The sequence below is a fragment of the Arthrobacter sp. BF1 genome (assembly GCF_056680215.1).
This window is the reverse complement of record NZ_CM155271.1, coordinates 1,417,915-1,530,893: the sequence shown is the minus strand read 5'-3', so window position 1 is coordinate 1,530,893 and position 112,979 is coordinate 1,417,915. Positions and strand designations below refer to the sequence as shown.

The 112,979-nt window shown below is 65.4% G+C and carries 107 protein-coding genes, 3 tRNA genes, 1 pseudogene and 1 riboswitch (1 of these 112 running past the window's edge); of the genes and pseudogenes, 34 read left to right on the top strand and 77 right to left on the bottom strand.

Annotated elements, in window-relative coordinates:
* Nucleotides 1–38 precede the first annotated feature (38 nt).
* Nucleotides 39–1,574, top strand: coding sequence for an HNH endonuclease signature motif containing protein (locus AC1MCD_RS07190; protein ID WP_498677175.1), 1,536 nt, complete (start codon nt 39–41; stop codon nt 1,572–1,574).
* Nucleotides 1,575–1,641: 67 nt separating this feature from the next.
* Here AC1MCD_RS07190 and AC1MCD_RS07185 read toward each other — a convergent pair whose 3' ends face one another.
* The 7 genes from AC1MCD_RS07185 to AC1MCD_RS07155 all read right to left on the bottom strand — a co-directional run bounded on the left by AC1MCD_RS07185 (nt 1,642) and on the right by AC1MCD_RS07155 (nt 9,817).
* Nucleotides 1,642–2,103 carry a DUF1579 domain-containing protein gene (locus AC1MCD_RS07185; protein WP_498677174.1) on the bottom strand — a complete coding sequence of 154 codons (462 nt, stop codon included), beginning with the start codon at nt 2,101–2,103 and terminating at the stop codon, nt 1,642–1,644.
* A gap of 107 nt (nt 2,104–2,210) precedes the next feature.
* Nucleotides 2,211–3,554, bottom strand: coding sequence for a M16 family metallopeptidase (locus tag AC1MCD_RS07180; protein ID WP_498677172.1), 1,344 nt, complete (start codon nt 3,552–3,554; stop codon nt 2,211–2,213).
* A gap of 128 nt (nt 3,555–3,682) precedes the next feature.
* On the bottom strand, nt 3,683–5,938 hold the full coding sequence (locus AC1MCD_RS07175) for a polyribonucleotide nucleotidyltransferase (RefSeq protein ID WP_498678224.1): 2,256 nt from the start codon (nt 5,936–5,938) through the stop codon (nt 3,683–3,685).
* Between the two features lie 247 nt (nt 5,939–6,185).
* A complete protein-coding gene (rpsO, locus tag AC1MCD_RS07170; protein ID WP_190988665.1) occupies nt 6,186–6,455 on the bottom strand; it encodes a 30S ribosomal protein S15 in 270 nt (89 codons plus the stop codon).
* A gap of 216 nt (nt 6,456–6,671) precedes the next feature.
* Nucleotides 6,672–7,931 (bottom strand): kynureninase, encoded by a 1,260-nt coding sequence (kynU, locus tag AC1MCD_RS07165; RefSeq protein ID WP_498677170.1) that lies wholly within the window; start codon nt 7,929–7,931, stop codon nt 6,672–6,674.
* Nucleotides 7,928–8,782: a tryptophan 2,3-dioxygenase gene (kynA, locus tag AC1MCD_RS07160; protein WP_498678223.1), complete on the bottom strand. Its 855-nt coding sequence runs from the start codon at nt 8,780–8,782 to the stop codon at nt 7,928–7,930. Before kynA ends, kynU begins: the two co-directional genes overlap by 4 nt.
* 51 nt (nt 8,783–8,833) lie before the next feature.
* Nucleotides 8,834–9,817: a bifunctional riboflavin kinase/FAD synthetase gene (locus AC1MCD_RS07155; RefSeq protein WP_498677169.1), complete on the bottom strand. Its 984-nt coding sequence runs from the start codon at nt 9,815–9,817 to the stop codon at nt 8,834–8,836.
* 254 nt (nt 9,818–10,071) lie between these two features.
* Between AC1MCD_RS07155 and AC1MCD_RS07150 the strand changes: the two genes are divergently transcribed.
* Nucleotides 10,072–10,947 (top strand): DUF937 domain-containing protein, encoded by an 876-nt coding sequence (locus AC1MCD_RS07150; protein ID WP_498677168.1) that lies wholly within the window; start codon nt 10,072–10,074, stop codon nt 10,945–10,947.
* Nucleotides 10,948–11,054: 107 nt separating this feature from the next.
* Here the strand turns inward: AC1MCD_RS07150 and AC1MCD_RS07145 are convergent, their stop codons facing one another.
* The 3 genes from AC1MCD_RS07145 to truB are packed head-to-tail and all read right to left on the bottom strand — an operon-like array spanning nt 11,055 to nt 12,917.
* A complete protein-coding gene (locus AC1MCD_RS07145) occupies nt 11,055–11,621 on the bottom strand; it encodes a hypothetical protein (RefSeq protein ID WP_498677167.1) in 567 nt (188 codons plus the stop codon).
* Nucleotide 11,622: 1 nt separating this feature from the next.
* Nucleotides 11,623–11,976: a hypothetical protein gene (locus AC1MCD_RS07140; RefSeq protein WP_498677166.1), complete on the bottom strand. Its 354-nt coding sequence runs from the start codon at nt 11,974–11,976 to the stop codon at nt 11,623–11,625.
* A gap of 2 nt (nt 11,977–11,978) precedes the next feature.
* On the bottom strand, nt 11,979–12,917 hold the full coding sequence (truB, locus tag AC1MCD_RS07135) for a tRNA pseudouridine(55) synthase TruB (protein WP_498677165.1): 939 nt from the start codon (nt 12,915–12,917) through the stop codon (nt 11,979–11,981).
* A 69-nt stretch (nt 12,918–12,986) separates the two neighbouring features.
* On the opposite strand from truB, the gene AC1MCD_RS07130 reads away from it, so the two are divergent.
* Nucleotides 12,987–14,150: a pyridoxal phosphate-dependent aminotransferase gene (locus tag AC1MCD_RS07130; protein WP_498677164.1), complete on the top strand. Its 1,164-nt coding sequence runs from the start codon at nt 12,987–12,989 to the stop codon at nt 14,148–14,150.
* Between the two features lie 62 nt (nt 14,151–14,212).
* On the opposite strand, the gene trxA is transcribed toward AC1MCD_RS07130, so the two are convergent.
* Together trxA and AC1MCD_RS07120 are read right to left on the bottom strand one after the other, a co-directional pair.
* Nucleotides 14,213–14,647, bottom strand: a complete 435-nt coding sequence (trxA, locus tag AC1MCD_RS07125) for a thioredoxin (RefSeq protein ID WP_498677161.1) — start codon at nt 14,645–14,647, stop codon at nt 14,213–14,215.
* 15 nt (nt 14,648–14,662) lie between these two features.
* Nucleotides 14,663–15,148 carry a nucleoside deaminase gene (locus AC1MCD_RS07120; protein ID WP_498677158.1) on the bottom strand — a complete coding sequence of 162 codons (486 nt, stop codon included), beginning with the start codon at nt 15,146–15,148 and terminating at the stop codon, nt 14,663–14,665.
* Between the two features lie 186 nt (nt 15,149–15,334).
* Between AC1MCD_RS07120 and AC1MCD_RS07115 the strand changes: the two genes are divergently transcribed.
* The gene (locus AC1MCD_RS07115; RefSeq protein WP_498677156.1) at nt 15,335–16,450 is read left to right on the top strand and encodes a ScyD/ScyE family protein; all 1,116 of its coding nucleotides are present in this window, start codon (nt 15,335–15,337) and stop codon (nt 16,448–16,450) included.
* An 83-nt stretch (nt 16,451–16,533) separates the two neighbouring features.
* Here the strand turns inward: AC1MCD_RS07115 and rbfA are convergent, their stop codons facing one another.
* From rbfA to rimP, 5 genes are all read right to left on the bottom strand, one after another.
* Nucleotides 16,534–17,043, bottom strand: a complete 510-nt coding sequence (gene rbfA / locus AC1MCD_RS07110) for a 30S ribosome-binding factor RbfA (protein ID WP_498677154.1) — start codon at nt 17,041–17,043, stop codon at nt 16,534–16,536.
* 241 nt (nt 17,044–17,284) lie between these two features.
* Entirely contained in the window at nt 17,285–20,203 is a 2,919-nt protein-coding gene (gene infB, locus AC1MCD_RS07105) for a translation initiation factor IF-2 (RefSeq protein ID WP_498677152.1), read from the bottom strand.
* Nucleotides 20,204–20,355: 152 nt separating this feature from the next.
* Entirely contained in the window at nt 20,356–20,733 is a 378-nt protein-coding gene (locus AC1MCD_RS07100; RefSeq protein ID WP_498678222.1) for a YlxR family protein, read from the bottom strand.
* A gap of 187 nt (nt 20,734–20,920) precedes the next feature.
* On the bottom strand, nt 20,921–21,901 hold the full coding sequence (gene nusA, locus AC1MCD_RS07095) for a transcription termination factor NusA (RefSeq protein ID WP_498677150.1): 981 nt from the start codon (nt 21,899–21,901) through the stop codon (nt 20,921–20,923).
* Complete coding sequence (rimP, locus tag AC1MCD_RS07090) at nt 21,901–22,515, bottom strand: ribosome maturation factor RimP (protein ID WP_498677149.1); 615 nt, start codon at nt 22,513–22,515, stop codon at nt 21,901–21,903. Before rimP ends, nusA begins: the two co-directional genes overlap by 1 nt.
* Nucleotides 22,516–22,621: 106 nt before the next feature.
* Between rimP and AC1MCD_RS07085 the strand changes: the two genes are divergently transcribed.
* The 3 genes from AC1MCD_RS07085 to AC1MCD_RS07075 are packed head-to-tail and all read left to right on the top strand — an operon-like array spanning nt 22,622 to nt 25,639.
* Nucleotides 22,622–23,767, top strand: a complete 1,146-nt coding sequence (locus tag AC1MCD_RS07085; protein WP_498677147.1) for a DUF4439 domain-containing protein — start codon at nt 22,622–22,624, stop codon at nt 23,765–23,767.
* A gap of 52 nt (nt 23,768–23,819) precedes the next feature.
* Nucleotides 23,820–24,548 (top strand): VIT1/CCC1 transporter family protein, encoded by a 729-nt coding sequence (locus AC1MCD_RS07080; protein ID WP_498677145.1) that lies wholly within the window; start codon nt 23,820–23,822, stop codon nt 24,546–24,548.
* On the top strand, nt 24,545–25,639 hold the full coding sequence (locus AC1MCD_RS07075; protein WP_498677144.1) for an aminoglycoside phosphotransferase family protein: 1,095 nt from the start codon (nt 24,545–24,547) through the stop codon (nt 25,637–25,639). Before AC1MCD_RS07080 ends, AC1MCD_RS07075 begins: the two co-directional genes overlap by 4 nt.
* Before the next feature lie 27 nt (nt 25,640–25,666).
* Here AC1MCD_RS07075 and AC1MCD_RS07070 read toward each other — a convergent pair whose 3' ends face one another.
* From AC1MCD_RS07070 to dxr, 11 genes are all read right to left on the bottom strand, one after another.
* The gene (locus tag AC1MCD_RS07070) at nt 25,667–27,061 is read right to left on the bottom strand and encodes a pyridoxal phosphate-dependent decarboxylase family protein (protein ID WP_498677142.1); all 1,395 of its coding nucleotides are present in this window, start codon (nt 27,059–27,061) and stop codon (nt 25,667–25,669) included.
* A gap of 55 nt (nt 27,062–27,116) precedes the next feature.
* Complete coding sequence (locus AC1MCD_RS07065; protein ID WP_498677141.1) at nt 27,117–27,911, bottom strand: sulfite exporter TauE/SafE family protein; 795 nt, start codon at nt 27,909–27,911, stop codon at nt 27,117–27,119.
* A 9-nt stretch (nt 27,912–27,920) separates the two neighbouring features.
* Nucleotides 27,921–29,729 (bottom strand): proline--tRNA ligase, encoded by a 1,809-nt coding sequence (locus AC1MCD_RS07060; protein ID WP_498677139.1) that lies wholly within the window; start codon nt 29,727–29,729, stop codon nt 27,921–27,923.
* Between the two features lie 351 nt (nt 29,730–30,080).
* Entirely contained in the window at nt 30,081–30,971 is an 891-nt protein-coding gene (locus AC1MCD_RS07055) for a GNAT family N-acetyltransferase (RefSeq protein ID WP_498678220.1), read from the bottom strand.
* The gene (gene ispG / locus AC1MCD_RS07050; RefSeq protein ID WP_498677137.1) at nt 30,934–32,100 is read right to left on the bottom strand and encodes a flavodoxin-dependent (E)-4-hydroxy-3-methylbut-2-enyl-diphosphate synthase; all 1,167 of its coding nucleotides are present in this window, start codon (nt 32,098–32,100) and stop codon (nt 30,934–30,936) included. Before ispG ends, AC1MCD_RS07055 begins: the two co-directional genes overlap by 38 nt.
* Nucleotides 32,101–32,146: 46 nt before the next feature.
* Nucleotides 32,147–32,440: a YciI family protein gene (locus tag AC1MCD_RS07045; RefSeq protein WP_498677135.1), complete on the bottom strand. Its 294-nt coding sequence runs from the start codon at nt 32,438–32,440 to the stop codon at nt 32,147–32,149.
* A gap of 64 nt (nt 32,441–32,504) precedes the next feature.
* Nucleotides 32,505–33,074, bottom strand: a complete 570-nt coding sequence (locus AC1MCD_RS07040; RefSeq protein WP_498677133.1) for a hypothetical protein — start codon at nt 33,072–33,074, stop codon at nt 32,505–32,507.
* Nucleotides 33,071–33,757, bottom strand: coding sequence for a MarR family transcriptional regulator (locus AC1MCD_RS07035; RefSeq protein WP_498677132.1), 687 nt, complete (start codon nt 33,755–33,757; stop codon nt 33,071–33,073). The genes AC1MCD_RS07040 and AC1MCD_RS07035 overlap by 4 nt, the downstream gene beginning before the upstream one ends.
* An 87-nt stretch (nt 33,758–33,844) precedes the next feature.
* On the bottom strand, nt 33,845–34,537 hold the full coding sequence (locus AC1MCD_RS07030) for a hypothetical protein (protein WP_498677130.1): 693 nt from the start codon (nt 34,535–34,537) through the stop codon (nt 33,845–33,847).
* Between the two features lie 48 nt (nt 34,538–34,585).
* Nucleotides 34,586–35,917, bottom strand: coding sequence for a M50 family metallopeptidase (locus AC1MCD_RS07025; protein WP_498677129.1), 1,332 nt, complete (start codon nt 35,915–35,917; stop codon nt 34,586–34,588).
* An 18-nt stretch (nt 35,918–35,935) separates the two neighbouring features.
* Entirely contained in the window at nt 35,936–37,120 is a 1,185-nt protein-coding gene (gene dxr, locus AC1MCD_RS07020) for a 1-deoxy-D-xylulose-5-phosphate reductoisomerase (protein WP_498677127.1), read from the bottom strand.
* A 71-nt stretch (nt 37,121–37,191) separates the two neighbouring features.
* On the opposite strand from dxr, the gene AC1MCD_RS07015 reads away from it, so the two are divergent.
* On the top strand, nt 37,192–38,658 hold the full coding sequence (locus AC1MCD_RS07015; protein WP_498677126.1) for a lipase maturation factor family protein: 1,467 nt from the start codon (nt 37,192–37,194) through the stop codon (nt 38,656–38,658).
* 31 nt (nt 38,659–38,689) lie between these two features.
* Here AC1MCD_RS07015 and AC1MCD_RS07010 read toward each other — a convergent pair whose 3' ends face one another.
* The 7 genes from AC1MCD_RS07010 to AC1MCD_RS06980 all read right to left on the bottom strand — a co-directional run bounded on the left by AC1MCD_RS07010 (nt 38,690) and on the right by AC1MCD_RS06980 (nt 46,855).
* Nucleotides 38,690–39,544, bottom strand: coding sequence for an HpcH/HpaI aldolase/citrate lyase family protein (locus AC1MCD_RS07010; RefSeq protein WP_498677124.1), 855 nt, complete (start codon nt 39,542–39,544; stop codon nt 38,690–38,692).
* A complete protein-coding gene (locus tag AC1MCD_RS07005) occupies nt 39,541–40,179 on the bottom strand; it encodes a MaoC family dehydratase (RefSeq protein WP_498677122.1) in 639 nt (212 codons plus the stop codon). The genes AC1MCD_RS07010 and AC1MCD_RS07005 overlap by 4 nt, the downstream gene beginning before the upstream one ends.
* Nucleotides 40,176–40,943: a CoA transferase subunit B gene (locus tag AC1MCD_RS07000; RefSeq protein WP_498677119.1), complete on the bottom strand. Its 768-nt coding sequence runs from the start codon at nt 40,941–40,943 to the stop codon at nt 40,176–40,178. The genes AC1MCD_RS07005 and AC1MCD_RS07000 overlap by 4 nt, the downstream gene beginning before the upstream one ends.
* Nucleotides 40,944–40,945: 2 nt before the next feature.
* Nucleotides 40,946–41,764 (bottom strand): CoA transferase subunit A, encoded by an 819-nt coding sequence (locus tag AC1MCD_RS06995; protein WP_498677117.1) that lies wholly within the window; start codon nt 41,762–41,764, stop codon nt 40,946–40,948.
* 66 nt (nt 41,765–41,830) lie between these two features.
* Nucleotides 41,831–42,994 carry an acyl-CoA dehydrogenase family protein gene (locus AC1MCD_RS06990; RefSeq protein WP_498677115.1) on the bottom strand — a complete coding sequence of 388 codons (1,164 nt, stop codon included), beginning with the start codon at nt 42,992–42,994 and terminating at the stop codon, nt 41,831–41,833.
* Between the two features lie 2 nt (nt 42,995–42,996).
* Nucleotides 42,997–45,240, bottom strand: a complete 2,244-nt coding sequence (locus AC1MCD_RS06985; RefSeq protein ID WP_498677113.1) for an acetyl/propionyl/methylcrotonyl-CoA carboxylase subunit alpha — start codon at nt 45,238–45,240, stop codon at nt 42,997–42,999.
* Nucleotides 45,241–45,247: 7 nt separating this feature from the next.
* On the bottom strand, nt 45,248–46,855 hold the full coding sequence (locus tag AC1MCD_RS06980) for a carboxyl transferase domain-containing protein (RefSeq protein WP_498677111.1): 1,608 nt from the start codon (nt 46,853–46,855) through the stop codon (nt 45,248–45,250).
* Between the two features lie 168 nt (nt 46,856–47,023).
* Between AC1MCD_RS06980 and AC1MCD_RS06975 the strand changes: the two genes are divergently transcribed.
* A complete protein-coding gene (locus AC1MCD_RS06975) occupies nt 47,024–47,677 on the top strand; it encodes an SACE_7040 family transcriptional regulator (RefSeq protein ID WP_498677109.1) in 654 nt (217 codons plus the stop codon).
* 113 nt (nt 47,678–47,790) lie between these two features.
* Here the strand turns inward: AC1MCD_RS06975 and AC1MCD_RS06970 are convergent, their stop codons facing one another.
* The 3 genes from AC1MCD_RS06970 to pdhA are packed head-to-tail and all read right to left on the bottom strand — an operon-like array spanning nt 47,791 to nt 51,370.
* The gene (locus tag AC1MCD_RS06970; RefSeq protein ID WP_498677107.1) at nt 47,791–49,173 is read right to left on the bottom strand and encodes a dihydrolipoamide acetyltransferase family protein; all 1,383 of its coding nucleotides are present in this window, start codon (nt 49,171–49,173) and stop codon (nt 47,791–47,793) included.
* A gap of 8 nt (nt 49,174–49,181) precedes the next feature.
* Nucleotides 49,182–50,192 (bottom strand): alpha-ketoacid dehydrogenase subunit beta, encoded by a 1,011-nt coding sequence (locus tag AC1MCD_RS06965; RefSeq protein ID WP_498677105.1) that lies wholly within the window; start codon nt 50,190–50,192, stop codon nt 49,182–49,184.
* Entirely contained in the window at nt 50,192–51,370 is a 1,179-nt protein-coding gene (pdhA, locus tag AC1MCD_RS06960) for a pyruvate dehydrogenase (acetyl-transferring) E1 component subunit alpha (protein ID WP_498677104.1), read from the bottom strand. The genes AC1MCD_RS06965 and pdhA overlap by 1 nt, the downstream gene beginning before the upstream one ends.
* Nucleotides 51,371–51,565: 195 nt before the next feature.
* Here pdhA and AC1MCD_RS06955 point away from each other — a divergent pair, with 195 nt between their 5' ends.
* Together AC1MCD_RS06955 and AC1MCD_RS06950 are read left to right on the top strand one after the other, a co-directional pair.
* Complete coding sequence (locus AC1MCD_RS06955; protein ID WP_498677103.1) at nt 51,566–52,048, top strand: Lrp/AsnC family transcriptional regulator; 483 nt, start codon at nt 51,566–51,568, stop codon at nt 52,046–52,048.
* A 158-nt stretch (nt 52,049–52,206) separates the two neighbouring features.
* Nucleotides 52,207–52,914 (top strand): hypothetical protein, encoded by a 708-nt coding sequence (locus AC1MCD_RS06950; RefSeq protein ID WP_498677101.1) that lies wholly within the window; start codon nt 52,207–52,209, stop codon nt 52,912–52,914.
* Nucleotides 52,915–53,018: 104 nt separating this feature from the next.
* Here the strand turns inward: AC1MCD_RS06950 and AC1MCD_RS06945 are convergent, their stop codons facing one another.
* Together AC1MCD_RS06945 and AC1MCD_RS06940 are read right to left on the bottom strand one after the other, a co-directional pair.
* A complete protein-coding gene (locus AC1MCD_RS06945) occupies nt 53,019–54,635 on the bottom strand; it encodes a monocarboxylic acid transporter (RefSeq protein WP_498677100.1) in 1,617 nt (538 codons plus the stop codon).
* Entirely contained in the window at nt 54,632–55,012 is a 381-nt protein-coding gene (locus tag AC1MCD_RS06940) for a DUF485 domain-containing protein (protein ID WP_255769630.1), read from the bottom strand. The genes AC1MCD_RS06945 and AC1MCD_RS06940 overlap by 4 nt, the downstream gene beginning before the upstream one ends.
* A gap of 183 nt (nt 55,013–55,195) precedes the next feature.
* Here AC1MCD_RS06940 and AC1MCD_RS06935 point away from each other — a divergent pair, with 183 nt between their 5' ends.
* The 6 genes from AC1MCD_RS06935 (at nt 55,196) to AC1MCD_RS06910 (ending at nt 59,825) form a co-directional block, all read left to right on the top strand.
* Entirely contained in the window at nt 55,196–56,386 is a 1,191-nt protein-coding gene (locus AC1MCD_RS06935; RefSeq protein ID WP_498677097.1) for a sensor histidine kinase, read from the top strand.
* A 74-nt stretch (nt 56,387–56,460) separates the two neighbouring features.
* Nucleotides 56,461–57,180: a LytR/AlgR family response regulator transcription factor gene (locus AC1MCD_RS06930; protein ID WP_498677095.1), complete on the top strand. Its 720-nt coding sequence runs from the start codon at nt 56,461–56,463 to the stop codon at nt 57,178–57,180.
* The gene (locus AC1MCD_RS06925) at nt 57,177–57,527 is read left to right on the top strand and encodes a DUF485 domain-containing protein (RefSeq protein WP_498677093.1); all 351 of its coding nucleotides are present in this window, start codon (nt 57,177–57,179) and stop codon (nt 57,525–57,527) included. The genes AC1MCD_RS06930 and AC1MCD_RS06925 overlap by 4 nt, the downstream gene beginning before the upstream one ends.
* A gap of 7 nt (nt 57,528–57,534) precedes the next feature.
* Nucleotides 57,535–58,998, top strand: coding sequence for a sodium/solute symporter (locus AC1MCD_RS06920; protein ID WP_498677092.1), 1,464 nt, complete (start codon nt 57,535–57,537; stop codon nt 58,996–58,998).
* A gap of 123 nt (nt 58,999–59,121) precedes the next feature.
* Complete coding sequence (locus tag AC1MCD_RS06915) at nt 59,122–59,622, top strand: hypothetical protein (protein WP_498677091.1); 501 nt, start codon at nt 59,122–59,124, stop codon at nt 59,620–59,622.
* Complete coding sequence (locus tag AC1MCD_RS06910) at nt 59,619–59,825, top strand: hypothetical protein (RefSeq protein ID WP_498677090.1); 207 nt, start codon at nt 59,619–59,621, stop codon at nt 59,823–59,825. Before AC1MCD_RS06915 ends, AC1MCD_RS06910 begins: the two co-directional genes overlap by 4 nt.
* Nucleotides 59,826–59,886: 61 nt before the next feature.
* On the opposite strand, the gene AC1MCD_RS06905 is transcribed toward AC1MCD_RS06910, so the two are convergent.
* The 6 genes from AC1MCD_RS06905 to rpsB form a co-directional block, all read right to left on the bottom strand.
* The gene (locus AC1MCD_RS06905; RefSeq protein ID WP_498677089.1) at nt 59,887–60,471 is read right to left on the bottom strand and encodes a DivIVA domain-containing protein; all 585 of its coding nucleotides are present in this window, start codon (nt 60,469–60,471) and stop codon (nt 59,887–59,889) included.
* A gap of 107 nt (nt 60,472–60,578) precedes the next feature.
* Entirely contained in the window at nt 60,579–61,502 is a 924-nt protein-coding gene (locus AC1MCD_RS06900) for a phosphatidate cytidylyltransferase (protein WP_498677087.1), read from the bottom strand.
* A complete protein-coding gene (gene frr, locus AC1MCD_RS06895) occupies nt 61,502–62,059 on the bottom strand; it encodes a ribosome recycling factor (protein ID WP_498677085.1) in 558 nt (185 codons plus the stop codon). The genes AC1MCD_RS06900 and frr overlap by 1 nt, the downstream gene beginning before the upstream one ends.
* Nucleotides 62,060–62,182: 123 nt before the next feature.
* A complete protein-coding gene (pyrH, locus tag AC1MCD_RS06890) occupies nt 62,183–62,920 on the bottom strand; it encodes a UMP kinase (RefSeq protein ID WP_498677084.1) in 738 nt (245 codons plus the stop codon).
* A 127-nt stretch (nt 62,921–63,047) separates the two neighbouring features.
* Nucleotides 63,048–63,884: a translation elongation factor Ts gene (gene tsf, locus AC1MCD_RS06885; protein WP_498677082.1), complete on the bottom strand. Its 837-nt coding sequence runs from the start codon at nt 63,882–63,884 to the stop codon at nt 63,048–63,050.
* A 119-nt stretch (nt 63,885–64,003) separates the two neighbouring features.
* Nucleotides 64,004–64,906 (bottom strand): 30S ribosomal protein S2, encoded by a 903-nt coding sequence (gene rpsB, locus AC1MCD_RS06880; protein ID WP_498677079.1) that lies wholly within the window; start codon nt 64,904–64,906, stop codon nt 64,004–64,006.
* A 402-nt stretch (nt 64,907–65,308) separates the two neighbouring features.
* Here rpsB and AC1MCD_RS06875 point away from each other — a divergent pair, with 402 nt between their 5' ends.
* Entirely contained in the window at nt 65,309–65,875 is a 567-nt protein-coding gene (locus AC1MCD_RS06875) for a M23 family metallopeptidase (protein WP_498677078.1), read from the top strand.
* On the opposite strand, the gene AC1MCD_RS06870 is transcribed toward AC1MCD_RS06875, so the two are convergent.
* From AC1MCD_RS06870 to AC1MCD_RS06845, 6 genes are all read right to left on the bottom strand, one after another.
* On the bottom strand, nt 65,861–67,051 hold the full coding sequence (locus AC1MCD_RS06870) for an acyl-CoA dehydrogenase family protein (protein ID WP_498677077.1): 1,191 nt from the start codon (nt 67,049–67,051) through the stop codon (nt 65,861–65,863). The genes AC1MCD_RS06875 and AC1MCD_RS06870 overlap by 15 nt on opposite strands.
* A gap of 157 nt (nt 67,052–67,208) precedes the next feature.
* Nucleotides 67,209–67,285, bottom strand: a tRNA-Ile gene (locus tag AC1MCD_RS06865).
* Nucleotides 67,286–67,427: 142 nt separating this feature from the next.
* Nucleotides 67,428–68,624, bottom strand: coding sequence for a glycosyltransferase (locus AC1MCD_RS06860; protein WP_498677074.1), 1,197 nt, complete (start codon nt 68,622–68,624; stop codon nt 67,428–67,430).
* Between the two features lie 168 nt (nt 68,625–68,792).
* Nucleotides 68,793–69,701: a DMT family transporter gene (locus tag AC1MCD_RS06855; protein WP_498677072.1), complete on the bottom strand. Its 909-nt coding sequence runs from the start codon at nt 69,699–69,701 to the stop codon at nt 68,793–68,795.
* Entirely contained in the window at nt 69,701–70,384 is a 684-nt protein-coding gene (locus tag AC1MCD_RS06850; protein ID WP_498677071.1) for a CDP-alcohol phosphatidyltransferase family protein, read from the bottom strand. Before AC1MCD_RS06850 ends, AC1MCD_RS06855 begins: the two co-directional genes overlap by 1 nt.
* Nucleotides 70,385–70,453: 69 nt before the next feature.
* The gene (locus tag AC1MCD_RS06845; RefSeq protein WP_498677069.1) at nt 70,454–71,308 is read right to left on the bottom strand and encodes a phage holin family protein; all 855 of its coding nucleotides are present in this window, start codon (nt 71,306–71,308) and stop codon (nt 70,454–70,456) included.
* A 177-nt stretch (nt 71,309–71,485) separates the two neighbouring features.
* Here AC1MCD_RS06845 and AC1MCD_RS06840 point away from each other — a divergent pair, with 177 nt between their 5' ends.
* The 3 genes from AC1MCD_RS06840 (at nt 71,486) to AC1MCD_RS06830 (ending at nt 73,358) form a co-directional block, all read left to right on the top strand.
* The gene (locus AC1MCD_RS06840; RefSeq protein ID WP_498677067.1) at nt 71,486–72,709 is read left to right on the top strand and encodes a multidrug effflux MFS transporter; all 1,224 of its coding nucleotides are present in this window, start codon (nt 71,486–71,488) and stop codon (nt 72,707–72,709) included.
* Entirely contained in the window at nt 72,706–72,885 is a 180-nt protein-coding gene (locus AC1MCD_RS06835) for a hypothetical protein (protein ID WP_498677066.1), read from the top strand. The genes AC1MCD_RS06840 and AC1MCD_RS06835 overlap by 4 nt, the downstream gene beginning before the upstream one ends.
* A gap of 65 nt (nt 72,886–72,950) precedes the next feature.
* Nucleotides 72,951–73,358, top strand: coding sequence for a hypothetical protein (locus AC1MCD_RS06830; protein ID WP_498677064.1), 408 nt, complete (start codon nt 72,951–72,953; stop codon nt 73,356–73,358).
* 52 nt (nt 73,359–73,410) lie between these two features.
* On the opposite strand, the gene AC1MCD_RS06825 is transcribed toward AC1MCD_RS06830, so the two are convergent.
* The 6 genes from AC1MCD_RS06825 to AC1MCD_RS06800 all read right to left on the bottom strand — a co-directional run bounded on the left by AC1MCD_RS06825 (nt 73,411) and on the right by AC1MCD_RS06800 (nt 79,763).
* Nucleotides 73,411–73,483, bottom strand: a tRNA-Asn gene (locus AC1MCD_RS06825).
* Nucleotides 73,484–73,609: 126 nt separating this feature from the next.
* Nucleotides 73,610–73,682 (bottom strand) — tRNA-Asn (locus AC1MCD_RS06820).
* Between the two features lie 76 nt (nt 73,683–73,758).
* Nucleotides 73,759–75,684 (bottom strand): DNA primase, encoded by a 1,926-nt coding sequence (dnaG, locus tag AC1MCD_RS06815; RefSeq protein WP_498677062.1) that lies wholly within the window; start codon nt 75,682–75,684, stop codon nt 73,759–73,761.
* A gap of 16 nt (nt 75,685–75,700) precedes the next feature.
* Nucleotides 75,701–76,999 carry a deoxyguanosinetriphosphate triphosphohydrolase gene (locus AC1MCD_RS06810; protein WP_498677061.1) on the bottom strand — a complete coding sequence of 433 codons (1,299 nt, stop codon included), beginning with the start codon at nt 76,997–76,999 and terminating at the stop codon, nt 75,701–75,703.
* Nucleotides 76,983–78,161 carry a tRNA dihydrouridine synthase DusB gene (dusB, locus tag AC1MCD_RS06805; RefSeq protein ID WP_498677059.1) on the bottom strand — a complete coding sequence of 393 codons (1,179 nt, stop codon included), beginning with the start codon at nt 78,159–78,161 and terminating at the stop codon, nt 76,983–76,985. The genes AC1MCD_RS06810 and dusB overlap by 17 nt, the downstream gene beginning before the upstream one ends.
* Nucleotides 78,162–78,281: 120 nt before the next feature.
* Nucleotides 78,282–79,763 carry a YibE/F family protein gene (locus AC1MCD_RS06800; RefSeq protein ID WP_498677057.1) on the bottom strand — a complete coding sequence of 494 codons (1,482 nt, stop codon included), beginning with the start codon at nt 79,761–79,763 and terminating at the stop codon, nt 78,282–78,284.
* A gap of 81 nt (nt 79,764–79,844) precedes the next feature.
* On the opposite strand from AC1MCD_RS06800, the gene AC1MCD_RS06795 reads away from it, so the two are divergent.
* The 3 genes from AC1MCD_RS06795 (at nt 79,845) to AC1MCD_RS06785 (ending at nt 83,011) form a co-directional block, all read left to right on the top strand.
* Nucleotides 79,845–80,585 (top strand): alpha/beta hydrolase, encoded by a 741-nt coding sequence (locus tag AC1MCD_RS06795; protein WP_498677055.1) that lies wholly within the window; start codon nt 79,845–79,847, stop codon nt 80,583–80,585.
* A complete protein-coding gene (locus AC1MCD_RS06790; protein ID WP_498677053.1) occupies nt 80,582–81,397 on the top strand; it encodes a DUF1295 domain-containing protein in 816 nt (271 codons plus the stop codon). The genes AC1MCD_RS06795 and AC1MCD_RS06790 overlap by 4 nt, the downstream gene beginning before the upstream one ends.
* Before the next feature lie 159 nt (nt 81,398–81,556).
* Nucleotides 81,557–83,011 (top strand): short-chain fatty acid transporter, encoded by a 1,455-nt coding sequence (locus tag AC1MCD_RS06785; RefSeq protein ID WP_498677052.1) that lies wholly within the window; start codon nt 81,557–81,559, stop codon nt 83,009–83,011.
* A 120-nt stretch (nt 83,012–83,131) separates the two neighbouring features.
* On the opposite strand, the gene AC1MCD_RS06780 is transcribed toward AC1MCD_RS06785, so the two are convergent.
* The 3 genes from AC1MCD_RS06780 to AC1MCD_RS06770 all read right to left on the bottom strand — a co-directional run bounded on the left by AC1MCD_RS06780 (nt 83,132) and on the right by AC1MCD_RS06770 (nt 86,684).
* Nucleotides 83,132–84,154, bottom strand: coding sequence for a GNAT family N-acetyltransferase (locus AC1MCD_RS06780; protein WP_498677051.1), 1,023 nt, complete (start codon nt 84,152–84,154; stop codon nt 83,132–83,134).
* Nucleotides 84,155–84,156: 2 nt separating this feature from the next.
* Nucleotides 84,157–85,542 carry a glycine--tRNA ligase gene (locus AC1MCD_RS06775; RefSeq protein WP_498677050.1) on the bottom strand — a complete coding sequence of 462 codons (1,386 nt, stop codon included), beginning with the start codon at nt 85,540–85,542 and terminating at the stop codon, nt 84,157–84,159.
* 176 nt (nt 85,543–85,718) lie between these two features.
* Nucleotides 85,719–86,684 (bottom strand): DMT family transporter, encoded by a 966-nt coding sequence (locus AC1MCD_RS06770; RefSeq protein ID WP_498677048.1) that lies wholly within the window; start codon nt 86,682–86,684, stop codon nt 85,719–85,721.
* A gap of 32 nt (nt 86,685–86,716) precedes the next feature.
* Here AC1MCD_RS06770 and AC1MCD_RS06765 point away from each other — a divergent pair, with 32 nt between their 5' ends.
* Entirely contained in the window at nt 86,717–86,950 is a 234-nt protein-coding gene (locus tag AC1MCD_RS06765; protein ID WP_498677046.1) for an RNA-binding S4 domain-containing protein, read from the top strand.
* 105 nt (nt 86,951–87,055) lie between these two features.
* Here AC1MCD_RS06765 and AC1MCD_RS06760 read toward each other — a convergent pair whose 3' ends face one another.
* Entirely contained in the window at nt 87,056–87,706 is a 651-nt protein-coding gene (locus AC1MCD_RS06760) for an alpha/beta hydrolase (protein WP_498677044.1), read from the bottom strand.
* A gap of 95 nt (nt 87,707–87,801) precedes the next feature.
* On the opposite strand from AC1MCD_RS06760, the gene AC1MCD_RS06755 reads away from it, so the two are divergent.
* The 4 genes from AC1MCD_RS06755 (at nt 87,802) to AC1MCD_RS06740 (ending at nt 90,321) form a co-directional block, all read left to right on the top strand.
* Complete coding sequence (locus AC1MCD_RS06755) at nt 87,802–88,650, top strand: SGNH/GDSL hydrolase family protein (protein ID WP_498678218.1); 849 nt, start codon at nt 87,802–87,804, stop codon at nt 88,648–88,650.
* 66 nt (nt 88,651–88,716) lie between these two features.
* Complete coding sequence (locus AC1MCD_RS06750) at nt 88,717–89,421, top strand: DNA glycosylase AlkZ-like family protein (protein WP_498677042.1); 705 nt, start codon at nt 88,717–88,719, stop codon at nt 89,419–89,421.
* Entirely contained in the window at nt 89,391–89,723 is a 333-nt protein-coding gene (locus tag AC1MCD_RS06745; RefSeq protein WP_498677039.1) for a DNA glycosylase AlkZ-like family protein, read from the top strand. The genes AC1MCD_RS06750 and AC1MCD_RS06745 overlap by 31 nt, the downstream gene beginning before the upstream one ends.
* 49 nt (nt 89,724–89,772) lie before the next feature.
* Nucleotides 89,773–90,321: a hypothetical protein gene (locus tag AC1MCD_RS06740; protein ID WP_498677038.1), complete on the top strand. Its 549-nt coding sequence runs from the start codon at nt 89,773–89,775 to the stop codon at nt 90,319–90,321.
* Between the two features lie 151 nt (nt 90,322–90,472).
* Here the strand turns inward: AC1MCD_RS06740 and metX are convergent, their stop codons facing one another.
* Entirely contained in the window at nt 90,473–91,588 is a 1,116-nt protein-coding gene (metX, locus tag AC1MCD_RS06735; RefSeq protein ID WP_498677037.1) for a homoserine O-acetyltransferase MetX, read from the bottom strand.
* A 13-nt stretch (nt 91,589–91,601) separates the two neighbouring features.
* Nucleotides 91,602–91,716: riboswitch (SAM riboswitch) on the bottom strand.
* An 83-nt stretch (nt 91,717–91,799) separates the two neighbouring features.
* Entirely contained in the window at nt 91,800–93,161 is a 1,362-nt protein-coding gene (locus AC1MCD_RS06730) for a bifunctional o-acetylhomoserine/o-acetylserine sulfhydrylase (protein WP_498677036.1), read from the bottom strand.
* 205 nt (nt 93,162–93,366) lie between these two features.
* Between AC1MCD_RS06730 and AC1MCD_RS06725 the strand changes: the two genes are divergently transcribed.
* Nucleotides 93,367–94,005 carry a VOC family protein gene (locus AC1MCD_RS06725; RefSeq protein ID WP_498677034.1) on the top strand — a complete coding sequence of 213 codons (639 nt, stop codon included), beginning with the start codon at nt 93,367–93,369 and terminating at the stop codon, nt 94,003–94,005.
* Between the two features lie 114 nt (nt 94,006–94,119).
* Here AC1MCD_RS06725 and AC1MCD_RS06720 read toward each other — a convergent pair whose 3' ends face one another.
* A complete protein-coding gene (locus AC1MCD_RS06720) occupies nt 94,120–94,896 on the bottom strand; it encodes a CPBP family intramembrane glutamic endopeptidase (protein WP_498677032.1) in 777 nt (258 codons plus the stop codon).
* A gap of 142 nt (nt 94,897–95,038) precedes the next feature.
* Here AC1MCD_RS06720 and AC1MCD_RS06715 point away from each other — a divergent pair, with 142 nt between their 5' ends.
* Entirely contained in the window at nt 95,039–95,719 is a 681-nt protein-coding gene (locus AC1MCD_RS06715; RefSeq protein ID WP_498677030.1) for a histidine phosphatase family protein, read from the top strand.
* 36 nt (nt 95,720–95,755) lie between these two features.
* Here the strand turns inward: AC1MCD_RS06715 and AC1MCD_RS06710 are convergent, their stop codons facing one another.
* The 5 genes from AC1MCD_RS06710 to tdh all read right to left on the bottom strand — a co-directional run bounded on the left by AC1MCD_RS06710 (nt 95,756) and on the right by tdh (nt 101,366).
* Entirely contained in the window at nt 95,756–96,553 is a 798-nt protein-coding gene (locus AC1MCD_RS06710; RefSeq protein WP_498677028.1) for a DeoR/GlpR family DNA-binding transcription regulator, read from the bottom strand.
* A gap of 156 nt (nt 96,554–96,709) precedes the next feature.
* On the bottom strand, nt 96,710–97,921 hold the full coding sequence (gene hutI, locus AC1MCD_RS06705; protein WP_498677026.1) for an imidazolonepropionase: 1,212 nt from the start codon (nt 97,919–97,921) through the stop codon (nt 96,710–96,712).
* An 11-nt stretch (nt 97,922–97,932) separates the two neighbouring features.
* Complete coding sequence (locus tag AC1MCD_RS06700; protein WP_498677024.1) at nt 97,933–99,069, bottom strand: NAD(P)/FAD-dependent oxidoreductase; 1,137 nt, start codon at nt 99,067–99,069, stop codon at nt 97,933–97,935.
* A 44-nt stretch (nt 99,070–99,113) separates the two neighbouring features.
* On the bottom strand, nt 99,114–100,310 hold the full coding sequence (locus AC1MCD_RS06695; RefSeq protein WP_498677023.1) for a glycine C-acetyltransferase: 1,197 nt from the start codon (nt 100,308–100,310) through the stop codon (nt 99,114–99,116).
* Nucleotides 100,311–100,319: 9 nt separating this feature from the next.
* Nucleotides 100,320–101,366 (bottom strand): L-threonine 3-dehydrogenase, encoded by a 1,047-nt coding sequence (gene tdh / locus AC1MCD_RS06690; RefSeq protein ID WP_498677021.1) that lies wholly within the window; start codon nt 101,364–101,366, stop codon nt 100,320–100,322.
* Between the two features lie 139 nt (nt 101,367–101,505).
* Here tdh and AC1MCD_RS06685 point away from each other — a divergent pair, with 139 nt between their 5' ends.
* A complete protein-coding gene (locus AC1MCD_RS06685; RefSeq protein ID WP_498677018.1) occupies nt 101,506–102,417 on the top strand; it encodes a LysR family transcriptional regulator in 912 nt (303 codons plus the stop codon).
* A 69-nt stretch (nt 102,418–102,486) separates the two neighbouring features.
* Here AC1MCD_RS06685 and AC1MCD_RS06680 read toward each other — a convergent pair whose 3' ends face one another.
* The 5 genes from AC1MCD_RS06680 to AC1MCD_RS06660 all read right to left on the bottom strand — a co-directional run bounded on the left by AC1MCD_RS06680 (nt 102,487) and on the right by AC1MCD_RS06660 (nt 108,385).
* A complete protein-coding gene (locus tag AC1MCD_RS06680; RefSeq protein WP_498677017.1) occupies nt 102,487–103,146 on the bottom strand; it encodes a hypothetical protein in 660 nt (219 codons plus the stop codon).
* A gap of 211 nt (nt 103,147–103,357) precedes the next feature.
* Complete coding sequence (gatB, locus tag AC1MCD_RS06675) at nt 103,358–104,866, bottom strand: Asp-tRNA(Asn)/Glu-tRNA(Gln) amidotransferase subunit GatB (RefSeq protein ID WP_498677015.1); 1,509 nt, start codon at nt 104,864–104,866, stop codon at nt 103,358–103,360.
* On the bottom strand, nt 104,866–106,422 hold the full coding sequence (gene gatA, locus AC1MCD_RS06670) for an Asp-tRNA(Asn)/Glu-tRNA(Gln) amidotransferase subunit GatA (protein WP_498677013.1): 1,557 nt from the start codon (nt 106,420–106,422) through the stop codon (nt 104,866–104,868). Before gatA ends, gatB begins: the two co-directional genes overlap by 1 nt.
* Nucleotides 106,423–106,424: 2 nt before the next feature.
* A complete protein-coding gene (gene gatC, locus AC1MCD_RS06665) occupies nt 106,425–106,721 on the bottom strand; it encodes an Asp-tRNA(Asn)/Glu-tRNA(Gln) amidotransferase subunit GatC (RefSeq protein WP_498677012.1) in 297 nt (98 codons plus the stop codon).
* Nucleotides 106,722–106,867: 146 nt separating this feature from the next.
* A complete protein-coding gene (locus tag AC1MCD_RS06660; RefSeq protein ID WP_498677009.1) occupies nt 106,868–108,385 on the bottom strand; it encodes a CitMHS family transporter in 1,518 nt (505 codons plus the stop codon).
* A gap of 214 nt (nt 108,386–108,599) precedes the next feature.
* On the opposite strand from AC1MCD_RS06660, the gene AC1MCD_RS06655 reads away from it, so the two are divergent.
* Both AC1MCD_RS06655 and AC1MCD_RS06650 read left to right on the top strand, forming a co-directional pair.
* A complete protein-coding gene (locus tag AC1MCD_RS06655) occupies nt 108,600–110,573 on the top strand; it encodes a sensor histidine kinase (protein WP_498677008.1) in 1,974 nt (657 codons plus the stop codon).
* Entirely contained in the window at nt 110,566–111,228 is a 663-nt protein-coding gene (locus tag AC1MCD_RS06650) for a response regulator (RefSeq protein ID WP_498677005.1), read from the top strand. Before AC1MCD_RS06655 ends, AC1MCD_RS06650 begins: the two co-directional genes overlap by 8 nt.
* A gap of 20 nt (nt 111,229–111,248) precedes the next feature.
* Here AC1MCD_RS06650 and AC1MCD_RS06645 read toward each other — a convergent pair.
* Both AC1MCD_RS06645 and AC1MCD_RS06640 read right to left on the bottom strand, forming a co-directional pair.
* Nucleotides 111,249–112,668: pseudogene (locus tag AC1MCD_RS06645) on the bottom strand (HNH endonuclease signature motif containing protein).
* Nucleotides 112,669–112,807: 139 nt separating this feature from the next.
* Nucleotides 112,808–112,979: the final stretch of a RidA family protein gene (locus tag AC1MCD_RS06640; protein ID WP_498677004.1), read on the bottom strand. 212 nt of this gene lie beyond the right edge of the window; the window shows 172 of its 384 coding nt (coding positions 213–384); its start codon lies beyond the right edge, outside the window; the stop codon is at nt 112,808–112,810.

Below are 112,979 nucleotides of genomic sequence, written 5' to 3'. Positions count from 1 at the left end.
CGCGGTTTTTTGTCGGACCCCTCTGTGATGCTTGAGGTATGGAACGCAGAGCGGCGGTGAAGGCGGCAGAGGCTCTAGCTGCCTCTGCCTCCGCATTGGTTGCTTCATTGCGGGCTGAAGAATCGCCCGGCTCCGGTAATGCGGATCCGCTGCGGCAGTCAGCGGATGCTTTCCTGGACGGGCTAGCTCAGACCAGCGGGATTGATGCCCAAGTGGCCGCCGTGCGAATCCATCTGGCTGGCGGGTACGTCGGCGCAGCGGAGGCCTTGTTGGAACCTCCCGTGTCGCCGGAGGACCACACCGGTCAGGAGATGAGTATCGTGGCCGAGGTGGCCTGTGCCCTGACCGTGAGCGAACGGACAGGCAGCGCGCTGCTGGGCGAAGCGCACCGCCTACGCACTGCTCTGCCGCTGACGCTGGCCGCTCTGGAAGCAGGGACCATGTCGTGGCAGCACGCCCGGGTCATGGTCGACGAAACCCTCAACCTCGATCACGCGGGCACGGCAGCCCTGGAAGCCCACTTCCTGGACCCCGCCGCACCCAACCCCGCCCGGGGCCCTGCCGGTGAGCTGACCCCTGGCCGGTTCCGCGCCAAAGCCAGGACCTGGCGCGAACGCCACCACCCCGAAAGCATCGAACAACGCCACACCCGGTCGGCCGCCGACCGCCGCCTCGAGTACACCCCTGACCGCGACGGGATGGCCTGGCTCTCCGCCTACCTCCCGGCCGATCAGGCCGCCGGGATCTGGGACCGCACCACCACCGCCGCCCGTGCCCTCCAAGGCCCCACCGAAACCAGAACCCTCACCCAACTCCGCGCGGACAATGCCGCCGCCTGGCTCCTGGGCGGGCAAGCTGACCTGATCCCGTCACCGAAGGCCCAGGTCCTGGTGACGGTGCCGGTGTTCGCGCTGATGGGCCTGACCGAGGAGCCCGCGATGCTCGACGGTTACGGGCCCATCCCGCCGTCGATGGCCCGGGCCCTTGTCGCTGACGGCGCCGCTTCGTTCCACCGCGTCCTGACCGACCCCCGCGACGGGGCACCGCTGGAGATCGGCCGGGACAGCTACCGGGTCCCCACAGCACTGCGCCAATGGCTGAGGATGCGGGATGGGAAGTGCCCGTTCCCCGGCTGTTCCAACCAGTCGCTGGACAACGAAGCGGATCACCTGCTCGCCTGGGCCAAGGGCGGAGCCACAGGTATCAGCAACCTCGGCCAGCCATGCCGCAAGCACCACCGGCTCAAACACACCACACCCTGGAAACCCACTACCGCAACCAAAGACGAACCACCCGGCTGGATCTCACCCGCCGGCCGCCACTACCAAAGCGAACACCCCGATTGGGAACCACCCCATTGGCCAGACGGAGTCAGTATCAACGGCACTGATGCGATCACAGACAGTGATGCGGACTGTGATGCGCTCAGTGACAGTGGCGCGTCCGGAACTCGTGGGCAGCAACCCGGAAGCCTGCTACAGCTCAGTGACAGTGACGCGGTCAATGGCATCGAGACGGATGATGCACGCCCGCCTAACCAGCATCCCCGGGTGCCTGAAGGATCACGTGCCTGACGGCTCTGGCTCTGGAAAAGGCCTGGCTTTCTGCCTGCAGATGTGGACGCAGCTGTCGACGCAGTGTTCATGCACGGCGACACTCGGCTGTCATGAACGGGACAAAGCTATGGCCCTCGCCGAGGCGCAACTCGGCAGAGTAGGTGAGTACGCCATCGGCAATCCGGAAGGTATGGTGGGCGGTCCCCCGGTCGCTATGGCGCTCCACGCGCAGGACCCCGTCCACCCACGTGCACCGGACCGGCGCTCCGGGGGGCAGGCCCGTGCTGTCGACGTAGTACCAGAGGACATCATGGTGGTCGGGGTCGACAGTGAACACACCATGGCCGTCGAAATGAGTGCCATTTGCTTCAGTGTGCCGGTAGCTCTGGACGACGGCGAACCCTCCCGCCGCCCGCGTGAAACTGATTTCCGCCACTGCTGAGCGCGCAGGGCCCCACGCTGACGGTGCAAGGCGTGTGTTTCCGCGCCAATGCCCTAGGAAGTCTTCCAACACGGCATGCACAGCGCCCGACTGGGGAGCATTCATGGCTTCATTATCGCCGGACAGGAAGGTCCTCGACAGAGTGATCCGGAGAAGGAGGTCCTAGGCTCGATGGCCCGGGTCGGGGAGACCCAGCCCCGGGAACACCCCCGTCAGAGGCCGAAGGTCTCAGTCTCCTCGAAGGGACCCACCACCGTGACGGTCCGTGGCGCGGCCGCCAACTCCCGGGCAAGGTCCTGGACCTCCTGGACCGTGACCGACTTGATGAGCCGCAACGTTTCGTCGATGTCCTGGTATTCGCCGGAGACGAGCTCGGCCCGGCCCAGGCGAGACATCCTGGAACCGGTGTCCTCCAGAGCCAGGACAATGCCGCCGCACAGCTGCCCTACCGCCTTGCGGAGTTCGTCGTCGGAGATCCCGCCTTCGGCGAGCTTATCCAGCTCCCGCCCCAGCAGGTCCAGCACCTGGCGCACTTTGGACGGTGTGCACCCGGCGTACATCCCGAAGTAGCCGGCATCAGCGTAGGAAGATGCGAACGAGTAGGTGGAGTACACGAGGCCACGCTTCTCGCGGATTTCCTGGAACAGCCGTGAGGACATCCCGCCGCCCAGTACGGCGTTGAGAACACTCATGACGTAGCGGCGATCATCCGTGGCCACGATGGTGGGACACCCCATGATGATGTTGGCCTGCTCCACTGCACGCTTGACCACGTGCAGGCCGGCAGTGCCGGCGATCTCGGCACGGGCAGTGGAGCGGCGATCAACAGGGGCGGCGTCCGACTCAAGCGACCAACCGGCAGAGTGGAGGGCCTCCACCACAAGGGTGCAGACGACGTCGTGCTCCAGGCCTCCGGCGGCGGTGATAACCAGCTCGTCCGGGCGGTAGTAACGCCGGTAGTGATCCCAGACGGAGTCCCGGGCCACCGCGCGGATGGCGGCCGGGGTGCCGCCGATGGGCCGGCCCAGTGGATGTGTGCCCAGCACTGCCGCAACAAAGTTTTCGTGCGCCACGTCGGTGGGGTCGTCACTGTCCATGGCGATTTCTTCCAGGATGACGTCGCGCTCTTGCTCCATTTCGGCCGGGTCCAGGACGGCACCCGTGATCATGTCCGCAATTACGTCAATGGCCATGGGCAGATCCGTGTCCAGGACCCGCGCGAAGTAGCAGGTGCTCTCCTTGGCCGTAGCCGCGTTGGACTCGCCGCCCACCTCATCGAAGGCCGAGGCGATTTCCAAGGCCGTGCGGCGCTTGGTTCCCTTGAAGAGGAGGTGCTCCAGGAAATGCGTGGAGCCGTGCTGGCCCGGGGCCTCATCGCGTGAGCCTACCCCTACCCAGAACCCGATGGTTGCCGAGCGCTGACCCGGCATCGCTTCGGTGAGCACCCGCACGCCACCGGGCAGCACTGAACGCCGGACAACGGAGCCGCCGTCGGAGCCGTGGACCAGGGTGTCGCCGGGCTGGTTCTGCTCAAGCGGCAGGGGTACAACAGTCAATTGAAGCCTTTCAGGAGCGGCAGCCGGATCTGGCTGCCATCGTAACAGCGGCGGGGCCGGTGGATCATCCACCGGCCCCGCCGATTCATGCTGTGATGCAGGAGGATGTTCCTCCGCGTCAGTGTGGACTACTCCGCTTCGGCAGCGCCCTCTGCAGCGGAAGCGTCAACGCTGTCGCCAGCGCCTTCCTCTTCAGCCACTACGGGGGAAAGCGACAGCTTGCCACGGTCATCGATCTTGGTGATTTCCACCTGGATCTTCTGGCCGACGGAAACCACGTCATCAACGTTGTCCACGCGCTTGCCATTGGCCAGCTTGCGCAGCTCGGAGATGTGCAGCAGGCCGTCCTTGCCCGGGGTCAGGGAAATGAAGGCACCAAAGGTGGTTGTCTTGACGACCGTGCCCAGGTAGCGCTCGCCGATTTCCGGAATCTGCGGGTTGGCGATGGCGTTGATGGCGGAGCGTGCTGCGTCTGCAGACGGACCGTTGGTTGCGCCAATGTAGACCGTGCCGTCATCCTCGATAGAGATGTCAGCGCCGGTGTCTTCCTGGATCTGGTTGATCATCTTGCCCTTGGGCCCAATGACCTCGCCGATCTTGTCAACCGGGATCTTGACCGCGATGACGCGCGGCGCGAACTCGGAGAGCTCGTCCGGGGTGTCGATTGCGGAGTTGATGACATCCAGGATGTGCAGGCGTGCTTCGCGGGCCTGCTTCAGTGCTGCCGCCAGCACGGAGGCGGGGATGCCGTCGAGCTTGGTGTCCAGCTGGATGGCCGTGACGAACTCGGACGTACCGGCAACCTTGAAGTCCATATCGCCGAAAGCATCTTCGGCGCCCAGGATGTCCGTGAGGGCTGCGTAGCGGGTCTGGCCGTCAACCTGGTCGGAGACCAGACCCATGGCGATACCTGCAACAGCTGCCTTCAGCGGCACGCCAGCGTTGAGCATGGAGAGCGTGGAGGCGCAGACTGAACCCATCGACGTCGAACCGTTGGAGCTGAGAGCCTCAGACACCTGGCGGATGGCGTACGGGAATTCCTCGCGGGACGGCAGCACCGGCACGAGTGCCCGCTCTGCCAGGGCACCGTGGCCGATTTCGCGGCGCTTGGGCGAACCCACGCGGCCGGTCTCACCGGTGGAGTACGGCGGGAAGTTGTAGTTGTGCATGTAGCGCTTGCGCGTGACGGGTGACAGCGAGTCGATCTGCTGTTCCATCTTGAGCATGTTCAGCGTGGTGACGCCCATGATCTGGGTTTCGCCGCGCTCGAAGATAGCCGAGCCGTGTACGCGGGGCAGAACCTCAACCTCGGCGGTGAGCTGGCGGATGTCCGTCAGGCCGCGGCCGTCGATGCGAATCTGGTCCTTGAGGATGCGCTGGCGCACAACCTGCTTGGTGACCGAGCGGAATGCTGCGGACAGTTCCTTGTCGCGGCCTTCGAACTGGCCGGCCAAGGCAGCGGTGGTTTCGTCCTTCAGCGCGTCCGTGGCAACATCGCGGTCCTGCTTGTCGGCGATCTGGAAGACAGCTGCCAGCTTCTCAGCGGCAGCGGCCTCAACAGCTGCGTAGACGTCGTCCTGGTAGTCCAGGAAGACCGGGAACTCAACAGTGGGCTTGGCGGCCCGTGCAGCCAGGTCAGCCTGGGCGTCGCAGAGTGCCTTGATGAACGGCTTGGCAGCCTCAAGGCCCTCGGAAACAACCTCTTCGGTGGGGGCAGTGGCGCCCTGTTCCTTGATGAGGTTCCAGGAGTTGTCGGTCGCTTCGGCTTCGACCATCATGATGGCGACGTCGTCACCGGCGACGCGGCCGGCTACAACCATGTTGAACACGGACTTCTCAAGCTGGGAGTGCTTGGGGAAAGCAACCCACTGCGAGCCGTTTTCGTCGGCGACGAGGGCAACGCGGACGCCGCCGATCGGGCCGGAGAACGGAAGGCCCGAGAGCTGGGTGGACATGGAGGAAGCGTTGATGGCCACCACGTCGTAGAGCTCGTCAGGGTTGATGGCCAGGACGGTCACCACGATCTGGACCTCGTTGCGCAGGCCCTTGACGAAGGCCGGACGCAGCGGGCGGTCCATGAGGCGGCAAGCCAGGATGGCTTCGGTGGACGGGCGGCCTTCACGGCGGAAGAACGAGCCCGGGATACGGCCGGCGGCGTACATGCGCTCTTCAACGTCAACCGTCAGCGGAAAGAAGTCGAAGCCTTCACGCGGGTGCTTGCCGGCGGTGGTGGCGGACAGCAGCGCGGTGTCTTCATCGATGTACACCATCGCTGCGCCGGCGGCCTGCTTAGCAAGACGGCCGGTTTCAAAGCGGATTACACGCTTGCCAAAGCGGCCATTGTCAATGACTGCTTCTGAGAACTGGATTTCGGGACCCTCCAAGAGAGTCACCTCCGTTTCTTGATCAACGGAGCCCAGCCGCATCAACCCAGGCCAGCATCTGTCTACTGGCCTGCACTGCACCCGGTCATCGATCGAGACCCACGGGCCGGGGCTTCCATCGTGGAAGCCGTTCCCGGGAATCACTACCGAGGACCGCGAATGCGTGATGCGGTTGATCCTCCTGTTTAATTTTTGTTTGAAGAAGGCGGCCCGATCCACATGGGAAAGGGCCGCCCCTTAAGCCTGACTAGCGGCGCAGGCCGAGACGCTCAATGAGCGCACGGTAGCGGGTGATGTCAGTGTTCTTGAGGTAACCAAGCATGCGCTTGCGACGACCAACCATGGCCAGCAGACCGCGCTGGGTGTGGTAATCGTGCTTGTGCTCCTTCATGTGCTCAGTCAGATCCTTGATCCGCTGGGTCAGGACTGCAACCTGAACCTCCGGCGAACCGGTATCGCCCTCGGACGTTGCGAAATCCTTGATGATGGACTGCTTTACAGCGGCGTCAAGTGCCACAATAACTCCTAGAGATGTGCCGTGAGGCCCGAATCAGTAATTCACTGCCGGGTCTGCCCGCGCGGAAATTCCCTGAATATCAGGGGCTTTCCATGCATGGCAGGAACCAGCCGCCACGGACTGCAGCCAGATCCAACGTTCAGTTTACCGGCAGCGCGGTGAACTGTCGAAACAGCCGCTCCGCCGCAAGGAAGGGGAGACACGGCTGGCGGGCAGTCACCGCTGCAGGAGATCCCGGATTGCGGCCATTCCCCGGTGCACTTCGGCGAAGCTGGTGCTCAGCGGCGACAGTCCAATCCGGATACCCTGCGGCGCGCGGAAGTCCGGGATGACATCCTGTTCCCACAGCGCCGCGGTCACGTTCCGGAAGGCCGGATGATCCAGGGTGATGTGGCTCCCCCTGCGTTCGGGATCCCGCGGTGACGCCAGCTCCACTCCCAGCGGCGCGAGCCACGGCTCGTAGAGCTCCACGGCGTAGGCGGTAAGTTTCAGCGACTTCTCTCTAATGGCCGCCATGCCGGTTTCCTCGATGAGGTCCAAAGTCCCGCGCATGGCCAGCATCCCGAAAATGGCGGGAGTGCCGCTGAGGAAACCCCGGATGCCGGGCGCCGGTTCGTAGCCGGCGGCCATCTCGAAGGCGTCCTTCCGCCCCATCCAGCCCCAGATCGGTTGCCGGAGGCCTGGCAGGTGGCGGGCGTTGACGTAGGCAAACGCGGGCGAACCCGGTCCCCCGTTGAGGTACTTATACGTGCAGCCGGCGGCAAAATCCACGCCTGCGCCGTCGAGGTCCAGCTCCACGGAACCGGCGGAATGGCAGAGGTCCCACACCACCAGCGCCCCCGCAGTGTGCGCAACTTCGGTGATGCTCCGCAGATCGGCAAGGAACCCCGAGCGGTACGCCACGTGGCTGAGAAGTACGACGGCGGTGGCTGGTCCGGTTGCGTCCCGCACCTGGTCAGGGGTCACCCCCCTTGCCGGATCGGCTTCGATCCAGGTGAGGGTCAGTCCTTCCTCCCGGGCGATTCCCTCGACAAGGTACCGGTCGGTCGGGAAGTTGTCAGTGTCCAGGACAATCTCTGTCCGGGCTGGATCCGCCACGGCGGCCAGGGCCGCGCGGATCAGTTTGTAGAGCACCACGGTGGTTGAGTCGGCAATGACGGCCTGGCCCGGCGCGGCGCCGAGGACCGCACGGCCCAACTGGTCGCCGATGGCCTGCGGGAGGTCCAGCCATTCCTCATCCCAGCCGCGGATCAGCCGCCCGCCCCAGCCGTCCTGGATGAAGGCGCTGATATCGGTCACGGTGCTTTTCAGCGGCCGGCCCAGCGAGTTGCCATCGAGGTAGGACAGGTCCGTGTCCGTGCCAATGAAAAGATCACGGCAGCGCGCCAACGGGTCCATCGCGTCAAGGTGCCCAGCCCGCTCGAGTCCGGTGGCGGCGTCGTGATCTTCCATCTTTGCGTCCGTGGCGCTGCTCATTGGCCGATCTCCGTCCGTACCGCGAAAAGCTCCGGGAAAAAGGTGAGTTCAAGGGCCTTCTGCAGGAACGCGGCACCGCTGGATCCGCCGGTTCCTGATTTCATGCCGATGGTCCGCTGCACGGTGCGAAGGTGCCGGAACCGCCACAACTGGAAGTTGTCTTCAAGATCCACAAGCTCCTCGCACGCCTCGTAGGCTCCCCAGTTGTCCGCCGCGTTTTCATAGATGTGCTTGAACAGCGGCACCAACTCCGGGCAGAACTCGTGGGCGCGGGTGACGTCCCGTTCCAGGACGGTTCGGGGCACATCGTAGCCCTTCCGCGCGAGGTACGAGAGGAACTCATCGTAGATGCTGGGGGCATTCAGTAGCTCCGTCAGCATGTCGTGGGCGGCCGGATCGGATTCGAACACCGGCAGCATCTTGCGGTTCTTGTTGCCGAGGACAAATTCCACCGCGCGGTACTGGCTGGACTGGAAGCCCGAGGAATTGCCCAGGAAGCCGCGGAACTGGGAGTACTCCGTTGGCGTCAGCGTAGCCAGGACCGACCATTGTTCGGTGAGTGTCTTTTGGATGTGTTTGACGCGCGCGATGCCCTTGAGCGCTGAGCCAAGATCGTCGGCACGCAGCCAGGCGGCCGCGCTGCGGAGCTCATGCAGTACCAGCTTCAGCCACAGCTCTGTGGTCTGGTGCTGGATGATGAACAGCATTTCGTCGTGGTGCTCGGGCTGGCTGACCGGCTGCTGGGCGCTGAGAAGAGTGGGCAACTGGAGGTAGGACGCGTAGCTCATCCGGGAACTGAAATCGCGGACGATCCCCTTGTCCAGTTTGCGGGTGTTCTTCTCAACGGTCACTGCGCTGCCTTTCTCCTTCACGATGGCCGCCTTTGGTTACCGGCGGCCCGGTCAGCGCAGTGCCAGGAGATCGTGGGCCTGGATGACGTCCAGCCGCATCTGGTCAACGAGCGCCTCAGGCCCACGGTAGGCCACCATGCCGCGGAGCCGCGCCACAAATTCCACAACTACTGTCTGGCCGTACAGATCGAAGTCCTCCACGTCCTCATGGGGGCGGTCGATCACGTGGGCTTCGACCTGGCGGCTGACGCCGTCGAATGTGGGGTTCGAGCCCACCGAGATTGCGGCGGGCCAGCGTTTGCCGCCCTGGTCAACCAGCCAGCCCGCATAAATGCCGTCTGCCGGGACAAACCCGCTGGCATCGTGGGCGAGGTTGGCGGTGGGGAACCCGAGGGCACGGCCGCGGGCAGCGCCGTGCACCACTTCGCCGCGCATGCGGTGTGGACGGCCCAGTACCTCTGCCGCCGTGGCGACGTCGCCTTCCTGCAGTGCTTCCCGCACCCAGGTGGAGGAACAGCGCCGGTCGGTGCCGCCTTCGCTATGCAGCGGGTAGCCTTCGGAGCCGAACTCGCTGATGACCTGAACGTCGAAGTTGAACTTCTCGCCCAGCTGCTTCATGGTGTCGAGGTCGCCGGAGTTGCCGCGGCCAAACCGGGCGTCGTGGCCGATGACGACGTGGCTGGCGTGGAGGCTGTCCACCAGGACCTGGCCAACGAATTCCTCGGGAGTCAGGCTGGCGAGGTTCAGCGAATACTTCATGACCAGGATGCCGTCCAGGCCCAGCTCCCCCAAGGCCACCAGTTTGTCCTCCAGGCCCATGATCATCTCGGGCGCGGTCTCCGGCCGGTGGATCAGCGCCGGATGCGGATCAAAGGTCACAGCAACGGCTTTGGTCCCGTTGAGGCGGGCGGACCGGATGAGCTCGGAGAGCACTTGTTGGTGGCCGCGATGGACGCCGTCGAAGTTGCCGAAAGTGACAACGGAGGGACCAAAGTCCGCCGGGACCTCGGACGGATCGTTCCAGATGTAGACCATCACCCTCGCCTTTTACTGCCTGCACTGACATCTATCCGAACGCGCCGGCGCCGGAACTCTCTAAGATTACCCGCATTAAGCATGCCTTCCTGACGCGGACCGGTGGCGCGCAGCAGGCGCGAAATCACGCGGCTATCCCCCTAGTAGCAGGCCGGGCGCCGGGACTACGATTCAAGGGCAGTCCTCCTACGACACACTGCGCGTGCCGTAAAAACCCATGTCCGCGACCAGCCGCGGCGCTGAAGGAGTACCTCATGACCGAGATTCACGACCTTCTCAACCAGATTGACGTTAACCAGGTGGCGGCGCTGCTGGGCACCGACCCGGCCACCGCGCAGTCGGCCGTGGAAGCGGCCCTGCCCACCCTGCTGGCGGGCATGCACACCAACGCCCAGGCTCCCGGCGGCGCCGCTTCGCTTCAATCGGCGCTCGGCCAGCACCAGGACGGCCTGCTCGACGGCGGCGTGGACGTGAGCCAGGTGGACACCGCCGACGGCGAAAAAATTGTTGGTCACGTGTTTGGCGGCCAGCAGGACCAGGTGGCCGCGCAACTGGCCGGTACTGCGGGGCTGGGTGGTGTGGGCGGTGACCTCATCCGCAAGGCCTTGCCCATCCTGGCACCCATCGTTATGTCCTACCTCGCCAAGAAGATCTTCGGGCAGGGCGGCCCGGGCAGCGGTCAGGCTTCGCAGCCCGGCAGTGTTGGAGCCGGTGGTGTTGGAGCCGGTGGTGTTGGAGCCGGCGGAGCTGGACAAAGCCAGGCTGGCGGCATCGACCTTGGCGGCATTCTGGGCGGAATCCTTGGAGCCGGCGCGGGAGCAGGTGCCGGAAGAAATGCGGGACCGGGGCAGCAGGGCTCGGTGTTGGACAGCATCCTGGGTGGCCTCGGCGGGCTGCTCGGTGGCGGGACGGGCGCCCGCGCTGGTACAGGCACGCCAGAAGAGTCCCCGGCAGGTCAGCGTCCCGACGCGGCACAGGAGCCCGGGCTCCAGCGCCTGCCCGGGAAGCGCTCCGTTCAGCCCTCGGAGGCCATCCAAGTGGATCTTCCCGGCGAGGAAAAGGCGCCGCCGGAAGATGACAAGTCAGACGGGCTGGGCGGCCTTCTTGGTGGCCTTTTCGGTAAGAAATAGGCGGTAAAGAGTAAATTCGGTAAGAAGTAAAAGCTTCCTGCGGTAAACCGGGGCAGCTGCCCGCATTGCTGGGGGCAGCTGCCTGTGGTTGGAGAAGGCGTTCTTGGCTAGTTCCCAGCGCCGGACAGGCGCTTGCCCGGCCGGCGACGGTACAGCCAGACCAGCCCGAGGATGGGGAGCAGCAGGGGTATGAACGCGTAACCCCGGCCGAAAAGCGACCAGACCGTTTCGTGCGGGAAAGCCACCGGATCGACGACACTCAATGCGCCCACCACCAGAACTCCGACGAGCTCCACCAGAACGGCGACCAGCGACACCTTGAACCAGGTACTGCCTGGCTTGGCCAGCGAAACGGTGGCCACGAGGTACACAACCGCGGCGAAAGCGGACAGCAGGTACGCCAGCGGGGCATCGGAAAACTTGGTCAGGATCTGGTAGCCGGCCCGGGCCGTGGCGGAAATGGCAAACACCGCATAGACGGCAATCAGCAGCCTGCCCGGCCCGGTATTGCGGGTGCTGCGGGCGTCGGTAGTGGCCGTGTCTGCGTGAGGTGTGTCTGTGCTGCCGGTGTCGGCGCCGGCTGAATCGGCGTTGCGGGCGTCCTTGGCGGAGGCCGATCCGTGGTTCGGAGTCGCTTCGGGATGAGGAGCATTCACGTTGCGGGCTTCTTCCATGTCAGTACCAGATCTGGTTCATTCGGGCGGCCATCACGACCGCGGTGACACCGACGGCGGCCAGGACAAAGTTGCTCCACCGGGTCCGTTCGAGGATGGCCCAGTAAACGGCGGCCGGTGGCAGGAGCATTGCCGTGGCCAGGTAGCCCCAGAATTCCCAGGCCTCCCCGGCGATGGGTTCGCCTGCGATCACCCTCACGATGGAACCCACCAAATAGACCACGAGTGCCAGTTCCACGGCTGCGACCGAAAGGATGGTGATGTCGTTGGGTGCCTTCTTGAAAATGCCGGCCACCAGGCAGGTTCCGCTCGAAAGCAGGCCCACCACAAGAATGATGTAGAAAAAGGCGTCCATACCTAGGCGTCCCTGCCGGCTACGTTTGCGGACGAAGCGTTCCCGGGCGCGAACACCAGGACCGGCTTGGCGAAGTTGCCCGCATCGGCCAACAGCGCCACCAGGCTGCCATCGGGCGCAAAAGCCGCCGCGGGGTGTTCGGTGGTGGCTGCCCCGGGGCTGCCGGCGGGCGCCCCTGCCGCGATGCGGCGGCCGAAGGAGATCTCGGTGGTTTCCTCAACAGACAGTTCGCGGTTAGGCATCAATGCCCGTGCCGCCTGGGACATTTCCAGGACAGTAAGCTCTTCGGCCAACTGCTCGAGGGTGCGGGCCTGGTCCAGGGAATAGGGCCCCACGTGGGTCCGGCGGAGAGCCGTGAGGTGCCCGCCTACACCCAGTCCGTCGCCGAGGTCCCGGGCGAGCGCCCTGATGTACGTGCCGGAGGAGCACTCCACGGTGACATCGATGTCTATGAGGTCACCGCCCCGCTCCCGCCGGATGCCGTGGATGTCGAAGCGGTGGATGGTGACCGAGCGCGCCGCGAGCTTCACTTCTTCGCCGGAGCGCACCCTGGCATAGGCGCGTTCACCGTTCACTTTGATGGCGCTCACGCTGCTGGGCACCTGCTGGATCTCGCCCGTAAGGGCTGTCACGCCGTCGTGAATTGCTTCATCGACGACGGCAGCGGCACTGACGGTGGCGATAACGTCGCCTTCGGCGTCGTCCGTGATGGTGGACTCGCCCAGTCGGATGGTGGCCGTATATGTTTTGGAGGTGCCCACGATGTAGGTCAGCAGGCGCGTGGCCTTGTTGATCCCCACCACCAGCACGCCCGTCGCCATGGGGTCCAGGGTCCCGGCATGGCCCACTTTCCGGGTTCCGGCAATGCGCCGCATCCGGCCAACCACATCATGGCTGGTCCATCCCTGCGGTTTGTCCACTATCACCAGTCCAGAAAGCACGCTCCCCAGTATATCGGCGCCGGCACCGCCCCCCGCCCACGTGATGGCGGGCCGGTTAGGATTGCAGGCATGCCTGAGCTTGCCGCGCACGCCCGCGACGTCCCCGTCAACCAGATCCGCGAAATCACTGAAGCTGCCTGGCGGACACCCGGTGCAATAGTGCTCAGTATCGGCGAACCGGGCTTCCCGCTGCCCCGCCATGTCCTGGAGGCCGGCATGGCCTGCCTGGACCGGGACGAGACCAACTACACGCCCAACGCCGGTATCCCTGCACTCCGCGATGCTTTCGCGGCGAGGTTCAGCGAGCGAGCCGGCCTGGACGGGCGCAGGATCGGTGCTGAGCGCGCCTACGTGGTGGACGGCGCCCAGCAGGGCCTGCACTTTGCCATGAGCCTCCTCCTCTCCCCCGGCGACGAGGTGCTGATCCCCAACCCCGGCTACCCCACGTTCGCCATGACCTGCCGGCTTTTGAACGCCGTTCCGGTGAGCTACCCGTTGTATCCGGACCAGGACTTCCAGCCCCGGGTCCAGGACCTTGAGGCGCTCATCACCGACCGGACGCGCGTCCTGATCCTGAACTCGCCGTCCAACCCGCTCGGGGCCGTCCTGGGTGAAGACCTGACCCGGCAGCTCGTGGAATTGGCACGCAGGCATGACCTCTGGGTCATTTCCGACGAGTGCTATGAGGCGTTCACGTACGATGTTCCGCACGTCAGCCCGGCACGGTTCGACAGCGATGTCCCCGGCGAGGCGCGCGTCTTCACCTCACTGACCCTGTCCAAGACGTACGGACTGACTGGCCTGAGGATCGGCGCGCTGATCTGTCCGCCTGGCCTGGAGCGCACCATGAACAACGTGATGGAAGCGATCGTCTCCTGCGTCGCTTCGCCGTCGCAGTATTCAGCTCTGGCGGCCCTGACCGGGCCCCAGGACTACGTACGCGAAGCCCACGCGCACTACCGCGCCAACAGGGACGCGGCCTCCGCAGTGCTGGCGGCCAAAGGCATCCGCTACTTGAGCGCGCAGGGTGCGTTTTACCTCTGGGCCGACGTCTCCCATGCCAGTGGCGGCGACGTCCGCGGCTGGACCCACAGCTTCCTGGCCGACTCCGGCGTGGCACTGGCGCCGGGCACGGCCTTCGGCTCCATCGGCGAGGGCTGGGTCCGGATCGCACTGTGCGGCGACCGGCCGCAGCTCGTTGAAGGCCTCGGCCGGTTGCCGGGACGCAACTAGCACAGGGCGGCTATAAACAGCGCGCCTAGGACGGCCGGCCCGGTTAAGACAAGTCGGCGCGGTTAAGAGTGTCCGGCCAGTGCCGAATCGAGCCAGGAGCGTAAGGCGGCAGCCGGCGCTGCCCCTGCCTGTTTAGCCAGCACCTTGCCCCCGGCCATGACCATCAACGTGGGAATGGCCTGGACGTCGAACCGGTTGGAGAGCCGCGGCGCCCGGTCAACATCGACTTTGACGAGCTTGATGCCGCCGGCCCGCTCAGTGGCCAGCTTATCCAGGACAGGGCTCACCATCCGGCAAGGTCCGCACCAGGCGGCCCAGAAGTCAACGAGCACCGGGACCGGGGACTGCTCCGCAACGAGGGCAAAGTCGTCGTCCCCTGCGGCGGTGATCCATGGCAGTCCCTGCTTGCAGTTTCCACAACGTGGACGGCCGGACGCAGCGGCCGGGACCCGGTTGGTTTTGCCACAACCCGGACAGTTGATCAGTGCAGGTTCCACGAGGTGCCTCCGGACTCAGTATTCCGTGCGTTGCGCATTGGCGCGCCACGCCTCGAACGGGGCGTCCGACGTCGGAATCGCCTCGTGCGCCACCGGCATCAGTTCCGGTCTGGTGCCTGCAAAATAGTCGTAGAACACGGCATCGTCGAAACCGGCGGCCGCCGCACCGTGGCGGTCCGCCGCGAAATAGACACGGTCGATCCGTGCCCACAGGGCGGCTGAGAGGCAGAGCGGGCATGGCTCACAGCTGGTGTAAAGCACTGCGCCGCTGAGATCAAAGTTCGCAGTGGCAGTGGCTGCCGTCCGGATTGCAACAACTTCTGCATGGGCAGTGGGATCGTTATCGCGGGTGACCCGGTTGACGCCCTCGTGGATGCCGCCGTCCGGGGTTACCACCAGTGCACCGAAAGGACCGCCCCCGGCTTCAACGTTCCGGATGGCCAGCTCAATGGCCTGCTGCAGGTACGGGGTGGCATCGTGGTTCGCGCTCGCCTGAGTCATAGCTAGATCCTAGCCATCACCGGGCGCTGCGCGGTCAAAATAGGGGGCACTCGAGGGGAAAAATCAGTCGACGGCGCCGCCCCGGAGGACTAATCTTGCGCCCGGGGGCTGTATAAGTCCATATCAACTTTGGTCTCATTGCCTTGCCCCGTCTGCGGGGTGGCGCACCTCAATCCGGAGGATGCAATGAAGAAGAAGTTTCCCTATGCCGCGTGCCTTGCCGCGGCGGCGTTAGTCATTCCCATAGGACCGGCCGCGGCCGGTTCCTCGCCAGAGCCGGAGCCGGAGACCCTCGCCACGGGGCTGCTCTCGCCCTTGAGCCTCGCGGTCGACAAGACCGACTCTGTGCTTGTCACGCAGAATTTTTCCGGCCGACTGGACCGTGTGCAGGATGACGGCCAACTCGCCAACGTCTACACCAAGGCCGAGTGGGATGTTGCCGGCGTCGAAACCAGGGGCGGAACAACCTATTTCCTGGAGAGCGTGGGGGCCGGCGGCGGTAACCCGGATGCGCTCAAAGGCTTCGTCAAGTCCGTCGACCGGTCGGGCGAAGTGCGTACTATCGCGGACCTCGCCAGCTACGAACGCGCCCACAACCCGGACGCCGACCAACAGTATGGGTTCGGTGACGAGGTTTCTGACGAGTGCCTGAAGGGCTGGCCCCTTTTCCCGCCTGCCCGGTACGAAGGATTGGTTGATTCGCATCCCTATGCCACTGCGGTCAACGGCGACACGCTGTACATCGCCGACGCCGGCGCGAATGCCATCCTGGAAGTCAATGCCGATACCGGTGATATCTCCACCCTCGCCGTGCTGCCGCCCCGGCCCGCCGTCATCCCTGCCGGCACCAGGATCCCGATCGACATGGCGGGAGGGACGGTTGAAGCCCCTGCCTGTGTTGTCGGCCACGAATATGCCTTTGAATCTGTGCCAACGGACGTCGAGATCGGCCCCGACGGCTGGCTCTACGTCTCGTCGCTCCCGGGCGGTCCCGAGGACCCGTCCCTCGGCGCCCGTGGTGCGATCTTCAAGGTGAATCCATGGACGGGCGCAACGCGCCTGTGGGCCGAGGATATCCTGAGCCCCACGGGCATCGCGGTAGCCGACGACGGCGACGTCTATGCGGCATCGATGTTCGGTAACGAGATCGTCAAGATTGACGCGCGGAGCCGTGAGCAGTCGCAGTTCCTGGCTGTGAAAGGCCCTGCAGCGGTGGAACTGCGCGGGGATACCCTCTATGCCACGGCAGGCTTCGGCCCCGGGGCACCGGCTGGAACGGTGATTAAGGCCAGCATCCGTTAGATCCTGCGGGGTGCATGGGCCCGGCAGACGAGAGAAGGCCCGGTCCGCAGTAAGTGCAGACCGGGCCTTCCATGCGTGAGACTTTACTTGTTGCCGTCTTCGTCGAGTTCTTCGGCGTCGGTGAGGTCAAGGTCCTCTTCGTCGAAGTCGTCCTCGTCAATCTCCACATCGGCGGGAATATCGCTCTTGTAGGGATCGGCGTCGCCGGCATGCTTGGCGTTCTCGGCAAGGGCAGCCACTTCGGCGTCGCGCTTCTTGGCCTCCCGAAGGAGTTCCTCAAGATTGGAGGCGACCACAGGAATCTGGTCGGCCACGAATTCCAGGGTGGGGGTCAGCCGAACAGTAACGTTCCGGCCCACTTCCTGGCGGAGCACACCCTTGGCCTTCTCGAGACCTTTGGCGGCATCCAGCTGAACAGCCTGGTCACCGAAAACGGTGTAGTAGATCGTGGCGTGCTGCAGATCATTGGTCACGCGGGCATCAGTAACAGTAATGCCCTCCAGCCGGGGATCTTTAACCTTCCGGCCAAGAGCCTCCGCAATAACAACCTTGATCCGCTGCGCCAACTTGGCAGCCCGTGCGGGATCAGCCATTTCCACTCCTAAAAATTTGGGCTGTACGACGGCACCGGAACGGCACCCGCACAACTGTTGGGTTTTGATGCCACGCACCTAAGGCGAGTCTACGACGGACGCCGGTGGGATTTTTCCGGCGGCCTGGGAGTGGCATCGGGCCTGCCGAAGCTGGGTGGCCGACGTCGTAAGACGTTGGCCACCCAGCGAAGGGGCGGGGCCGCCGGAAAATCCCAGCGGCCCCGCCAGTCAAAGCAACAACTTAGACGCGCGGCTTTTCGCGCATCTCGAAGGTCTCAATGATGTCGCCTTCGGTGATGTCGTTGAACGAACCAAGACCGATACCACACTCGAAGTCCGTGCGGACCTCAGTGGCGTCGTCCTTGAAGCGCTTGAGCGTCTCAACGGTGAGGTTGTCACCGATGATCTTGCCGTCGCGGCTGACGCGGGCCTTCGTGTTGCGTCGGATGATGCCCGAGCGAACGATGGAGCCTGCAATGTTGCCGAACTTGGAGGAACGGAACACTTCGCGGACCTCGGCGGTGCCCAGCTGGACTTCTTCGTACTCCGGCTTGAGCATGCCCTTGAGAGCCATCTCGATGTCGTCGATCGCTCCGTAGATGACGGAGTAGAAGCGCATGTCGACGCCTTCGCGGTCTGCCAGTTCGGCAACACGCTCGGCAGGCTTGACGTTGAAGCCGATGATGACGGCGCTATCGACCGTCGCCAGGTTGACGTCGTTCTGCGTGATGGCACCAACACCGCGGTGGATGACGCGCAGCTGCACGCCTTCGCCGACGTCGATCTTGAGCAGGGCGTCTTCGAGGGCTTCCACGGCACCGGAAACGTCACCCTTGAGGATGAGGTTGAGGGTGTCGATCTTGCCAGCGGCCACGGCCTGGTCGAAGTCTTCGAGGCTGATGCGCTTGCGGCGCTTGGCCAGTGCGGCGTTGCGGTCGGCTGCTTCACGCTTCTCGGCGATCTGGCGGGCGGTGCGCTCGTCAGCAGTCACAAAGAAGGTGTCGCCGGCGCGTGGCACGTTGGACAGACCCAGTACCTGCACGGGGCGGGACGGGCCGGCCTCGGTCAGGGCACTGCCGTCGTCGTCGAACATGGCGCGGACGCGGCCGTGGGCCGTGCCTGCCACGATCGTGTCACCGACACGCAGCGTACCGGACTGCACGAGGACGGTGGCAACTGCACCGCGTCCCTTGTCCAGGTTCGCTTCAATCGCGATACCGCGGGCGTCCTTGTTCGGGTTGGCGCGCATGTCCAGGGCGGCGTCTGCGGTGAGCAGCACAGCCTCAAGCAGCTCGTCAATGTTGAGGTTCTGGCGGGCAGAGACCTCCACGAACATGGTGTCGCCACCGTATTCCTCGGGAACCAGGCCGTACTCGGTCAGCTGGCCACGGACCTTGTCCGGGTTGGCGTCTTCCTTGTCGATCTTGTTCACTGCAACCACGATCGGCACATTCGCTGCCTGTGCGTGGTTGAGGGCTTCAACGGTCTGCGGCATAACGCCGTCGTCCGCGGCAACCACCAGGATGGCGATGTCGGTGACCTTCGCACCACGGGCACGCATGGCGGTGAACGCCTCGTGGCCCGGAGTATCGATGAAGGTGATCTTGCGATCTACGCCTTCGTGGGTGTGGGCGACCTGGTAGGCACCAATGTGCTGCGTAATGCCGCCGTGTTCGCCCGCCACAACGTCGGACTTGCGGATGGCATCGAGCAGTCGGGTTTTACCGTGGTCAACGTGGCCCATGACGGTGACAACCGGAGGACGCGCCTCGAGGTCTTCGTCGCCTTCTGCTTCAAGCTCGGCGTCGAAGTCAATGTCGAAACCGGAGAGCAGCTCGCGCTCCTCGTCCTCCGGCGACACGACCTGAAGCTTGTAACCAAGCTCCTCGCCGAGCAGTGCGAACGTTTCCTCATCCAGTGACTGGGTGGCCGTGGCCATTTCGCCCAGGTGGAACAGGACGGTGACCAGTGCTGCGGGGTTTGCCTCGATCTTGTCGGCAAAGTCCGTGATGGACGAACCGCGGCGGAGCCGCACTACGGTGTTGCCGTCGCCGCGGGGTACGCTCACGCCACCCAGCGACGGGGCACTCATCTGCTCAAGTTCCTGGCGCTTGGCGCGCTTCGACTTGCGCTGCTTGCCACGGCCTGCGCCGCCCTTACCGAAGGCACCCTGGGTGCCACCGCGACCGCGGCCACCCTTGCCGAAGCCGCCGCCGGCCGGAGCGCCGCCACCGGCACCGGGAGCGCCGCCTGTACCGGGAGCGCCACCCGGGCGTCCGGGTCCACGGGCCCCGCCGCCGGGACGTCCTGCACCAGCGGGTGCGGGACGCTCAGTGCGGTTGGGCATCATGCCCGGAGTAGGACGGTTTCCACCGGCACCCGCGGGACGCGGTGCACCCGGGCGGGGTCCACCTGCGCCAGCAGCGGGACGGGGGCCGCCTGCACCGGCCGCGGGACGCGGACCACCCGGACGGGGGCCACCTGCACCGGCTGCGGGACGCGGACCACCGGGGCGTTCGCTGTCGGGACGTCCACCCGCGCGGGGCATGCCCTGCGCGGGAGCGAACGGGTTGTTACCCGGACGCGGAGCACGTTCTCCATCGCCACCGCGGCCGCGGGGCATGCCCTGGGACGTGGCGAACGGATTGTTGCCCGGGCGGGGGCCGCCGGGGCGCGGTGCAGAGCCGCCCTGCGAGCCCGATCCGCCGGAGCGGGTGGGGGCTGACGGGGTTTCGGCCTTGGGTGCGGGCCGGGCACCGGGCTTGGCGCCGGTGCCCGGGGCACTTGCGGCCGGGGCTGCTGCAGCGGGTGCTGCAGGCGCAGCCGGAGCGGCGGCAGCAGGGGCGGCCGGCGCTGAGGGAGCTGCTGCAGCCGGAGCCGCAGCAGCAGGTGCTGCCGGGGCCTTGGGAGCTGCGGGACCCGGAGCAGGTGCTGCGGGACGTGATTCTGCCGACGGGGCAGGCGCCTTGGGCGCGGCTGCCGGAGCTGCGGCCTTGGCCGCGGCGTCGGGGTAGGCGTTGCGGAGCTTCCGCACCACCGGGGCCTCAATAGTTGAAGAGGCGGAGCGAACGAATTCGCCCAGTTCCTGCAGTTTTGTCACTGCATCTTTGGAAGTAATACCGAGCTCTTTAGCGAGCTCGTGTACGCGGACCTTGGCCACATTTCTCCTGTCTCGGTCCGCACCGAGCCAGGCACGAACCGTCTACTTCTTACTGCGGGCCCCAGCCGCGGTTGCAGCTGAAGGGCCCATTGCAGAGCGCAACAAATTTGTCATCGTTGCGCACTCATCGCTGGGAACTCATCGGGTTTCCATCAGTTTTCTGACCCGCTTTCAGGTTGGACGGTTTTTGCTGCAGTGACCGAGGACTTCTGCAGCGGGCCGGCAGCCTGCTTACCTGCCAGGATCCAGCGTTCGACGGCGGTGGCCCCGGTTGCGCCGTTGAGGGCCCTTCCGAATGCTCGCCGTTTGACCGCCAGGGCCAGGCACGTTTCGCTGGGGTGCAGCCATGCACCCCTGCCAGCCATCCGGCGTCGTTCGTCTACCAGCACTGCGGTGGAACCGCTGCCTTCGGCGACGAGCCGGAGTAACTCAGACCGCGGAGCCTTCTTCCGGCATCCGATGCAGGTACGCTGCGGTTGATCCTCGCTGTGCTGAATCGCGCTGTGAAGCACTTCTGCCACGGTGAGCATCTTCCTGACGTTCATAACTGCCGGCCCCGGGGTTCCCGCCGCCGGTTAGCGAACGAAAACACTCAGGGCACACGAATACCGGCCGTTAGGCGCGGTCATTGTCTATTCTAGCCCCTCAGGGCCGTTCTGCCCGAAACCAGTGCATCGGCCGGCATGATCCAGAGCGGGCCGATGCGTTGGAGTCGGTTCAGCTTTGCGTTGGTGCGACGGCGTCCGAAACGATATCGATCCGCCAGCCGGTGAGCTTTGCCGCCAGGCGGGCGTTCTGGCCTTCCTTGCCGATGGCCAGGGAGAGCTGGTAGTCCGGAACCACCACACGTGCGGAGCGGGTTGCTTCGTCGACGATCGTGACCGAATTCACCCGGGACGGGGACAGTGCGCTGGCGATGAACGTTGCGGGGTCCTCGCTGAAGTCGACGATGTCGATCTTTTCGTCGTTCAGTTCCGTCATGACGGCGCGGACACGTGAACCCATTTCACCGATGCATGCACCCTTGGCATTGATGCCGGCGGCGTTGGCCTTGACGGCGATCTTGGTCCGGTGACCGGCCTCGCGGGCAAGGGCGACGATCTCCACGGAGCGGTCCGCGATCTCCGGGACCTCCAGCTCAAACAGCTTCCGTACCAGGCCCGGGTGTGAACGGGACAGCGTGACGGACGGGCCCTTGGTGCCGCGGTGCACATCAATGACCAGGGCGCGGAGCCGGTTGCCGTGGGTGTACTTCTCCCCCGGCACCTGTTCGGGCGGCGGCAGCAGCGCCTCCACCGCGCCCAGGTTGACCTGGATCATGTGCGGATTGTTGCCCTGCTGGATCAGGCCGGCCACCAGTTCACCCTCGCGGCCCTTGAACTCACCGAGGATGTTGTCGTCCTCGACGTCGCGCAGGCGCTGCAGGATGATCTGGCGGGCGGTGCTTGCCGCGATCCGGCCGAAACCGGCAGGCGTGTCCTCGAACTCGCCGATGGGGGCGCCGTCGTCGTCAATCTCCACAGCCCAAATAGTCACGTGACCGCTCTTGCGGTCCAGCTCGGCCCGGGCCTTTTCGAAGGCGCCGGGCGACTTGTGGTACGCCACCAGGAGCGCCTGCTCGATGGTGGGGATCAGAAGGTCCAGCGGGATTTCGCGCTCACGCTCCAGAAGCCTCAGTGCGCTCATGTCAATATCCATCAGGCCTCCTCAGAAGGTCCATTGTGCTCAGGTTCCAGACCAGCTTCTTCAAGGTGGCTGAATTCGATCTCGACTTTTCCGTTACGGATCCTGTCGAAAGGAAGATTCTGGGGCTCGCCCTGCTTGGGCTTCATGCCCTTCTTGACGGCAATTTCCGGGATGATGGTCACGCCGTTTTCGTCTACGGACTGCACCCTGCCGGTGACGTTTTCGCCCTGGATGACGTTGATCTTGACCAGGCGGCCCTTGGCCCTGTGCCAGTGCCTGGGTTCCGTCAGGGGACGCCCGACGCCGGGGGAAGACACCTCGAGATCGTAGGGCCGTCCGTCGTCCGCAGGATCATTGTCCAGGACGTCCGAGAGGACCCTGGAAATGTCCGCAATGACATCAAGATTCACGCCGCCTGTTTCCTCCTGCGGCAGGTCCACCACTACGTGGACCACACGGTGGGAGCCGGGAATGATGGACACGTCCTCCAGGTAGAGGCGGTTGGCCTGGACCGAGGGCTCCAGCAGGGCCCGGAGCCGTGCAGCTTCCGGATTATAGGCGGGCGCAGCTTCAGCCGTACCCGATCCGGTAGGGTCTGATGAAGTCGTGGCTTCTGCATTACTCACGATGCCGGCCGCCTTCCAATAGATGATGTTGTGACTACTAGACTAGCGATTTTCCGGCCGCAGTGGTGCACGTAGATGCCCCCTGCCCGTGACAACATGGTCTGTTGTGAACGACGACACCACGGAATCCGGCCCGCGCAGACGCTATTTCCGGTACGCCGTTTTCGCCTTGGCCGCATTGTTGGTGCTGAGCCTTGGATTTGTGCTGATCCCCCGCGAACCGGCCGCCCCCGCGCCACCGCCGTTTTCGGAGCAGGCCAGGGCTGCAGCGTTCTCGGATGCCGTGGATCTGAGGGCACTTGCCATCGCTGTCGGCGATGCCGCCGAGGCAGCCCGGGAGGAACCCACGGCCTCCGCATCACAGCGCACTGTGACTTTGCTGACTGTGCAGGCGCGGGCGCTGATGCTGCCAACCGACAAGCTGCCGACTGATCCGAAGACGGCCACCGGGTCAGCCGCGGCGCCTTCAGCGCAGGTGCCGCCGTCTTCAGCCGCTGAGCTCGCCGCTGCCCTTCACGCGAGTGGTGCCCAGCGGCTCCGTGACGCTGAAAAGGCCGACGGCGGCATCGTCCGCCTTCTCGCAGGCACCGGCACTGCCCAACTCCTGGCGGCCGAGGAGATGGCGACGGCGACGGGTACCGCGTTGGACTCACTTCCCGGCCCCACCTTGCCCGGGTCCGCCCCTACCTCCCCTGCACTGCCTTCCCCCGCCGGCTCCTCCGCTGCGCCGCTGACTGCAGGCTGCACCGCAACGGCGACCAGCGGCCGTGCCGACCTGGCCTCTTCCTTCACCTCGGTGGCGCGCGCAGAGCTGGAACTCGTGTACGCCTACCAGGCGGCACTGACCCGGCTTCCCCCCGCGTCCGTGGCCCCGGCGTCGGACTTTCTCACCCGGCACGAAGACCTCGGCCGCGAGGCCGAAGCGGCGGCCACGACCCGCTGCGCCGCCCTGCCTCCGACGCCCGCCGGCTACGCCTTGGACGCAGCGTTCCTGGCAGATCCGGCAGCTGCGCTGGGCGTGCTGGAGGCCGGCACGCTCCCGGCATACGGAGACCTGGTCGCCCTCAGCGACGGAGCCGAACGGGCATGGGCGCTCGCAGCGCTTCAATCGACGGCGCGGAGGGCAGCCCATTGGGGTACTTCACCTGGCCCGGTACCGGGCATGGTCCTGAACGAATCCGCACTGCCGCCCCTGCCTGCCGTGGACCAGCGTCCTTCAACAGGCAGCACACCATCCCGCGGCACGCCTTAGCCTAGGCTCAGCACACTGGTCAGCCACGGGCATCAGGTGATTTGCTGAGGTCATGGACAACGCACCTGCAGCAGCTCTTCATGAGAACGAGCCGCACCACAATGACATAGCCCACCGCCTTAACTGGCTCCGTGCCGGTGTGTTGGGCGCCAACGACGGAATCGTCTCGGTCGCCGCCATCGTGGTTGGTGTCGCCGGCGTGACCAACGAGCCGGGTCCGATCCTGGTGGCCGGCGCTGCCGGTGTCGTGGGCGGCGCCATCTCCATGGCACTGGGCGAGTACGTCTCCGTCAGCAGCCAAAAGGACAGCCAGCAGGCCCTGATCGAAAAGGAACGGCGCGAGCTGCTCGAACAGCCCGAAGAGGAGCTCGCGGAACTCGCGGCGATCTATCAGTCCAAGGGGCTCAGCGAGGATACTGCCCTGACCGTTGCGCGGGAGCTCACCGCCCACGACGCCCTGGGCGCCCATCTGTCTGCTGAGCTCAACATCACTGAGACGGACATCGTCAGCCCCTGGCACGCCGCGTTTGCCTCCGCCGTGGCATTCCTGATCGGCGCGGTCCTGCCAATGCTGGCCATCCTCCTGCCGCCTGCGGACGTCAGGATTCCGCTGACCTTCGCTGCCGTCCTGGTGGCGCTCGCGGCTACCGGGGCGTTGGGCGCCTGGATCGGCGGAGGGTCGCAGCTGCGTGCCGCGGTGCGCGTGGTGGTGGGCGGCGCGCTGGCCCTGGTGGCCACGTTCTCCATCGGCAGCCTCCTCGGGGCAAGCGGCGTGATGTGAATCTCAGGACGGAGGTCCCCGTCCCGCCGGCGCTCAGCCTGCGCTACGGACGCACCAGCGCCGGACGGGCTTGGCTTTCCTCGCTGCCGGACCTCATGCACGGACGGCTGGAGCACTGGGAACTGGCTGTGGACCTGCAAACCGGCGCTTTCCCCTGGCATGGACACGGTGGCATGGTGATCCCGGTCCGCAGGAAAGACGGAAGCCTGGCTGCCCTCAAGATCGCCTTTCCTCACGACGAAGCCAAGGCTGAACGGCATGCACTGTCCCTCTGGGGAGGCTCCGGCGCCGTCCGGCTGCTCGAGTCCGACGCCGGAACCTGCGCCATGCTCCTGGAACGGCTGGATCCGGGGTGCTCACTGCAGACCGTCCCCCTCGAGGAAGCGGCGGTTGTGTGGGGTGGGCTCATGCGGCAGTTAAGCCTGACGCCCGGCGATGAGCCCGTATGGCAGGAATTCGACCACATTGCAGGCAAGGCAGAACAGTGGAGCGACGACCTGCCCGCCGACTGGGAACAGCAAGGCAGACCCTTTCCCCGCTGGCTGCTCGAAGCGGCCCTTGAAGTTTGCCAGACCCGCGGTGCCGTGGGCCGGCGCTCGGGCCGGGACGTCCTGGTGCACACTGACTTCCACTTCCTGAATATCTTGGCCCGACCCGAGGCCACGGATGTCGTGGGCGCAGGCGCTCAGGGCGCTGGTGTTCAGGGCGCTGGTGTTCAGGGCGCAGGCGGTACGACCTTCGTCGCCATCGACCCACAGCCCATGATCGGTGAACCCGAGTTCGCTGTCGCCCCGCTGTTATGGAACCGCCTGGGCGACCTACCACGGGGCAATCCGGCCGCGGGGCTGAGGCAGCGCTGCGTGGATTTCAGCACCGCGGCGGGTCTTGACGCCGAAGCCGCACGCCAATGGGCAGTGGTGCGGGAGGTGGAAAACGCGCTCTGGTACGCCGCACGGCCAGGCCATCAGGGCGATCTGGCGAGGTCGCTGTGGGTTGCCAGCACCCTCGCCGGGCAGACCCTCGCTGATCTCCCCGCGGCTCACGACCTGCCCGAACCGGGCGGCTCCAACCCAGGCGAGGCGGACCGCTGAGGAGCTGTGGCCCTGCCGCCAGGCCTGTCAGCCGGCTGCCCGGACCGCCGCAAGAGCGGAGCTGACCGCCTCGACCGCAGTACCGACGTCGTCCGTGTTTGTGCTCCAGTTGCTGACCGAAACCCGCAGGACGTCCCTGCCCTGCCAGCGTGACCCGGACATCCAGACTTTGCCGTCCTCGATCACCCGGGCTGTCACGGCGCGGGTGGTGGCGTCTTCCCCGAAGGCCAGCGAGACCTGGGTGTAGTCGACGTCGTTGAGCACCTCGACGCCGTCAAGGGCCGCGAGGCGCCCGGCCAACTGACCGGCGTGGTGCACAAGCCCACGGACCTGCTGCGCCACTCCGTCCCGGCCAAGTGATCTCAGGGCCGCCCACACCGGCACGCCGCGGGCCCGGCGCGAGAGTTCCGGGACTTTTTCAAGCGGGTCGGCCGCACCGTCAGCGGCCCGGATCAGATAGCTGGCGTGCACGCCCATGGCCGAGCGCAGGGCTGCTGGGTCCCTGACCACTGCAATGCCACAGTCGTAAGGAACATTGAGGGTCTTATGTGCGTCGCTGGCCCAGGAGTCCGCCAAGGCCATCCCGGCGGTAAGCGCGGCAAGTTCAGGCACCGCCGCGGCCCAGAGCCCAAAAGCCCCGTCCACATGGACCCAGGCGCCGTGGGTTTTCGCGACGCCCACAGCCTCCACGAAAGGATCGAAGGCGCCCGAATGCAGGTTCCCGGCCTGCAGGCACACGAGGGCCGGACCGGAACCTGCGGACAGCTGCCGGTCGAGCTCGTCGGTTCGGATTCTGCCCTGCCGGTCCGACGGCACGGCCTCCGGCTGGCCCAGTCCCAGATACCGCAGCGCCAGATCCACCGAATCGTGGCGTTCCTGTCCAACGAGACAGCGAATGCGCGGAGCGCCGAACAGCCCGTCGCGCTCCAGGTCCCAGCCGGTGTCAGCGAGCAGGCTCCAGCGGGCAGCGGCCAATCCGGCAAAGTTAGCCATCGTGGCCCCGGTGACAAAGCCGACGTCGGATTCGTCCGGTAGGCCCAGGAGGTCCACGAGCCAGCGCCCGGCCGCGTCCTCGATGGCCGCCATGGCAGGCGCGGAGACCCGAAGCACCGCGTTCTGGTCCCAGGCACTGACCAGCCAGTCGGCGGCCAGCGCTGCAGGCAACGTCCCGCCGATCACCCAGCCAAAGAAGCGCCCGGAGGGCATGGCCATCAGCCCGGGCTCGGCCTTGTCCGCGAGATATTCAACCACCGCCGCGGCGGGCATCCCTTGGGCTGGAAGAGGTCCGTTGAAGTCAGGCGCGAGATCGTGGGCGCTTTGGGCGGGCCCCACATGCCGGTCCGGCAGGCTCGCCAGCCACTCGGCGGCTCGCCGGGCCGCGACTGCCAATGCTTCCGAATAGTGTTCCCCACCTGCGGACATACCTGCATGGTACGCCCGGGCAGCGCAGGGCTGCGAGCATTCCCCGTAACCCCGTTCAGGCGAAGTTTTCCTGCCAGACGTCGAAGCCGAGCTTGATGATCAGGGCACCGACCACAAGGAGGAACACCACACGGATGAACCTGCTGCCCTGCTTTACGGCAGTCCTGGCCCCCAAGTAGCCCCCGGCCATGTTGGACAGGCCCAGCACCAGGCCGACACCCCACAGGAGCGAGCCGTGGGGCAGGAAGAAGATGAGGGCGCCGGCGTTGGTGGCCATGTTCACGATCTTGGCCTTCGCGCTGGCTTCAAGGAAGGCGTAGCCCATCGCCGATACCAGCGCGATGATGAGGAAGGAACCGGTGCCCGGCCCGATCAGGCCGTCGTAGAAACCGATGACGGCGCCGATGAGGCACGCTACGACATAGTGGGTGCGCCCGTCATGGCGCAGCAGGGTGATGTCGCCGACGCTGGGTTTCAGTGCGGTGAAAAGTGCGACGGCCACCAGTGCCGCTACGATTATCGGTTTGAACACACTCGCCGGCAGGTTAGCGGCCAGTACAGCGCCGCCGAAGCTGCCCGCCAGCGCGATCCCCGCCATGGGGATGGCGGTCCGAAGGTCGGGTTTGACCCGGCTGTAGTACGTCACCGCACTGGTAGTGGTCCCGAAAATCGAGCCCATCTTGTTGGTGGCCAAGGCCTGGACCGGAGTGATTCCCGGAACCAGCAACAGGGCGGGCAGTTGCAGCAGCCCGCCGCCGCCCACCACGGCATCCACCCAGCCGGCGGCAAATCCAGCCACCACAATCAGGATGATCGTGGTGAGCTGGATCGACTCGAAACCAGATATCACCGCCGGAAATCAGCTGCGGACGGCGGTGACCACGTAGTCAACAGCCTTGTCCACGGCCACGTTCTCCGCTACGCCGCTCCGGCGGTCCTTGATCTCGACGACGCCGTCCACCAGTCCCCGGCCAACGGCCAGGATCGTGGGGACACCTACCAGCTCGGCATCACCGAACTTGACGCCCGGGGACACCTTGGGGCGGTCGTCATAGATGACATCCAGGCCGGCGGCTTCCAGGTCCAGCGCCAGTTTCTCGGCGGCCGCGAAGATTTCCTCGCCGCGGCCCACGGCCACCACATGGACATCCGCGGGGGCGACGGCGCGCGGCCACGTCAGGCCCTTGTCGTCGTGGTTGGACTCAGCAAGGGCTGCCACGGCGCGCGTTACGCCTACGCCGTAGGAACCCATGGTGACCACCACCTGCTTGCCGTTCTGGTCCAGGACCTTCAGCTCGAGGGCTTCGGCGTACTTACGGCCAAGCTGGAAGATATGGCCCATCTCGATGCCGCGGGCGATTTCCAGGGGGCCGGAGCCGTCCGGTGCGGGGTCGCCTTCGTGGACGTCGGTGCATTCAATGACGCCGTCCCAGCTGAAGTCGCGTCCGGCCACGAGGCCGAACACATGCTTTCCGGCTTCGTTGGCGCCGGTGATCCAGGCCGTGCCGCTGACAACGCGGGGATCCACGAGATACAGGAGCTTGGTTGAGCTTTCGCTGCCCAGCAGGGGGTCCGCCAGGGTCAGGCCCGGACCAAGGTACCCCTTGACGATGAGGGGCTGCTTCTTGAGGTCGTCGTCGTTGGCTGCTTCCAGGCCGATCTCGCCGCCGATGGGCAGGAAGGAACCTATGTTGGCTTCCACGCGCTTCAGGTCGACGCCGCGGTCGCCGGGCAGCCCGATGACCACCAGTTGGCGTTCCCCGGTGGGCAGGGTGACGGCGAGGACGACGTTCTTGAGTGTGTCAGCGCCAGTCCAGGCGCCGCCGTCGGCCTCTGTACGGGGGGCGAGCACATTGGCGGATGCCACCAGCGTGTCGATGGTGGGGGTGTCCGGCGTGTCCAGGACCGTGGCGGCGGGGGCTTCGCTGAAGTCGACGTCCGCGGGCACCACGGTGGTGACGGCCTCGACGTTGGCTGCGTATCCGCCGGCGGAGCGCACGAAGGTATCTTCGCCGACCTCGGTGGGATGCAGGAACTCCTCGCTCTTGGACCCGCCCATGGCGCCGGCGGTGGCCGCGACCGGGATGACTTCCAGGCCCAGCCGCTCGAAGATGCGGATGTAGGCCGCGCGGTGCGCTGCGTAACTGGCGTCCAGGCCGGCGTCGTCAATGTCGAAGGAGTAGGAATCCTTCATGATGAACTCGCGGCCGCGCAGCAGGCCCGCGCGGGGACGCGCTTCATCGCGGTACTTGTTCTGGATCTGGTAGAGGCTCAGCGGCAGGTCCTTGTACGAGGAGTACAGGTCCTTGACCAGGAGGGTGAACATTTCCTCGTGAGTGGGGGCCAGCAGGTAGTCGGCCCCCTTACGGTCCTGGAGCCGGAACAGGCCTTCGCCATATTCGGTCCAGCGGTTGGTGGCCTCGTAGGGTTCCCGCGGCAGCAGGGCCGGGAAATGCACTTCCTGGGCACCGATCGCCGCCATTTCCTCCCGGATGACCGCTTCAACCTTGCGCAGCACGCTGAGCCCCAGCGGAAGCCAGGTGTAGATGCCTGGTGCGGCGCGTCGGATATAGCCGGCCCGGACCAGGAGACGGTGGCTGGCCACCTCGGCGTCAACGGGATCTTCACGCAGGGTGCGCAGGAAAAGCTGGGACAGTCTTGTGACCACGGGCAGGTATCCGTTTCTGGGGAATGGCTGCTGGAAAGCAGAGCCGGGCAATTCTTCTGGGTACCAATCTACCGGCAAACCACGCCCCGCTTGGCGGCAGGGGTCAAAGGCCACAGAGGGCCGGACGCAATAGAGCCACGCCTGGTAATGCAAAGCCCCTGGCCGTAAACGGCTGGTCATTGCATCCGGGCGTGGCTCTACGGCCGTTGACGCTTAGGTACTGGTGAGGACTGGTGAGACCGCCCACCCACTCCAGCGCAGCTAGATCGAACCTATGGGATAGCGGCCGCGTTGACAAGGGGTTTCTCCATTCGAAGGGGTAGACCACCCTGCCCGGGTCTGCTGCCGGACCTAGAACAGGACCGTAGCGAACGTGCCGACCTGCCGAAAGCCCACCCGCTCGTACGTGGACCGGGCCCGGAGATTAAAGCCGTTGACATACAGGCTGGTTACCGGCGCCAGGGTCCGGGCCTTCTCCACCACGGCTGCCATGTAGCCGGCGCTCAGACCCTGTCCGCGGTAGTCAGGGTTCATCCAGACACCCTGGATCTGTGTGACGTCGGCAGTGACAGCCCCGAGTTCGGCTTTGAAGACCACTTCGCCGGAGTCGTTGACGTGTGCCAGGGAATGGCCTTGCCGGATCAGGCCTTCAACCCGGCGGCTGTAGAACTCCTTGCCGCCCAGGAACGGTGAGTAGCCCACCTCTTCCTCGAACATGGCCGCACAGGCTGGAAGGATGCGGTCGAAATCGGCCAGGCGGCCCAACTCCAGATCGGCGTTCGGCACCACTGCAGGGGGCCCACAAAGGGTCATCAGTGGCTGTTCGTCCCGCACCTCGTGGGCTGCATGCCCCAGTTCCGCCAGCTCGCTGTGGAGGGCGAGGACTGAATCTGCAGGGCCAAAGGCCGAGGCAAAGCGCCGGCCGGACGCGCTGGCCGCTTCGGCCACCAACCCGGCAAACCCGGGGTCCAGCTCCACCGGGACCAGGTTGGCTCCCGCCCAACAGGCACCCAGCAGGACGCCGTCGTCGAAGACTCCCAACACTGCGGCGCCGCCGGTGGTGGGTGCCGCGGACCCTGCTGCCCTGAGGTGCGCGAGCATAAAGACATTCGCCACCGGGTCCTGCAGGGCAAGGCGCCGCAAGGCAGGGGTATCCGCGCCGGAAAGGGCCCGGACACTGGTCCCCTCCGGCGCGGCGCCCTCCTTATGAGACGCTAACCACGGGGCTACCCTGGACAGCATCTTCGCCATCGGCCTCCCCCATCTCCTCGGCAATGCGCATGGCTTCTTCGATTAGTGTCTCAACAATCTCGCTCTCAGGAACAGTCTTGATGACTTGACCCTTCACAAAGATCTGGCCCTTGCCGTTGCCGGAGGCCACGCCGAGATCGGCTTCGCGCGCTTCCCCGGGCCCGTTCACCACACAGCCCATCACGGCGACGCGCAACGGAATCTCCATGCCTTCCAGGCCTGCAGTGACCTGCTCGGCCAGCGTGTAGACGTCCACCTGGGCACGGCCGCAGGAGGGGCACGAAACGATCTCGAGCTTGCGCGGGCGCAGGTTCAGGGACTGGAGGATTTGGTTGCCAACCTTGATTTCCTCCACCGGCGGCGCGGAGAGGGAAACGCGGATGGTGTCGCCGATTCCCTTGGCCAGGAGGGCTCCGAAGGCAGTGGCGGATTTGATGGTGCCCTGGAACGCCGGGCCGGCTTCGGTGACGCCAAGGTGCAGCGGCCAGTCGCCCTTCTCGGCCAGCATCTCGTACGCGGCCACCATGATCACGGGGTCGTTGTGCTTGACGGAGATCTTGAAGTCGTGGAAGCCGTGCTCCTCGAACAGCGACGCCTCCCAGACTGCCGACTCAACGAGTGCTTCGGGCGTGGCCTTGCCGTATTTCTTGAGGATGCCTGGCTCGAGCGAGCCGGCGTTGACACCGATGCGGATGGATGTGCCGTGGTCCTTGGCGGCGCGGGCGATTTCCTTGACCTGGTCATCGAATTTGCGGATGTTGCCCGGGTTCACGCGCACTGCCGCGCACCCGGCCTCAATCGCCGCGAAGACGTACTTGGGCTGGAAATGGATGTCCGCGATGACAGGGATCTGCGACTTGCGCGCGATGATGGGCAGCGCCTCCGCATCATCGGCGGAGGGGCAGGCGACGCGCACAATGTCGCAGCCCGAGGCGGTGAGTTCCGCGATCTGCTGCAGGGTGGCGTTGATGTCCGTGGTGGGGGTTGTGGTCATGGACTGCACGCTTATGGGCGAGTCCGAGCCGACTCCGACCGAGCCCACTTTGATCTGGCGGGTCTTACGGCGGGGGGCGAGGACAGGCGGCGGTGCTGACGGCATTCCCAGGCTGACCGAGGTCACATGGACTCCTTGGGTAGGTGTTACGGAGGGGAAAGTGGTCCGGGAATCAGGACGCGTGCGGAGCGAGGATGCCGATGACGGGCGTCCATTCCGTAGAACGGGTACCGGCGATGGTCCCGGCGGTGGCGAAAGGGTCCCGCTTCAGCAGGTCATTCAACTGGGTTTCGTCCTGGACCTTGAAGATCAGGAGGGCACCTGCCCCGTCACCGTACGGTCCACTGGTCAGCAACTGGCCGTCGTCCGCCAGGCCTGCCAGCCAGGCGCGGTGCGCGGGACGGTGCTCATCACGGGCGGCGGTGGAATCGGCGGCGTACACATACTCAACGGCAAAAACAGTCATGAACACAGCCTATCCCCCGGGGCGGACTGACACCGATCCGTGTGTTCACTTGAGGACCGGCCGCTCACTTCAGGAAGTACACCTTGACGATGGCTGCCGTGCCTGCCGCCCACAGCAACGACGTGAGCGTTCCAATGATGAACCGTTCTGCCGCCACGGGGGTTTCCTTCAACTCGGCAAACCTGCCCAGGCCCTTGATCGCCACGATGTAGGCAATGGCCACCGGCTGTCCTGTGAGGATGGCCACACCAACGCCCAGGCGTTCGAGGACTCCGATGATTGCCCCGCCGCGCAGGATCCGCTGGCCGGGAGAGGCCTGTCCCGCGGCTTCCGGTGCCGGGGTGGAGACGTCCGACGGCGGCCGCCCGCCACCCGCTGTCAGCTCACCGTCCACGCTTTGCCCGCGTTCCTGATGATCCGGCCCCGCCTCCGGGGCGCGTGGCGGGACAGCCGGCAGCGTGTCCACCGTGACATCCGCCGACGGGTCCTGGCCGGAAGCATCCTGGGCTGCTTGAGCCCTCGCTGCGTCCGCTTTGTCATCAATGGTCCTGGCCAGCCGAAACACCAGCGAGGTCACCGGCCAGCCAGCAAATCCGGCCACCAGGAGGGCCACTGCGATCCAGAGTGCGTTCACTGTTCTCCTTTGGCGGGGTTCGAGGGCGCCAGTACCTGGGTGCGGGCGTATTCGAGGAGCATGGCTGCCGCCGGTCTGGCGGCCCATTCTTCCTGCCAGCCGGACCTAAGTACGGCACGGCTCACCGATTGTTCGGATATTCCCAGTTCTTGGGCCACCTGCTTCTGGCTGCCGTGACGGACGTGGCCACCGTCAAGGACGCGCAGCCGGTCTACCACGCGCCACTGCGCCGGCGTGCGCTGCTGGACCACACGCCCGATCAGGCGCAGCACCGCTTGGGCGTTTGCACTGCTCATGGCTCCTTCCCCGGCACCGGGTGGAATGTCCCGGCCACGTCCAATACTGCCGGACACCACTGACAGTGGAACCTGGGTTGCCGCGCCCTTGGCGATTTCCACCGCCTTTCGCGCTGCCACAAAACCGCTCCCGCTTCCCTCCCTCGGGCTTCCACCGGGAGCGAGCTGAACAGCGCCGATCCCGATTCCGACATACCAATGCCCGTCGCGGAGAGCATGGAGGGCGATGTCCACCACGTCCGCAGCCTGCTCGACGACGCCTTGGAGTTCGTCGCCAACGGAGCGCTCAAACGGATCCGGGGTGAGGCTGCGGAGTGCTGCTATCAGGCCCGGAACCCGGTCCATGTCGGTGGTGCTGCCGCGCTGGTCGATGGTCAGTACGTACATGCCTTAACCGTACGGAGGTGATCATTAATAATCAATCGAAAATAGCTGATTATTCAATATCAGCCGAAATAGGCTGATATTGCGGAATCACCTGACACGTCTCTCGACCGTATCCGCTGCCCTCAAGGCCGGCCGCGGCCCGCCCCATGCGATCCAAGCCGCGGCACCGGCCATAAGAAGCGCCCCGGCAGTCTGGGTCGGCAGGCTGCTACCCGTCGTGGCCTGACCCAGGACAACGCCCAAAAGAAAGAACAGCACGGCACCGGCCGCCCACAGTGCCCCGGCCCAACGCGGCAGGACAGCGGAACGCCACACCGCGAGCCCCAGCAGCACGTTGCCGACGACGGCGAGCAGGAGGCCAAGCAGGAACGCCCCGGTCATGGATCCCGGGAATTCCAACTGCATCACGTCCTGGTTTCCGGCCAGGTAGGCCTTTCCAATGGCCGGCGTGGCGAAGGTGGAAATCACGGCCGGCACCAGCAGCAGCGCCGTCCCGGCCACGGCTGTGACCATCGCTGTCAGCGCAAGCCGCACGGTCCGGCTGCCGGCCAGGCAGCAGCCCAGGGCGAACAACCCGAAGATGGCAAGGATGGTGCCCGCCGTGCTGCCGAACAGATGGCGGAACTGGTAGGAGTCGGAACTGACGAAGCGGGCCCAGGCCTCGGGGTCCTTCGTCTGGTCAGGCTGTGGCTCCAGCGTGGAGAAGGCAGTGACGAGCCATGCGACCGCCAGCACCCACAGCCCCGCCCGGATCCAGCGGCTGATCTTCTGTGGGTCCATTTGTGTTCACCTTTCTCCACCTGCGGCATCAGGCTGCGGGAAAACATCTCAGCCGAAGAGGTTTACCGGTTTCACGATGTCGGCGTAGATCAACAGCACGCTCATCCCCATCAGCAGGGCGGCCACCACGTAGGTCACGGGGAGCAGCTTGGCGATGTCGAAGGCTCCCGGGTCCGGTTTCCCGAACAGCTTGGCTACCCGACGCCGGGCCCCCTCGTACAGGGCTCCGGCCACGTGCCCGCCGTCGAGCGGAAGCAGCGGGATCAGGTTGAAGACCGCGAGCGCGAAGTTCAGTCCGGCCAGCAGTCCCACCAGCACGGCCAGCCGGGACTGGACCGGCACTGCTTCCATGGCCGCGACTTCGCCGGCCACGCGTCCAACGCCCACCACGCTGATGGGGCCGTTCGGATCGCGCGGTTCCTCGCTGAAGGCCGCCTTGGCGACGCCCACCACCCTGGCGGGGAGGTTGAGGACAACTCCGGCCACCTGCTTGATGTTCTCCCCCGCCATGGGCAGGACGGACGACGCCGGCTGGGGTACCAGTTCTGTTTGCGCGCCAATGCCGAGGAAGCCCACGTCCTGGTACTGCAAATTGCCGGCGTCGTCCTTGGCCTGCCGTCCGTCGACGCCCACCACCGGGCGGGCGGAAAGTACCGGGGTGACAGTGGTGGTGACCGGGGCGCCGTTGCGCTCCACAGTGATGCTGACTTCCCGGCCGGCGGACGCACGAATCCATTCCGTCAGCTGGTCCCAGCCTGTGACCGCATTCCCGTCGAAGGACGTGACCACGTCATTGGGCAGGAGCCCGGCGGACGCAGCGGGGGTCAGCCGGCAGTCGGCGGAATCGGGGTCCACGGTCTGGCCAGCGGCCACCTGGCATTTCGATACGTCCGAGATAGTGGTGGTGGCCGTGGCGACGCCGAAGCCCATCAGCAGCACGGCGGTCAGCACCACGCCGATCAGCAGGTTCATGGCCGGACCGCCCAGCATCACGATGACTTTCTTCCAGACGGGCAGGCGGTAGAACACCCGGTTTCCGTCCTCCGGGCCCACCTCTTCGTGGGCCATGGAGCGGGCCTCGGTGGCGAGGGTCTGGAACATGCCGGTGCTGGAGGGGCGGACGGTACCGTCGGCCTTGTTGGGCGGGTACATGCCGATCATGGACACGTAGCCGCCCAGCGGGATCGCCTTCACACCGTATTCGGTCTCGCCTTTCCGCTTGGACCACAGAGTGGGGCCGAAGCCGATCATGTACTTGGTGACGCGGACCTTGAACAGCTTGGCGGGTACCAGGTGCCCCACTTCGTGCAACGCGATGGACACGGCAATGCCGATCGCCACAAAGACGACGCCGAGGATAAAAAGGAGGATGGGGCTCATGCGTGGATCTGCTGCTTCCTAGAGACTGCTTACTGCCAAACGTTCGTGGGCGCGTGTTCGTGCCCATTCTTCAGCATCCAGCACTGACTCAAGGGTCAGCTCGGAGGATCCTGGGTGTTCGCTGAGGACAGCATCGATGGTGTCCACGATGTCGGTGAAGCGGATGCGCCCGGCGTGGAAAGCCAGGACGGCCTCTTCGTTGGCCGCGTTGAACACGGCGGGGTACGTGCTCCCCTGATTGGCGGCATCCTTGGCCAGGTCCACAGCGGGGAACGCCACAGTGTCCAGGGGTTCGAAGGTCCAGCTGGTGGCCCGGGTCCAGTCGCACGGGGACGCTGCCTTGGGCACCCGGTCCGGCCAGCCGAGTCCCAGGGCGATGGGCAGGCGCATGTCCGGTGGTGATGCCTGGGCGATGATGGACCCGTCATAGAACTGGACCATGGAATGGACCACCGACTGCGGGTGGACCACAACGTCTATCCGGTCCAGCGGCACGTCGAACAGCAGATGGGCTTCAATGAGCTCAAGCCCCTTGTTGACCAGGGTGGCTGAATTGGTGGTGACCATCAGGCCCATGTCCCAGGTGGGGTGCGCCAGGGCCTCCTGCGGGGAAACGTCGTGGAGCTGCTCCCGCGTGCGGCCGCGGAACGGGCCCCCGGATGCCGTCAGGATGAGTTTCTCCACCTCGGCCGCGGTGCCGGAGCGCAGGCACTGGGCGATGGCTGAGTGCTCGGAATCCACGGGAACGATCTGGCCCTCACGTGCCGCGGCCTTGACCAGCGAGCCTCCGACGATCAGCGATTCCTTGTTGGCCAGCGCCAGCGTTGCCCCGGATTTTAGCGCGGCCAGCGTGGGTGCGAGGCCGATGGAGCCGGTAATGCCATTGAGCACCACATCTGCCTCCACGGCTGCGATGCGCGCGGAGGCATCGGGGCCGGCGATGATTTCCGGGCGATAATCCTGCCGCCCTGCGGTTCGGGCAGCCTCGGCGATCAGGTCCTGCAGCTGCTTGGGATCACCGGATGCAATGCCGACGGCGGCGGCGCCGGTGTGCACCGCCTGGCGGGCGAGGAGCTCGAGGTTCCCGCCGCCCGCGCTGAGCGCCACTACTTCAAAAAGGTGCGGGGCGCCGTCGACGACGTCAATCGCCTGGGTGCCGATGGAACCGGTGGATCCGAGGAGGACGATTCTGCGAGGCTGCATGGCTTAAGTATCCCGCACCTGCGGCGTGGTCCGTCTAGGAGCCGGGACGGGCCAGGCGTAACGTTGATGGCGTGGACTGGGTTTCCTGGTTCGACGCTCCGGACTATGAATTCGCTCGGCTGGTGCTGCAGCGAGGCATTGCAGCGCTGTACTTCGTGGCCTTCCTGTCCACCCTCAACCAGTTCCCGGCGCTGCTTGGTGAACACGGGCTGCTTCCGGTACCCCGTTATCTGGAGGGGTTCAGCGTCCGGCGCCGGCCCACCCTCTTCCGCTGGCGCTACTCAGACAGGCTGCTGCGCTGGGTCTGCACCGCGGGACTGGCCATCTCGGCGACGCTGGTGGCCGGCCTTCCCCAAAGTGGCCCCCCATGGGTGCCGCTGATCGCGTTCCTGGCCCTGTGGCTGCTGTACATGTCCATATCCAACGTTGGCCAGACGTTTTACGGCTTCGGCTGGGAAATGCTCCTGCTGGAGGCCGGGTTCACGGTCGCTTTCCTTGGCTCTGACCAGACGGAACCGCCCCGCACCATCCTGATTTTGGTGGTTTGGCTGGTGTTCCGACTGGAGTTCGGCGCGGGCATGATCAAAATCCGGGGCGGCCGGGAATGGCGTAACCTGACGGCCCTGTACTACCACCACGAGACCCAGCCGATGCCCGGGCCCCTGAGCCGGCAGGCGCATCTGCTGCCGAAGCCTTTTCACCGGCTGGAGGTGCTTGGGAATCAGTTCGCCCAGCTGGTGGTACCGTTTTTCCTCTTTGCCCCGCAGCCCCTGGCCGGCATTGCCGCGGGCGTTGTGATCTTTACGCAGTTGTGGCTTGTGGCCAGCGGCAACTTTGCGTGGCTGAACTGGATGGCCATTGTGCTGGCCTTCGCCGCTGTCAGTGACCCGGTGGCCCATGCCGTGCTACCGTTCCTGCCCCTGGACTGGGCCCCCAAGGCGGGCTCGCGCGGAAATCCGCCGTACTGGCTCGCAATTTTCCTCGCCGCGACCTTGCTGTTGGTAGTCCTGAGTTATTGGCCGCTACGGAACCTCATCTCCAAGGGTCAGCTGATGAACGCCAGCTTCAACCGCTGGCAGCTGGTCAACACCTACGGTGCGTTCGGGACAGTGACCAGGCAGCGCATCGAGATCGTCGTTGAAGGCACCCTGGACGCGGAGCCGGACGACGCCGCGGACTGGCGCGAGTACGGGTTCAAAGGCAAGCCCGGCGACGTCCGCCGCCTGCCGCGGCAGTGGGCGCCTTACCACCTGCGGCTGGACTGGCTGATGTGGTTCCTCCCGCTGCGCACAGTCCACGAGGAATGGTTTTATGCCTTCCTCGGCAAACTCCTCGAGGCTGATTCCCGGACCCTGCGGCTGCTTCGTGAGGACCCGTTCGACGGCGAACCGCCGCATTGGGTGCGCGTCAACAGTTACCTGTACCGTTTCGCTACCCGCGCTGAGTTCCGGGAAAGCGGGGAGCGGTGGGTGCGGACACTGCTCTATGAGGCCATTCCGCCGCTGTCGCTGCGCGGTACCCACGGGCGGCGGCGCTAATCCGGGACGGCAGGGTTCAGGACCGCAGGGTTCAGAAGCCAGTGACCCGCGCGTGTGCCCCGGACCTGCGGAGAGTTGCTTCGGCGTGCTTGAGGATGGGGCCGTCGATCATTTTCCCGTTGTGCTTAAAGACGCCGGACCCGGCCGTGGCAGCGGCCCGCAGCAGTTCCTGGGCGGCCGCAACGTCGACGTCGGAGGGGGCGTAGGCGCCACGGACCACGTTGGCCTGGGTGGGGTGGATGCACGCCTTGGAGCTGAACCCCGACGCCACGGCATCGGCGGCCTCCAACGCGAGCCCGTCAAGGTCGGGGATGTTGACGTAGACGGCGTCCACGGCTTCCTTCCCGAAGGCGCGGGCGGCGAGCAGCACCGTGGATCTGGCCTGCAGCGCCACGGCGCGGTAGCCACCGTCGTCCATTCTGCTCGAGGTCCCGCCCAGCGACGCGAGGAGGTCCTCGGCGCCCCACATCAGGGCCACCACGTTGGGCGCCGCTGCGATGGCAGGCGCGTTGAGGATCCCGGCGGCGGTCTCGCACAGGGCAATGACGTGGAAGTCCTTCAGCGCGGCCAGCTGTTCTGCGCTTTCCGTTTTGGCAAGCATGACCGTGCGGTAGGGGGTGTGCGCCAGGCAGTGCAGATCCCGCGCGAACTCCTCGGTGCCGGCGGGATTGATTCGTACGATGGTCCGGCTGGGGTCCAGCTCGGGCCCGTCCCCGGCGGCTCCGAGCTGGGCAAGGATGGCGCCGCGTGCCCGCTGCTTGTCCGCGGGGGCCACGGCATCTTCCAGGTCCAGGATGACGGCGTCCGCGCGCTCGGAGGCCTTTTGGTAACGCTCCGGGCGGTCGGCGGGGCAGAACAAGAGGGCGGGTCCCATCACAAATGTCATAGGGATATTGTCCCCTTTTCGCTGCCCTGTTGACTCCCCTGTCCGCTGCCTTGTCCACTCGCCTGTTGGCTCCCCTGGTGGGGATCTGCCGGCTGCCCGCTGTGAGCCTCACGCGTCCACATCAGGCAGCTCCGCGTGGCCAGTGCCACCACAACGCCGTCCTGGTTCCTGCCGGTGTGCTGCATGGTCACGATTCCTTGGCCGGGCCGTGACTTCGAGGGCCGCTTCTGCGTAATGACGGTCTCCGTATAGAGCGTGTCCCCGTGGTAGAGCGGATGCGGAAAGGTCACATCCGTCAGGCCCAACTGGGCGATGATGGTGCCCTGGGTCAGCTGCGACACGGACTGTCCCACCACCGTGGACAGCGTGAACATGGAGTTGACCAGGCGCTGGCCGAAGGGCTGGGCCGCGCTCCAGGCGGCGTCCAGATGCAAAGCCTGGGTGTTCATGGTCAGGGTGGTGAACAGGACGTTATCCGCCTCCGTCACGGTGCGTCCGGGCCGGTGCGCGTACACAACGTCCTGCTCGAGCTCGTCGAAGTACAGGCCCCGCTGTTCGATCACCCTGGTGCGGCTGCTTGGGCCTGGCTCCCCGGTGGTTGGGCCTGTTGCCCCGGTGGTTGCGCCGTCCGTCATACGGTGAGCTCCTGGTCCTCTTCGAAGAGCTCGGCGCCCGTGGCCGCCGCGACCTCCTCGACGGACACGTTGGGTGCCAGTTCCCGGAGCACCAGCCGGGACCGCCCGCCCTCGGTGACAACATCGATCACGGCGAGGTCGGTGATGATCCGGTCCACGCAGGCCTTGCCTGTCAGCGGCAGGGTGCAGTTCTCCACGATCTTGGGATGGCCGTTGCGGTCAACGTGTTCCATCATCACAATGACCTTTTTGGCGCCGAACACCAGGTCCATGGCCCCGCCCATACCCTTGACCATCTTGCCGGGGATCATCCAGTTGGCGAGGTCCCCGTTTTGTGCCACCTCCATGGCACCCAGCACGGCCACATCCACGTGGCCGCCGCGGATCATCCCAAACGAGGAGGCCGAATCGAAGAATGCGGCGCCCTTGTTGACGGTGACAGTTTCCTTACCGGCGTTAATCAGGTCCGGATCCACGGCGTCCTCCGCCGGGTAGGGTCCGACGCCCAAAATGCCGTTCTCCGAGTGCAGCACCACTTCCACTCCATCGGGGATGTAGTTGGGGATCAGCGTGGGCATGCCGATGCCCAGGTTGACGTACTGGCCGTTGCGGAGCTCCCGGGCAACCCTGGCGGCCAGCTCGTTGCGGGTCCATCCTTTGGTGTCCGGGTTGGTGCCATCGGGGTGGCCGACGGCGGCACGCCGGTATTCGGGCCGGACGGCTTCCGGGCGGGGAGGCGCTCCCTGCGGGCTGTTGGATTCCATGGCTAGGCTCCTGCCTGTTGGGTGGCTTGCGGCGCGCCGGGTTCAGCGCCGCCCACCGCGTCCGAGGCCGCTGCCAGGGACACGGTCCGCTTTTCGATGCGTTTCTCCCCGTTGGGCGCAACCACCACCCGCTGAACGAAGATGCCAGGCACATGGACGTGCTCGGGATCCAGTTCGCCCGGTTCCACGAGCTCTTCCACTTCGGCAATCGTGATCCTGCCCGCCATGGCGCAAAGCGGGTTGAAGTTCATGGCGGTGGCGTGGAAGACCAGGTTGCCGTGGCGGTCACCCTTCCACGCGTGCACCAGGCCGAAATCGGGTGTTAGTGACTCCTCCAGCACGTAATCAACCCCGTTGAATGTCCGCACCTCCTTGGCGGCAGATGCGATCGCAACCCCGCCGTCGGCGTCGTACTTCTGCGGAAGCCCACCCTCGGACACCTGGGTGCCCACGCCTGCTTTGGTGTAGAAGGCAGGAATCCCGGCGCCGCCGGCACGGAGCTTCTCCGCGAGGGTGCCTTGCGGGGTCAGCACCACTTCCAACTCACCGGAGAGATACTGGCGCGCGAACTCCTTGTTTTCGCCGACGTAGGAGCTGACTGTCCGCCGGATGCGGCCGTCGTGCAGCAGGACGCCCAGTCCCCAGTCGTCCACGCCGCAGTTGTTGCTCACCGTCTCCAGGTCTTTGGTCCCATGCCGGTGCAGGGCATCAATCAGGGCAACGGGAATCCCGCACAGGCCGAACCCGCCGACCGCGAGCGACGCGCCGTCCGGGATGTCGGCTACGGCTTCCTCGGCGCTGGCAATAACCTTGTTGATCATCGTTGGTCCTTTCAAGGGTCTCGACAGGCTCGACCACCGGGTGGCGTTCCCGAACCAGCTGCGTTGCTAAAGTCCGAGTTCGCGGGCTATCAGCATCAGCTGGACCTCCGTGGTGCCCTCCCCCACCTCCAGGATTTTGGAGTCGCGGTAGTGGCGAGCCACGGTGAATTCGTTGATGAAGCCATAGCCGCCGAACACCTGGGTGGCGTCCCGCGCGTTGTCCATGGCTGCCTCACCTGCGACCATCTTAGCGATGGCCGCCTGCGTCTTGAACGGCTTGCCGGCCAGCATTCTGGCGGCGGCATCGTAGTACGCCAGGCGGGCGGTGTGCGCACGCGCCTGCATGCGGGCGATCTTGAACGCGACGGCCTGGTGCTTGCCGATGTTCTGCCCGAAGGCACTGCGTTCCTTCGCGTATTTGACGGACAGGTCCACGCAGCCCTGAGCTGCCCCCGTCCCCAACGCGGCGATGGCGATCCGGCCCTCGTCCAGGATGGACAGGAAGTTTGCGTAACCGCGTCCTTCCTCACCCAGCAGGTTTTCCGCCGGCACGCGGACGTCCTTCAACGTCAGCGGATGCGTGTCCGAGGCGTTCCAGCCCACCTTGTTGTAGGCCTTTTCAGCTTTGAACCCCGCGGTGTCGGTGGGCACCAGGATGGTCGAGATTTCCTTTTTGATGCTGCCGTCCGCGCGCTCTGTCCGGCCGGTGACGGCGGTGACGGTGACCAGGCGGGTGATGTCCGTGCCGGAGTTGGTGATGAACTCCTTGTTACCGTTGATCACCCACTGCCCGCCGTCACGCTCGGCGTGCGTCTTGGTGCCGCCGGCGTCAGAACCGGCTTCCGGTTCCGTGAGGCCAAAGCCGGCGAGCGCCTGGCCCGAGGCCAGCATCGGCAGCCACTCATCTTTCTGCGCCTCGGTGCCGAAGCGGTAGATGGGCATGGCGCCCAGCGAGACGCCTGCCTCCAAGGTGATGGCCACGGACTGGTCCACCCTGCCCAGCTGTTCGAGGGCGAGCGCGAGGGCAAAGTAGTCACCGCCCATGCCGCCGTGTTCCTCCGGGAACGGCAGTCCGAAGAGACCCATGTCTGCCATCTGCTTCACGATTTCATAAGGGAAGCTGTGTTCCTCGTCGTGCTTGGCGGACACCGGCGCCACCACGTTGTCCGCGAAGTCGCGGACGGTGTCACTGAGGTCCTGGTATTCCTCGCTGAGTTCAAAATCCGGCATGGCTAGGCTCCCTCGCCTGTGGTGTTCGGTTCGTTGATTGCAATGTTGGTTAGTGCATGGATGGTGGCCAGTACTTGGTCCGCCTTCACCAGATCGCCCGCTTTGACGCTGGTGTGCACGGTGCCGGCCACCTCCGCCACCAGTTGGTGCTCCATCTTCATGGCTTCCACGGAGAGGAGTACTTGGCCGGCTTCCACGGTGTCACCGTTGCTGACGGCGACCGATACCACCGTTCCGGGCATGGGCGAGCGGACCTCCGGGTCCGCAATACCTTCCTCGCGCTCGATCGCGGCGAGTACCCGGGCAAGCCGCGACTCCCGAGTCAGTACTTCCAGCCGGCAGGACCACCCGCCGTTGCCCACATACACGGTCTGCGGATTGCTCTGGCGCGGGTAGTCGTCCCAGAAACTGCCCAGTGCGTAGCGGACCTCCGCACCGTCGATTTCCAGGTAGACGTTGTCACTGGACAGGCCGATCACCACGACCTTGTGGGCGGGACCGTCATCGACGCTGACAAGCGCGTGGCCCAGATCGATGTTGCTCTGCCAGGTGAGGGCCACGGCGGCAATCCCGCCGCCCGGAACGCCGAAGCTCATCCGCCAGGCCGCCGGTGCGCCGAGGCGCCATCCGCGTGTGGTGTCCCAGGGGGATCCCACCGTGGACGGCCCTTCAGCCAGGACCCAGAACTGCACAGCCGCGGCTATGAGATCGGCGTCTCCGATACGCCGGAAGGTAAAGTCCGGCATCTTGCGCTCGATCAGGCCCGTGTCGAGCCGGCCGGCGCGGACGTCGGCGTCGTTGATCAGCAGGCGCAGGTATTCGACATTGGTGTCGATGCCCAGCGCCGTGTAACGCGAGAGTGCGGTGTCCAGCTTGTCCAGCGCAGCAGTACGGTCCCGGCCCCAGGCAATCACCTTGGACACCATGGGGTCGTAGTCGCTGGAAATTTCGAGACCCTCAAGCAGCGAGGAGTCAATGCGGATTTCCGGATCAGCGGACGCCGGGGTGGAGGAATCGAGGTCGTCCATGCCGGTGAAGATTGAGCCCCGCTCGTCCAGCAGCACAACTTCGCCCGCCGACGGCATAAAGTTCCGTTCCGGGATTTCCGCGTAGACGCGGGCTTCAACGGCGTGCCCGCTAAGTTCGACGTCGGCCTGGCGGACGGTGAGTTCCTCGCCGGCGGCGATCCGCACCTGCCACTCAACGAGGTCAATGCCCGTCACCGTTTCGGTGACGGGGTGCTCCACCTGGAGCCGGGTGTTCATTTCCATAAAAAAGAACTCGTCCGGGGCTTCATCGGAGACCAAGAACTCGACGGTGCCGGCCCCGCTGTAGTGAACGCTGCGTGCCGCCTGGCAGGCAGCCTCGCCGATCCTGGCGCGGGTGGCTCCGCCGTCGTTCAGCCCGTCCAGCAGCGGCGACGGGGCTTCCTCGATGACCTTCTGGTGGCGGCGCTGCAGCGAGCACTCGCGCTCCCCCAGGTGGATCACGTTGCCGTGGTTGTCGGCGAGGATCTGGACCTCGATGTGCCGTGGCGCGCGCACCAGCCGTTCCAGGAAGAGCGTGTCGTCACCGAAGGCGCTGGCAGCCACCCGCCGGGCGGTGGCCAGGGTGGACTCGAGTTCCTCAGGCCGTTCCACGATGTGCATGCCCTTCCCTCCGCCGCCGGCGGAGGGTTTGATCAGTAACGGGAAGCCGACGGCGGCCGCCGCTTCCATCAGCTGCGTGTCCGTCATCCCCGGTTCGGCAATGCCCGGCACCACGGGAACCCCGTAGCCTGCCACGTGGTTCTTGGAGCGGATCTTGTCGCCCATGACGTTTAGTGATTCGACGCCGGGGCCGATGAAGGTAATGCCGGCCTTTTCCAAGGCGCGGGCAAAGTCGACGTTCTCGCTCAGGAAGCCGTAGCCCGGGTGGACGGCCTCTGCGCCGGTGTCGCGGCAGGCCTGGATGATGGCCTCGATTTTCAGGTAGCTCTCCGCGGCGGCGGCCGGGCCGATCCGCACAGCAACGTCGGCATCGCGCACGTGGCGCGCTCCGGCGTCGGCATCGCTGTAGACCGCCACGGAACGGATGCCCAGTGCGCGCAGCGTGCGGATCACGCGGCAGGCGATTTCGCCGCGGTTGGCCACGAGGACTGTGCCGAAGAGGGGCTTTCCCGGCGCCGGGGTGCCGGCCGGTGCGGGGGTGCCGGCAGGTGCGGGGGTGCCGGCAGGTGCGGGAGATGTCCGTGAAGGAATAGTCACAGCTGGCTCACATCCGGAAGAGGCCGAAGGAGGTCTCCGGCAGTGGGGTGCGGGAGACGACGTCGAGCGCCAGTCCCAGGACGGTGCGGGTGTCAGCGGGGTCGATCACGCCGTCGTCCCAGAGGCGGGCGGTGGAGTAGTAAGGGCTGCCCTGGTCCTCGTACTGCTGCTTGATCGGGGCCTTGAAAGCGTCCTCATCCGCGGCTGACCACTCTTCACCCCGGGCCTCGTACTGGTCGCGTTTAACGGTGGCGAGGACGCTCGAGGCCTGGTTCCCGCCCATGACCGAAATCCTGCTGGCCGGCCACATCCAGAGGAAGCGCGGCGAGTAGGCCCGCCCGCACATGGAATAGTTGCCTGCCCCAAAGGATCCGCCGATCACCACGGTCAGCTTGGGCACGCGGGCCGTGGCCACCGCGGTGACCATCTTGGCGCCGTTCTTGGCGATGCCGCCCTGCTCGGAATCCTTGCCCACCATAAATCCGGAGATGTTCTGCAGGAAGATCAGCGGGATGCCGCGCTGATCGCACAGTTCGATGAAGTGCGCTCCCTTCAGCGACGACTCGCTGAACAGGACGCCGTTGTTGGCCACGATCCCCACCGGGTGTCCGTGCAGCCTGGCGAAGCCGGTGACCAGTGTGGTGCCGTACTCCTTCTTGAACTCGTGGAATTTGCTGCCGTCCACCAGCCTGCCAATTACCTCCCGAACGTCATACTGCGCGTTAACGTCCGTGGGCACCGCGCCATAGAGCTCGGCTGGGTCCGCTGCCGGCTCGACGGCGGCAGCCACCTCCCATGCGGGGGCTGCTGGCCTGGGTAGCGTGGCCACGATGTCGCGGATGATCTGCAGGGCGTGTTCATCGTTCTCGGCGAGGTGATCGGTGACCCCGGAAATCCTCGAATGCACGTCGCCGCCACCGAGTTCCTCCGCGGTGACGATTTCGCCGATCGCGGCCTTCACCAGCGGAGGGCCGCCCAGGAAGATGGTGCCCTGGTTCCGGACAATGACCGTCTCGTCACTCATCGCCGGAACGTAGGCGCCACCGGCCGTGCAGGAGCCCATGACCGAGGCGATCTGCGGAATCTTCGCCGCGGAGAGCCTGGCCTGGTTGTAGAAGATCCGGCCGAAGTGCTCCTTGTCCGGGAACACCTCGTCCTGCTTGGGCAGGAACGCTCCCCCGGAGTCCACGAGGTAGATGCAGGGCAGCCTGTTCTCCAGCGCGATTTCCTGGGCCCGGAGGTGCTTCTTGACCGTCATCGGGTAATAGGTGCCGCCCTTGACGGTGGCGTCGTTGGAGATGACCAGCACCTGCCGGCCGTGCACCAGCCCGATGCCGGCGATAACCCCCGCACCAGGCGATTCGTCGTTGTACATGCCGATGGCAGCGAGCGGTGCGATTTCCAGAAACGGGCTGCCGTCATCCAGCAGCCGGTCGATGCGTTCGCGCGGCAGGAGCTTTCCGCGGGCCACATGGCGCTCGCGCGATTTCTCCGGCCCGCCCTGGGCGGCCTCGGCCAGTTTGTCCAGCAGTTCACCGGCGAGGGCGAGCTGCGCTGTCTGGTTGGCCGCAAACGCGTCACTTGCGGCGTCAAGCCGGCTGGTGAGGGTCTCCATCGACGCGGTCCGATCCTGTCCTGTGAGAGCGGCTGCCGCAGGTCCCCCTGCAGGTCCCCGAACATCACTCGGTTAGTGTTATGTAACTGAGATTTAGGTTAGTCTTTATTAACTGTGATGTCCAACACATGGACGCGTTGCTAGAATTTGCGGGTCCGAGGAGGAAACGTGTCCATCAGCCCACCTGCGCAACCGGCCTCCGGCGCCCAACCGGTTCCTGGCACCCAGCGCAGCCAGGCCAAAGAACTCCGACGCCAGGCACTGTTGACTGCCGCAGCATCGCTGTTCGCGGTGAACGGGTTCAACCGCGTGTCGCTGGAGGACCTTGGGGCAGCAGCGGGCGTCAGTGGCCCGGCCGTATACCGCCATTTCCCGGGCAAGCAGGCGGTGCTGGGCGATCTGCTGCTCACGGTCAGCCGGGACCTCCTGGCAGGCGGCCGGCGCGTGGCCGCCGAAACCAGTGATCCGCTCACGGCACTCCGTCAGCTGGTGGGGTTCCAGGTGGATTTTGCCTTGGGCAAGCCGGACGTCATCCGCGTCCAGGACAGGGACTTCAGCAATCTTAAGCTCGAGGACCAGTCGGAGGTCCGGGCGCTGCAGCGGAGCTACGTGGAACTGTGGGTGGAGGTCCTGGCCCGGCTGCACCCCACCGTTGACGCGGCCGAACTGCGGATGCGGGCGCACGCCACCTTCGGCCTGATCAACTCCACACCCCACTCGGTGCGCAGCCATGGCCGCCGGATCGCGCCCAAGACCGCCCGCCCGTTGCTGGAAAGCATGGCACTGGCGGCCCTGACGGTGGACGTCACCCCCGCCTCCTGACCGGCCGGTGGTGCACGCAGCAACGCGGGGTCACTTCCCGCCCAATAGAGTCGAATTATCGGACAGGGAGTGACCCCGCGTTGCTGTAGATCTGCTGCCTGGACTGCCGCTGCCTAAACCATCGTCAGCACCATGCCGGGGTCAGCGAGGATGGCGCCGACGTCGGCAAGGAACCGTGAGCCCTGCTCCCCGTCCACCAGGCGGTGGTCGAAGGAAAGGCTCAAGGTCATCACCTGGCGCAGTGCCACTTCGTCCCGGAATTCCCAGGGCATCTTCCGGACCGCGCCCACGGCCAGGATGGCAGCCTCGCCCGGGTTCAGGATGGGGGTGCCGGCGTCGATCCCGAAGACTCCGATGTTGGTGATGGAGATGGTCCCGTCAGCCAGTTCGGCCGGAGCGGTCTTGCCGGCCCGGGCCGTTTCCGTCAGGGCAGTGAGCGCTTCCGAGAGTTCCAGCAGCGACATGGCTTCGGCGTCCTTGATGTTCGGAACCGTGAGCCCGCGGGGCGTTGCGGCGGCAATGCCAAGGTTCACAAAGTTGAACTGCACAATCTCCTGGTTGGCCTCGTCCCACCGCGAGTTCAGCGACGGGTTCCGCCGGAGCGCGACCAGCACAGCCTTGGCCACCAGGGTCAGCGGAGTCAGCCTGTGGTCCGCAAAAGCCCGGCTTGCTTTCAGCTTGGCGAGCAAATCCATGGTGGGGGTGACATCCACCGTGAGGAACTCCGTGGCATGCGGGGCGGTGAACGCGCTTGCCACCATCGCGGCCGCAGTGAACTTCCGGACGCCCTTGATGGGAGTGCGGATTTCCCGAGCGCCCTGAACAGCGCCCCGATCGGCCGGGGCGGCCGGGGCGGAGGCGTCGGACACGGCAGACAGATGGCGCGCCGCCACAGGAACGTCTCCGCCGCCAACAAAATTGCGGACGTCCTCCCGGGTGATCAGGCCATGGACTCCGGTGCCTTGGACTGATGTCAACTCAACACCGAGGTCCTTGGCAAGCTTCCGTACCGGCGGTGTTGAGCGCGGCCGCTCGAACGAATGAGTTTCAGAGGCCGGGGTTTCAGCCGGCTCAACCACCGGGGAAGCGGCAGCCTGGGTTTCGGCGGTCTTATCCGCCGGAGGTCCGAAGTTGCGCTGCCGCCGGGCCGGACGGCCGGAACTTTCGACGACGGCGCCATACCCCACGAGGTTGGGTTGCCGCTTGGCGGTCTCCCCCTCAGCCGGGGAGGCCACGGCAGGTGACGCGCCGGCGTCGTCCGGTACTTCAAACGAGACGATCGGCTTACCGACTTCCACCACAGTGCCGGGCTGCTCGTGAAGCGCAGTAATCACGCCGGCGAAAGGAGACGGCAACTCCACCACAGCCTTGGCCGTTTCAACCTCGGCAATCACCTGGTTCAGGCTCACGGTGTCCCCCACGGCGACTTTCCAGCTGACGATTTCGGATTCCGTGAGGCCTTCACCAAGGTCCGGGAGCCTGAATTCCTTGATCATGGTGGCGCTCATCCTTCCAGCCCGCTAAGTGAGTTGGGCCGCCCCAGTGCACGGTCCACGCCGTCGAGGATCCTGTCCAGCCCAGGCAGGTGATGCATCTCCACCTTGGAGTAGGGGTAGGGAACATCGAACCCGGTGACGCGGACGGGGGCCGCTTCAAGGTGGTAGAAGCACCGTTCGGTGATGCTGGCAGCAACCTCCGCGCCAACGCCCCCTGACTGGCCGGCCTCGTGGGTGATCACCAGCCGGCCCGTCTTCCGCACGGATGCTTCAACGGTGGCGTAATCCACCGGCGCCAGCGAGCGCAGGTCGATGACCTCAATGGAGATCCCTTCGTCGGCGGCAGCAGTGGCGGCGTCCCGGGCAGTCTTGACCAGCGGTCCGTAAGCCACGAGGGTCACATCGGTGCCTTCGGTAAGCAAACGGGCAGTGTCCATCGGCAGTGCGTTTGATAGGTCCAGGCCCTCGTCCACTTCACCTTTGTCGTGGTAGCGGCGTTTGGGTTCGAAGAACAGGACCGGGTCATCAGACCTGATGGCCTGCTGAATCACCGTGTAGGCATCCTGCGGATTGGAGACTGTTACCACCCTCAGCCCGGACGTGTGGGTGAAGTACGCCTCGGGCGACTCGGAGTGGTGTTCGGGCGAACCGATGCCACCGCCGAAGGGGACGCGGATGGTGATGGGCATCTTCACCGCACCCAGGGTGCGGTAGTGCATCTTGGCCACCTGGCTGACGATCTGGTCGAAGGCAGGATAGATGAAACCGTCGAACTGGATTTCCACCACGGGCCGGTAGCCGCGGTAGGCGAGGCCGACGGCGGTGCCCATGATGGCGGATTCGGCCAGGGGTGTGTCCACCACGCGGTGCGTGCCGAAGTCCTTCTGCAGCCCGTCGGTCACGCGGAACACACCGCCGAGGGTGCCAATGTCCTCGCCCATGAGGAGGACCTTGGGATCATTTTCGAGTGATTTGCGCAGGCCGGAATTGATGGCACGGGCAAAGGTCATCTGGGTCATCAGCGTGCACCTTCCTGTGAAGTGGCTTCTGCGGGGTCACCGAAGGAAGCAAGGTAGCGGGAATAATGGTCCTGCTGCCGGTCAAGCCATGAGTTGGGTGAGCTGTACACGTACTTGAAGACATCCAGCGGCTCAGGCTCGGGCATTCCGATGCAGCCGGCACGCAGTTCGCGGGCAACTTCATCCGCTTTATCCCTGACGTGCTGCTGGAACTGGTCCGTGAACAGGCCCTTCCGGTCCAGGAGGGCTTTGATCCGCTCGATGGGGTCCTTCGCGGCCCAGTCTTCGAGTTCATTGGCGTCGCGGTAGCGGGTGGGATCATCAGCAGTGGTGTGCGGCCCCATGCGGTAGGTAACGGCTTCGATGAACGTGGGTCCGCCGCCGTGCCGGGCACGGTCCAAGGCCACGCGCGTGGCTGCCATCACGGCCAGAACGTCGTTGCCGTCCACCCGGAGGCTCGGAATTCCGAATCCGGCAGCCCTGTCCGCGAGCTGCACGTGGGACTGCAGCCGCACCGGTTCCGAGATGGCCCAGTGGTTGTTTGAACAGAAGAAGACCACCGGCACCTGGAAACTTGCGGCGAAGACCATGGCCTCATTGACGTCGCCTTCACTCGTGGCACCGTCGCCGAAGTAGGTTACCGCCACCGAGTCGGCGCCGTCGTTCTGGATGCCCATGGCATACCCGGTGGCATGCAGGGTCTGTGCACCGATGATGATCTGCGGGGTGGCCATGTTGACGGTGTACGGGTCCCAGCCGGAGGCGGCGTTTCCGCGCCAGACCCGCAAAATGTCCGTCAGGCCCACGCCGCGGCAGTAGGCCACACCGTTTTCCCGGTAGCTGGAGAAAACAAAGTCATCGCTGCGGAGTGCCCGGGCCGACCCGATCTGCGCAGCTTCTTGCCCCAGCAGCGGCGGCCACAGACCGAGCTCCCCCTGGCGCTGGAGCGCGGTTGCCTCGACGTCGATGCGCCGGATGACCGTCAGGTCTTCAAAGAGGGAGCACAGCTGTTCATCCCCGATGTCTTTGACCCAGGGATCGAATTCCGGATGGCTGATCCGTTCCCCGTCCGGGGTGATCAGTTGGATCAGGTTCCTGCCGGATCCACCATGACTTCCTGTACTGCCGGCGGGACCACCCGCCATTGTTCCGCCCTGGCCCGTTTCGTCTGTAGACACGATGGCACGCAACCTTCTCACGTCGTTTGACCGGAGCTTGGAGACTTGTGGTCCCGCCCGCCGTCGGCCGCCCGGGCGCCGTTGCCCCGGATAATTGTGACCCTACTCACAATGTTCAATGGGTACAACTACCGCCGCGAATACTGACCATTGTGCCCTGTATGGGATGGCTTCACCGTGCTAACGTTGCGCATTATGCACACTTTGGATGGCACCGACACCCGGCTGCTCTCAGCCTTGGCCGGCGACCCCCGGCGCACGGTGGTGGCGCTTGCCCAGAAGCTGGGACTGTCCCGGAACACTGTCCAGGCGCGCATGGCCCAACTGGAGAAGAAACACGTCTTCCTGTCCTTCGAGCGCCGGATCAACCCGGCGTCTTTGGGGTACCCGCTGATGGCCTTCATCTCGGTCCACGTCCAGCAGCAGAAGCTGGGGCAGCTGGCCCGTGATCTTGCCGGCATACCGGAGATCCTCGAAGGGTACGGCCTGACGGGGTCCGCCGATCTGCTGCTTCGTGTGGTGGCCTTGGACGCCGAAGACCTCTTCCGGATCAACGGAAAGATCCTGGCGTGCGACGGAGTGGACCGGACCGATACTGCCTTGGCGATGGGCGAGCTCATTCCCTTCCGCATCCAGCCACTTCTGGACCGGGGATCCGGCGACGGTCAGGATAGCTAGGGCGCCCAAAACCTGACGCAAAATTGTGTTTCCGCGAGACTTCGGCCGACGCCCACCCCGCGGACGGGGCTATAGGCTGTTCCCAGGTAGATCCGCGGGTACCGCCCAGCGGCCCCCAGCAAAAAGGCAGTGCCACCGCGTTGCCGGAAAGGCTCCACGTGAGCAACCCTCAGGAACCGCACCAGCCGGTCCAGCCGGCGTCCTGGCCCCAACAGCCGCAGCAACAGCCAGTGGCGGGTCAGCCTGGAACCCCGGGACAGTACGGCACCCCTGGTCAATATCCTGCGCCGGGCCAGTACGCAGCAGTCGGACGGTACGCGGCGCCGGGAGAATACGGCGGTACCGGACATTACGGCGCTCCAGCACAGCATGGCACTCCCGGACAACCCCCTGCCGGCGGGCCGTTCGGGCTCCCCGGTGAACAGCCCCCCGCGCATGGCCGCAGGCGGCTGTGGACCATCCTGGGTGTGGTGGCCGGCGTCCTGCTGCTGGTTATCCTCGGCGTGGTGATCCTGGCAAATGTTGTTGCCGGACCCACCAACCATGCCAAGAGCCTCGCGGACGACTTCACGAAACTCGTGATCGCGGGCGACACGTCCACAGCCTATGACAACTACCTCGACCCGGCCCTCCAGGAGCAGGTATCCAAGGAAGCGTTCATAGCCGGCATCAAGACGCTGGAGATGGACAACTCCTGCAAGCCCACCTACAACGAGGTCCAGGCCAGCACGGACAACGGCGCCAAGGCAGCCGACGTGGTGGGCCTCATCGCGTGCAACGACGGGAAGAACATCGACCTCGTCTACCGCTTCGAGGGCACCGACGAACTCAAGATGATCAACATCAAAATCAAGCCCAAGGCGTAGGGCCCCAAGACATAGGAAAGGCCCGCGGCCCCCGAAGGGGCTGGCGGGCCTTTCCAAAACGTACGACGGCGGCTTCCGGGCCGCCGTCGTTCGTTTGCCTGGTGTCAGTGGTCCACGGCCTTCTCCGCACCGACGCCGGTGAGCGAGCGGACTTCCATTTCGGCCTGCTTGGCGGTGTCTTCGCGCTTTTTGTCCAGCACCGTGCCGAGCCAGCCGAGCAGGAACGCCAGCGGGATGGACACAATGCCCGGGTTGTTGAGCGGGAAGATGGCGAAGTGGGCGTCCTTGATCATGGAGGTCGCTCCGCCGGAGACGACGGGCGAGAAGACGATCAGGAGGATGGCCGAGCCCAGGCCGCCGTACATGCTCCACACCGCGCCCTGGGTGGTGAATCGCCGCCAGAACAGCGAGTAGACGATGGTGGGCAGATTGGCCGACGCTGCAACCGCGAAGGCCAGTGCCACGAGGAACGCTATGTTCTGGCCGTTGGCGAGGATGCCGCCCAGGATGGCGAGGATACCGATGACCACCACGGTGCGCCGCGCAACCTTGACTTCAGTCTCGGCGTCAGCCTTCCCCTTAGCGATGACATTGGCGTAAATGTCGTGGGCGAACGATGCGGCCGCGGTGATGGTGAGACCGGCTACGACGGCAAGGATGGTCGCGAACGCCACAGCTGAAATGAAGCCAAGCAGCAGCGGGCCGCCGAGGTAGAAGGCGAGCAGCGGTGCCGCCGCATTAACCCCACCTGGAGCGGTCTTAATGGTTTCCGCACCAACCAGTGCTGCTGCACCGTAGCCGAGCACCAGGGTGAAGAGGTAGAAGAGCCCGATCAGCCAGATGGACCACACCACGGACTTCCGGGCTTCCTTGGCTGTCGGCACCGTGTAGAAGCGCATCAGCACGTGGGGCAGTGCCGCGGTCCCCAGGACCAGCGCGAGGCCGAGGGACATGAAGTCCAACTTGGACGTCTCCGACTTGCCGTACTGCAGGCCCGGGTTAAGTACCGCCGGGTTGCCGGAGGTTTCAACGGCGGCACCGAGGAGGCTGGAGAGATTGAAGCCGTAGATAGCCAGCACCCAGAGTGTCATCACGGCTGCGCCGGCAATGAGCAGGACCGCCTTGATGATCTGGACCCAGGTGGTGCCCTTCATCCCGCCGATCAGCACGTACATGATCATGAGGGCGCCGACGACGATGATCACCAGGGCCTGGCCACCCCAGTCGCTGATGCCCAGCAGCAGCGAGATCAGGCTGCCGGCTCCGGCCATCTGCGCGAGCAGGTAGAAGAAGCAGACCACCAGGGTGGAAATGGCGGCCGCGATGCGGACCGGCCGCTGCTTGAGCCGGAAGGATAGAACATCGGCCATGGTGAATTTGCCGGTGTTCCGCAGCAGTTCGGCCACGAGCAGCAGAGCCACCAGCCAGGCCACCAGGAAGCCGATGGAGTACATAAAGCCGTCATAGCCGTTGACGGCGATCGCCCCGGTGATGCCCAGGAATGATGCCGCGGACAAGTAGTCGCCGGCAATGGCGGTTCCGTTCTGGGAGCCGGTGAACGAACGGCCGGCCGCGTAGTAGTCCGCGGCCGTCTTGTTGTTCCGGCTGGCCCGAAGCACGATCACCATGGTGACGGCAACAAACAGGCCGAAGATCCCCATGTTGAGGAGCGTGGTTTCCTTGAGCTGGGTGACGTCAACTGACGTGGCAATCCCGATCATTTGTTCACTCCGGTCACGCGATTGCCGTCTTTATCAAATTCATGGCCTTCGATTTCGTGGCGGATCTCCGCCGCAATGGGATCAAGTTTCCGGTTGGAGTAGCTGACGTACCAGCCGGTGATGGCGAACGTGGACACAAACTGCAGGAGGCCCAGGATCAGGCCGATGTTGATATTGCCCCACACCTTTGTGGACATAAAACCGACTGCGTAGTCAGCCAGCAGGACGTACGCGAAGTACCACAGCAGGAAGGCTACGGCCATCGGGAATACAAAGCTGCGGTGACGTTTGCGCAGTTCCTGGAACCGCGCGGTCGACTGGACTTCTTCGAAGTCCACGGACGCCGCCGCGTCCGGAGTCCGGGCATCATTACCCATCGTTCCTCCTCATTGAGAGTTTGACTAGTCCACCAGCCAGCCACTCCTGCATACAGGGGTGCCGCCAATGTGACTGCAATCACTGTGCGCGCGCGCAGGGGTTGCATTCCATAGCGACGGCCTGAACGGTCGCCCAACGGTCACGATGCTGCGCCTAACGGCAGCCGACGCTACGCTGGCAGCATGCCGGACTCCCCCCTCCTGACTGCCGCCGCAGTTGCAGTGATCGCCCTGGCGGTCGCCGTCGTCGTTGGTTTGGGAATCAAGCTGTTGCGGTCTTTCCGCGAGCTGGGCACCGACGCCGAGCAGGCTACCTACAAGACCCTCCACGCAGCGTCCCGGGCGGGGCAGCACCTGCGAACGGGACTCAATCCGGTGGGGGCTGCGAAGGCGAGCAAGCAGCTGCGCGCCCTGCTGGGCTGCGATGCGCTGGCCATCACGGACACGGCGGGCGTGCTCGCCTGGGATGGGGCGGCCGAGGAGCTGAAGCCGCTGCTCATGGGCCTGGCCGCGGACGTCCTGACGGGTGGACGCACCACTGTGCTCCAGGCCCGTGAGCTGGGCGTGGAGCCTGCATCCGGCGCCCTGGCCGCCGTCATCGCACCGGTACGCGCCGGCTCCCGCGTGGTGGGCGCAGTGGCAGCGTTTGCCCCCTCGGCCGGCGCCGGGCTGGTACGTGCCACCAGCGAAGTGGCCGACTGGGTGGCCGTCCAGGTTGAGCTCGCGGAGCTGGACGCGTCCCGGACCTTGCTGATGGAAGCTGAAGTGCGGGCTTTGCGGGCCCAGATCAGCCCGCATTTCATCTACAACTCGCTCAACGCCATCGCGTCGTTCATCAACACGGACCCCGAGCGGGCCCGGGAACTTGTGGTGGAGTTCGCGGACTTCACAAGGTATTCCTTCCGGCGGCACGGCGACTTCACCACCCTCGCCGAAGAACTGCGCTGCATCGACCGGTACCTGCTGCTGGAGCGGGCCCGGTTCGGGGAGCGCGTGCAGGTCAGCCTGCGCATCGCACCTGAAGTGCTGGGCACGGTCATCCCGTTTTTGAGCCTGCAGCCGCTGGTGGAAAACGCGGTTCGGCACGGCCTTGAGGCTAAGGAAGGCGCCGGCCACATCACCATTACCGCCAACGATTCGGGTGCCTTCGCGGAGGTAACCATCGAGGACGACGGCGTGGGGATGGATCCCGCCGAACTCCAGTCCATGCTCGCGGGGCACCGGGACGGGGACCACGTGGGGTTGCGCAACGTGGACGCCAGGCTCCGCCAGGTTTACGGGGACCAGCACGGCCTGGTGATAGAGACCGCACCGGGTGAAGGGACGCTGATCACCCTGCGGGTACCGAAGTCACAGCCCGGCCATGATGCCTGAATCCGGCCCCCTGATCCCAGCCGCCTGCTTCCAGCCGCCTGCTTCGAACCGCCTGCGGCGGCTAATGTAGGACCATGATTAATGTCCTCGTCGCCGACGACGAGCTACCCGCCGTTGAGGAACTGGCCTATCTGCTGGGCAGGGACGACCGCATCGGCACGATTCACCGTGCCTCCTCCGGTTCCGAGGCGCTGCGGGCCCTCACCAGCGAATCCGTGGACGCCGTCTTCCTGGACATCCACATGCCTGCCGTGTCCGGCCTTGATGTTGCCCGCGCCATCTCCCGCAGCGCCAAGAAGCCGGCCGTCGTGTTTGTCACGGCGGACGAGGACTGCGCCCTCGAAGCCTTCGAGCTCGCCGCCGTGGACTACCTGCTCAAGCCCATCCGGGCTGAGCGGCTGGCCCGCTCGGTGGGCAGGATCAGCGAGCTGCTGCGCGACGGCGGCCCCGCGCCTGAGATGATCACCGTTGACCAGGGCGGCACCACCAGGATGATCCGGCGCGACGACGTCACGTACGTCCAGGCGCAAGGAGACTATGCCCGGCTTCACACCGCGGACGCAAGCTACCTGATCCGGGTGCCGCTGGCAGACCTGGAGCAGCAATGGGCGGACGCGGGCTTCATCAGGACACACCGGTCGTACTTGGTGGCCCTGAAGCACGTCTCGTCCATGAAGCTGGCTGCCGACAGGCCCAGCGTCTCGGTGGCCGGCGCCAGCCTTCCCATCAGCCGCCGCCACCTTCCCACGGTCAGGGAAAAGCTGGAAGCCACCCGCATCCGGCCGCAGGCATGACACGCGTCCGCGTTACCGCACCTCGCTCGGTACCCCGCCCGGCCGGCGAAACACGCGAAGCTGCCGAGGAATCAGAGGTGGGACAGGTTTTTGTCCGGTCCCTGATCCGTTCCCAGCTTCGGCTCGCGCTGGTGGTGGCCGTCGGCTTCATGCTGATCCTGGGCGCCTTCCCGGTATTGCTGGCAGCAGTACCCGGCCTTGCCGACACCCGGGTTTGGGGCATCCCCTTCGACTGGCTGCTGCTGGGTGCGGGGATTTACCCGATCATTGGACTCAGCGCGTGGCTCTTTATCCGCACCGCCGCCCGGAATGAGGCCAGGTACCGCGATTTGGCCGGGGACAAGTGATCTCCCGATGAATCCCGCGGTCGGTGTGGTGGCCCTTGTTGTCGTCTCGGTGGCCACTGCCGTGATTGGCTTCTACGGACTCCGGATTTCCCGCACCACCGGCGATTTCTATGTTGCCTCCCGGACGGTCCGGCCGTGGTGGAACGCTTCGGCCATCGGGGGCGAGTACCTGTCCGCGGCCAGCTTCCTGGGTGTGGCCGGATTGATCCTGCTTTCGGGAACGGACGCGCTGTGGTTCCCTGTCGGCTACACCGCCGGGTACCTGATGTTGCTGCTTTTTGTGGCCGCACCGCTGCGCCGGTCCGGGGCGTACACCATCCCTGACTTCACCGAGGCCAGGCTGGATTCCCGGGCCGTGCGGCGGGTTACCAGCCTGGTGGTGGTTGTGGTGGGCTGGCTGTACATCGTGCCGCAGCTCCACGGCGCCGCACTCACTATCCGGATCACCACCGGCTTACCGCCCTGGGTGGGCTCAGCGGCCGTGGTCATCGTGGTCTGCCTGACGGTGGTGGCAGGCGGCATGCGTTCCATTACCTTTGTGCAGGCGTTCCAGTACTGGCTGAAGCTCACTGCCCTGGCTGTTCCGGTCCTGTTTATTGTCTTCACCCTGGCCGGAAACGGGACCGCTGCCGTGGCCCCCGCAGCCGTGAACCCCACCGCAATGGCTCCCGCTGGCGCCTACCAGAACGTCTCACTGCTGGTGGCACTGCTGTTCGGCACCTTGGGACTCCCCCACGTCCTGGTGCGGTTCTACACAAACCCCGACGGCAGTTCGGCGCGGCGAACCACCCTGATCGTGCTCGGCCTGCTGTCGGTGTTCTACCTCTTTCCTACCGCGTACGGGCTGGCGGGCAGGATGTTCGCACCGGAGCTCGCCCGGTCAGGGCAGGCGGACGCGGTGGTTCTGCTCCTGCCGGGACAGCTCATCGGCGGTACTGCCGGCGACCTGCTCTCGGCGTTGGTGGTTGCCGGCGCGTTTGCCGCCTTCCTTTCCACCACGTCGGGGCTGGTGGTTTCACTGGCCGGAGTGATCAGCCAGGACGTGCTCGGCGGCGGCATCCGCGGCTTCCGGCTCGCGGCTGTCGTTTCCGCCATCGTCCCTTTGGGCTTCGCCGTAACCACGGATTCCATGGCTCTCGCCGGCAGCGTGGGGCTCGTGTTCGCGTTCACTGCTTCCACGGTCTGCCCGGTCCTCCTGCTGGGCATCTGGTGGCGCGGACTCACGGACACCGGCGCCATCGCCGGGATGGTCACGGGTGCCGTCCTCTGTGGCGGGGCAATGGTGTGCGGGGCTGTCCTGGGCGCAACGACACCGTTCTGGCTTGCCCAGCCGGCGGCGTGGACCGTGCCAGCCGCGTTCGCCGTGATGGTGTTGGTCTCCCGCCAGACAAAAGACCGGATTCCCAAAACCATGACACGGGTCATGACGCGGCTGCACACGCCGGAACGGCCGCTGGTCACCGAACGGTAGATGCCGGAATGGTGGAAGCGCAGAACGGCTGGGAGAGCAGAACGGCTGGAAGCGGCAGGGCCGCCCTCAGCAGTCCGCCGTCAGGCCCTCGCGCCGGAAGCCGCAAAGGTGGACAATGTCCGCATGTCCCAGCAGGACGGATTAAGCTCAGGCAACGGCGCCCCGGACAGCCCTTCACCTTCAGTCCGGGCGCAACTGCTCGCCACTGAACACTGGAGCTTGCTTGCATCCCGCAGCACAACGCAAGGCGAGGTCCTCACCCGCATCAGCATGTTCCTGACCTTAACCTCCGCAAGCCTGGTGAGCCTTGCCCTGGTGGGCCAAGCCACCAGGTTCTCGGATGTTTTCCTCCTGCTGGCCGGCGTAGTGCTGCTCACGGACCTGGTGGTGGGCCTGCTCACCCAGCTCCGGGTGCTCAACGTCGCCGCCGAAGACATCATGTATGTGCTCGCCATGAACAGGCTCCGGGCGGCCTACCTGGAATTGGACCCCGGCATCGCGAAGTTCATCATGGCTTCCCCCCACGACGACATGGCCGGTTCCGTGCAGACCTACTATTTCCTGGGCCGGCGCAGTTCATGGAGCCACGTTGCAGGCAGCAGCATGGTTTTATCCACACGGTGAACTCTGCCCTCATCGCCATCCTGGCCGGCCTACTGGCGTCCGTTCTGGGTACCGGTACGGGCGTGGCCGCCGTCCTGGCGGCCGTGGCTGGGCTGGCCTTCCTGGCCGGGTCCTCGATCCACGGCTACAGGTCATATGCGACGTTCTGGCGCAGCTACACCCCGGTGTCGCCCACGCCAACCGACCCGGGGACACCCCCGTAAGCCCCCTGATCCGGGAACGGTTGAGTACCGGATACGTCAGGCCGCGCGGGCCGCAGCCTTCTCAGTCGATGGCTGCCATGAGTTCCACTACGCGGTCCAGGAAGGCATCAACCTGGGTTTCCTCGTACCCGTCCTGGCCCGCCGCGGGGCGGAAGACGGCCCGGCGGACGCTGTCGACGCTGAGTGGCTTGTCCTCCTCGAGGTAGCCGATCAGGTCATAGCAAAGGTTGTCTACGTCCAGGATGTTGTAGCTGCGGGCCTTCTTCTTGGCGGGGCGCCGGAAGCGTTCCCCATCCGGCCGGTGGAGGCGGCCACGAAGGATCCCGGACAGGTTGCCGATCTCGCGGAGCCAGGCATCTTCGCCCCGCGCAGCGATCAATTCGTCCCGTTCGCGGCGCGCAAAGGCGTCTTCAAGGCGGTCCAATGCTGCGTCCACGACGGCGGCGGAGTAGCCGCCCTTGACCGGGTCAAAGGAGACGCTGCGGACATCGGAGCTGCTGACGGCATGGAGGGCGGCCTTGGGTGTCTCGAGCGCCACTTTTGCCCGCTGCAGGAACTGGTCCACCTGCCTGGCGTTGTAGCCAAACTCGTTGCCCCGTACGCGCTCAAACGACGCGGGAATTTTCCGTTGAAAATCCAATGCCACTGTTGTTCCTTTGTTGCTTTTCGGCTGGGTCAGGTTGGGCACCAGTCTATTGGTGCCGCCGATGTCCGGCGAGGTGGGCGGGCGTGCTCAGATGGGTGCGGGCTGGCTCAGGTACCCGAGACCGTGGAGAAGAGGACAAACGCCACGGGCGAGGCAAAGACGATGGAGTCCAGCCGGTCCATCACGCCGCCGTGTCCGGGCAGGATGCTGCTCATGTCCTTGATGCCGAGCTCACGTTTGACCATGGACTCGGCGAGGTCTCCCGCGGTGGACGCCGCGACGAGGCCCACGGCGAGGACCACGCCCACCCACCAGGGTTTGTCCAGGATGAAGATACAGGCCAGGACTCCGATCAGCATTGCCCCGGCAATCGAACCGGCAAACCCTTCCCAGGATTTCTTGGGGCTGATCTTCGGCGCCATGGGATGCTTGCCCAGGGAAGCGCCCACGAGATAGCCAAACGTATCGTTCGAGACCACCAGCAGGAGCATGACTGCCACCTGCCACGCTCCCGGAGGAATAATCCCATCAGGCCACAGTCCCACCGGGGTGGCCACACCGGCCGCGTGCAGCGGCAGTGCCGCGAAGCTGATGAAGAACGGCACCCATCCGAGCGTGAAAACCCCGGCGAAGATGCTGTTCGCCGATCCGGCGGGGCTTTCCACCGATCGCCACAGCAACACCGCCACGCAGCTCAGGAGCATGGCAAAGAGGAGGCTTTCCAAACCCCCAAAGTATGCGGCGAACGGCATCGCGATGGTGCCCACCATCACCGGAACGATTGGCATCCGGGTTCCGTTGGCCTCGAGGGCGCGAAAGATCTCCCATACGCCGAAGACAGCGAACCCCGTAGTGACGGCAACGAATCCGAGCGGGAGAAAGAGCAGTCCCCCAAGCACGCCGATGAGCATGGCCAGCCCCACCACAATAGCCGCCGGAAGATTCCGGCCCGCCTTGGGCGTCGGGTTGCTCCGCGGCTGCTTCCTCTTCGTGCGCGCCCTCTGTGCGGGGGCCTGCTCTGCCTGGCTCATCAGACTTCGAGCAGCTCTGCTTCCTTGCGCTTGAGCAGCTCATCGATGCCGTCAACGCGTGACTTGGTCAGGGCATCCAGTTCCTTCTCGGCACGGTTGCCTTCGTCTTCGCCCGCTTCGCCATCCTTGACGAGTTTGTCCAGCGTTTCCTTCGCCTTGCGGCGGATGTTGCGGATGGAGATCTTCGCGTCCTCGCCCTTGGTCTTGACGATCTTCACGTACTCCTTGCGGCGCTCCTGGGTCAGGTCCGGAATGGTGATCCTGATGACGTTGCCGTCGTTGGAGGGGTTGGCGCCCACCTCGGAGTCACTCAGGGCGCGTTCGATGTCGCGCAGCGCGGTCTTGTCGAACGGCGTGATGAGGATGGTGCGGGCATCCGGGATGGCGAAGGACGCGAGCTGCTGCAACGGGGTGGGTGAGCCGTAGTAGTCCACCAGCACCTTGTTGTAGAGGCCGGGATTTGCCCGTCCGGTGCGAATCGAGGCGAAGTCTTCCTTGGCTACCTCGACAGCCTTGTCCATCTTCTCTTCGGCTTCGAGCAAGGTTTCTTCGATCACGGTCTCTCCTCAGAAATCAGTGCAGCACGCATGCCGGCTGCACAATCTTGGTTCAGTGTTCCTGGTTCCATCGCTGGTCCTGCCAGCGGGGATGGAACCGTGCTGAAATCATCCTAGCCGTAGCTAGGGGGTCACCAGCGTACCCAGCTTTTCGCCCCGGATGGCGCGGGTAACGTTCCCTTCACCTTCCATCCCGAAGACCACCATGGACAGGTTGTTGTCCTTGCACATGGTCATCGCGGTTTGGTCCATGACGCGGATGTCGCGGCGCAGGGCGTCGTCGTAGCTCAGAGTGTCCAGGCGCTCCGCATCGGGATCCTTTTTGGGATCCGCGGTGTAGACGGCGTCCACGCCGCTCTTGGCCATCAGGACAACGTCCGCATGAACCTCCAGTGCACGCTGGGCAGCGACGGTGTCTGTGGAGAAGTACGGCAGTCCGGCACCTGCACCGAAGATGACAACGCGGCCTTTTTCCATGTGCCGGATTGCGCGGCGCGGGATGTAGGCCTCGGCAACCTGGCCCATGGTGATGGCGCTCTGGACCCGGGTTTCAACCCCGGCCTGCTCCAGGAAGTCCTGCAGGGCGAGGCAGTTCATGACCGTGCCGAGCATGCCCATGTAGTCTGCGCGCGAGCGGTCCATACCGCTTTGGGACAGTTCGGCTCCGCGGAAGAAGTTTCCGCCGCCAACAACGATGGCGACTTCGACGTCGGGAATTGCTGCGGCGATCTGCTTGGCGACGCCGCGGACAGTGTCAGGATCAACGCCGAGCTTTCCTCCGCCGAAGACCTCACCTGAGAGCTTCAGGAGGACGCGGCGCCGGTTCTTTTCTGGCTGGCTTGAAGTATTGACGGCTTCCATGGGTGCCTTCCCGTTGTTGAACTCTGAAAAAGGTTATCGTGCCGGGCGGCCAAAGGTCTCATTGGCCCTTGCCGGGTGCATGCAAAAGGGGCGGCCACCGAAGTGGCCACCCCTTTAGCGGATTCGACTAGGAGCCGACGCGGAAGCGTGCGAAGGACGTGCCCTTGACGCCGGCCTCTTCGAGGACCTGCGCCACAGACTTCTTGGCGTCCTTGGCGAATGCCTGGTCAACCAGGACCTCGCCCTTGTAGAAGCCTGTGACACGGCCTTCCACAATCTTGGTCATGGCGGCTTCGGGCTTGCCTTCAGCCTTGGCCGTCTCTTCGGCGATGCGACGCTCGGACTCAACCAGGTCGGACGGAACGTCCTCGCGGGTCAGGTAGTTCGGGGACATCGCTGCGATGTGGACAGCAACGTCGTGTGCGGCGGTGGCAGCGGCTTCGCCTTCACCGTCGACAGCGAACAGGACACCGACCTGGGCCGGGAGATCCTTGGAGGTCTTGTGCAGGTAAGCGTCAACAGTGCCGCCCTCAATGCGGGAGATCCTGCGGACAACAACCTTTTCGCCCAGGATTGCGCCTTCTTCGACAACAACCTCGGACAGCGGCTTGCCGTCAACTTCGGTGGCCAGCAGGGTGTCGAGGTCGGCAGCGCCGGACTCTACAGCCACGGCCAGGACCTTGTCTGCCAGCTGGATGAACTTGTCAGCCTTGGCAACGAAGTCGGTCTCACAGTTGACCTCGATCATGACACCAACGCCGTTGCTGACCTTGGCAGCAACCAGGCCTTCAGCGGTGGAGCGGCCTTCGCGCTTGGTAGCGCCCTTGAGGCCCTTGATGCGGATGATCTCGATGGCCTTCTCGGCGTCGCCGTTGGCTTCGTCGAGAGCCTTCTTGACATCCATCATGCCGGCGCCTGTGCGCTCGCGCAGAGCCTTGATATCAGCGGCAGTGTAGTTCGCCATGTGAACCCCTCTGTCTAGAAAATTTATGTGGTGTACGGACCGACAGGACAGCGGCTCACCGGGTGAGCCGCCATCCTGTCAGTGATCCGGCGCTGCGAACAGCGTCGGAGAATCCAGATTTACTTGTCTGACTTGTCCGCGTCGGCGGCCGGAGCCTCGGCAGCGGCCGGGGCTTCCTCTGCAGCCGGAGCAGCAGCTTCTTCTGCTGCCGGAGCAGCTTCTGCTGCTGCCGGAGCTGCGGCAGCAGCTTCGGTCTTGCTGCCTTCGAGGAGCTCGCGCTCCCACTCAGCCAGCGGCTCTTCCGGAGCTTCCGTGGTGCCGGTTGCGCGCTGGTTGCGGGCGATGAGGCCCTCAGCAACGGCGTCCGCAACAACGCGGGTCAGCAGGTTCACGGAGCGGATGGCGTCGTCGTTGCCCGGGATCGGGAAGTCGACTTCGTCAGGATCGCAGTTGGTGTCCAGGATGGCCACAACCGGGATGTTCAGCTTCTTGGCTTCGTCAACAGCCAGGTGTTCCTTCTTGGTGTCCACGATCCAGAGCACGGAAGGTGCCTTGGTCAGGTTGCGGATACCGCCGAGGTTGGTTTCCAGCTTGGTGAGTTCACGGCGAAGGAGCAGCAGTTCCTTCTTGGTGTACGCGGAACCGGCGACGTCGTCGAAGTCGATTTCTTCCAGTTCCTTCATGCGCTGGATGCGCTTGGAGACGGTCTGGAAGTTGGTCAGCATACCGCCGAGCCAGCGCTGGTTCACGTAGGGCTGGCCAACGCGGGTAGCCTGCTCAGCAATTGCTTCCTGGGCCTGCTTCTTGGTGCCGACGAAGAGAACGGTGCCGCCGTGTGCAACGGTGGCCTTCACGAACTCGTAGGCGCGGTCGATGTAGGACAGCGACTGCTGAAGGTCAATGATGTAGATGCCGTTGCGCTCCGTAAAGATGAATCGCTTCATCTTCGGGTTCCAACGGCGGGTCTGGTGTCCAAAGTGGACGCCGCTGTCAAGCAGCTGGCGCATAGTTACGACGGGCATGCCGACGCTCCTTCCGGCAGGTCATTCATGAGAAAGCCTCGCGGCCCTCTTACCCTGCCAATAGTTGACGGTTGATTAGCGTGGCCCAAGGCGGGCCGTGCTCCTGGCATCCATTGCGACTCTCATCAGGACCGGGGCCCTGACCGCAAGAGGCACAATCCTCCTCAAACAAAGCCGGAGCTTTAGAATTGGAGGTCTGGATGCGCGTAGTCAGTTACTGCTCCCCCGCATTCCTGAATGAGGCGTGCCGACGCAAACGCGTTGAGGGCACAGCAAACTGCTCCACCAAGTGTACTACAGGCGCCGATATTCGCTGGACAGTATCCGGTCCGCCTGCGGACGTTTTCCACATGGCAGCAGCGGGCCCTCCCGGTGGCCGATCCGGCGCGGAATGCTGGGCAGATGAAAGCAAATTTTGCGTTTGCCGCCATTCTTCTGCTCCAGGCAGCTGCGGCTCCGCAGGCGGCGGCTCCGCGACCTGACTGGGATTGGCCGCTCTCCCCCAAACCGGCAGTGCTGCGCGCCTTCGACCCGCCGGACAAGCCGTGGATGAGCGGGCATCGTGGCGTAGATCTTGGAGCGGCGCACGACGGCGTCCCGGTCACCTCCCCGGCTTCGGGGACCGTGACCTTCGTGGGCGTGGTGGTTGACCGTCCCGTGATCACCATCGATCACGGCGGCGGGCTCCGCAGCAGCTTTGAGCCTGTTGAGAGCCCACTGACAGCCGGAGCCGCGGTGGCGAAGGGCGAGATCATCGGCACTCTTCAGGCCGGCCACTGCGGCGTCGTGGACTGTGTCCACTGGGGCGTTAGACGAGCGGATGACTACGTCAATCCGTTGGAATTCGTGACGGACCTCCGCCCGTCCATCCTGCTGCCGGTCAGCCGGGCAGGCCCGGTGAGCAATCATTCAGCACGCAGGGCGGACGCCGCCACCGGTAATCATCGGCTCTTTCTAGACGATGGCTGAGATCCCCGTGATGGCACGGCCTGTCACCAGCGTGTTGACTTCGTGGGTTCCCTCGTAAGAGTAGATGGCTTCCGCATCAGCGAAGATCTTCGCCATTTCGAAGTCGGTCACGATCCCGTTGCCGCCGAGGAGGCCGCGGCCGATCGCCACGCTTTCGCGCATCCGGGCCGTGGTGAATGCCTTCGCCAGGGCGGACTGTTCGTCCTTGGCCTGGCCGGCGTCCTCCAACTGGGAAAGCCTGACCATCATGCCCATTGAGCTGACTGCGTTACCCAGGATTTGGACCAGCTGGCTCTGGACAAGCTGGAAGGACGCCAGCGGACGGCCGAACTGGTGGCGCTCCACGGCGTACCTGCGCGCTACATCGAAGGCAGCGAGCTGCTGTCCCACCGCCTGCCAGGCGACAGCCAGCCGGGTGACCTTGAGGACCTTGTTGGTGTCGCGGAAGCTGTTGGCGCCGGCGAGCTTGAAGAAGTCGGGAACCACCACGTTGTCCAGGACAATGTCTGCGTTCTGGACGGTCCGGAGCGAGATCTTGTTTTCAATCTTTGTGGCACGGAAACCGGGAAGCTTCGTGTCCACCATGAAACCCTTGACCTGGTTGTCTGCGATATCCCGGGCGTAGATGACCACCCAGTCAGAAAAGGTCGCGTTGCCGATCCACCGCTTGGCGCCGTTGAGGATCCAGGTGTCGCCATCGCGCAGTGCCGTGGTGCGGGTGCCGCCGGCCACGTCTGAGCCACCAAGGGGCTCGGTGAGGCCGAAAGCGCCGATCTTCCTCAGCGAGTAGATGTCCGGCAACCAGGCTTCCTGCTGTTCCTGGGAGGCAAGGGCCTCGATGGAGCCGGTAAAGAGACCGTCGTGGACGCCCATAAACGTTGCAATGGAGGCGTCGGCGCGGGTGGCCTCGGCGTGGACCAGACCGGCAAACACGTTCGAATAGCCTTGGCGGCGCACAGGGCTTACCAGGTCGATTTCGGCCAGCTTCGGGATGAGGTCCATGGGGAATTCGCCGCGGTTCCAGCAATCCACGGCAATCGGCCGGACCTCGCGGGACAAGAAGCCCCGGATCTCGGCCAGCCGGTCCTGCTCCTTGCCCGTCAGCAACTGCTCAAAGGCGAAGAAGTCACCATCAGCGTACGGCAGGTTGTTGATATCAATAGGCGCTTTTGACATATGGGTTCCCTCGCAACGATCAACAGAAGCAGTAAGTTACTGGTGGGTAACTTACCCCAGATTCTGGCAAAACAAAAGAAACCGCGGCCGACGGTCAACGTCAGCCGCGGTCCGCGGTTGTTTACGTGATGCTCTGGAACTGTCCAGCTTTGTGCATTGGTAGGGCTACTCGGACTTGAACCGAGGACCTTAGGATTATGAGTCCCGCGCTCTAACCAGCTGAGCTATAGCCCCATGCCCGCTGCCTGCCCGGTCCGATGAGGACTTTGGTTTCAGCAGGGCAAAAACACTCTAGCAAACCGGGACGCTTCCTCAGACCACGGCTGATGCCGGTCAGGTCGCGGCGGGCGCCGGGGCGCGGACTTCCTGCCCGACCTCAGACCACTTTGTCTTCGTAGCTTGCACCGCGGTACAGGTCCTCAAAGGTCTGCAGGGTGCCCTCGATGCTGTGCGTTTCCACCAGCCGCCTGCTGGCCTGGCCCATCGCTGCGCGTTCTTCGACGGGCAGTTCGAGGATGCGGGTGATTTTCTTCGCGAGGTCGTCGCTGTCGTTGGGGATGAACAGGTAACCGTTCTCGCCGTCGCGCACCAGGTGCGGGAGTGCCATGGCATCCGCGAGCAGCACGGGCGTCGAGGCGGACATGGCCTCGAGGGTTACCAGGGACTGCAGCTCGGCGGTACCCGGCATGCAGAACAGGTCGGCTTTGATGTACGTCTCCCGGAGGTCTTCGTCACTGGCCAGGCCCAGGAACTTAACCCTGTCCTCCAGGCCCAGCCGTTTGGCCTGAGCTTCGAGGGCCGGGCGGACTTCCCCGCCGCCCACAATCTCCAGATGGACATTCAGCTCTGCCGGGGTCTTGGACACCGCGTTGATCAGGACGTCAACGTGCTTCTCCTCTGCCAACCGGCCCACAAAAACCACTGTCGGGTTGGCATGCGGTTCGATGACTTCACCGGGCTGCAGCTCATAAGCGGCCGAATCAATGCCGTTGGACAGGGGAAGCACCTTGCGGAGGAAGGCATGCTGGTGCATGGCCTTGGCAGCCAGGGGTGTGGGCGTGGTGACGACATCGGCCTGGCCCATAACTTTGCCCATGTCCTTCCAGGAGATCTTGCCGATGATGTCCTTGAACCACTGCGGGAACGGCAGGAACGGGTTCAGGTTCTCCGGCATGAAGTGGTTGGTGGCCACAACCCTGACGCCACGCTTCACAGCTTCGTACAGGACGTGTTCGCCGATCATGTAGTGGCTCTGGATATGCACCACGTCAGGTTTGACCCGGTCGAAAAGGAGGCCGATCTCCTTCTTGATCTCCCACGGGAAACAGATTCGGAAGTACTCGTGCGTGAAGACGCCATGCGAGCGGAGCCGGTGAACGGTGGCCTCGGAACGGAACTCGGTGAAGCTCGCGCCATTGTCCGCGCGGCAGGCCAGCACATTCACGTTATGGCCGCGGCCTGTCATGCCCTTCGCCAGGCGGTAGCTGAACTGGGCGGCGCCGTTGACGTGGGGCGGATAGGTATCCGCGGCTATCAGGATGGTCAGGGGACGCTGGTCGGCGGGCGTTGTCACGTGGGGAGCTCCTGAAGGTCACGGTGCGCAGCTGACGCTGGAAGCACCGGGTGGCCGCCGACGCGGTGGCGCGGGGCCTCTTAGAATCGGCTGGGTGAAAATCGGCTGGGTGGATAGTCGGCGGGTGGAAATGTCTGGTGATGGAAATGGACTCGTTGGGCCAACAGGCTAGTGGGACGCCCTGCCCGCAGCCTTGCGCGCATCTTTCTTGCGCTTGGTGACCTCCGGGTGGTGCCTGGAAAGGGCGATCACCCCCACGATAGCAAGCGAAGCTGCCGTAGCCATCGCAATCGCCATGACGGCGTGGACGTCAGGCCGCAATTCACCCAGGATGACGATGCCAATGGCAATTCCCACGATTGGATCGACAACTGTCAGGCCGGCGATGACCAGGTCCGGCGGCCCGCCCGAGTAGGCGCTCTGGACAAACCAGGAACCAAGGCCGCCCGCTGCCGCAATGGCCACCACCGAGTACCACTGGACATTGAGCAGGAACAACCCGTTGGGATCCAGCAGGTGTTTGCCGATAATGCGTGTCAGGACAGCCACAAAACCGAACAGAACTCCGGCGCCGAGGATATAGACAAACGCGCTCATCCGGTGCCGGAGCATCACCGCCAGTGTGCCGAACACCCCGACTGCCAAGGCAAGCAGCAGCACTATGGTGAGTTCGTCCTCCTGGTTCACATGGTGGTTCTCCTGGGTCACGTTGACGGCGAGGAGGACAAACAGCGCCGAGCCGGCCACGCAGGCTGCAATGGACACCATGGTGGCCCGGTTGATGGTGATGTCCTGGTCGCGCGCATTCACCACGGTGGTGATGACCAGCGCGATGGCTCCGATCGGCTGCACCACGGTCAGCGGCGCGGAAACCAGCGCCACCGCATTCATTCCCATCCCGAGGCACAGGAGGAGCAGACCAAACATCCATCGCGGATTCCGCAGCAGGCGGAGGAAGCCGTTTGAACTCAGCGCCAGACCCCCGGTATCGGCCTTGACCGCACTGCCCTGCTTCTGGGCACCCAAGGCAAGGCAGAACGCGCCAAGCACCGCCAGCAGGACCGCCACCCACACCATCAGGCGGCGCCGCCGTCGTTCTCTTCGCCGCCGTGCCGCGCGCGGTGGTGCCCCGCGGCGTCGTGCCCCGGGATGTCATGATGTGGCTGCATTCTGCCCTTCCGCAGAATGGCCCAAAAGTAGTTGTAGGCGGCAATCCAGTGGCCCACGAGGCCGAGGCCCAGGACAACCCAGGCCGCTACGAACAACGGGCCGCCGAACGGGGAATCCAGCCGCGACAGGACCAGCAGGGGTGTGCCGAGCAGGAGGAGTCCGGTGCGGACTTTGCCGATCCGGCTCACGGGGAGATCCGGATGACCGCGGAAAAAGGAGAGGGTCAGGGCCAGGAGCACGGCGTCGGGAACCAGGAGTGCCACCAGGTAGAGCCAATGTACGACGCCGGCAATCACCAGGGTGACCGCCACCGCGATCAGCGCAAGCCGGTCAGCAAGGGGGTCCATGACACGGCCCAATTTGGACGCCTGGTCGAAGCGGCGTGCGACATAGCCGTCGATCCAGTCAGAGCCCGCCATGACGGCCAGGACAACCACGGCCACGCCGTATTCCTTCTCCGCGAGGACCAGCCAGATGAAGAGCGGCACACCCATGAAGCGCAGCACCGTCAGGGCGTTGGGGACGGTGAAGACGCGGTCGTGGTCGATCTGGGGGCGGTCGGAACGCGCACCAGCGCCGATGAACCTCACTCCGCTCCCCTCCTCCTAAAGCACAGCGTGAACGTGGAACTAAAGCAAAGCGTGGACGTGGCGGTTGCGTTACGGATTCCGGAGCAGCCGGCGCAGCAACACCACGAAGATCGTGGCTGAGGCCGCGAGGGCGGCTAGAGGCTTCCACCGAACGTTGGCACCTTCTGTGGACTCAGACAACGCGGCGAACTTCTGGCCGGCAGCGGCCCTGCCCTGTTCCAAAACGGCTTTGCCTTCTCCGAGCTTGTCCTTGGCGGCGCCAACCAGGAAGTTGACCTGGGGTTTGACGTCCAACTCGGTGTCCAGTTCGTCCCGGACCTCCGCGATGTGCCGCCGCCGCTGTTCCAGTCGGCGGTGAAGCTCGGGCTCGGACGCGTGCGGGAATTCCACCTTCTGCGCTTCGGCTTTGGCTTCCTTCTCCGCCTTGGCCTTCGCAGCGGCCTCATCCTTGGCGGCCTTTGCGGCCTTCGCCTCGGGGCTCGTTGGATCAAGCAGGGCAGCGTTGAAGCCCGTGCCTTCCTTGGCGATCCCCAGATCGTATTTGATGCCCCGGATAGTCTCTTCCGGCATCAGGGGCATGGCCTTCTTAAATTTGCGCACGCCGATCAGGGCCCCGATGAGGGCGATGATCAGGAACACCGCACAAACCAGCAGGGCCGCGAGCCAGGCCGGCATGATGGTGGCAAGGCCCATGATGGCGGCCACGATGAGGCCAACCACCAGGAAGGCCACGAAAAGGAGGGCGACGGCGAGGAACGCCGCTGCTACCCCTACCTGGATGCCCTTGCGCTTGAGCTCCACCTTGGCGAAGGCGATTTCGTCGTTGAGTTGGCGGGGCGCCAGGCGAAAAAGTAGTTTCAGCGTTTTGGGCAGCGCGGTGATGCGCAGTCCCTGGCTGGTGCGCCCGGTGTGTCGTCCGCTCATCGGTTCCCGCCTTACATGTTGGTTGGTCGATTCGGCTTCCGTGTTCTGCGGGAGCGTGCGCCAGCATGGTCCCGCCCCCAAAACTATCATTCAGGCTCAGGCCAAACTTCCGGGTGGCCTCGCGGCGCGCCTGTCACACCGTAAAGACGGGCCGGCCCGGGCCTAGGATTGGTCTCCGTGACCATTCACTCCAATCCGGGCGATGCCCTGAGCCGCCGACGGAAACTGCTGTACATCCTCCTGCTCGGCGCGCTCACCGCTTTGGGACCCTTCACGATCGACCTCTACCTGCCGGCCTTTCCTGCCCTTGAGGCCAGCCTGGGGGTCTCCGAGGCTCAGGTCCAGCTGACATTGGCTGGAACCACCATCGGCTTTGCTCTGGGACAGCTGATAGTGGGACCCTTCAGCGACAAGTTTGGCCGGCGGCTCCCGCTGATCCTGGCCACCGCCGTCCACATCGCTTCCTCCGTTGGGGCGGCGCTATCCACAGACATCGCCACGCTGGGACTCTTTCGTGTCCTGATGGGGGTGGGCGCCGCGGGCGGCGGCGTGGTGGCCATGGCGATGGTGCGGGACCTGTTCTCCGGCTACGCCATGGTGAAGATGTTCTCGCGCATGGCCCTGGTGAATGGACTGGCGCCGATCCTGGCTCCCGTCATCGGATCCCAGCTTCTCCTGGTGATGCCGTGGCCCGGCATCTTTGTGTTCCTCGCCTGCTACGGGGCCCTGGTGATCGTTGCATCGCTCGCACTGGTCCGGGAAACCCTGCCCCCGGAGAAACGCGGCCAGTCCGGCATGACCGCAGGCCAGCGCTACAAGGCTCTCTTCACGGACCGGATATTTGTGGGCCTGCTGGTGGTGGGCGGGATGAACTTCGCCGGCCTCTTCACGTACCTCTCCGCCTCGCCGTTCCTGTTCCAGGACATTTTCGGTTTTTCCGCGCAGGAGTACGGCCTGCTGTTCGGCATCAACTCTCTCGGCATCGTGTCCGGCGTCCAGATCAGCTCCAGGCTCATCAGGCGCGTCCCCCCTCAATGGATCCTTGCCGGCTCGACAGGCTGGATGTTCCTGATGGCTTTGCTGATCGTGATTTTCGACCAGGCCGGTCTGGGCCTCTGGGGCGTCCTGGTGCCGCTTTGGTTCTACATCATGGGCACAGGCTTCACGTTCCCCTGCGTGCAGGTCCTGGCCCTCTCCAGCCACGGCGCACAGGCCGGGACGGCCGCTTCCCTTCTGGGTGCCGCAACTTTTATGACCGCGGGCCTGATCTCGCCCGTGGTGGGCTGGTTGGGAATCACCAGCGCCACGCCCATGGGCGCCGTCCAGGCAGCATGCATCCTGGTGGCGATCGCCGGTCTTTGGCTCATCGTCAGGCCGCGTACCGTCCCGGCGATCCAGTGAGAGGTAAGCCGCACCGCAACCCCCGGGGGCTGTTCCTCGGGGCGGTGCTGGGCGCCGTCGCCGGATACTTCGTTGGGCGGGCATTTGGCAGTGGTGCCCTGGGCATCATCCTTGGCGCGCTGGCGGGCGCTGCCCTGCTGTACCGCGTCAATCCGGGTCCCTGGAACCGGCGGTAACAGCCGTGCCCCCTGCAGGCTGCCGGCACCTGCCGTGGCGCACGCTCCCGCGATAAAATAATTCCGTGCCCAGCTGGCAGTACTCCTCGCCGCTTCCGGCCACATGGCAACGTTGCGATTCCGGCATCCTGCCACTGTGGTGGGACCGGCTGTGCGCGCAGACCGGCCAGCAGTCCGCGGCCCTCTACGCGGCCGGGCTCTTTACTGAGGACCGACGCCGGCCCATCGCCCAGTGGTTCAACCCCGCCTTCAGCGCAGCCCTTTTGGTAGCCCCGGAAACCTCCCCTGAGTGGCCGGTGCAGCGCTTCGGGATCTTCTACGCGCCGCCGGGCGCCGGCTTCGCGCGCGTCCACTCAGCGCCGCACGAATGGCACCCGCGCGAACCGCGCAAGGCCCCCACCGAGCAGGACGCCTTCCTGGCCGCGATCGCGGAGGCCGAACGTTTCCTGCAAGTGGAAATGGACTTCGTCTGAAAAAGCAAAAAAGCCCCGCCCTCACACGGAGGACGGGACTTTTTGGTGTTTGCTCCTCCTGCTGGACTTGAACCAGCAACCCTTCGATTAACAGTCGAATGCTCTGCCAATTGAGCTAAGGAGGAATGAAGCAGGTATGACATTAGCAAAGGATTCCCGACAATGTGAAATCGGCTCCCGGACGAGCTGGAATACCCTCCCCGGGTATGAAAAAAATCCCCGCTCCGGAGAACCGGAACGGGGATTGTGCGCTCCTCCTGCTGGACTTGAACCAGCAACCCTTCGATTAACAGTCGAATGCTCTGCCAATTGAGCTAAGGAGGAATGAAGCGGGTATCAGCCTAGCAAACACCCCGCCTGGAAGCGAAATCAGAAGATCGGGAAAGGGAACGGGCTGAGGCTAGGCGTCGGACCGCAACGCCCGGCGCTCCATTTCCAGCATCATCAGCTCACGGTTGAGCCGCTGGTAGTCGTCGGGATTGGCCGCCGGGTCCAGCCGCTGCAGCTGTCCCATCTTGTCCGCCTTGACGCGGGTGATCTGCAGTTCGAACAGCCGGGCCAGGATGTCCTTGCAGTACTTCTGGACGGCCTCGGCGGTGCTGGCAGGCAGCGGCACCACGGCGAGTTCGGATACCAGCGGACGCAAGGGTTCGGGGACTTCGTTCATGACCTGCTCCACCCAGCGCACCGGCTCGCCGATCAGTCCCGGACCCGAGGCACGCATGGCGTCGTGAACGGCCTGGAATGCGGGCGTCACAAACCGCGCAGCCGAGAAACGCTCCCAGATGCCGCCGCCCAGGAATGCAGGCTCCTGCAGCGCCACCTCCAGCGCCTGCCGCTCCATGGACGCCACCGGGTCGCGTGGATCGGGGCGGTGGTAAGAAGGGACAGCGCCCGACGCCGGTCCGGCAGCAACGCCGGGTCCGCCGGGTTGGGTGCCACGCACCGGACCGGACGCACCGGATGGTGTTGCCGAGGACGCCGCTGCGCCGCTGCCTTCACGCTTCATGGCGACGGCGACTGCCCGGCTGACCTCTTCAACGGCGATGCCAAGCCAGCCGGCCAGTTGGCGGGCGTAGGCAGGCCTGATGGCGGCGTCGCGGATCTGGGCCACCACCGGAGCAGCCTCGCGCAGGGCCGCCACCCGACCCTCCACGGTGTCCAGGTTGTGGCGCTTCAGCGTGGCCTTGATGGCGAATTCAAACAGCGGACGCCGGCTGTTGATCAGGTCGCGGACGGCGGCGTCCCCCTTGGTCTGGCGGAGGTCGCAGGGGTCGGCGCCGGTGGGGTCAACGGCCACATAGTTCTGCGCCACGAAGCGCTGGTCCTCCTCAAAGGCACGCAGCGCGGCCTTTTGCCCGGCGGCGTCGCCGTCGAAGGTGAAGATGACCTCTCCCCCGCTGCCGTCGTCGGACAGCAGCCTGCGGGCGATCTTGATGTGTTCGGTGCCGAACGCGGTGCCGCAGGTGGCCACCGCCGTCGGAATTCCCGCGAGGTGGCAGGCCATCACGTCCGTGTAGCCCTCCACCACCACAAGCTGCCTGTCCTTGGCGACATGACGCTTGGCGAGGTCGATCCCGTAGAGCACCTGCGATTTTTTGTACAGCGTGGTTTCGGGGGTGTTGAGGTACTTGGGGCCCTGGTCGTCCTCGTAGAGTTTCCGGGCACCGAAGCCGATGGTGTCGCCGGCGATGTCGCGGATGGGCCAAATGAGGCGGCCGCGGAACCGATCGTAGATTCCCCGGTTGCCTTCCGAGAACATCCCGGTCAGTTTCAGTTCAGCGTCCGTGAAGCCGCGCCCGCGCAGGTGCTTCAGGAGGGCATCCCAGCCCTGCGGCGCGTAACCCACCCCGAACTGCTCCGAGGCGGCGCGGTCGAAGCCGCGGTTGTACAGGAAGTTCCGGCCCTCGGCGGCGCCCGGCGTCAGCAGCTGGGCGCGGAAGAACTCGTCAGCGATCTTGTGAGCGTCCAGGAGGCGCTGGCGCTTGCCCACCTCTTCACGGCTCGGGCCCGTTCCGCCGTCCTCGTACCGCAGCTCGTAACCGATCCGCGCAGCCAGCTTCTCCACGGCCTCGTGGAAGGACGTATGGTCCTGTTTCTGGACAAACGCGATGACGTCGCCGTCTTCGCCGCAGCCGAAGCAGTGATACCTGCCCACCTGCGGGCGGACGGTGAACGACGGCGAGCGCTCGTCGTGGAAGGGGCATAGTCCTTTGTAGGTTCCCAGCCCGGCACCCTTGAGGGTGACGTAGCCGTCCACCACTTCCTTGATGTCCGTGCGCTGGCGTACTTCGTCAATATCTTCACGTTTGATCAGGCCGGCCACAGAGCCATCCTAGTCCTCACCAAAGCGACGGGAGGCTCCCCACGAGCCGTTCGTACATGGCCAGCGCCGATCCATCGGTCAGCGACGCCACCTGGTCGATAACCACCCTCAGCCGTGCGCCGTCGTCGGCCGCGTCCCGCCAGTCGGCTGCAAACATCGGCTCCAGGTGGCGGTCTCCCGTGGCATTCAGAGCGGTCACCAGGGCGTGCAGGACTTCGCGCTGGCGCTCGTAGATGGGCTGGCGGTGTTCGGTGGTCATCACGAAAGTGGTGGCCAGCCCCTTCATGACTGCGATCTCCATCACCGTCTCGTCCGGGACCATCAGCTCGGCGTTGTACCGGGTGAGGTTTTCGGGCCCGTAGAGGGCACGGGTGGTCTCCAGGGCGCTCTGGCAGAACCTGCCGATCAGCTGGCTGGTCATGTTCTTCAGGGCGCCCATGGATTTGCGGCTGCCGTCGGCTTCGCGGACCCACACGTCGGTGGCTTCGAGCCGGGCCAGGGCCGCGTCGATGGCGGCGGGATCATTGTGCGGGAGGTACCACTGCTTGGCGTAACCCACCACGCGGGCGCGGTGGTCAGGGTTGTCCATCCAGCGCAGCTGGAAGTGGCCTGCCACGATCGCGTCCTCGACGTCGTGCACCGAATAGGAAATGTCATCGGCCAGGTCCATGACCTGCGCCTCCAGGCAGGACCGCCGCGCCGGGGCGCCTTCCCGGATCCAGTTGAAGATGGGGAGGTCGTCCTCGTAGGCACCGAACTTGCTGGTGCGCTGCCCGTGGATCACCGGGGCGTCCAGGGCGGACCAAGGGTATTTCGACGCCGCGTCCAGGCTGGCGCGCGTGAGGTTCAGTCCAGCGGGGCGGCCGTCACTGGCCAGCACCTTGGGCTCAAGGCGGGTCAGCAGGCGGAGTGTCTGGGCGTTCCCTTCGAATCCGCCGATGGCGTGTGCCACCTCGTTGAGGGCGGACTCGCCGTTGTGGCCGAACGGCGGGTGCCCCAGGTCATGGCTCAGGCACGCGGTGTCCACCACATCCGGATCACAGCCCAACGCACGGCCCAGTTCCCGGCCCACCTGCGCCACCTCGAGGCTGTGGGTCAGGCGGGTGCGGACGAAGTCGTCGGTGTCGGGAGCCACCACCTGGGTCTTTGCGCCCAGCCTGCGGAGCGCCGAGGAATGCAGCACGCGGGCGCGGTCACGCTCAAAGTCGGACCGGTAGGTGCTCTTGGGCGGCTCCTCCACCCAGCGGGCGGAGTCCTGGGCCTCGTAGCCGGGCAGGACCGGCGCTGTGGTGCGCGTTTCAGCCACCGGAAACATCCAGCTCCGCGGCGGAGATGTCCTTGGACTGTGCATCGTTCAGGGCCCGGGATTCCAGCCAGTCTTTTGGCAGCGCAGGAGTTTTCGGCGAGCCGGCGCGGCCGCGGGGGCCTTCGGCGTCCACGCCGGGGTACGGCGATGCGGAGTCCAGTTCGTCCAACGCCGCCCGCAGTTCCTCAAGGCTGTTCACCAGCGTCATCCGGGTCCGGAGCTCACCGCCCACCACATAGCCCTTGAAATACCAGGCAATATGCTTGCGTATCTCGCGCAGGGCTTTGCCCTCATCGCCGAAGGTTTCGACCATCAGTTCGGCGTGTCGGTAGACGCTCTCGGAAACCTTGCCCAGATCCGGTTTGTGACGAACGTCGCTTCCTTCGAAAGCAGCCATCAGGTCGCCGAACAGCCACGGCCGTCCCTGGCAGCCGCGGCCCACCACCACGCCATCCACTCCGGTTTCCCGGACCATCCGGACGGCGTCCTCAGCGGACCAGATGTCCCCGTTGCCCAGGACGGGAATGTCTGGGAGGGCTTCGCGCAGGCGGGCGATCGCGGTCCAGTCCGCCTGGCCGGAGTAGAACTGCGCCGCGGTGCGGCCGTGAAGCGCGACGGCGGCGACCCCGGCATCGCGGGCAATTCGGCCTGCGTCGAGGTACGTCAGATGATCATCGTCGATGCCCTTGCGCATCTTGATGGTGAGCGGGACATTGCCCTTGGACGCCTCTTTGACCGCGGTCTGGACGATGGAGGTGAACAGGTCGATCTTCCAGGGTAGGGCGGAGCCGCCGCCGCGCCGGGTCACCTTGGGCACGGGGCAGCCGAAGTTCAGGTCGATGTGGTCTGCCCGGTCCTCGTCCACCAGCATGCGCACCGCCTGGCCGACGGTGACGGGGTCCACGCCGTAGAGCTGGACCGAGCGGACTTTTTCGTCGTCGTCGTGGGAGATGATCCGCAAGGATTCGGGGGTGCGCTCCACCAGGGCACGCGAGGTGACCATCTCCGCTACGTAGAGGCCGCCACCGTATTCACGGCACAAACGACGGAAAGCGGAGTTGGTGATGCCCGCCATCGGAGCCAGGATCACGGGGGTGTCCACCGTGATGTTGCCCAGCTTCAGGGGCGGGAGTTCCAGCTTGGGGGCGGGAGGGGTTGCGGTAACAGTCACCTGTCCATTGTCGCAAAGGCGGGCAAATCGGCGGGAATCGGCCCTCTGCAGGGTCAGCCGGTGGGCGGTGGAGGGCCAGCCACGGTCCCCTGCTGGTGTCGACGACCGCCCTGTGCAGGATCAGTTGCGCTCCGCACGACGGCCCCGGCGGGTTTCCGGCGCCGCGCCGGGCCCTGCATTCTCCGGCCCGCCCGGCCCCGCAACGGCCAGCGTTGCACGGCGGGACCGGCCAGCCTCGGCTGCCGCTGAGAGCGCGCCCGTATCGCCGACGTCGTTCAGGTTGATGTCCGGCACCCGCCTTTCCACGGCATCCCCGGATCCGGCTTCCGACTGGGGTGCCACCGGCCGGACGCCCGTGGCCTTGACCACCAGCACCGCGATCAGGGTGGTCACCGGAATGGCGAGCACCAGCCCGATGGAGCCGACGAGCGTGCGGATGACCTCCTCGGACAGTTCCGCGCTGGTCAGGGTGTCCCCCAGCGGCCGGTTGTAGAGCATCACGATGATGAGGATGGGCAGGGCTGCACCGGCATAGGCGAACGCGATGGTGTAGACGGTGGAAGCGATGTGGTCGCGGCCGATCCGCATGGCGGAGGTGAACAGTTTTCGGGCACTTGTGCCCGGTGCCAACTCGTACAGTTCCCAGACGGCGGACGACTGGGTGATGGTGACGTCATTCAGGACACCCAGGCCCGAGATGATCAGTCCGCACAGGATCACCCCGGAAATGGAAATGTTGGCCGAGGTATTGATCAGGGTGGTGGCGTCATGGCTGCCCACTCCGGCGAGGTTGGCCGCGTCAGTGGCCCAGGCGGCCAGAAGCGCCGTGATGCCCAGCCCGAACATTGTGCCGAGCAGCGCCGTGGACGTCCGGGCAGAGAAGCCATGGGCAAAATACAGGACCCCAATCATAATCACCGTTGACCCCACCAGTGCCAGCAGCAACGGCGGTTTTCCCTCTACCAGCCCGGGCAGCATAAACCCGGCCAGGACGAAGTATGCGCCCACCAATCCCAGGAGTGCCCGCAGCCCTCGCCAGCGAGCCACAACGATGACCACCAAGGCGTAAAGGAGGGCCAGCACCACGATGGGGAGCGTCCGCACGAAGTCAACGAAGATGTACGACGGCGACCCTTGCGACGCCGCGGCGCCCTGGGCGTTGGAAAGGTTGAGGTACCTGATCTGATCCCCGGGCTTCACACCGTGGGACTTTGCCACGTCCGGGTTGATTACCACTTTGACAGGGCTGCCGCCCTGATCGGGCTGGGTGAACGCGAACATGCAGTCCGAACCTTGCGGGGCGGGCTGACCTGTGGGGTTGGCGGGCGCACCCGCCGGGGAGCCCTGCATGCAGCTTTCTTCCACCACGCTCTGGATCTTGCCGGTATCGAAGCTAACTCCGGGCGCTGCTGAATACGGGCTGGCAAGCGAAATCCCCTCCTTGGACCCGGACGGCCAAAGCATGGCCATGCCTGCCAGGGTCAGCAGCGTCAGCGGCACCAGGATGGCGGCAAGTATGCGGTTCGCCTTCCGGCGGGCAGCAATCGCTTCTGCAGTTGGCTCCGAATGACCTGTTGAAGCGTGGGAGTGACCGGATCCCATCAGCAGCTAATCCTCATACCTTGAACTCTACGTCCGGCACCTTAGGGTTGATAATTGGTAAGAAGCGGGAAGGACCCAGGCATGACGGACCGCACCGCCGGACACCCGTCCGGAGCAGTACACACAACGCGGCAGGCTTCGCTTACGGTGCTGGAAGCTGCCGGGCCCACAAGGGGCGTGGCACTGGTGCTGCACGGCGGCAAGGCGCACAGCTTTGAGCCGGTGGAGGCCAGGCACCTTAGCCCGCTGCGGATGCTGCCGTTCGCCCGCCACCTGCACCGCGCTGGTAAGGACTACGGGCTGGCTGTCTGGTCGCTGCGGAACAGTGTGCGGGGCTGGAACGGACAGGCCATGTCGGCGCTCCATGACGCCCGCTGGGCCCTCGAGCAGATCAGTGCACAGCACCCCGGCGTTCCCGTCTATCTGGTGGGCCACTCCATGGGCGGCCTTACCGCCGTCTGCGCGGCCGACGACCCGCAGGTGGAGGCCGTGGTGGCCCTGGCCCCGTGGCTCGGTCCGGAGACGCCTGCCCAGCGGGTTGCCGGGCGCAAAATCCTGATCGTCCACGGCACGGGAGACCGGATGACCAGCCCGGCCCAGTCCCTGACGTTTGCCCGCCGCGCCGCTCATGCTGCGGCGTCCATGCAGTACGTTTCGCTCAACGGTGCCGGCCACTTCATGATCCGCCGGGTGCGGCTATGGCACACCCTGGCAACGGGATTCGTGATGAAGTCCTTCGCCGAGCGCACCGGGTTCACCTACCCGGCGTCCGGCACGCTGGACCAGATCCTGCCGGAGTCGGCCAGCCAGGTCAGCCTGTGAGCCCGTTTCCGTGGCCGGTATTCGCCGCTTCGCTGCCGTGGACGGCGCTGGCCGTGGTGGTGGTCCTGGCGCTGACCTATGTTGTGGCCGTCCGGCAGCGCAGGCACTCGGTGATGGACGTTGCCTGGGGCCCGGGATTCGTGGCGGTGGCGGTGGCCTCCTGGTTCCTTTCAGCCGGGCAGGGTGACGACACGCGGCGCCTGCTGCTTGTCCTGCTGACGGCTGCCTGGGGCCTGCGGCTCGGAGTCCATATTGGCTGGCGGGCGCGGGACGGGCATGAGGACCCGCGCTACAAGGATCTGTTGAAGGCAGCACCGGGTTCACGCAACGTCTATGCCCTGCGTCGTGTCTACCTGCCGCAGGGGGTGGTGATGTTTTTTGTGTCCCTGACACTCCAAGTGGGAATGTTCGCCACCGGCGCCGTGGGCTGGGTTGCGGTCCTGGGCATCCTGCTCTGGGTTACAGGGTTCGTGTTTGAGACGGTGGGCGACTGGCAGTTGGCCCGGTTCAAGAAGGACCCGGCGCGGCGCGGAACGGTGCTGAACACCGGTCTGTGGCGGTACACCCGGCACCCCAACTACTTTGGTGATGCCGCTGTCTGGACGGGCTTGTTCCTCATTGCCGCCGACTCCTGGCCGGGCATCCTCACCGTGCTGTCACCGGCCCTGATGATCTGGACGCTGACAGCCAAGACCGGCAAGCCCCTCGCAGAGAAGGCAATGTCCGGCCGGCCGGGCTATCAGGAATATTTGGAGTCGACGTCGGGGTTCCTGCCGCTCCCGCCCCGCCGGCGCAGGACCGGAGGTTCCTGACCAAGCAGCGGGCGGCCTGGACCACGCCGTGCCGACGGCGCCTACCAGGCACCGGCTACGGCGCCTGAACGGGCCATGGAGAGGGGCGGCGGTTAAAGCATCCTGCCGCCGTGGCTAGACTCCTTGAGGTATTACTCAACTCAATGGAGAGGTATTCCTGTGGGAGACGCAGTCCTGACCGATCGGAGTCTTGAAGAACGTGGACTCGCCCGCGTAGCGCAGAGGATGGCGGCGTGGACGGAGAAGTGGTTCCCGGACGCTTACATCTTCGCCCTGGCCGGTGTTGTCCTGATTGCAGTTGCAGCCCTGGCTATAGGCGCTTCGCCCCAGTCCATCGCCGATTCGTTTGGCAACGGCTTCTGGGACCTGACCGCCTTCACCCTGCAGATGGCGATGGTGGTCCTCACCGGCTACGTCGTGGCAACATCCCCGCCCGTGGCCAGGCTCATCAATAAGCTCGCCCTGATGCCGGCAACGGCCCGCACGGCAGTGAGCTTCGTGGCGCTGATGTCCATGTCGGTCTCCTTCCTGAACTGGGGGCTCAGCCTGATTTTCGGCGGCCTGCTTGCACGCGCCATTGCCCGGCGCAAGGACCTGACCGTGGACTACAGAGCCCTCGGTGCGGCCGCCTTTATGGGCCTCGGAGCAGTCTGGGCGCTCGGCCTGTCCTCCTCCGCCGCGCAGCTGCAGGCCACGGCCGGATCCCTGCCCCCGGCGCTGCTGAAGATCACCGGCGTTCTGGACTTCGGCACCACCATCTTCACCTGGCAGTCCTTGGTCACGCTGGCGATCCTGATGGCACTCACCACGGTGATCGCGCATTTCTCCGCGCCCCAGGGCGGTGCGATCCGCACGGCCGAGGACCTCGGCGTCGACCTTGATGACGAGCCCGCCGCCGCGGCGCCGCGGTCGCGCCCCGGTGAGTGGCTGGAGTACAGCATGATCCTGCCGATCCTGGCGGGCCTGCTGACCCTTGGCTGGCTTATTTCACAGTTCGTCAACAAGCCGTTCCTGACCGTGGTCAGCAGCCTCAACGGCTACCTGCTGGTCTTCCTGATCCTCGGCCTGGTGCTGCACGGCACGCCGCGGAACTTCCTGCAGGCCGTCAACAAGGCGGTCCCCGCGACGGCCGGCATCCTGGTCCAGTTCCCGCTCTACGCGGCCATGGCTGCGATCCTGACCAGGGCCACCGGCCACGGCGGCATGACCCTGTCCTCGCACTTGGCCGAGTTCTTCTCGGACATCGGCGGTGGCGGCGCGTTCGCCGTCGTCATTGCGCTGTACACGGCGCTGCTGGGACTGTTTGTGCCCTCAGGCGGCGGCAAATGGCTTGTGGAGGCACCGTACGTGATGCAGTCCGCCACCGATGTCCAGATGAACCTTGGCTGGACCGTGCAGATCTACAACATCGCCGAGGCGCTGCCGAACCTGGTCAACCCGTTCTTCATGCTGCCGCTCCTGGCTGTGCTGCGGCTGCGCGCCCGTGACCTGGTGGGGTTCACGTTCCTGCAGTTTGTGTTCCACCTGCCGGTGGTGCTGCTGCTGGTGTGGCTGCTCGGGATGACCTTTGAGTTCGTCCCGCCGGTGTTCCCGCCGGGAACGCCAGCGCCTTAGCAGCAGTGCCGTACGTTCGGAAGACACTTAACTGAGTAGCGCCATCTGTCGTTGTGAGGGTTCAAAACGACAGATGGCGCTACTTACTTGGGGCTGGAGACGTTCCCTGGTTGGGACCGGTCAGTCCGAGACGACCAGCGTGTCGGCACCCTGCTGGTGCGCCTTGCCACTTTCCAGCAAGGGCTCGACGGCGGCGCGCAGCGCAGTCATCGAATCGTCCAGTTCCAGCATCACCGGGTGCTGGTACGCGAGGAGCGCGAGGAGGTCGCGGACCGCGGCCGCGGCGTCTTCTGCGTCCAGTGCGGGTTCGTGGCCCACAAAGACGTCCGTCGCCTGGGTGCCCTGCCCGGGGGCGGCCGGGTCCTGGGCCGGCTCCGCATAGCTCACGGCAAAGGCCCGGATGCGGCCCTTTTTGCTGGGGGCAACCCCGGCGCCGAAGGCGGATGCCGGCTCGGCGCGGAGCACAATCGCACCATGGGCGCCGGTGAGGTCGTCCAGGAACAGCTTCTGCACCTGCCCCACCGACAGCACGCCCGGTGAATCCCAGCCGTGGATGGAAGTGTAATAGCGGCCTACGACGTCCGTCAGCTCCACCGAACCGGTAGCGAGGTCCATCACGACGTCGGAGCCGGCGTTTTCGTCGTTGGCCGGCCCTCCGCCGTTGTTCTTTGCAGGGAAGACCGGCAGCTTCAGGGCGCCGGGCTCCACCACCACCAGCCGCGACCGCTGGATGGGCCGCAGCCCGAACTCGTCGGCAAACGCGGCCCCGGGGCTTCCCGGCTGAACCTTGGCGCGCAGCTTGAAGACGCCCGACGGCGCCCGCTCAACTTCGCGGCGCAGCATGGTCAGGAGCGTGGCACCGATGCCTGCGCGCCGGTGGTCCCGCGCCACTTCGATGTAGGCCCACAGCCGCTCCGGGTGCAGGGAAGCCTCGTAGACCACACCGGCGCCCACCGGGATCCCGACGCCGTCGATAACGTCCTCAGCCACGATGCAGCGGCGCCACGGGGTGCCGTCCGTCCCGGCTGAGGACACGGTGAGGGCACCGCGGAACTGCCGCGCCTGTTCCGTCTCGGGCCCGCCCCAGATTTCGAGCAGCGTCAGGTCGTCGCCCTCGCGCCATTCGCGGTATTCGATGGCCATGCTCAGGCGCCGATCAGGCGGGCGGCCAGGTAGCCTTCCACCTTGTCCAGTGAGACGCGCTCCTGGCTCATGGTGTCCCGCTCGCGGATGGTCACGGCCTGGTCGTCGAGGGTGTCGAAGTCCACCGTGATGCAGAACGGCGTTCCGATCTCATCCTGGCGGCGGTAGCGGCGGCCGATCGCGCCGGCGTCGTCGAAGTCGATGTTCCAGTTCTTGCGCAGCTGCGCGCCCAGGTCCTTGGCCTTCGGTGACAGGTCCTCGTTGCGGCTCAGCGGCAGCACGGCCGCCTTGACCGGCGCCAGCCGCGGATCCAGTTTCAGGACGGTGCGGACGTCGACGCCGCCCTTGGCATTGGGTGCCTCGTCTTCCGTGTAGGCGTCCACGAGGAACGCCATGAAGGACCGGGTCAGGCCCGCCGCCGGCTCGATCACGTACGGCGTGTAGCGCTCGTTCGTGGCCTGGTTGAAGTAGCTCAGGTCCTGGCCGGATGCCTTGGAGTGCGTGGAGAGGTCAAAGTCGGTGCGGTTGGCGATGCCCTCGAGCTCGCCCCATTCCGAGCCTTGGAAACCGAAGCGGTATTCGATGTCGGTGGTGCCCTTGGAGTAGTGGCTGAGCTTCTCCAGCGGGTGCTCGAAGAAGCGGAGGTTCTCCTCGCGGATGCCCAGTCCGGTGTACCAGGACATGCGCTCCTTCATCCAGTACTGGTGCCACTCTTCGTCCGTGCCGGGCTCGACGAAGAATTCCATTTCCATCTGCTCGAACTCACGGGTGCGGAAGATGAAGTTGCCCGGTGTGATCTCGTTCCGGAAGGACTTGCCGATCTGGCCGATGCCGAACGGCGGCTTCTTGCGGGACGTGGTCAGCACATTGCTGAAGTTCACGAAGATGCCCTGGGCCGTCTCCGGGCGCAGGTAGTGCAGGCCTTCCTCGCTCGCCACCGGGCCGAGGTAGGTCTTAAGGAGGCCGGAGAATTCCTGCGGTTCGGTCCATTCGCCACGGGTGCCGCAGTTGGCGCAGGCAATGTCCTTCAGGCCGTTCTCGGCGGGGCGGCCCTTCTTTTCCTCGTACTCTTCCTCGAGGTGGTCGGCACGGTAGCGCTTGTGGCAGGAGAGGCACTCCACCAGCGGATCGGAGAAGACGTCCACGTGGCCGGAGGCTTCCCATACCTGGCGGGGCAGGATCACGGAGGAGTCCAGGCCAACCACGTCTTCGCGGCCGCGGACCATGGACTGCCACCACTGGCGCTTGATGTTTTCCTTCAGCTCGGCACCCAAAGGCCCGTAATCCCACGCGGAACGCGAACCGCCGTAGATCTCACCGGCCTGGAACACGAAACCCCTCCGCTTGGAGAGGGAGATGACCTGGTCGAGAACAGACTTTGGTGCCATGGTGGAACTCCAATTTCTACAGGGCCGCTGGGTGCGGTCCGCGGTTATTTTGGCCCTGACGCACGGGTGTGCGATCCCGCCGGGGGCGGGGGGCAGACGAAGGAAGCAGGGTGCAGGAAGCAAGGTGCAGAGGACTGCGTGTCCTAGCCTACCGGCCGCGGCCGCGGGACGGCGCGCTACCGGCGAAAGGCGCCGCGGGGCCAGGGAAGGGTGGCCACCAGGATCGCGGCCAGTGTCAGGAGGGTCCCCAGGATGGTGGGCAGTGCCACCACGGAGCCAGGTGCCGGGACCACAACGTCAAGGAGCAGGGAGCCCACCAGCTGGCCCGCAATCATGCCCAGGCCCGTCACCAAAACGCCCAAGCCGCGGACCAGCACGGCGGCCAGCCCAATGAAGATGCAGCCCATGGGCCCGCCAAGGTAGTACCACCACTCCGCCGGCAGCGGACTCCCCGCGCCCGCGACAGCGACTTTGATGCCCCACACAATCCACAGGAGGATGCCGCCGGCGACGAAGTTGACCAGCGTCGCCGCGATGGGCGTCCCGTAGTGGAGGGTTGCGGTCCCGTTCATGGCTTGCTGGAAACTCATCAGGAATCCCGCTGCCAGTGGCAGTATGAGCGGCAGCAGGAGCAGCCCGACGTCGGCGGCATTCCCAAAGCGCGGGGACACGGCCCAGGCCACGGCAATGATGGTCAACACGCTCCCGATGACACGGACTCCCGTGATGCCGCGCTTTCCGCCCGGCCCGATACCGAGCCGGTCCACCAGGAGGCCGCTGAGGGTCTGTCCGGTGACTGTGGCCACGGTGAACAAGGCAACGCCGAGCAGCCCCACAGTGGTTGACTGGGCAAAGACGAAGAAGGCACCCACGCCGCCGGCGAGGACGTAGTACCGGGGAAAGCTGCGCTTCCGGAGGGCAGGGACGATGCGGGCCAGCCCGGCCCGGCCCTGGGGCAGCAGCAGCGCGATGGCCGCGATCAGGATCAGCCCCGTACTGAAGCTCACTACCGCAGCGGCGATGCCGTCGTTGAGCCGGACCCCGAGAGCGCCGTTGATGCGGCCCTGGACCGGAATGGCCAGCCCCGCGCCGACTGCCAGTGGAAGGCCGGCGAGCAGCGGCAGCCGTGGGGTGTGGGTCATTGAATTCACCTTACGTCAGGCATCATTGCTGTATGAGCAACCAGGACATCGAAGAGATCCCCATCCGTGACAGCATGATCCGCCTTGGCCAGCTCCTGAAGCTCGCCAGCCTGGTGGAAGACGGTGTGGAAGCTGCCGAGCTCATCAAGAACGGCCTCGTCAAGGTCAACGGCGAAATCGATGAACGGCGCGGCCGCCAGCTGCACAACGGTGACACCGTGACCGTCAACGGCCAGACCGTGAAGGTCATTGCCCCGGAGGCCTGAAAACCAGACGCCTAAGCGCGGGCGAGGCATCGACCCCCCGAGCGATGACAACGCGACCTGCGGCACTGTGCCCTTGCCGCCGTCGTGCGTTACGTGGTCAGCACTTCACTTGTTCAGCACCTCGTGCGTCAGGAACTCGGAGACGTGCCCGATCTCCTGCTGGTTGATGCCGTGCCACATGCCCGTGTAGAGGACCTTGGTCAGTTTGACGTGCCCCCGCACCCAGCCCATGGTGTAGTCGATCTTGTCCGGGGTGATGACAGGGTCCTGCTGGTCGCGGCCCCAAAAGAGCGGCACGGATCCGTCCAGCTCGCTGTCCTTGAAGGCCGGATCGCCGTCGGCATCAATGACAAAACCGGAAAGCCCGACGACGGCTGCGTAGTCCGCGGGACGGTACCGAAGCAGTGTGGTGGCCATGGCCATTCCCATGGAAAAGCCGAGCAGTGTGACCGAGGAATGATTGGCTTTGACGGTGTCGATCCAGTCCTGCATGTAGTCGGCCGCTTTCTTGACGGCGTCCAGCGAGTAGTCGACAGATGCCGTGAGCGGGAACCACATAAATCCCGGACCTGTAGCGAGTGGCGCCCTGACCGAGGCAACAACGAAGTCCTGGGGCAGCATGTCGGCGAGGCTCAGGAGGTCGTGTTCGTTGGCCCCGTAGCCATGGAGCAGCACGAGCAGCGGCCGGCCGGAGCGCTGGTCCTCGGGACGGGACCACATAACAACAGGGGCAGGAAATACTTCGGCGTCAGTCATGGTTTCCATTCTTACAGTTACCCAGCGGTAACTACCTACGGTGGCGTAGCTTGAGAACGAAAGGGCAGGATAGGACCGTGACTGACGCAAGAGCCATGCAGAACCACCCCACGGCTACCCAAGCCCACCCCTGGAGCCGCTACGTGGCCATGGGCGACTCCTTCACTGAAGGCATCGGTGACCCGGAACCTTCAAGCCCTGGCGGGTTCCGAGGCTGGGCGGACCGGGTGGCCGAGGAACTGGGCCGCGGGCAGGATGATTTCGCCTACGCCAACCTCGCTGTCCGCGGAAGGCTCCTGCAGCAGATCGTGGACCAGCAGCTCGCCGCGTGCCTGGCACTCAAACCGGATCTGGTCACCCTTTCCGCCGGCGGCAACGACCTCATCCGGCCGGGCGGTGACCCGGATGCCCTCGCTGAAAAGCTCGATTCGGTGGTCCAGATCCTTTCGATGGGCGGCGCCACGGTGGTGCTGTTCAACGGACCGGACACAGGGTCCTCGGTCCTGGGCCGGATCCGCAGCAAGGTGGCCATCTACAACGAGAACCTCCGCACCGTAGCCGCCCGCCACGACGCCGTCATCGCGGACATGTGGTCGCTTAAACAGCTCAACGATCCACAGATGTGGGACGTGGACCGGCTCCACTTCTCCCCTCTCGGCCACCACACCATCGCGGCAATGGTGCTCGATTCGCTCAACGTGAGGCACACCCTCGAACCCAGCATGCCGAAGCCTTTGCCGCCGCGGACCTGGCGCGAAGCACGCAGCGGCGACCTCGTGTGGGCCCGCGAATACTTCGTCCCGTGGGTGGTGCGGCGGCTGCGTAACCGCTCCTCCGGTGACGGCATTACGGCAAAGCGCCCGACGCCGGGGCCCGTCTTCGGCCCGGGGGTCCCCTTGGGTTCCGGTGAAGGTCCCCTGGGCACCACGGAAGCCCGCCACTAGCCGCGGGCGCGAGCGCCTGTAGTAAAGGACGCCGATAGGGAGTCCGGGAGGGAAACGCAGCCCGCCATGGAACAGGACGAGGTGGTGCATCGCCGGCTCAACGCCCAGCTACTGCGAGGTTCCGGGGCGCAGTCCCCCGACGACGCCGTCCGGCACCTCCTCGCCGTACCGGAATGGACGCGGCCGCTGCCGGCCGAAGCGGACGGGTCCTGGCCGAAGCCGTCCAGGGCGGGCGGCACCTCACCCGGGAACAGTTGGCGGAGTACTTTGCGGCGTGCCGGGTTCGCTGCGACCGGCCTGGGACTGGCATACCTGATCATGCACGCCGAGATCAGCGGCGTGTTGGCCAGCGGATCGCCCGTGCGCAGTCCCGGCGGCGCGTTGAAACAGACGTACGCCCTTTTTGATGAGCGTGTACCGGCCGGACCCGTCGGACTTTTTGACCGGGACGAAGCCCTCGGCGAGCTGGTCAGGCGGTACTTCACGAGCCGGGGTCCAGCCACGGTCAAGGACTGCGCAGACTGGTCCGGGCTCACGATGACCGATGTCCGTCACGGCCTCGCGCGGGTTCTGGACTCCGCTCCGGCGGTGTTGGAGACGGTGGCGATGGAGGGCGTCGAACATTATTTCCAGGCGGGCAAGGACGGCGGCGCGGCTGCTACAGGCGGCACGTTTGCTTCCGGGGCGTTGCTGCTACCGGCGGCACTGCTGCCACCGGCGTTACCAAGCGCGACGGCGGATTGGCCGACGCCGTTCCCCGGATCGACCTGATCCAGTGCTACGACGAGTACGTAATGGGCTATTCCGCGACGCGCCACTATTTGGGCGGCAGTGCCCCGGCGTTACCCTTGGGCGGCGTGCCGATGCACGTTGTGCTGCTGGACGGGCGGATGGAAGGCTCCTGGCGGCACACCCTGTTTCCGGGCCGCTGCGAGCTGGACATCCGCCTGTTCGGTTCTTCGGATCCGGCCTCACTGCGTGGCAAGGCCGTGGAGCACGCGGTTCAACGTGCCGTGTCCCGGTACGGGGCCTTCCTGGGTATCCCGGCGGTCTGGGTGGGTTCGACGACTTAGACCGCCCCGGGGCATAAGCTGGAGAGACATATATGAGAGGCACTACACCGTGAACAGCTTGTTTTTCTGGATCATCATCCTGTCGTTCGTGATACCGATGGCGATGCGGATGTACCGGAAGTCTGTCAATAAACGGAACCAGGGGCAGGGCTTCTCCGGAGGCTACCCCGGCCAGTATCCTGGTCAGTTTCCCGGGCCGCAGAACCAGCAGCCCCGCGACGGCTACACGCAGCAGGATTACATGAGCGGCGGCTACCGAGAGATCATGAGCCCGCAGCCACTCCCGCCGGGCGAGCCGCTGCCGCCCATGCAGCCCATCCCGCCAGCGAATCAGCAGTTCCCCGGCCAGCAATTCCCGCAGTACGGGCAGCCCCAGAATGACGGACAGCCGCAGCAGTTTGGCCAGCCGGGGCAATATGGCCAGCCAGGGCAGCGGGAAGAAGCACCGAAGCCTTCTGCCCCGGCAACTCCTCCGCCGCCGTCGGCCCCGCAGGGCTACCGCGCCCGGAAGCTCGCCGAACTGGACCAGCAGTACAGTAATGGCGAGCTGGCCATGGAGGAATACATGAAACGCCGCTCGGACATCATGAACGGCTGAAGGGTCACGCCTGAACCTCTGCAGACCCGCTAGACGCAGATCGACGTCTTAGACGCAGAGCCTTATATCGACCCGGAATACCCGGGCCAGGAACACTCAGGCCAAGATCACAGGGCCAGGAACAAGCCGGGCCACCACGGGTGCGTCCGCGCTAGACCAGGAATGTGCTCCGCAGTTGGCTGCTGAGCTGGCCGATCTCGGTCAGGAAACCGTCGTGGCCGATCGGGGCCTCGATGACGTGCACATCAACGTCGCCGGGCAGGGCGTCAGCCAGTTCGCGGGACTGGGACGGGAAGTAGAGCCGGTCGCTGTCCACGGCGGCCACAAAGAACCTGGCGGTGGCGCGGCCGAGTGCCTCGTCAAGGGAGCCCCGCCCGCGCGTGACATCGTGGCTCATCAAAGCATCGGTAATCGCGATGTAACTGTTCGCGTCGAACCTGCTCACCAGCTTCTTGCCTTGGTGGTCCAGGTAGCTTTCCACCTGGTAGCGGCCGCGCTCCCCCAGCGCCGCAGCCTTGAACGGCGATTCCGGGACCTGCGCCGAGCGTCCGAACCGGCCGTCGAATTCCGCCGCGGAGCGGTACGTGATGTGCGCAATGCGCCTGGCGAGGGCGAGGCCGTCCTCGGGCAGCGGTCCGCCGTAATAGTCGCCGTCGTTGAAGTTGGTGTCCTGGCGGATGGCGAGAGTCTGCGCTTGGGCGAAGGCGATTTGTTCTGCCGTGCTCGCGGCCCCCACGGAGATGACGGCGCAGCGCTGCACCCGCTCCGGAAAGGTGACCGCCCATTCCAGGGCGCGGGCCCCTCCCATTGAACCGCCCAGCACTGCAAACCAGCTGTGGATGCCCAACTGGTCCGCCAGCCGGGCCTCGGCCGCCGTTGTGTCGCGCAGGGTGACCAGCGGAAACCGGGACCCCCAGGGCTTTCCGTCCGGGGCTTCCGACGACGGGCCGGTGGAGCCGTAGCAGCCGCCCACAATGTTGATGGAAACCACAAAGAAGCGGTCCGTGTCCACTGGCGCCCCGGGTCCGGCCAGCTGCTCCCACCAGCCGGGCTCGTCACTGTCGCCGCGCGTCACGTGTGTGCTGCCGGTCAGGGCGTGCTCAATCAGGACGGCGTTGGTGCCGTCCGCGTTCAGGGTTCCCCACGTTTCATACGCCAGGGTGACGTCCGGCAGGTAACCGCCGGCTTCGAGTTCCAGGCCACCGATGGTGGCATAGCGGACCACGCCGTTTCCGGGAGCTGCCGTTCGGGAGATGGTGATCGTCATGGAAAGGACCTCTTCTACGCGCTTGCCCGCCGTCAATTGACCGGCTGGCCAGGTCCTCACCCGGGGCACCCCACCACGGAAGAGGGTTGCCGGCCAGCAAGCCGGGGCTGTCGCTGGCACTCATGACCTGGTTCGAGTGTACGAAACAGCCCCGGCTTCTGGCTAAGCGTGTGACCGGTTATGACTTCACGGAATTGACCCGTGAAGCGGCTTACTGCTGGCTGCCCGCTGTGTCCTGCCCCGTTCCGGCGGCCCCTTCGGCGCTTTTGGCTGCCCGGAAGCCGGCTTCGAGGTCGGCGATGATGTCATTGATGTGCTCGATGCCCACGGAAAGTCGGACCAGCCCCGGCGTTACGCCGGCAATGGCCTGCTGCTCGGCCGAGAGCTGGCTGTGCGTTGTGGAGGCCGGGTGGATGACCAGCGACCGGACGTCCCCGATGTTGGCCACGTGGGAATGGAGTTCCAGGGCGTCCACGAAGCGCTTGCCTGCCTCCGCGCCGCCGGCCAGGTTGAAGCCGACTACCGCGCCGGTGCCCTTGGGCCCGTACTTGAGTCCCCGCTGGTACCACGGGCTGGACGGCAGGCCCGCGTAGGCGACCGATTCGACGTCGTCGCGCGCCTCAAGCCAGCGCGCCACTTCGACGGCGTTCGCCACGTGCCGTTCCACCCGAAGGCTCAGCGTCTCCAGCCCCTGGGCAATCAGGAAGGCATTGAACGGGGACACTGCGGAGCCCAGATCGCGAAGCAGCTGGACGCGGGCCTTCAGAATGTAGGACAGGTTGGCGCCGAGTGCTCCGTCCGCCCCAAGATCGCGGGCGTAGACAAGGCCGTTGTACGTCGGATCCGGGGTGTTGAAGCCGGGGAACCGCTCAGGGTCCTTGCCGAAGTCGAAATTGCCCGAATCCACGATCACGCCGGCGATGGCCGAGCCGTGACCGCCCAGGTACTTGGTGGCGGAGTGGACCACAATGTCCGCGCCCCATTCGAGCGGCCGGATCAGGTAGGGCGTGGACAGGGTGTTGTCCACAATCAGCGGCACACCGGCGTCGTGCGCGGCCTGCGACACGCCTTCAATGTCCAGCACGTCCTGGCGCGGATTGGAGACCACCTCGGCGAAGAAGAGCTTGGTATTGGGCTGGACGGCGTCCCGCCACTGGTCCAGGTTGTCCGGGTCCCCCACAAACGTGACGGAGATACCGAACTTCTTCAGCGTGTGCGCCAGCAGGTTATAGGTGCCGCCGTAGAGGCTCGGGCTGGCCACCACATGGTCCCCGGCTTCGGCGATGTTCAGGATGGCAAAGGTTTCCGCTGCCTGTCCGGAACTCAGCAGCAGGGCTCCCAGGCCGCCCTCCAGGCTGGCGATCCGCTGTTCCACGGCGTCCTGCGTGGGGTTGCCGATGCGCGTATAGATCGGCGCGAGTTCCGCGAGGGCGAACCGGTTGGCGGCGCTTTCCGCGCTGGGGAAGACGAACGACGTCGTCTGATAGATCGGCAGGGCGCGGGCACCGGTGGCACTGTCCGGCTCCTGTCCAGCGTGGATCTGGCGGGTTTCGAAAGACCATCCGTTCGACATTCAGGACTCCTTTGACGAGGTGTGGCACTGCACGTGTGCGTTCAGTCTAGGAAGGCTGCCTGACCGGTAACAGGATTGTGACGAAGGTGGTCGGTAGAGGGAATTCGGCGCCGGGGGGGCACAATTCCTCTCCGGGAACGAAACAAAAAACACGATAAGGGTACCCTTAGCTGAGAGGGGCATCACAAAGTGCCAAGATGATGGCATGCGCATGGATCACGTCTCTTACGCCTGTGAACAAGATGGCCTCGCTGCCACCACCGAACGTATTTCGTCTGCCCTCGGCGTTGAAGCCGTGAAGGGTGGAGTGCATCCCCGTTTCGGAACCCGGAACATGATCATTCCCCTCGCCGGCCACAAGTACCTGGAAGTTGTGGAGGTGCTGAACCACCCGGCCTCGGACAAGGCTCCCTTTGGGCAGGCTGTCCGGGCCCGCTCCGAAGCCGGCGGCGGCTGGATGGGCTGGTGCGTCGAAGTGGACGACCTCGCACCGTTCGAAGACCGCCTGGGCCGCGCCGCCGTCAACGGTAACCGCAAGTTCCCTGACGGCCGCGAACTGATCTGGAAGCAGATCGGCATCCTCGGCCTGATCGCGGACCCGCAGGTTCCTTACATGCTCAAGTGGGAAGGCGACCCCGCCCTCCACCCGTCCAACGCCTACGAAAGCAACGTCAAGATGAGTTGCCTGACCATCGCAGGCTCTGCCGAGCGCGTGACCGAGTGGCTCGGGGAACCAGTGGAGAAGCCGCTTGAGGACGTGGCTGTTGAGTGGGTCGCGCCCAAGGGCACCCCGGGCATCCTGTCCGTGACCTTCGAAACAGCCACAGGCGCAGTCACCATCTAGTCGTTCCGTCCTGACCGGCTTCCGGTCTCCCGGGCAGTGCCGCCCGGACCATATCTTCGGCCGCCATCAGCGGGTGCCAGCGCCGCCACCCGCTGATGGCGGCCGAATCACTTTTCAGCCCAGGCCCACGGCCCGGCCGAAGAGGCTGAAGCCCACAAACGCGACAATGTCCAGCAGCGCATGGGCAACCACCAGCGGCATCACCCGCTTCGTTTTGGTGTAGAGCCAGGCGAACACCAGCCCCATCACCACGTTGCCGATGAACGGCCCGAAGCCCTGGTAGAGGTGGTAGCTCCCTCGCAGGAGGGCACTGGTGAGAATCGCCAGGGGAACGCTCCAACCGAACTTGCCGAAGCGGTCCAGGAGGTAGCCCACCACGATGACCTCCTCCACCACGGCATGCCGCAGCGCGGAGAGAATCAGGACGGGGATGGTCCACCAGTGGGCGTCGAGCGCGCTGGGAATGATGGCGGTGGTTATCCCCAGCGCACGGCCCGCGGCGTAGAGGCCCAGCGACGGAATCCCGATGAGCGCCGCCAGGCCCAGGCCCTGCAGCAGGTCGCGGCCGGGCCGCGCGAAGTTGAACCCGAGTTTCTGGAAGGCCGAGCTGCCGCGGGTGCTCCCCGTGGCCGCCTGCCGCTGGTCCGTGAGGAAGTAGATGACCAGCAGCACAGGCACCAAGGCGAAGACGATGTCCAGCAGCTGGTACGTAAGGTCAAAGTATTCGCGCGGACTCCGCGACTGGTTCAGGGTGGAAGTCCCCTCTGCCAGCGGGGCCCGCGACATCTTGTCCACCAACTGAACCACTGAATAGACGGCTGACTGCCCCAGGGACAGCCCCAGCACAATCCAGACTTCAAACCGCAGCCGACGGCGGGAGGGAACCAACATGGTTCCATCTTGCCTGCAGTAACTGATTCTTTGCTGATTACTGGCAACCCGGCTCGCCGGGCACACCGCGGTGAGAGAGCGTTCGCCAAAAACCCACATTAAGTGAGAGAGCGTCCGGGGTGGGGACTTATGCTTGGGCCTTATGAGCGAGCCAGGGAAAATCATCATGATCCGGCACGGCCAATCCGCGGCGAACGTGGATACGACCATCTATAACCGGATCCCGGACTACCGGATTCCCCTGACTCCCCAGGGCCTGGTTCAGGCCACTGCGGCCGGCGAACGGATCCGCCGGGAGCTGGACGGCCGGCAGGTGTGTGTCTACGTGTCGCCCTACCTGCGCGCGTATCAAACCCTGGAGGCCCTCAAACTGGGCGACCTCACGGAGCGCGTCATCGAAGAGCCGAGGCTCCGCGAACAGGACTGGGCCAACTTCCAGATCAGCGGCGAGATCGAGGACCAGAAAGAGCTCCGCAACGCCTACGGCCACTTCTTCTACCGGTTCCGCGAGGGCGAGTCCGGCTCAGACGTCTACGACCGGATCTCCTCCTTCATGGAGACGCTGCACCGGCACTGGTCCAAGCCGGACTATGCGCCGAATGCCCTGCTGGTGACCCACGGCCTCACCATGAGGCTGTTCTGCATGCGCTGGTTCCATTGGTCCGTTGAGTATTTTGAGAGTCTCAATAATCCGAACAACGCCGAGGTCCGCACCTTGGTGCGCACTGAACTCGGCAAGTACGAACTCGATAATCCGTTCACGCAATGGGTGGACCGCCGGGTGGACGAGACCGTCCTGGATGCGCCGCCCGTGATGTACTAAGGCCGCCTGCATGTGGTGCCGCTGTCAGTGCATGGATTACCGCTGCTCGTGCGGCGCCACAATGACCTCGGTGCCGTTGGCCTCGAACGCTGCCTTGTCTTCAGCGGAGATGCCCGCGTCAGTGATCAACCGGCTGAACTCATAGCCGTCCATCGTGGCGAACGCCCGGACACCCACCTTGGAGGAGTCGGCCAGCACGTAGGACACCCTGGCCCGGCTGGCAAGGAGGGCGTTTACGGATGCTTCGCCTTCGCCGGTGTTGGTGGGCCCCACCACGGGGTCGATGCCGTTCACACCGATGAAGGCGATATCCAGGGTCACCTTCTGCATGATGATGTCCGTGTACGGCCCCACCAGCTCGTACGAGCGCGGATTCAGGATGCCGCCCGTGACCATGACCTTGATGTTGGGCCGGACGGCCAGCTGCGAAGCGATGTTGATGGCGTTCGTGACCACCGTCAGGGTGGGCTGGTTCGCGGGAGCGTTGAGGTCTTCGCGGGTTGCCAGGATCTGGGCCAGGGCGGTGCTGGTGGTACCGCCGCAAAGCCCGATCACCGCGCCCGGTGAAATCAGGGCCGACGCAGCCTGCGCAATCTGTTCCTTGGCCTCCGCATGGTCGTCACGGTTGTAGCGTCCGGGCAGGTCATAGGCCAGCGCCCCGATGGTGGCACCGCCCCTGGTCCGTGTCAGCAGCCGCCGGTTGGCCAGGCTGTCCAGGTCCCGCCGCGCAGTGGCAGGAGAGACGCCGAGCTGGGTGACGATTTCCTCCACCTCTACCTGGCCGGTTTTTGCGAGGATGTCCAGGATGGCCGTCAAGCGGTCGGTGCGGGTCATGGGGCCTTTCAGCGTCAAACGATCACCAAAATGTGACGTTTTATGATCATATCAGAGACGATCGATCATATAACGTCACTTTGGCTGGGCTTTCCGGCAGGACGCCACGGGACCGCGCGTCCAACTACCGCGGCGTCCAACTACCGTGGCGTCCAACTACCGCGCCCGAACCCCGGCCCGCCACACAGCGTACGTGAGCGGCATGCCCGGACGGTAGGCCAGATGCGTGGCGGACGGCGCGTTCAGCATGTGCAGGTCGGCACGGTGCCCGACGGCGAGGGATCCCACCGCACGTTCGCCGTCGGCGTCGTTCCCTGCTTCCCGGTGCAGCGCGAGCGCGCCCCCGTACGTCGCGGCGCGCACCGCCTCGTGGACGCTGAGGCGCATCTGCAGCACGGCCGTGGCCACGCAGAACGCCATGGAGCTGGTGTAGGAGGTGCCGGGGTTGGCATTGGAGGCCAGGGCCACCTGAACGCCGGCATCCAGCAGCTTGCGCCCAGGGGCCAGCGCCTGCCGGGTGGACAGGTCACACGCGGGCAGGCAGGTGGCAACGGTCCCCCGCGAGCCCGTGCCGTTCTCGGAATTCCAGCCGGACCAGCTGTCCGCGAGTGCCGCAACGTCAGCGCGTGCCAGATAGTTCACGTGGTCCACGCTCGCCGCCCCGAGCTCCACCGCCAGCCGGACGCCCGGGCCGACGCCGAGCTGGTTGCCGTGGACCCGGATTCCGAGTCCGGCAGTGCGGCAGGCCGCCAGCACCCGGCGGGACTGTTCCGCGCTGAAAGCCCCCTCCTCGCAGAACACATCCGCCCAGCGAACGTAGGGCCGGACGGCGTCCAGCATGGGCCCGCAAACCAAGTCTGTGTAAGCGTTGGCATCGGAGCCGGCAGGCACCAGATGGGCACCCAGGTAGGTGACTTCATCCGCCACCGTGGACGCGATCCTTGCGCTGCGCGCCTCGTGCTCCACATCCAGGCCGTAGCCGGTCTTGGTTTCGAGGTACGTGGTGCCCTGGGAGACGGCCTCGGACACGCGCGCCATGGCCAGTGTGGTGAGGTCATAGTCCGACGTCCGCCGGGTGGCATCCACCGTCACGGCGATGCCGCCGGCCGAGTAAGACTCCCCTGCCATGCGTGCCTCGAACTCAGCGGTGCGGTCCCCGGCGAAGACCAGGTGCGTGTGCGAATCCACCCAACCCGGCAGCACCGCCCGGCCGCCGGCGTCCACAGCCTCGTCTGCGGCGGGAGCGTCCGTGGCGGCGCCCAGCCAGGCGATCCGCTCGCCCTCGATCACCATTGCGGCATTTTTCAGGACCCGGTGTTCCAGGTCCTGGGTCATCAGCTCGGCGATATTGGTGATCAGGGTACTCATGAGTCCATTCTTCAGCGCCGGATGGACCAGCGTGTGGCGGCCAGTGCCTCCGCTGTCCGGGATTCCGGACGGACTGCGTTGCTTCCTGGCGTAGCCGCTGCCGAGTTGGGTGCCGGGCCCTTCCCGGCCAGAATCTGGGCAGCGGCCAACTCCGCGATGGCCGCCGAAGTCTGGAACCCGTACCCGCCCTGGCCCGCGAGCCAGTAGAACCCGGGAGCCTCGGCGTCGAAGCCTGCTACCGGAACGCCGTCGGCCGCTTCCGTCCGGAGCCCCGTCCATGCACTCCGGACACCGCTGATCCCGAGCGTGGTCACCTCGTTGAGCTTCGCGATCAGGCGCTCGATATCACCCGGCCGCGGCTGCGCATCCTCAGGGCCGCTGGGGACCGCTTCCGACGGCGAGATCAGCACGCCATCGCCCTCACGGCGGAAGTAGAACGAGTTGTCTGCTGCCGCCACCATGGGACCGTGTTCCGGAAGGGAGCGTTCGACGTCGACAATCGCCGCCGTGCGGCGGTACGGCTGCAGCCCGAGCTTCTCCACGCCGCTGATCACCGCGAGCTCGTCAGCCCACGCGCCGGCTGCGTTGACCATAACGGCGGCTTCGAAACCTTCCTGGCCGGCGCCTATTTGCCATCCTGAGCCCAGCCGCTGGGCGGAATGCACGCGGGCACCGGTCATGATGTCCACCCCGGCCGCTTCGGCGCGCGCCCGGTGGTCGGCCAGCAGCAGTGGGGCGTCGCAGCCGTACGCCCCGGTATCCAGGCCGGCGGCCGTGAAGGATTCCGGCACCAGGGCAGGGCAAAGCTCCAAAGCCTCGGCGTGCGTAATGGCCTTCATGTTGCCGCTGGCCTCGGCCCGCACGGCTTCCTCCGTTCCGATGAGCATAAAACTCCGCGGTGACAGGACCGGGGCGGGCAGCTCCGCGTCCCGGACAGCCATCAGGTCCAGGGTCCGGAGCGTCAGTTCCTGGACCACGGCGGGGCCAAAGCTGGGGATCAGCTGGCGGGCTGAGCGGGAGGACGAGTGATACGCCAACTCCTGTTCCGCTTCCACCAAGGCCACGCTGCACCGTCCGGCGAGCGCTGAGGCAAGGGAGAGGCCGGCGATGCCGCCGCCGACTATCAGGACGTCATAATGGGCTGCCATGGCTCCATCTAACCATTACTGATTCACCCGCGGCAGGGTGCGGTTTAGCCCGCTACGGCCGCACGGCTGGCGACGAAGGCACCCACGCACGCTTCGACGTCGTCCGCTGAATGCGAGGCTGAGAGCTGCACGCGAATGCGGGCGGCACCTCGCGGGACCACGGGGAAGCTGAACGCTGTGACGAACACACCGTGCTGGAGCATCTGGTCCGCCACCTTGGCAGCCATCACGGCATCGCCGAACATCACCGGGACAATGGCGTGTTCGCCGTCCAGGAGATCGAAGCCCTCCTCCGTCATCCGGCGCCGGAACAGCGCTGCATTCTCGAACAGTTTGGTCCGCAGTTCGCCGGAATTCTCCACCAGGTCCAGTGCTTTGATGGTGGCGGCAACGATGGCGGGCGCCAGCGAGTTGGAGAACAGGTACGGCCGGGCCTTCTGCCGGAGCATGGCCACCACTTCGCTGCGGCCGGACACGTAACCACCGGACGCCCCGCCGAGCGCCTTGCCGAACGTGCCGGTGTAGATGTCCACGCGGTGGGAGACCCCTGCGTGCTCGGGGGTTCCGGCACCGGTGGCACCCATGAAGCCGACGGCGTGGGAATCGTCCACCATCACCAGGGCGTCGTGCTTCTCGGCGAGGTCGCAGATGGCCTCCAGCGGCGCGAGGTAGCCGTCCATGGAGAAGACACCGTCGGTGACGATGATCTTGCGCCGGGCGTCTTTCGCTTCAAGCAGCTTGGCCTCGAGATCCGCCATGTCCTGGTTGGCGTAGCGGAAGCGCTGGGCCTTGCAAAGCCGGATGCCGTCGATGATGGAGGCGTGGTTAAGGGCGTCGGAGATGATGGCGTCTTCCGGCCCGAAGAGGGATTCGAAGACACCGCCGTTGGCATCAAAGCAGCTGGAGAACAGGATGGTGTCCTCGGTGCCCAGGAACTTGGAGACGCGGGCTTCCAGTTCCAGGTGCAGGTCCTGTGTCCCGCAGATGAAGCGCACGCTGGCCATGCCGAAGCCGCGGCTGTCCAAGGCATCCTTGGCGGCGACAATGATGTCCGGGTGGTCAGCCAGCCCCAGGTAGTTGTTGGCGCAGAAGTTCAGAACGGCCGTGCCGGGCTGGCCGATCTGCCCGGCCGTCACGTGGCTGGACTGCGGGGAGTTGATGCTGCGCTCGGTCTTGAAAAGCCCGGCAGTGCGGATCTCGTCCAGTTCGGACTGGAGCTGGTCTTTGATGGCGGTGTACATGGTGCTCCTTTAGAGTTCGGTCCAGTCGAGGACAACTTTTCCGCCGACGCCGGCGCGGGCAATGTCAAAGCCCGTTTCCCACTCCCGTGCAGGAAGCCTGTCCGTGACCACTGCCGAGATGCCTGCGTGAAGCACTGGATTGGAGGACAGCATCGCGCTCATGGCGTACCAGGTCTCGTACATTTCCCGGCCGTAAATGCCCTTGAGGGTCAGCATGTGCGTGACCACCTTGCCCCAGTCGATGGTGATGTCCTGGCTGGGCAGGCCAAGCATGGCAATCCGTCCACCATGGTTCATGTTGTCGATCATCTCAGGCAGCGCAGTGGGGTGACCGGACATTTCCATACCGATGTCGAAGCCTTCACGCATGCCAAGTTCGCGCTGCGCGTCACGGACACGGGTCTTCGAGACATCGATGGCAAGGTCGACGCCCAGTTGGCGGGCCAGGTCAAGCCTGGGCTGGGAGACGTCGGTGATGGCGATCTTGCGGGCTCCGGCGTGGCGGGCCACAGCGATGGCCATGAGACCGATCGGGCCGGCACCCGTGATGAGCACGTCCTCGCCCACCAGGGGGAAGCTGAGCGCGGTATGCACGGCATTGCCGAACGGATCGAAGATGGCGCCGAGCTCCGGGGTGATGGAGGGATCGTGGTGGACCCAGACGTTGGTCTCGGGGATGACCACATACTCGGCGAAGGCGCCGTCCCGCTGCACGCCCACGCTGACGGTGTGGATGCACATCTGGCGACGGCCGGCACGGCAGTTGCGGCAAATACCGCAGACCACGTGGCCCTCACCGGACACCCTGTCCCCCACCTTGACGTCCCGGACGTCTGCGCCCGTCTCCACCACTTCGCCATAGAACTCGTGACCGGCGATCAGCGGTGCCTCGATCATGCCCTGGGCCCAGGAATCCCACGACTGGATGTGGAGGTCGGTGCCGCAAATGCCGGTGGTCATGACCCGGATCTTGACGTCATCGGGGCCGGCTTCGGGCTCCGGGCGGTCAACCAGCTCGAACCCTGCGTGGGCGCCGGACTTGTAGAGGGCCTTCATTGGCTTCCTGACTCTTGGCGGTCGCCGCGCTTCCTGCGGGGCGGAAATCTTCCCTTCATTAGAGCCATTCCAAAGCGTTAGCACAAGCAGTAAATTCTCAATCGACGATGAAGCTATAGCTAATGCATAGACTGGTCGGATGGAAATTCATCAGCTGGAAATCCTCCGTGAGCTCGGTGCGCTGGGCAGCGTGAAGGCAGTCGCCGAAACTCTCATGGTGACACCCTCCGCCGTCTCCCAGCAGCTGTCACTGCTCCAGCGCAACGTGGAGGTCCCACTGACCCGGAAAGAGGGCCGGAACCTGGTGCTCACCGAGGCCGGCCAGGTGCTGGCGGACGCCGGTGCCGCCGTCGTCAGCGCCATGGCCGATGCCCGGACAGCGATCGGCGCGTATCACGGCTCGCCGGTGGCACCGGTGACGCTCAGCGGCTTCCACAGTGCAGGCCAGGCGTTGTTTGCTCCGCTCGCGCGGCTCCTCGACGCACCTGGCCAGCCGAGGATCCAGCTGTCCGACGAGGACGTGGCCCAGCAGGACTTCCCCGGGCTGACGGCGCGCTACGACCTGGTGCTGGCGCACCGGATGGACCACAGCCCGCGCTGGCCGGAGGAACGGGTGGCTGTGATCCCCCTGGCGCACGAGCCCCTGGATGTGGCACTTCCAGCCGACCACCGCCTCGCCGGACAGGACACCGTCACAGCGGCCGACGTCGTGGGCGAACCCTGGGTGACCAGCCACACGGGATACTCCCCCGCGGACGTGCTGTCCGCCGTCGCCGCCGTCTCCAGCAAGGAACTGAACATCGTCCACCGGATCAACGACTACTCCACCGTCGCCGCACTGGTGGCTGCCGGTGGCGTGGTGGGCCTGCTGCCACGGCATACCGCGCGGCCGGTGCTGAACCCCGCCATTGTGCTGCGGCCGCTCGAGGGCATCAGCACCCGGCGGCGTATCGATATCCTGGCGCGCCCGGAAAACCTCAAACGCCGGTCGGTGATGATTGTGTGCGAGGCGCTGCAGGCGATCATGACCGGGCTGGTGGAGCAGGGCTGAGCCTGCGCGCGGCTGGCCCAACTGGGTAACAGCACATGTCGTTATGACAGCTCATAGCGACATCTGCTGCTACTTACTTGGGGCGGGGTGGTGGCTCGTATTGGTACTTGCTTTGTGGCCCTTGCCGTGGCCGTACCCGTGACCGCGACCCAGACCAAGCCCGGGTCCGTCACCGGCGCCTTCGACGATCCGCGCTGCCGTGGCCTGGTCTCCACTCTTGACGCCCGAGATCCGGACGGCGTCACCCGCGGCGATGTCTGCGATGGTTCCTTCTGTGGGCTTGAGCCGCTTGCCGTCGTCGCCCTTAGCCGGCGAGCCATCCGCGGCAGGCGCCGGGAACTTGGTAATTTTTGTTTCCGCGTTGACCGCGTAGCTCCGGGTGAAACCGTCCTCGCTTTTCACCGTCACCGAGGTGGGGCTGACGGAGTCCACGATGCCCTGTTGGGTCAGCTGCGTTTCAAAGGTCCCGTCGGCCTTCTTCACCACGCTTTCGCTGTGCAGTTGCTGCGGGCGCTGGGATTTGTCCGCCTTGCCTTTGTCCGCTTTGTCCGCTTTGCCCGATTTCCCGGGGGCGGGCTCCCCGGATTTCCCCGAGGCGGACGGGGACGGCGTCGGAGAGGGCGAGTCCGCGGCAGACCAGGCGATCGCTGTGCCCGCGCCGGTCAGCGCCAGCGCCACCACGCCGGCCAGCATTGCCTTACGCAGCCTCATCGGCTCCCGAACTGACATGACCCACCTCCCACAGCAACCCAAGGCACCGGCGCCCTGATTCTTCAGTGTAGGGCGCGCACATACCGGAGCACACGAGTAGCCGGCAATACCGGAGAAGTGAGTACTTAAACGCCAAACTGGGTAACAGTAGATGCTGTTATGAGCGCTCAAAACAGCATTAACTGCTACCCAGTTGGGTTAAGGCGGTTGGTTCAGCCAGGCGTTTGGCTTAGCCTTCCATTCCCAGCTTTTCCAGGATCAGCTCGCGGACGCGGGCTGCGTCGGCCTGGCCGCGGGTGGCCTTCATGACGCCGCCGACGATCGCACCGATGGCCTGCAGCTTGCCGCCGCGGATCTTCTCCGCGACGTCGGGCTGCGCAGCCAAAGCGGCGTCGATGGCTTCCAGCAGGGGGCCGTCGTCGGAAACCACGGCCAGGCCGCGCTTCTCGACGATTTCCGCCGGGGTGCCTTCGCCGGCGAGCACGCCGTCCAAAACTTCGGTGGCCATCTTGTTGTTGATCTTGCCGTCTTCCACCAGCTTGTTCAGCTCCACAATGGTGGCGGGCTGGACGCCCAGCTGACCGGGATCGACGTCGGCATTCTTGGCCCGGCCAACGATCTCGCCCATCCACCACTTGCGGGCCACGGTCGCCGAGGCACCCGCGGCAATGGTTTCCTCGATCTCGTCCATAACGCCGGCGTTGACAACGTCGCGGAATTCCAGGTCGGAGTAACCCCAGTCAGCCTGCAGGCGCTTGCGGCGGGCTGCCGGCGGCTCGGGCAGGGTGGCCCGGAGCTCCTCCACCCACTCACGGGACGCGACGATCGGAACCAGGTCCGGCTCCGGGAAGTAGCGGTAGTCGTCGGCGTCGGACTTGGCCCGGCCCGACGTCGTCGTGCGGGTGTCCTCGTGCCAGTGGCGCGTTTCCTGGATGACCGGCTCGCCGGAGTCCAGGACGGCGGCGTGCCGCTGGATCTCGTAGCGGACCGCGTGTTCGACGGCGCGCAGCGAGTTGACGTTCTTCGTCTCGGAGCGGATGCCGAAGCGTTCGCGGCCGTGCGGGCGCAGCGATACGTTCGCGTCGCAGCGCACATTGCCGCGTTCCATCTTCGCGTCGGATACGCCGAGGTTCTTGACGATCTCGCGGACGGCGGCTACGTAGGCCTTGGCCAGCTCGGGAGCGCGGGAACCGGCCCCTTCGATCGGCTTGGTGACGATTTCCACCAGCGGAACGCCGGAGCGGTTGTAGTCGACCAGAGAGAAGTCGGCACCCTGGATGCGGCCCGCGGACCCTCCCATGTGTGTCAGCTTGCCGGCGTCCTCTTCCATGTGGGCGCGCTCGATCTCCACACGGAAGATGGTGCCGTCGGACAGCTCGATGTCCAGGTATCCGTCGTACGCGATGGGATCTTCATACTGCGACGTCTGGAAGTTCTTGGGGGTGTCCGGGTAGAAATACTGCTTCCGGGCAAACGTGCAGGACTCGGCAATCTTGCAGTTCAGCGCAAGGCCAATCTTGATCGAGGACTCGATCGCGGTCTTGTTCACCACGGGTAGTACGCCGGGCATGCCCAGGTCCACCTCGTTGACGTTGGTGTTCGGCTCGTCACCGAACACGTTCGGCGCGGAGGAGAACATCTTCGTTTTGGTGTTGAGTTCCACGTGGACTTCGAACCCGAGGACGGGATCGTACTTCTCCATGGCCTCTTCGAAGCTCAGGGTTGCGTCCATGCTCATTACTTTGCCTCCTGAGTTTCGGTCGAACCGGCGAGTTCCGGTGCCTGTGCGAGCAGCGGGCCGCCCCACTTCGCTTCCAGCAGAGATTCCAGGACAGCGCCAACCCGGTAGAGGCGGGCGTCCTGGCGTGCGGGTGCCAGGAGCTGGATGCCGACGGGCAGACCGTCTTCGTCCGCCAGGCCGCCGGGCAGGGTCAGGCCGGGGACGCCGGCCAGGTTGGCGGGGATGGTGGCGACATCGTTGAGGTACATGGCAAGCGGATCGTTGAGCTTCTCCCCCAGCTTGAAGGCCGTGGTGGGGGCCGTAGGCGAGATCAGGACGTCCGCCTGAGCGAACGCGGCGTCGAAGTCGCGCTGCACCAGCGTGCGGACCTTCTGGGCCGAGCCGTAGTAGGCGTCGTAGTAGCCGGCGCTCAGGGCGTAGGTGCCCAGGATGATGCGGCGCTTGACTTCGTCGCCGAAGCCGGCGGCGCGGGTGGCTCCCATCACGCGTTCGATGGTCATGGGCCCGTCCTCGGGGAGGACGCGCAGGCCGTAACGCACGCCGTCGAACTTGGCCAGGTTGGAGGAAGCCTCCGACGGCATGATCAGGTAGTAGGCGCCCAAGGCGTACTGGAAGTTGGGGCAGGACACCTCAACGATTTCCGCGCCCGCTTCCTTGAGCAGTTCCAGGGAATCGTTGAAACGGTTCTCGACGCCGGCCTGGTAGCCCTCGCCGTGGAGTTCCTTGATGATGCCGACCCGCAGGCCCTCAACGTTGCCCACACGGGCAGCCGCCACAAGGTCTTCCAGGGGCTCCGGCAGTGACGTGGAATCGAACGGGTCGTGCCCGCCGATGACCTGGTGCAGGAGAGCCGAGTCGAGCACGGTGCGGGAGACCGGGCCGATCTGGTCCAGCGAGGAGGCCATGGCGATGGCTCCGTAACGGGAGACGCTGCCGTAAGTGGGCTTGACGCCCACGGTGCCCGTGACGGCGCCGGGCTGGCGGATTGAACCGCCGGTGTCCGTGCCGAGGGCCAACGGCGCTTCGAACGCGGCGACGGCGGCTGCCGAACCGCCGCCGGAACCGCCCGGGATCCGGTCCAGGTCCCACGGGTTGCGGGTGGGACCGTACGCGGAGTGCTCCGTGGAGGACCCCATGGCGAACTCGTCCAGGTTGGTCTTGCCCAGGATGGGCATTTTCGCGGCGCGGAGCCGTTTGACCACGGTGGCGTCGTACGGGCTGTGCCAGCCCTCGAGGATCTTCGACCCGGCCGTAGTGGGCTGGCCGATGGTGACGATGAGGTCCTTGACCGCGATCGGCACCCCCGCGAGTTCGTGGAGTTCCTCGGCCGCGGCGCCGCCGGCGGCGCGGATGGCGTCCACTTCAGCGGCGACCGCGAGGGCCTCGTCCGTGTTGACGTGGAGGAACGCGTTCACGCCGCGTTCGCCGCCGTCGACCGCTGCGATCCGGTCAAGGAACGCCTGCGTGACCTCGACGGAGGTGACCTCGCCGGCACGCAGCTTCTCAGCCAGCTGGGCGGCGGAGAGGCGGATGAGTTCGTTGGTGTCAGTCATGGTTATGCCTCATCCAGGATTGCGGGGACCTTGAAACGGTTCTCATCGGAATCCGGAGCTCCCGAGAGTGCCTGCTCCGCGGTGAAGGTATGGCCCACAACGTCCTCGCGGAACACGTTGGTCAGCGGGATCGGGTGGGAGGTGCGCGGGACGTCATCACCGGCGGCTTCACTCACGGACTTCACTGAATCAACGATGACGGCGAGTTCGCCGGCCATCCTGTCCAGCTCTTCAGCACTCATCTCGATGTGAGCGAGCTGCGCGAGGTGCGCAACATCGTCACGGTTGATCGCAGCCATGGATCTCCCCTGCAAGTTCGGATTGTTTTCCGAACCAGTCTAGTGGGGAAACGTCAGTGCCCGTCTGACGACCCCCAGCGGGCGTCAGACGGGCACCTCGGTGCCGTGGCCCCGGTCACGGGGACCGGGGCACAGGCAGCATAAGACTAACCGATACCGATGGCTCCGGTCAGCATTCCCACACCCAACATGACAAGGCAAACCACTGCCGCGCGCCACAGGACCTTCTTGTGGTGGTCGCCCAGGTCCACCTTGGCCAGGGAGACCAGGAGGAGGATGGCGGGAACCAACGGGCTCTGCATGTGGAACGGCTGCCCGGTAATGGAGGCACGGGCCATCTCGGCGCCGCTGATGCCGTAGTGCGCAGCCGTCTCGCTGAGGACCGGCAGCACGCCGAAGTAGAACGCATCGTTGCTCATGAAGAACGTCATGGGGATGCTGAGCACACCGGTGATGACGGCCATGAGCGGGCCCATGCTGGACGGAATGATCTGTACCAGCCAGGCGGACATGGCCTCCACCATGCCGGTGCCCTTGAGGACGCCGGTCAGGACTGCGGCAGCCATGACCATGCTGACCACGGCAACGATGGACGGTGCGTGTGCCACGATCTGCGCTGCCTGGTCCTTGACGTGCGGAAAGTTCACCAGCAGGGCGATGGCGGAACCCACCATAAAGACGTAAGGCAACGGGATGATGTTGGCCACGAGGACTCCCATGACAGCCACCGTCAGGGCAAGGTTGAACCACTGCAGCTTGGGGCGCAGGGTCTTTCGGTTGGGGTCCAGGGCAGTGCCCGCCATGCTGGTGTCGCTGTCAGAAACCAGCGCTTCGGTGCGTTCCAGCACCGCGATCGAGGAACCGCCGACGGCGGGGCCGCCCGTTGCGGGAACGAGTGCCGGACCGCGTCCAGAGACTCCGCTGCCAGAACCAACACCGCCTGAACCACCGCGGGAGGTGCTGCTGCCGCCGGCAGGTGTGCCGCCGTCGAACGATTCAGCGGTGAAGGGTTCGGCCGAGGACGGCACTCCCCAGATTTCGGGCTGGGTGGCGCGGAGGCGGTTGCGCTCCTGGAGTCCAAGAACCCAGGCGAAGACCAGAACGACGGCGAGGCCGGCGATGAGTGACGGGATCATGGGGACGAAGACGTCATTGACGTCGATCTTCAGGGCGCTGGCGGCACGGGCGGTGGGGCCGCCCCACGGCACGATGTTCATGGTGCCGTTGGCCAGGCCGGCCACGACAGTGAGGACCACGGGGCTCATCTTCAGCCGGAGGTAGATGGGCAGCATGGCTGCCGTGGTGAGGATGAACGTGGTTGAACCGTCACCGTCGAGGGAGACTGCAGCGGCGAGGAGGGCGGTACCCAGGACCACCTTCGCGGGGTCATTGCCGAGCTTGCGCAGGATGAACCGGACCAGCGGGTCGAACAGCCCGACGTCGATCATCAGGCCGAAGTAGATGATGGCGAACATCAGCAGGGCGGCGGTTGACGTCATCGACTTCATCGAGTCCATGACCATGTCGCCAATGCCCAGTCCGGCGCCTGCGAACAGGCCAAAAACGGTGGGGACGATGATCAGCGCCAGCACCGGCGTCAACTTCTTCGTCATGATCAGCACCATGAATACCGCGATCATGGCGAATCCAAGTAATACCAGCACGGCCGGCTCCTTCATTGTGAACAGCGGCACAGCGGTGTGACGCGTGCTACAGACTGTAGAGTGGCCGCCGTCACGGCCGTGCCTTTGGCTCAATTGATTGGCATACTGCTTATTCGGAGCATTTTGCGCATTCTGCTCACACGCCCGGCGGGCGAAACCCGACGCCGGACCAGACGCACGACCGTGCGACCGTACGACACACGAGAGGAGGACCATGCCGCGTTCCTGGCGCACGCCGCCGATCCGGTTCTCCACGCAGACTTTGTTCCTCCAGCTCGGTGTGGTCCTGCTGGTGGTGCTGCTGAGCACGGCCGTCCACGCCTGGCTGACGTACGACAGGGTGGGCCGAGAGGCCGAAAACCAGGCGTTGACCCTGGCTAGGGCGGTGGCCGCCGACCCGTCAGTGCAGGCCGACGTGCTGGCCATCAGTGAGCGGGAGGGCACTCCCCCGCCTGCCGAGCTTCGCGCCGGACCCCTGATGGCCGCCGCGGAGGCGACGCGGATCCGGACGGGTGCCCTGTTTGTGGTGATCACCGACGAAACCGGCCTTCGTCTGGCCCATCCCGACCCCGCCCGGCTGGGTGAAAAGGTCAGCACGGACCCCACCGAGGCCCTTGCCGGGCAGGACATCACCACCCGGAACACCGGCACACTGGGTCCGTCGGCCGGCGCCAAGGTCCCGGTCTACGCGCCGGGGACTGACACCGTGGTAGGTGAGGTCAGCGTGGGCTACTCCATGGAAACTGTGGGCCAGAGCCTGGAACGGGACATCGGACCGGTCGCCCTCACCGCTGCCGGGGCGCTGCTGGCCGGCGTGCTGGCGTCCTTCCTGCTGCGGCACCGGCTGCGGCGGCTCACCATGGGCCTTGAGCCTGAGGAGATCAGCACCCTTGTCCACGACCAGGTGGCCGTCCTGCAGGGGGTGGACGACGGCGTCATCGGCGTTTCGGCCGACGGCAGAATCAGCGTCTTCAACGCTGCCGCTCAGCGCCTTCTGGATCTGCCGGACCTCACTGGGGCCTCGTGGGCCGGCGCGTCCGTGCCCGGCCAGCTGAAAGCCCTGACGAAGGCGGATGCCGAGGAGGCTGACGCCATTGAGCTGGTGGCCGGCGGACGTGTATTGGTGGCGAGTGCGCGCAAAGCACTCCACCGCCGGGAGGACCTGGGCTGGGTGGTGATGCTCCGGGACCGCACGGAACTGCAGCAGCTCACCCGCCAGCTCGACGCCGTTGGCACCATGTCCACGGCCCTCCGCGCCCAGCGCCACGAGTTTGCCAACCAGCTGCACACGATCGCCGGACTGATGAGCATCGGGCAGCACCAGCAGGCCCGTGACTATTTGGCCGGACTGGCGGCTACGGGACCATTGAAATTCCCGGTGGACCAGGCCGAGCTGCTCCAGGACCCCTACCTTCAGGCGTTTGTTGGTGCCAAAGGGGTGGAAGCTGACGAACGCGGTGTCACCCTGCGGATCGGGCCGGAAACCTTGGTCCGCGGACAGGTCATCGAGCCGCAGGACGTGACCACCGTGCTGGGCAACCTTATCGACAACGCCGTGAACGCCGCGGTGGCAGGCTCGTCCACGGACAGATGGGTGGAGCTGGAGGTTCTGGACGAACCGCACGACGACGGCGGGACCCTCCTCATCGTCGTCGCTGACTCTGGTGACGGGCTGGCTCCGGGGACGGATGCCGAGGGCGTCTTCGCGGAGGGCTATACGACGGCGACGGCGCCCGCCGGGCTGGACGGTACAGGTTTGGACGGTACAGGTTTGGACGGGGCCGGGCTCGGCGGTGCCGGTCTCGCTGGTGCCGGTCTCGCTGGTGCCGGTCTCGCTGGTGCCGGTCTCGATGGTGCCGGTCTCGATGGTGCCGGTCTCGATGGTGCCGGTCTGGACAGGGGAGGCCGGAAGCGTCGCGGCCCGAATGGCGGCGGGCAGGGCCTCGGCCTTGCACTTGCCCGGAAACTGGCCCGGCGCCGTGGCGGGGACATCCGGATCCTGGAAACTGGCACGCCAGGTGGACCCGGAGCTGTGTTTATGGCCTCCCTGCCCGGCACCACGGCCGGAACTAATTCGGGCATCACTGCGGGAACTCACACCGACGAAACCCACGCCGCGGCCGCTGACGGAACTGATACCGGGGCTGCCGGACAAATAAGCACTTCAGAAAAGGATGACGATGCCTGAGGACCTCCGCGTGCTGATCGTGGACGACGACTTCCACGTAGCCAAGCTGCACGCCGCCTACGTCGATTCGGTGGCGGGGTTCCTAGCCCTTGCGCCCGTTGGTACGGCATCCCTGGCGCTGCAGACAATCCATAGCCTCCGCCCCGACCTGGTGCTGTTGGACGTCTACCTTCCTGACGCGTCGGGGCTCGACTTGCTGCAGCAGCTGGACGTGGACACCATCATCCTCAGTGCAGCCTCGGATGCCGAGTCGCTTCGCAAAGCTTTTCGCCGCGGGGCCCTGGGGTACTTGCTCAAACCGTTTACGTCAGAATCGCTGTCGCAGCAGCTGCGTTCCTATGCCCGATACCGCAGGCTGCTGGGCCAGCCGGGGATTCTCGACCAAGGCTCAGTGGAGCGTGCCAAGCGGGCGCTGATCCCCGGCGATGTAACGCCGTCGGCCAAGCCACGGTCCGCCACCGAGGCCGCAGTTCTGGAATCGCTGGTTGCCGGCGAGCAGTATTCTGCAGCGGAGGTGGCAACCCGGGTTGGCGTATCCCGGGCCACGGCGCAACGGTATCTGTCCTCGCTTGCCGACGACGGCGCCGTCGACATCCAGCTCCGCTACGGGACCACCGGACGTCCGGAACACCGCTACGGGTTGCCTGCGCAGTAGCCAGATAAGGCAGTAGCCAGTCAGGGCAGGAGGGCAGCGGCCAGTTGGGTGGGTGCCAACGTGTCATCCTGCCGACTGTCTCTGGCGTTAATGACGTCCGGCCAGTGGGGTGGTTCCCAATCGGGGTGTTCGCTTTGGTAGTGCCGGCCTGTGGGTGAAATCCAGCCGGGCGGTTCGTCCTTGGTGGCAGCGGTTGGTTCCCAGGGTGTGCTGTGCTTGAGTCGGGTGGTGCTTGGGGCATGGCTGGCCAAGGTTTGAGATGCCGGTGGTGCCGCCGTTGGCCCAGGCAAGGATATGGTCGGCCTCGTTGTCCAGGGACGGGTTGGAGCAGCCAGGGAATGGACACTTTCCGTCCCGCAACCTAAGCCATTGACGCAGGGCCTTGGGGACCCGGTAACTGTCTCGGCCGATCTCCAACGGGGCGCCGTCGCGAGGATCGCTCAGGCGGTGGAACGACTGGGCACCGTCAGCCACGAGGGCGCGGGCCATGGACGGTGGGATCGGCCCGTACCCGTCCAGCATGGCGGGTTCCTCGGTCAGACCCATCAGCGCAAACACCGGCACGGTGACGAGGACCTGGGCTGTCGGTGACGGAATTATCCCGGCAGCGTCGTCCTGAGTGCCGTCCAGGGTGCCGCCGAGGAGCCATGCCGCGACGTTGTCGGCACGGAGTTGAGTGAGGGTCCTGCCCTCGGTAGGGCCCTGAAGGGCCCGGGCTGCTGCGGTGGTCCGCTCCCAAATCCCGGATGCCTGATCGGCGGGCAGGTAGGCCGAGAGCCAGGCCATGCCGTCCCGGTCCGGGGAATACACAACCCGACGGTCCAAAGCACTGTTGGCATGGCGTTGTTCGATGCTGACCGGGTGGTGACGCTCTCGCCAGGTCCGGGCCTTGGCCCGGAACCGGCCCGGGACCAAGTGCCCGGCCGGGCCCCGGGCCGGGTTCGGCGCGTCAGGGTCCAGGAAATGGGCTTCCAACGCGTGGGCGCCGGCGGGGTCCAGGTTGATTGTTTCATCCACCATGATCCGGGCGTGCTGCCACGAAATGGTCCCTGCCTCAAGAGCGGCAAGCGTGAGCGGCAGGGCAGTACGCAAGCGGTGGGCTTCGCCCAGCAGCCCGCCGGCCGTGCGTTCGCTGACCGTCAGGGCGCACGAGACCTCGGCCACGATACTCATTTCCTGACCGGTGTGGTCTTCCGTCGACACCGGCGGTCCGGCAGTTGCGCGGGCGGCCTCGTCGTAGCCACCCGCGGCATGGACCTTTACCGCGGCGGCCATAGCCTCCAACCCCGCCGCCCCGGACAACACCGTCAGACACGCCTCAGCTTCCCAACGAGCCAGATCACCCGCAGGAATTAGCGCCGGCCCCCGGAGCACACCGGCCAGCTGCAAAGCAGACGCCGCGATGGCCTCCATAATCTCCGCAGCTGCCGTTTTGTCCATATCTCCAGCATCACGGAGCAGCCCGTCAACAGTGCGAAGGCTGTACCTCTATGTGGATAACTTGCCGAAGGTAATTGGCAAGACTGCCGGCCTGGCTTCGCCTTTGCCCTGCCGCGCGGCGGCCGGCTTCGATTTTCCGTTAGCTGGCGCTCTTCTGCGCGACGAGCTCGATCTCCACCAGCATCTTTGGGTCCAGTAACGGCAGGACGTGCACCAGGGACAGGGTGGGCCGGATCTCGCCGAAGACTTCGCCGTGCGCCCGGCCGGCTTCCTCCCACTTGGTGATGTCCGTTAGGTAAAGCTTGGACTGA

Bases quoted from the DNA above. Each gene is read 5' to 3' on its own strand.
- AC1MCD_RS07190 (WP_498677175.1), top strand. From the start codon at position 39: ATGGAACGCAGAGCGGCGGTGAAGGCGGCAGAGGCTCTAGCTGCCTCT.
- AC1MCD_RS07185 (WP_498677174.1), bottom strand. From the start codon at position 2,103: ATGAATGCTCCCCAGTCGGGCGCTGTGCATGCCGTGTTGGAAGACTTC.
- kynU (WP_498677170.1), bottom strand. From the start codon at position 7,931: ATGAGCAGCGCCACGGACGCAAAGATGGAAGATCACGACGCCGCCACC.
- AC1MCD_RS07155 (WP_498677169.1), bottom strand. From the start codon at position 9,817: ATGGTCTACATCTGGAACGATCCGTCCGAGGTCCCGGCGGACTTTGGT.
- AC1MCD_RS07150 (WP_498677168.1), top strand. From the start codon at position 10,072: ATGACCGAGATTCACGACCTTCTCAACCAGATTGACGTTAACCAGGTG.
- AC1MCD_RS07145 (WP_498677167.1), bottom strand. From the start codon at position 11,621: ATGGAAGAAGCCCGCAACGTGAATGCTCCTCATCCCGAAGCGACTCCG.
- AC1MCD_RS07140 (WP_498677166.1), bottom strand. From the start codon at position 11,976: ATGGACGCCTTTTTCTACATCATTCTTGTGGTGGGCCTGCTTTCGAGC.
- AC1MCD_RS07130 (WP_498677164.1), top strand. From the start codon at position 12,987: ATGCCTGAGCTTGCCGCGCACGCCCGCGACGTCCCCGTCAACCAGATC.
- AC1MCD_RS07120 (WP_498677158.1), bottom strand. From the start codon at position 15,148: ATGACTCAGGCGAGCGCGAACCACGATGCCACCCCGTACCTGCAGCAG.
- AC1MCD_RS07115 (WP_498677156.1), top strand. From the start codon at position 15,335: ATGAAGAAGAAGTTTCCCTATGCCGCGTGCCTTGCCGCGGCGGCGTTA.
- rbfA (WP_498677154.1), bottom strand. From the start codon at position 17,043: ATGGCTGATCCCGCACGGGCTGCCAAGTTGGCGCAGCGGATCAAGGTT.
- AC1MCD_RS07100 (WP_498678222.1), bottom strand. From the start codon at position 20,733: ATGCTCACCGTGGCAGAAGTGCTTCACAGCGCGATTCAGCACAGCGAG.
- nusA (WP_498677150.1), bottom strand. From the start codon at position 21,901: ATGGATATTGACATGAGCGCACTGAGGCTTCTGGAGCGTGAGCGCGAA.
- AC1MCD_RS07080 (WP_498677145.1), top strand. From the start codon at position 23,820: ATGGACAACGCACCTGCAGCAGCTCTTCATGAGAACGAGCCGCACCAC.
- AC1MCD_RS07070 (WP_498677142.1), bottom strand. From the start codon at position 27,061: ATGTCCGCAGGTGGGGAACACTATTCGGAAGCATTGGCAGTCGCGGCC.
- AC1MCD_RS07055 (WP_498678220.1), bottom strand. From the start codon at position 30,971: ATGCTGTCCAGGGTAGCCCCGTGGTTAGCGTCTCATAAGGAGGGCGCC.
- AC1MCD_RS07045 (WP_498677135.1), bottom strand. From the start codon at position 32,440: ATGACTGTTTTTGCCGTTGAGTATGTGTACGCCGCCGATTCCACCGCC.
- AC1MCD_RS07035 (WP_498677132.1), bottom strand. From the start codon at position 33,757: ATGTACGTACTGACCATCGACCAGCGCGGCAGCACCACCGACATGGAC.
- AC1MCD_RS07030 (WP_498677130.1), bottom strand. From the start codon at position 34,537: ATGGACCCACAGAAGATCAGCCGCTGGATCCGGGCGGGGCTGTGGGTG.
- AC1MCD_RS07025 (WP_498677129.1), bottom strand. From the start codon at position 35,917: ATGAGCCCCATCCTCCTTTTTATCCTCGGCGTCGTCTTTGTGGCGATC.
- dxr (WP_498677127.1), bottom strand. From the start codon at position 37,120: ATGCAGCCTCGCAGAATCGTCCTCCTCGGATCCACCGGTTCCATCGGC.
- AC1MCD_RS07010 (WP_498677124.1), bottom strand. From the start codon at position 39,544: ATGACATTTGTGATGGGACCCGCCCTCTTGTTCTGCCCCGCCGACCGC.
- AC1MCD_RS07005 (WP_498677122.1), bottom strand. From the start codon at position 40,179: ATGACGGACGGCGCAACCACCGGGGCAACAGGCCCAACCACCGGGGAG.
- AC1MCD_RS07000 (WP_498677119.1), bottom strand. From the start codon at position 40,943: ATGGAATCCAACAGCCCGCAGGGAGCGCCTCCCCGCCCGGAAGCCGTC.
- AC1MCD_RS06995 (WP_498677117.1), bottom strand. From the start codon at position 41,764: ATGATCAACAAGGTTATTGCCAGCGCCGAGGAAGCCGTAGCCGACATC.
- AC1MCD_RS06990 (WP_498677115.1), bottom strand. From the start codon at position 42,994: ATGCCGGATTTTGAACTCAGCGAGGAATACCAGGACCTCAGTGACACC.
- AC1MCD_RS06980 (WP_498677111.1), bottom strand. From the start codon at position 46,855: ATGGAGACCCTCACCAGCCGGCTTGACGCCGCAAGTGACGCGTTTGCG.
- AC1MCD_RS06970 (WP_498677107.1), bottom strand. From the start codon at position 49,173: ATGATCAAGGAATTCAGGCTCCCGGACCTTGGTGAAGGCCTCACGGAA.
- AC1MCD_RS06965 (WP_498677105.1), bottom strand. From the start codon at position 50,192: ATGACCCAGATGACCTTTGCCCGTGCCATCAATTCCGGCCTGCGCAAA.
- AC1MCD_RS06955 (WP_498677103.1), top strand. From the start codon at position 51,566: ATGCACACTTTGGATGGCACCGACACCCGGCTGCTCTCAGCCTTGGCC.
- AC1MCD_RS06945 (WP_498677100.1), bottom strand. From the start codon at position 54,635: ATGATCGGGATTGCCACGTCAGTTGACGTCACCCAGCTCAAGGAAACC.
- AC1MCD_RS06940 (WP_255769630.1), bottom strand. From the start codon at position 55,012: ATGGGTAATGATGCCCGGACTCCGGACGCGGCGGCGTCCGTGGACTTC.
- AC1MCD_RS06935 (WP_498677097.1), top strand. From the start codon at position 55,196: ATGCCGGACTCCCCCCTCCTGACTGCCGCCGCAGTTGCAGTGATCGCC.
- AC1MCD_RS06930 (WP_498677095.1), top strand. From the start codon at position 56,461: ATGATTAATGTCCTCGTCGCCGACGACGAGCTACCCGCCGTTGAGGAA.
- AC1MCD_RS06925 (WP_498677093.1), top strand. From the start codon at position 57,177: ATGACACGCGTCCGCGTTACCGCACCTCGCTCGGTACCCCGCCCGGCC.
- AC1MCD_RS06920 (WP_498677092.1), top strand. From the start codon at position 57,535: ATGAATCCCGCGGTCGGTGTGGTGGCCCTTGTTGTCGTCTCGGTGGCC.
- AC1MCD_RS06915 (WP_498677091.1), top strand. From the start codon at position 59,122: ATGTCCCAGCAGGACGGATTAAGCTCAGGCAACGGCGCCCCGGACAGC.
- AC1MCD_RS06900 (WP_498677087.1), bottom strand. From the start codon at position 61,502: ATGAGCCAGGCAGAGCAGGCCCCCGCACAGAGGGCGCGCACGAAGAGG.
- pyrH (WP_498677084.1), bottom strand. From the start codon at position 62,920: ATGGAAGCCGTCAATACTTCAAGCCAGCCAGAAAAGAACCGGCGCCGC.
- tsf (WP_498677082.1), bottom strand. From the start codon at position 63,884: ATGGCGAACTACACTGCCGCTGATATCAAGGCTCTGCGCGAGCGCACA.
- rpsB (WP_498677079.1), bottom strand. From the start codon at position 64,906: ATGCCCGTCGTAACTATGCGCCAGCTGCTTGACAGCGGCGTCCACTTT.
- AC1MCD_RS06875 (WP_498677078.1), top strand. From the start codon at position 65,309: ATGAAAGCAAATTTTGCGTTTGCCGCCATTCTTCTGCTCCAGGCAGCT.
- AC1MCD_RS06870 (WP_498677077.1), bottom strand. From the start codon at position 67,051: ATGTCAAAAGCGCCTATTGATATCAACAACCTGCCGTACGCTGATGGT.
- AC1MCD_RS06855 (WP_498677072.1), bottom strand. From the start codon at position 69,701: ATGGTGTGGGTGGCGGTCCTGCTGGCGGTGCTTGGCGCGTTCTGCCTT.
- AC1MCD_RS06845 (WP_498677069.1), bottom strand. From the start codon at position 71,308: ATGAGCGGACGACACACCGGGCGCACCAGCCAGGGACTGCGCATCACC.
- AC1MCD_RS06810 (WP_498677061.1), bottom strand. From the start codon at position 76,999: ATGTTTCCGGTGGCTGAAACGCGCACCACAGCGCCGGTCCTGCCCGGC.
- AC1MCD_RS06800 (WP_498677057.1), bottom strand. From the start codon at position 79,763: ATGGGATCCGGTCACTCCCACGCTTCAACAGGTCATTCGGAGCCAACT.
- AC1MCD_RS06795 (WP_498677055.1), top strand. From the start codon at position 79,845: ATGACGGACCGCACCGCCGGACACCCGTCCGGAGCAGTACACACAACG.
- AC1MCD_RS06780 (WP_498677051.1), bottom strand. From the start codon at position 84,154: ATGGCCATCGAATACCGCGAATGGCGCGAGGGCGACGACCTGACGCTG.
- AC1MCD_RS06775 (WP_498677050.1), bottom strand. From the start codon at position 85,542: ATGGCACCAAAGTCTGTTCTCGACCAGGTCATCTCCCTCTCCAAGCGG.
- AC1MCD_RS06770 (WP_498677048.1), bottom strand. From the start codon at position 86,684: ATGACCCACACCCCACGGCTGCCGCTGCTCGCCGGCCTTCCACTGGCA.
- AC1MCD_RS06765 (WP_498677046.1), top strand. From the start codon at position 86,717: ATGAGCAACCAGGACATCGAAGAGATCCCCATCCGTGACAGCATGATC.
- AC1MCD_RS06760 (WP_498677044.1), bottom strand. From the start codon at position 87,706: ATGACTGACGCCGAAGTATTTCCTGCCCCTGTTGTTATGTGGTCCCGT.
- AC1MCD_RS06755 (WP_498678218.1), top strand. From the start codon at position 87,802: ATGCAGAACCACCCCACGGCTACCCAAGCCCACCCCTGGAGCCGCTAC.
- AC1MCD_RS06750 (WP_498677042.1), top strand. From the start codon at position 88,717: ATGGAACAGGACGAGGTGGTGCATCGCCGGCTCAACGCCCAGCTACTG.
- metX (WP_498677037.1), bottom strand. From the start codon at position 91,588: ATGACGATCACCATCTCCCGAACGGCAGCTCCCGGAAACGGCGTGGTC.
- AC1MCD_RS06730 (WP_498677036.1), bottom strand. From the start codon at position 93,161: ATGTCGAACGGATGGTCTTTCGAAACCCGCCAGATCCACGCTGGACAG.
- AC1MCD_RS06725 (WP_498677034.1), top strand. From the start codon at position 93,367: ATGCGCATGGATCACGTCTCTTACGCCTGTGAACAAGATGGCCTCGCT.
- AC1MCD_RS06720 (WP_498677032.1), bottom strand. From the start codon at position 94,896: ATGTTGGTTCCCTCCCGCCGTCGGCTGCGGTTTGAAGTCTGGATTGTG.
- AC1MCD_RS06715 (WP_498677030.1), top strand. From the start codon at position 95,039: ATGAGCGAGCCAGGGAAAATCATCATGATCCGGCACGGCCAATCCGCG.
- AC1MCD_RS06710 (WP_498677028.1), bottom strand. From the start codon at position 96,553: ATGACCCGCACCGACCGCTTGACGGCCATCCTGGACATCCTCGCAAAA.
- hutI (WP_498677026.1), bottom strand. From the start codon at position 97,921: ATGAGTACCCTGATCACCAATATCGCCGAGCTGATGACCCAGGACCTG.
- AC1MCD_RS06700 (WP_498677024.1), bottom strand. From the start codon at position 99,069: ATGGCAGCCCATTATGACGTCCTGATAGTCGGCGGCGGCATCGCCGGC.
- AC1MCD_RS06695 (WP_498677023.1), bottom strand. From the start codon at position 100,310: ATGTACACCGCCATCAAAGACCAGCTCCAGTCCGAACTGGACGAGATC.
- tdh (WP_498677021.1), bottom strand. From the start codon at position 101,366: ATGAAGGCCCTCTACAAGTCCGGCGCCCACGCAGGGTTCGAGCTGGTT.
- AC1MCD_RS06685 (WP_498677018.1), top strand. From the start codon at position 101,506: ATGGAAATTCATCAGCTGGAAATCCTCCGTGAGCTCGGTGCGCTGGGC.
- AC1MCD_RS06680 (WP_498677017.1), bottom strand. From the start codon at position 103,146: ATGTCAGTTCGGGAGCCGATGAGGCTGCGTAAGGCAATGCTGGCCGGC.
- gatB (WP_498677015.1), bottom strand. From the start codon at position 104,866: ATGAGCATGGACGCAACCCTGAGCTTCGAAGAGGCCATGGAGAAGTAC.
- gatA (WP_498677013.1), bottom strand. From the start codon at position 106,422: ATGACTGACACCAACGAACTCATCCGCCTCTCCGCCGCCCAGCTGGCT.
- gatC (WP_498677012.1), bottom strand. From the start codon at position 106,721: ATGGCTGCGATCAACCGTGACGATGTTGCGCACCTCGCGCAGCTCGCT.
- AC1MCD_RS06655 (WP_498677008.1), top strand. From the start codon at position 108,600: ATGCCGCGTTCCTGGCGCACGCCGCCGATCCGGTTCTCCACGCAGACT.
- AC1MCD_RS06650 (WP_498677005.1), top strand. From the start codon at position 110,566: ATGCCTGAGGACCTCCGCGTGCTGATCGTGGACGACGACTTCCACGTA.